Genomic DNA, 115,343 nt, shown 5'->3' on the forward strand with positions numbered 1-115,343 from the left:
GGTATAAAATCGACATGGTTTGATAAAGCCTTGCGTTTTAATGTTACTTATTTCTCTACTTATAGCAAGAATTTAAATTTAGAAGCTATTGACGCAGCTGGAACCTTTTTAGGGTATTATTTAAAGGGAGGAGAAGATACCAGAAGTGGTGTTGAGGTTGAATTAATAGGTCGCATATTGCCAAATTTAGAGATCATAGGAGGCTATTCTTATTTAGATGCCAAGTATAAAGACCATATATCGTATTACTTTAACTCCAGTCCTATTAACACACCAAAGCATACAGCAAATTTATGGCTACACTATGGATTTAAGAACGTTCTAGATGGACTGTCTTTAGGTGCAGGAGCTTATTATTTAGGAGAGCGGCCACATAATGTATGGTCTAGAAACTATACCCATACGGGAGTCGTTCCAGGTGTTAAACCATTCGATTTAAAAGCATATACAACGGTAAACGTGCAAGCGTCCTATAAGTTTAATAATGCTTTGAGTTTAGATGTTTTTGGGAATAATATTTTCAATGAATTAGGATTTAACGCCTATAGAACAGTATACATTAATAGAATACAGCCAGCTAGTTTTGGAAGCACCCTACGCTATAAATTTTAATTTGAGACAATGAATAAATTAAAAACAGTACTGCTAATGGTTTTGCTTGTAAATGTTTTACAGGCCCAAACAAAAAACATTTTTTTAAGTAGAGAATTCTGGAAAACATCCCCAAAAATAGAGATTGTAGAGCAAAAAATTAAAGAAGGCCATAATATTTCAGAACTCAATCAATATGGGTTTGATGCTGTAGTATATGCCATATTAGAAAAAGTACCTAACACCCTAATTAAGTATTTGCTTTCAAAAAAAGGGAACTCGGTTAATAAGCTTACTCATGATAAGAGAACTTATGTTTTTTGGGCAGCCTATGCGAATAATGTTGAGTTAATGGCTTATCTCATAGATAGAAATGCGAGAATGGATTTAAAGGATGCTCATCATTTTTCAGTATTAACATTTGCCGCAGCTACAGGTCAAACAAATAAACAAATTTATGATCTATGTATAAAAAACGGCATCGATATTAAAAATGATAAAGATGAACATGGTGCCAATGCATTATTATTGATTGCTCCCTTTCTTAAGGATATAACACTAATAGAATATTTTACATCCAAGGGCATAGATATTCATAGTACTGACGATATTGGTAATGGTATTTTTAATTATGCAGCAAAAAATGGCAATATAGAAATAATGAAACGCTTAATTAAGTTAGGTGTTTCATACAATACACTAAATAATGAAGGCGGCAATGCTATCATTTTTGCGAGCCAAGGTACCAGACAACACATTAATTCTATAGAAACTTTTAAATATTTAGAGTCTTTGGGAATTAATTCAAATGTTACAACTACTAAAGGTGTAACGCCTTTACATGCTTTGGCATATAGAAGTAAGGATATCTCGACATTTAATTATTTTATAGATAAAGGCGTAGATGTTAATCAAGCTACAAGTGATGGTAATACTCCTTTTTTAAATGCAGCAAATAATAATACAATTACTATTGTTTCTCATTTATTCAAGCAGGTAAAAAACATCAATTTTACAAATAAAGATGGTAAATCTGCGCTCACAAATGCAGTATATAAGAATAGTATTGACGTTGTTGAGTTTCTTTTAAAGCAAGGAGCAGATACTTCTATTAAAGACAAAAACGGGAACAATCTTACATACTATCTTTTTAAAAGTTTCGATTTAAAAAACATAGATACATTCAATAAAAAGTTAGCCTTGCTTATCAAGCACAATTTGGATTTAAAGGAGACTCAAGGAAATGGAGATACGCTATTTCATTTAGCATTAGAAACAGGTAATTTGGATTTATTAAAACGTGTAAATACTATGGGAATAAATATAAATACTAAAAATAATGATGGGATTTCCCCTTTGCAAGAAGCAGTTATGAAAGCCAAAGACGATACTGTATTAAAGTATTTATTGTCCGTTGGCGCAGATAAAACTGTTAAAACCGATTTTGATGAAACAATTTATGATTTAGCAAAAGAAAACGAATTGCTCAAAACTCATAATATCGATATTAATTTTTTAAAATAATAACAGATGAAGCGTATTAAAACAATTAAAATAATATCACTTCTTATGCTTTTTATGCTATTAGGGTTTAAAAATAAAGCAGAAACCACAACATATAAGTGCATGATCCAAATGACGAATTATTCTGGAGAAGGGGCTTATGTTATTATTTCATTATTAAATCCAGAAGGCAAATATGAAAAAACATTATACGTGCAGGGAGATGATGATGAATGGTATTCTGAAATAACAGCCTGGTGGAAATTTCAAGGAAAAAGACGGACAGATATTGATGCCATAACAGGAGCAACAATAAGTGGTGGCGGGCGTATGATAAGTGTTATCGAGATTGAAAATAGCAAAATAGATACGGGTTATAAAATACGTTTTGAAACCGCTGTGGAAAATCAGGAATATTATAAAGATGATGTAGAATTTGAGCTTACATCCGAAACCATAAAAAATAAAATAGAAGGAACAGGCTTCATACGTTACGTTCGTATGATGGCACAATAAAAAGATCCCAAATGACCATTTCTATATGGAGATATAGCCACCTTACTTTGGCTATATCTTCTTCTATATTCATATTATTAGCAGCCTTAACAGGTATAGTTTTAGCGTTTGAACCTATTTCAAATCAGCTAAAACCTTATGCTGTAAAGCATGCTGATGCCCTTTCGCTTTCTAAAACCGTAGAAAACCTACAAGCTGAATATGATGAGGTAATACATGTAGAAAAGGATAAAAACAATTTTGTAATAGCTTCTGTTATTACAAAAGACGGCAAAAATGAAACCTTTTATATAAATCCATTTACTGCTAAAAAAATAGGCGATATTATTGAAAAAGCACCATTTTTTAAATTTGTTACCAATTTACATAGGTCATTGTTTTTAAAGTCTACAGGAAGGGTTCTTGTAGGTTTTATATCCTTTTTACTCTTTTTAATGGCCGTTACTGGTGTGTTTCTAATTATTAAGCGACAAGGCGGTGTAAAACGTTTCTTTTCAAAAATGATTAAAGAAAATTTTAATCAGTATTACCATATCATTATTGGAAGGTATGTTTTAATACCTATTGTAATAGTTACGCTTTCGGGCGTTTATTTATCGTTGGAAAAGTTTTCGTTATTGCCATCAGAAAAAAAACCACATGACATAAATGAAGAACTTTTAGTAGGAACACCTAAAATAAAAGTTCAGGATTTCAGTCTTTTTAAAACCCTTACTTTAAATGATATTCAGCGTGTTGAATTTCCTTTTTCTGATGCTATTGAGGACTATTTTGTTTTAAAGCTTAATGATAAAGAATGGCTTGTAAATCAATATAACGGAGCCATAATAAGTGAAAAAAAACAAAATTTGGTAGCTTTAGTTTCAAGTTGGAGTATGCTATTACATACAGGCCAGGGTTCTATAATGTGGTCTGTTATTTTGCTGTTAACTTGTATTGCTATCTTGTTTTTTATGTTTTCGGGGTTTGCTATGACACTAAACCGCAGAAAAAATAGTATCAAAATTAAAAACAAATTTAGCAAAGACGCTGCTGAGTATATTATTTTAGTTGGTTCGGAAACAGGAAGCACTTATGGTTTTGCAAAAGCTTTGTATAAAGCTTTAATTGCAGAAGGTAAATCGGTATTTGTTTCAGAATTAAATGCGTATTCCAGCTATAAAAAAGCAGAACATTTGGTGGTATTTACATCTACTTATGGGGATGGAGAGCCTCCCACAAATGCAAAGAATTTTGAAAAATTGGTTGGTCATGTTTATCAGAACAAGATCCTTAAGTACTCCGTTGTTGGTTTTGGTTCTTTAGCTTATAAAGGCTTTTGTAAGTATGCTATTGTGGTAGATTCTTTATTGCAACTACACCAGAAGTTTATTCCGAATTTATCCCTTCATAAAATTAATAACCAATCTTTTGACGCTTTTAAGGACTGGGCATCTTCGTGGAGTAAAAACAAAGGCTTAAATCTAAAAATTGAAAAACCTGTAAACACACCTCAGCCTAAAAATTCAAAATTATTTAAAGTGGTTAGCAGATCTATGGTTAATTCCGATAACTCTTTTTTGCTTGAATTAGAGCTTGCCCAGAAGTTAAAATTTAACTCTGGAGATTTGTTTAAAGTATATCCAAAGAACGAACAAAGAGAACGTTTATACTCTATTGGTAAAATAAATGAAAATATAGTATTAAGCATTAAAAAACATGAGTTCGGAGTATGCTCAGGTTATTTTAGTAAACTTAAAAAAAACGATATGGTACTAGCAGATATAAAACAAAATAAAGATTTTAATTTTCCTGTAAATGTGAAAGAAGTCGTTATGATTTCTAATGGGACGGGGATTGCACCATTCTTGGGGATGATTAATAATCAGGATTCTAATTCTGTAAAATCACATTTGTTTTGGGGTGGACGGACGAAAGATTCTTATCAAATCTATTCAGAATTAATAGATAAAGCTTTTTATAGCAAAAAACTATCTGGACTTTACATTAGTTTTTCAAAAGAGGAAAGTCAAAAAAGATATGTGCAAAATTCAATAGTAGAAAAAAGTGATTTAATATCTCGGGTATTAAAAAGTGATGGTGTTATTATGATTTGTGGATCAATAGCTATGCAAAACGATGTTCTGGAAACATTAGAAAGTATCTCTGAATCTAAATTGAATAGGCCTTTAAATCTAAATCAAATTAAAACAGATTGTTATTAATATAAAAATGTATGTGCAATAGTATAAGGACAATAGCAAAAGTAACTAGTGGAGAACTTTCAATATGTGAGCAATGTAATGTCTATCATGTTGAGTTTAATAATATTTATTTTGAATTTACTCCAAATGAGTTTGATCATTTTAAAGACTATCTTTTAAACATCGAGTTGGATTATTGGGAAGAAAGATATTCTTGCGCAAAGGTTAAAAGAAAAATCCCCATTCCGTCAATGCAAAAAAACCTGGTTTTAATGTTCAATAGACAAGAAATAAAAGAATTGAAATTACTTTTTTGTGGAGAAGAATGTGGTTTTGAAAATGTATTATATGCTAACGATATAGATTATAAATTGATTTTAAACTAATTAAAGCATGGACGATATAAACACGATTTACTATAATGATTTTGGAATCGCTTTCCACTGGAAAAGATGTGCTGTTAAAGATTTTAAGAAGATTCAATTAGTCTTTAGAGACACAGGGTTATTACTAACGTCCCATGAATTGCTATTATTCTCTGAAAACATAGATAGATCTTTAAACAGAAACTGTTCATGTATAGATTGTATAGAATATAAAACTTGCAAATTGTTGGTTGAAGCTCCAAATCCGCAAATGACTTTCGCCATGACTTACACAGAAATAAAAGACATACAAGATTTAGTAAAAGGAACTTTATTTCAAATGGGATTAAATAAGATACTTAGCGATAATACAATTAAATAGCTTAAACTTCACCTGCTTCTATGGTATCCTCTTCCTCATTTTCATTAGAATCTAAAATATTTGGAAGAATCATAGGCACCAAGGATTTTACGGGGTTATAGAATACAGAAGCTTTTAAATCGTCTTCATTTGCAAATGGTATTGCTCTATTCATTTTATCAAAAACGATTAAAATCACACTTAAAATCAATGCAATTTTAAGACTTCCAAAAATGCCTCCAAGTAGCTTATTTATAATGCCTAGAGCAGCAAAATCTGCTAATTTAGTTAGTGCTTTTCCAGCAAGCGCAATGGCTAAAACAATGATTACAAAAGTTATTATAAAAGCAGCAATATTAATGGTTTTTTCATTCCAATCTACTTTACTTTCTAAAAATTCACCAGCAAAATTGCTAAAATGTATGGCGCCATAAACCCCAGCAATTAAAGCAACCAAAGAGGCAACTTCAACAAAAAGCCCTTTCATAAAACCACGAATAAGTCCGAATAAAATTAAAGCTCCTAAAACAATGTCTATAATACCCATAAAACAAATGTATGATAAATATATAACTAAAAATATAGTCTAAATGTTGCATTTGGTGTAAAGCCAAGTGATAATTGTTCTATACGATCTAATTCTTCTACGCCTGTATTTGGATTTGTATCCACTCTGTAAAATACAGAAAGAGGGATTTGTCTTGAGTAGATATTTTGTAATGATACTCCAAAAACACCGCGCGTTTTGTTACGCTGTGATAGTTTAAAATGATACAATAATGACGCGTCTAGGCGATGGTAATTTGGTAAACGCTCACTGTTTATCAATCCAAAATCAATATCACCACTAGTCACATTAAAATTATCCACGGGAGTAAAAGGACTTCCCGTTCTATACATCCATCCTAGTGATAATTCCCATGTTCCTAAGTTGTAAGATGTTGAGGCTCTGAAATTATTGGTAACATCATTATTCCCAGGAAACGAGCTATTTTGTAGGCTTTTAAAAGTGTATTGTACATCATTAAAAGTATAGCCTAACCAAAAATTAAAGTCATTTATTTTCTTTTTTAATAAAACGTCTATACCAAAAATATCACTTTCCCCTGTTGAAAAGTCTTCTGAAGCATTCGTGAAACCATTTGTAAAAGAAGTGAGTCCCTCAATATTTTTAACATAAGCATCTATATCAAAAATCCAGCCGTTAAGATCAATTAAAAAGCCACTGGAAAACTGTGTGCTTTCTAAAACAGGAATATCGCCTCCATCAGATAACGTCCATATTTGATTTTCTAATCTAAGTTGTGTGTCTTCAAAATTAACTAACTGACTTATGGTTTGGTATCTTTTTTCGGCTGTAACTTTTAATCTAATGTCTTTATTTATAGGGAATTCTGCATTTAATCTGGGTTCTATAAAATAATCATTAATAGCCGAATAATGCGAAGCACGAACACCAAGACTCAAAACGCCTTTATTATTTGGACGAAAAAGGTATTCTCCATAAATACTGTGCGTTTGGTTTTCTTGATTTTTAATTTCGTTAAAATCTCTAGTGTCACCACTAAGAATAACATCCTCGTCATCATCAGGATCAATCGTGTTATTGTCTAGTTCATCTCTAAACAATTGAAAAAACACACCTGTATTTGTATATTGATAGCCTAATTTTATGGCATGATTGTCAATAAACTCATATTCTATTTTAGCATCAAAGCCATATTCTTCAACTCTGTTTTTTCTTAAATTCTCTTCTTCTACAATGCCTTCTTCTGTAAATAAATTATCGTAAAAACTATTAAAATAAGAGTAATAGCCTTTAAGGGAATGTTTCATTTTTTTAAATTTAGTACCACTCCAAAGTAAGCTGGCTCCTTGGTTTTCTATTTGCAATTGATCTGAAGTGTTATCTTCATCGTCAATAGTCGAAAAATTCAAATCATTTTTTGTTATTAAACCACTAACTGTGATTAAGTCATTTTCTGAAGGTTCAGCAATTAATTTTATGTTAGTATCATAAAAATAAAATTCATTTTCTCCCGAAATTTCAGAAGTATCATCGTCGTCTTCAACAACCACTCCAGCATTATTGGTGACTACTTTTGTATTTTGAAATACCTTATCTGCAATAGCATCATAGGTTGGAGTCTGAAATACATCTGTAAGCGCACGTCTTGCTGAAGCTGTAATACCAACAGACTTTGCTATTGGTGTCTTTATAAATGCATCTGCATGTGTACCATTTATGCCAATACCAATAGTTGTAGAATCTATAACAGTGTTAGCACTTGAAATATCAATAACTCCAGAAACACGATCACCATATTCTGGGCTTGCTCCGCCTTTATATATTTTAGTACTTTCTACAACATAAGGGTTAATGGATGAAATCATTCCAAAAAAATGTCCGGTATTGTACATTTTAATATCATCAAAATAGATTAAGTTTTGATCTTGGGACCCTCCTCTAATTTGAATATCGGAAGCACTTTCATTTAAACTTGTGATACCAGGAATTAATTGTAGACTTTTAAAGACATCGGGTTCTGTAAGACCTGGTAATAATCCCAAGGCGTCGTTTCTTATTAAGGTAGAGCCATCATTGTTTTTATTTAAACCTTTTGTAATATAAGCTGTTATAATAATATCATTTAAAGCCTGTGCATTAGTCCTTAAATAGAGGTTTTTACAGGTGCCCTCTTTTAATTCTAATGCAGGAAGCCTCATGTCTTTATAGCCCAAATATTGAATAACTATGTTGCTATTAGGATCCATATTATGGAGTTCGAAAAAACCAGATTCATTAGTTGTTGTACCATGATCTGTACCTTGAACAACTATGGTAGCAAAAGGAAGATTGTCTTTAGTGTCACTATCAAATAAATACCCGCAAATATCAATCTTTGGTGCTTTTATTATGATTTGTTTTTCTGAAATTTTATCAAAAGTAAGCGCTGTTTGCTTTTTTAATTCTTTTAATAAATCTTCAATGCTTATGCTCGTAGCAATAAAATTTATAAGCTTGTTCGCTACTAAAGTTTCGCTATAAGAAAAAAGTAAACCTGATTTAGTTTCTATATCTTTTAAAACTGTTTTTAAGTAAGTGTTTTGGTAATTAATACTAAGCTTTTCTTGAGATAAAGACAAAAATGGTATTAATAAAATAAAGAGGTAAAGTGTTTTTTTCATAGCTATTATTCTTTTGAGCTATTTAGTAGTAAGATATTTTTGTTGATTGTGTATTCTATTTGCATCGGAACTAAAACTGTTTTCAAAGCAGTTTCCAGATCGTTATGTACAAAATTACCTGTAAAACGTTGAGATAGGTCAACACCATTTGTTTTAATAGTGATCCCGTATTGTGCTCTTAACTCATTTAAAACATCACTAAGCATCGTGTTATCAAACGTACTGATCCCTTTTAACCAAGAAGGACTCGTTTTTGTAGTAGTAGCTTCATTAAAATCATTATTTATTATAGAAATAGATTTTCCAGCAGTTAAAACAGCCGTTTTCTCTGTTTTATTTTGTTTAAACATAACTTTACCTTCGTAACAAATTAAATTATAAGCGTTTTTTCTAGACCTTATATTAAATTCTGTTCCTAAAACACTAACTGTTCCGTAGTTTGTTTTTACATTAAAAGTACTGCCTTTTTCTACTATAAAATAAGCTTCTCCGTTTAGCGAAACGTTGCGATTGGAATTCCAGAAAAATCGATTATGCTCTAATTTAGAATTGGCATTAAGTTGAATTTTTGAATTATCGGGGAGTGTTACAGCTAATTGCTCGCCTATTCCCGTTTTGTAAGTTATATTATTAAAGAAAACACCAATTATTAAAACAATGGAAGCTGCAACAGCTATTACATAACTAATAGATTTTAGAGAAATAACTTTAGTTGATTTTTGATTTTTGCGTTTTGCAGCAATATTGGTATATAGCTTTTCTTTATTAAAAGCAGGTTTTTCAAAACGATTTGAAGCGGTAACAATAGATTGATACTCCGCAAATTCTTTTGAATTTTTGAATTCGGCAAGCTCTTCTTGGGTAAGCGTTCCTGCCAACCATCTTGCTAAAATTGTATCGTCTTTTTCTTCAAACATAATATCTTTGTTCACTTAGGTAACCAGCAAGTATCTTTTTACCCTACCCCCATTAAATATTTTTAATTGTTAATCTTAATTTAATGAGTGCTTTATGCATTCTTTTTTCAATGGCTTTTTGAGATACCCCAAGCATTTCTGCCATTTCTTTATATGTTTTTTTATCAACCCTATTTAACAAAAAAACTTCTCGCTGGCCTTCAGGCAAAGATTGAATGGCATTTTCAAGTTTAACCATAAACTCATCTTCTTCCATTTTATATTCAGGCGTTTCAATATCTGAAATTTTTTGTGGCTGTTTAGCATATTTTAAAATCACTTTTTTATGAGCAACTTCATTATAAAATGCATTTTTAGAAATGGCATATAAATAGCCGCGTGCTTTTTCTAGAAGTACTTTTTTGCAATTATTCCAGAGTTTAATAAAGGAATCCTGAACAATATCTTCGGCTTGTTGTAAATCGCCACATCTGTAATAAAGATAGTTCCGAAGCTCTTCAGAATGATTATCGAATACTTTTCTATAGTTATGTTCTAAACAAACCGAATTGCTGTCTTTCATTAAAAATAAAAATTATTTTTTCTAAAGAGGGGTAGGGTATATTAAAAAATAACTGTTCCCCTAACAAATCTAATAATTTAAATCATGAGATCATTAAACAACTTCAGAATAATTTTAACCCTTTTGTTAGTAGTAGCTTCTTTAGTTTTATTAGTAAAGGCTATTTCTTTATCTGGTAAAATTGGAAACTTTTTCGCAGAAGAACGTTATACGGTAAATTATCAATATTTCTTCAAGACAAATGACGAAACCACTAAAATAAAAACCTTTTTGCCCAAAAATTCAGATCGACAACAAATTACTTCAGAATCATTAAATACGAGTCCCAGTGTTACATTTGAACGTAAAGCTTCAAATAATAATATTAGAGGTATTTGGACAGCCAATAATGCTGAAGCATACGAGAACATTGATTATAAATTTGAATTTGAGGGAAAATCTAAAACATTTAAACTTCCAAAGGTTTTTAAGTACAATAGAGATGTAGATCTTACTTATTTAAGTGCTACAGAAAATATTCAGTCTGATAATACGAAAATACAAGTATTGGCTAAGCAACTATCCAATGATAAAACGAATGATAAGGAAATTGTTAAATCACTTTTTAGTTATGTAGAAGCAATTCCTAATGCACCAATAATTACACTAACCGATGCTGTAACAGCTTTAGAACAAAATATTGCATCCTGTAATGGTAAAAGTAGATTGCTTGTCGCTTTATCGAGAGCTCTAGGGTATCCTGCACGAATAAAAGGGGGGATGATTTTAAATACCGAAAACACCCGTAGTTCTCATGTATGGGCAGAACTTTTAATAAATAATCAATGGATTCCTTTTGATGCTATAAATAATCATTTTGCCTATATACCAGCTAATTATTTAGAATTGTACGAGGGTGATGAGTTTTTACTAACCCGTACTTCAAAGATTAATTTTGATTATAATTATGAGCTTAAACGACAAGTTAATATTCCTTTTATACAAGCTAGTGCATCAGAGATAGGTGCATTGATTCCTTTTTCGCTATTAAATTTATTAGAAAACAAAGTCATAACTTATAAGTTATTGGTATTGTTGTTAATGCTTCCTTTAGGAGGTTTTATTGTAGCGTTATTAAGAAATGTTGTTGGACTTAAAACTTTTGGTGTTTTTCTTCCTGTATTAATAGCTTTTTCTTTACTAAAGACAGGTTTTGTTATTGGAATTAGCATCTTTTTATTTTTAATTCTTGTTATAGGACTATTATCTCAGCCATTTTCTAAACTAGGGTTGCTACATACCCCAAAGCTGGTAATTTCATTAACCCTTATGGTTATTGTCATTATTGTAGGGTCTTATTTAGGGCTTTTAACCAATAATGCCTGGTTAGGATCATTAAGTTTCTTCCCTATAATTATTTTAACAGTTTCGGCAGAGCGCTTTTCAAATTTAATAGTAGAAGATGGATTTAACGAAGCTACTAACATGCTATTTCAAACATTGTTAGCCGTAAGCATTTGTTACTTATTATTATCTAATAAATGGTTGTCTTCCATACTAATTGTATTCCCGGAAATATTACTAATTATAGTGAGTTTATCTATGCTTTTAGGGCGTTATCTAGGCTTAAGATGGTCAGAATTAATAAGATTTAACCCAATTTTTAACCTTAAAAACACAAGCTATGCGTAGAGACTTATTCACAATAAAAAATAGAAGAGGTGTTATGGGGCTTAATCAAAGAAATATAGAATTAATATACCCCAATAATAAACGCAAACATTATCAATTAGCAGATAATAAAGTAAAAGCGAAGGCTATTTTACATAACAATTATATTGCTTGTGCTGAGACTTATGCTGTTATAGAGCGAGTAAGCGATATAAAGAATAAGTGGGAACAATGTAAGACATACAAGAGTATGGCGGTTAAGCCAGCTAACGGTAGTGGAGGCGGAGGCATTTTGATTTTAAAAAAAGACGCGAATTCTAATTGGAGAAATGGCGGAGAACCAATTACCGAGACACAAATTTTTCAACATATTACAAGTATTGTTTCTGGGTTTTATTCTATGAATTCTCAAGACAGTTGTCTTATTGAAGAATGCATAGTTCCACATCCATTCTTTGCCGAAATTTATGATGAAGGTGTGCCAGATTTTAGAGTCATTACTTTAAAAGGACAACCCATTATGGCGATGCTTAGAATGCCAACATCAAAGTCTAATGGAAAAGCAAATTTACATCAAAACGGTGTCGGTATAGGTGTCGATATTAATAAAGGCGTATTAACACAAACCTACGATGGGAGACAGTATCTAGATTGCCACCCAGATAATCCGATACCCATAAAAGGAAAACCAATACCATATTGGGAAGAACTCATAAAACTATCTATTGATACCGCAAAAGTATTTCCTCTGGATTATTTAGGAATAGATTTAGTCATAGATGCTAAAAAGGGACCACAGATAATGGAGGTTAATGTAAGACCAGGTTTAGGGATTCAATTAGTCAATCAAATGGGTTTGGGAGATGCTATAAAATTAAATTATAAAAACAAATAAAATAGACATGAAATATTTAAAAATAATAACAGGAGTTATATTAGTAATGAGTCAAATCCAAGCTCAGTCACAAATTAAATTAGAAGCTGGTACCCAAGCAGGTTATGAGTATAATTATTTTAAAAGCCCAGATCAAGTTCGTTTTAATGGCATGTTGCTTGATGAAAACGATTTAATAGCAAGTAGTATTTACCAGGAAGTAAACATTGATTTTGAAAACCGCATCAAATGGAATCGTAGCAAATTGAGACTTATTGCAAAGCCTAATATTAAAGTGTTTTATGAGAATTTAGAAGATAGTTATTGGGACATTACTGGGCAGGCAAAATATTACCATGATCTGTCAAGATATACCACTTTATTAGGAGAAGCAAGTATAATAAGAATGAATAGAGAAGGTTTAGATGGTGCCCAGGATGTTATTGTTAATCCGTTAGGTTATACAAATGTTGGAGCAAGCATTGGTGTGCAATTCGAACCTATTGAAGCTAATAAAACAACTGTTAAAGCATTTTATAATTTTAGGGATTATGATGCCTATGGAGAAAGAGATTTGCAGTACAATGAAGCAGGGGTAAATCTATCAACAAAACAAGACCTAGAAGTTAATGGAAGTGAGCACAGTATAGGCGTATTAGCTTATTTTAAAGTTAGAAAATATGATACATTTAATGCAACAAACATCATTTCTAATGGCGTTAGAGATTGGAGCTATCTAAAAATTAATCCGTACTATAAAGTGCCATTAGGAAACAATTTAGAAGCAAAACCGAGTTTTGTTTTTTATCAAAGAATGGATAAAATAGATCGGTCTGGATTTTCACAATTTGGTCCAGAACTAAAGTTAAAATACGAGAAATCTAACACTGAAATTACAACAGATTTTTCATACTTAAACAGACATTACAAATCTATTGAGGCAAGAGATAATGATGGTTTAATAGGAGATAAATTAACGTATGAATATATAGAATTTAATCTTTCAATAGCACATAAGTTATCAAATAACCTATTTTTAACTGCTAACATTTATAGTAGATTGAGACATACAAATTATACCGATATTGATGCACGATCTTTTAGAGGGTATCGTAACCAATATGCAGGTTTAGGAATAAAATGGAAATTATAATTTTTAGTGTTTAAAAGACCAGATAAACACGTAACTTTGGGCTTTTAATTTTGAACTTTATAAATGTCTAGAGACGAACAATTAAAAGAACGTTGGCAGTTGCTAGTTAAAAAACTATCTGATCAATTTGCAGATGGCGAGACTTTAGACCTCGATGCTATTATTTATTTAATAGGGGTTCAGGAACTTGGTCAACTGGATAGGAGCTTTAAAAAAGATCAGAAGTTAGATCTCATGCATATTGCGATTTGCAAATTGCTTATTCCTTATGGGTATTACGAACTTGATTTTGTAGACGAAGAAGGGTGGCCACATTATAAAACATTAGAAGCCCTTCCTCATTTAAAAGCAGGTGAACAAAGTATTTTAATGAAAGAAGCCATCGTGAACTATTTTTTAGAAACTGAATATATTAGTTAGTTTTTAAGCGTTACTTTTTAGGTTGCATTCCTGCAAGTTGTTTTTTTGCTAGTCATGCTGAATTTGTTTTAATATCTTACAAAAGAGTTCTAACAATTGCTTGAATACGAACGTATTTTTAACAAAATTGATTAAATTTGCCATTCATTTTTGAAATGACACCATGATAGATAAGATAAAAGAACTCATAGCTGAAGCAGAAGACTTTAAAACGCAATCTAAAGAAGAAGTAGAAGCATTTCGTATAAAATATTTAGGTAAAAAAGGCTTATTAAACGACTTTTTTGCTGAATTTAAAAATGTAGCAAACGATCAGAAAAAAGAGTTTGGTCAAACTATAAACAAACTTAAAAAAACAGCAGAGGATAAGGTGAATGCCTTAAAGGATGAGCTTGAAAGTAAAGAAGAAGTAAAAGGTGTTTATGGTGATTTATCGCGCCCTGGAGAACCTGTTCAAATTGGTGCACGTCATCCTATTTCTATCGTAAAAAATCAAATTATTGATATCTTTTCTCGCATAGGTTTTAACGTAAGTGAAGGCCCTGAAATAGAAGACGATTGGCATAATTTTACAGCTTTAAACTTACCAGAATATCATCCAGCACGTGATATGCAGGATACATTTTTTATTCAAACAGATCCAGATATCTTGTTGCGTACACATACCAGTTCTGTACAGGTGCGTTATATGGAAAACAATAAACCGCCTATTCGTACTATTTCACCAGGTAGAGTATATAGAAACGAAGCTATTTCGGCAAGATCACACTGTTTTTTCCATCAGTTGGAAGGATTGTACATAGATAAAGATGTAAGTTTTGCAGATTTAAAGCAAACACTTCAGTACTTTACAACTGAAATGTTTGGAAAGTCTAAAATACGATTGCGTCCGTCGTACTTTCCATTTACAGAACCAAGCGCAGAAATAGATGTGTATTGGGGATTAGAAACCGAAACTGATTATAAAATTACCAAAGGCACTGGTTGGTTGGAAATTGGAGGTTGTGGTATGGTTGATCCTAATGTTTTAGAAAACTGTAAAATTGATCCAACTGAATATTCAGGATTTGCATTTGGAGTAGGTATAGATCGTATAGCTATGTTACTACACCAAATAGGTGATATTCGTTTGCTGAGTGAAAATGATGTTAGGTTTTTGGAGCAGTTTAAGAGTGCTTTGTAATTTATTGTAAACCATAAGCTTTTTTAGCACTTTCTATTTGGTCTTCTTCAGTGGTTTCTGGATAAAGAATATATTTAGGGGCGATTATTTTTTTAACATTATCAATTGATATTTTGATAATATTAGAAAATGGAAATTTGCCTTTTGTCATTTTCAATAAAATGGTTTCCATGGTAACATATTCTGTATCGTTTTTAGACACAATTTCAGCTTTCCCTTTAATTTGATACCCTTTTTGCACTAAAACATCTATAAAACTTACGCATACATTATGGTTTTCCTTAATATTTTTAACCGATTGAGGAGATGCTATGTTTGCAATTATGATATTATTTTCTCTATAGTGTGCAAATATTTCTTTAGGTGATACATTAGGAATATTCTCTGAGGAAGAAGTCGCTAACCAACACAATATACTTTTATCAATATAGGTCTTTATATCATTCATGATTATTTATAAGAGTATAATTAAAACGATTATGGCTAATATAAATGTTTTATCAAAATTACCATTCTTAAAAAAACGATTATTTTTGTGCTTTTAAATTAAATAGATAAGTGAAAAAAGACATTCAAATCCCAAAAGTCGAAGACGTTTACATAGCTGTTGTAAACGAATACAATGATATATACAAAACGCAAGATTGGAATGCCTACATAATAAATGATAAGGATGTTGATCTAGAAATGATTCTTATCGTTACCAGTGGTTATTCAGAAAATAAAACGACTTCTATTTTCAGAAAAAAGCTAGATAAGCTTCCCAAAAAAAGTTATGCAAAAATAGAATTGATGCAAGAAGGGTTATTTGCCCTGAACAATACCTTTAAAGTTTCTTTTTTTGAAGGTAATACCATGTTTGATAAAACTTATTTATTTAGAAAAAACACGATTAATTTGAAAGCTTTACAATCAGTTCCTTTAATGGATGTTAAAGGTGTTTTAGTGAAGTAAACCCTTCCGTCTTTAATTCCTTTTATGGAATTAAATCCACATTCCCTTAAAATAATGGAAGGATTTAGTGTCGAGTTTGATCTTAGGCTCTAAAGAAATAGATCAAATTCCAATAAAAATTTTATTTTGGCCAGTTAATAAAAGAGGCTGTCTAAAAAAGTGTCATTCAGAATGAAATGAAGAATCTCTTTAAATTAAACATTTTGAATACCAGCATATTGAGATTTTTCGGCTGCGCTCAAAATGACAACTTATAGACTTTCTAGACAGCCTCGACTTCAATTTCGAGGTATCGAAATTGAAGTCGAGGTGGTTATTTTTATTAAATGAATTGCAATTCTTGGAAAATCTAATCCAACTTCTCAGTTAACTTTTTAAACACTTTTTTAGGGTTTTTGTTTTCGTATAAAACCTGATAAACTGCATTAATTATAGGAAGCTGTGTTTTTTTTGTGTTTTTTATATTGAGTAAATGAGCACTTTTTGTCGCATAATAACCTTCAGCAACCATATTCATTTCCATTTGAGCCGATTTTACAGTGTAACCTTTACCAATCATATTACCGAACATGCGATTTCTAGAAAAAACTGAATAACCAGTTACTAACAAATCACCCAGATAAGCAGAGTTATTAATATTACGTTTCATTTTATGCATTTTTTTAATAAAACGTTTCATTTCACGTATCGCATTACTCATTAACACACTTTGAAAGTTATCACCATAACCCAAACCATGTGCAATGCCTGCAGCAATAGCATAAATGTTTTTTAGCATAACAGCGTATTCTATGCCTATAATATCATCACTGATTTTTGTTTTTATGTAATCGCTAGATAAATTATTAGCTATCTTTTTTGCTTTTTCAGTATCCGAACATGAAATAGTTAGATAAGACAAACGTTCTAAAGCTACTTCTTCTGCATGGCAAGGTCCAGCTATAACCGCAATATTATCATAAGGAGCATTATAAGCATCATGAAAATGCTCACCAACTAAGAGTCCCGTTTCTGGCATAATACCTTTTACGGCTGATACTATTGTTTTACTAGAGATATCAATATTTAGTTTTTCTAGTTCACCATGAATAAAAGCCGAAGGAATCACAAAAAATAAAACATCTGCATAAGCAGCTATTTCGTTAATATCGTTGCTGATTTTTAATTGCTTTAAATGAAATTCGACTGAGCTTAAATAATTAGGGTTGTGTTGCTCTTTTAGTAAATGCTCTTTGGTGTAGACACTTCGCATGTACCAACCAACTTCATCTAAATTTTCACAAAGCATTTTCACAATAGCTGTAGCCCAACTTCCGGCTCCAAACACTGCATATTTTAAAGGTTTATCCATAGATAACTAATCATTTTCGCTTCAAAAATACACAAAATAATAATGATTGTTAAACTAAGAAAAGATTAAGAAATTGTTTTTTGGCACGCGTTTTGAAATCACTAAAGTATAAACCCAAAAAAATGTTTGATTATGAGGACTGTAAAATTACTTTTAGGCTTTGCTTTAACAGCAACATTATTTACATCATGCTATACAGAAGTTAATGTTGATGAACTACAAGACCCTGGGATATCTATAAATCAATTATTAAACTCTCACGAATTATGGTATGTTGATATTAATAGGACTAAAGGATTTGGTGAAACCCCCTTTTTACAAAAAGCATTTACAATATCTTTTAGAAATGGGGTGGTATATGCAAACAATAATATAGTTGGATTAGGAGATAATGGAGATGGTTTTGGTATAGATATAGGAGAATATGATGCGTATGATATGGTTTTAGATGTTTCTCATGATATTGATAGATTTGAAACTTTTGATGTTTTTCAAATAGATAGCAATACGATTGAACTTTATAACCCTAATAACGATACATCTTATTTTCTAGAGGGTTATCAACGTAGTAATTTTGATTACGATTTTGTTTTCTACGATAATATTCATTATTTCTTACAAGAATATGAAGCTTGGGAAAAGACTTATACAAGTGAATTTGGAGCTATAAACGAGTTTGATAATGAAAATTATTTACAGTTTTTAGCTGGAGGAAATGATTCTACATTTCAAAGTTCACAAGATGTAAACGGGACAGCAGCAAACAATCTTATATGGGATTATACAGGAATATATGGTGTTGGAAATGTTACTGGAAATATGTATTTAAAAACTTTAACATTAGATTATGATTTCTTCAACAATGAATACTTCGAATTGAGCGTTATAAATGATGTAAAGATAGAGTTGTTTCACCCATCGTCTGAAACAGTTTATGAGTTTGAAGGTAGAGGGTATATACAATACCTTAAAAATGGAGATACAAAAGCAAAAGGAAAAACGACGGTTGATAAGAAGCGTAAGTTTAGAAAAGATAAAGTAGAAAACCCAAGAGAAAGTACTAGGGTTAAATAAAAATTTTGGTTGGTTATTTAGTTTAGAAACCGCTTAAGGAATTATTCTTTAGGCGGTTTCTTTTTGTTTAATTAAAAATAATTTCCAGAGGCTAGACTCAGGATTTAAGGAGAATACTCTTAAGGTTATCAAGAAGTTATATTTAGAGAAATTCTTTATTAAAAAAGATATAAAATATGTGACCTTGTGTTTTTTTTGGTGTCTAAAAAGCATTAACCCTCAAAAAATTACAAAAAATCATGGGATTGTTTTCATTTATTAAAGATGCTGGAGCTAAAATATTCGGAATTGGTAAAGTAGATGCGGAAGATGCTATCGAAGTAGCTGTAGAGGAACTTAAATTGGAAAAAGCAGCAGTAAATAAACTTAGGGAAACGATTGTAGGTTTACAGTTGCAAATAGAACATTTAAATATTTTTATTGATGGAGATATTGCTGTTGTTACTGGATTGGCATCCGATCAGGCTACTAAAGAAAAAGTAATTTTAGTTGTTGGTAACTCTAAAGGAATTTCGATTGTTGATGACCAAATGACTATAGAGCATAAAGAGCCAGAAGCACAATTTTACACTGTGGTAAGTGGTGATACTTTGGGAAAAATAGCCAAGGAGTTTTATGATGATGCTATGAAATACTCTGTTATTTTTGATGCTAACAAGCCCATGCTAACAGACCCAGATAAAATATATCCAGGACAATTAATACGTATCCCTGTTATAGACTAAAGTTTATTTAATAGCTATTTTAGTTTGTAAAGTAAAGCCAGCTTATTTTTAAGTTGGCTTTTTTGTGAGTTCCATTTAACGTTCCGTAAAACAGGTTTAGTATAGATTTTATTAAAACTAACGTTGTTTGTTTTTTATGACCATCAAATTTGCATTTCAATTTTATTTTTAGAGATTTAGGTAGGTGTACATATAAATATGGTGATTCAATTGTTTAATCCTAATTGATTCCACAATTCAGAATTCGATTTTAGATATCGAGATTTTGCTATTTCCTCCTCCCATTTTTTAGATATTAATTCACTGGTTTGAATCCGAGAGTCAACTTTTTGAAAAGTGGGATTATTTATCCACATAGGTTGAATAGACCAATTAACGTTTATATAACTAAAAGCTTTAATAATGTCGGCATTTCGATTTAAAGTATCAAAAAATGGCAAAAACCATTGTTTCCATGCTTTTTTTGCTGTTTCAGAGTCAGTAAGGTGGGTGTTAAAATATAAATTATCTATTTCAAATACTGGTGCTGCTTCAGCAATGAATATAGGTTTGTTATGCTTTCTTGCAAAAGTTAGCATTTCTTTATCGGGATTTCCAAAATATGAATAGCCACACCAATCAACCAGATCATCTCCTGGATACCATTCTTCCAGAGTTTTTTGATTTGAGCCTGTTCCCTTGGATTGCCAAACAAAAGCGACATTAGAGATATTCATTTCATTAAAAATTGTACGAAGACGTTTCCATGCAGATAAATAATGTCTTTTTTTATAGTGATTCCATTCCCATCCATCAAATTCATAACCAATTCGAAGAAATACAGGTCGTTGCCCTAATCCTTTAATCCACTCTCCTAGCTCTTTAATAAGGTGGTCTTGTTTTCCTTTAGCGACTTCTTTTTCATGATTAACCAATGATAAACCAATGGAGATTACACTGTATTTAAAATCAGGGTCGTCTATGAAACATTGAGCGCAAATATCTCCAGCTCCCCAATTGGAAATACTCTTAATACCATCATTACCTTTATTTGTAAAACCGAAGGACTGATCTCCCGGTGATAAACTGGTATATGTAGTAAATCCCGCTGGAATATCAAAATAGTTACAATAGCCATCATTGTATTTATCAAGCCCTCCAATTGCAGCCATGTCCTGTCCAATGAAAAAAAGACATTTTCCGTCAGCAGGTTCAAACTTCGCCAAATTTGTTTTGATTATAATTTCAGAGTTTTGAGCATGAATAGACTGTGGTAGGCCGTATACGAATATTATAAAAAAACCTAAAACTAGTTGTAGACTATTCATTCTTTCAATTAGGCACTATGCTTAGATATGGTTACGTTTTTAATACTGAAGTAGGTTCAGTATATGTTGAACTATATGGGGGTGTTAAACGAAGTTATCATTTTTTCTCACAATATCAAGTAGTTTTAGAACATATCAGAGTTTCATTTATAAAAATTCATTTCATCTAAATACTCCCAAACAAATTCTGGAAGCATGGGTTTTACATTTTTACCTGCTTTGATACCTTGGCGTATTAATGTTGAAGACAGTTCCATAATAGGAGCATCAATATGGTGTATTTTTTTATGGTTCTTAAATTGTGTTTCTATCTTGTTTTCATAAATACGAGGGTAAACATATATATGATGATTTTCAAGAATTAACTCGTAATTTCTCCATTTATGAAAACTCTTTAAGTTGTCTTCGCCCATAATTAAAGAAAATTCATTGTCAGGATATTTTTCTTGTAAATAAGCAAGTGTATTGATGGTATAGTTAGGCTGTGGTAAGTTAAATTCTATATCGCTTGGTTTGAGCTTTGTATAATCTTTAGTAGCACGATATACCATTTCTAAACGTTGGTAGTTATCTAGTAAACTGCTTTTCTTTTTAAACGGACTATGAGGGGTTACTATAAACCAAATTTGATCCAAATCACTATATTCAGCTAAATAATTGGCTATAACTAAATGTCCAATGTGAATAGGATTAAAAGAACCAAAATATAACCCAACTTTCATTCTGAATAATTTAAGAGTTTAGAAAATCACCAACTAGCTTATGTGCATTTTCAAGCGCTTTGTTTAAATCGTCATTTACAACGATAACATCAAATAAAGGAGCTGTTGCTAATTCTGCCGATGCTTTTGCAACACGCATATTGATTTTATCTTCGCTTTCTGTTTTACGCTTTTTTAATCTAATTTTTAACTCGTCAATGCTTGGTGGTTTTACAAAAATAGCTAAAGTTTCCTCTGGGAATTTTCGTTTTATACGTAAACCACCAGATACGTCAATATCAAAAATAACATGTTTACCCATAGCCCAAATACGCTCCACTTCAGTTTTTAGAGTGCCGTAAAAATTATCGCGATAGACTTCTTCCCATTCTAAAAATTCATCATTTTTAATTTTGGTTTTAAAATCTTTAGCCGATAAAAAATAATAATCTTTTGCATCTATTTCTTCACCTCGTTTCTCTCTGGAAGTTGCTGATATAGAAAACTCTAAATTCAAATCTTCGATTCCTAATAAATGCCTTACAATGGTTGTTTTTCCAGAGCCTGAAGGCGCAGAAAATACAATGAGTTTGCCTTTCTTCAATTTCAATGCGTTTTAACGTTTTATAGTACGTTTAATAATTGTTCTTTAACTTTTTCCAGTTCATCTTTCATTTGAACCACTAATTGTTGCATAGGCGCATAATTACTTTTAGAACCAATGGTATTTATTTCTCGTCCCATTTCCTGACTAATAAACCCAAGCTTTTTTCCGTTAGAGTCTTTAGAATTGATACATTCTGTAAAGTAATTTAAGTGATTTTTTAAACGTACTTTTTCTTCGGTAATATCAAACTTTTCTATATAATAAACTAGCTCTTGCTCAAAGCGATTTTCATCATATTTCTCTTTTAAATCTTCGACGCCTTTAAGTAGTCTTTCACGAACTCCTTCTACACGTTCAGGATCCATAGCAATAACTTGTTCAAGTATATTATCAATTGTGATGACACGTTTATTGAAATCCTGTTCAAGTACCTTTCCTTCATCTAATCTATGATTGATTAAGTCATTTACAGCAGTATTTATTTGTGCTTCGATAGTCTTCCATTCATCATCATCAATTTCCTCACGAACTGTATTTAAAGCATCTGGAAAACGAACAGCCATTTTAAGGAGTTCGATCGCGTCCCCATCAACTACATGTTTTAACTGTTCTATATATTGTTTAACAACAGGTGTGTTTATTTGCGTAGATGTGTCTTCTGCAGTAGCTTCAACATAAATAGAGAAATCAACTTTGCCTCTTTGTAATTTAGCAGCAAGAAGCTTTCGAATGGATAATTCCTTTTCTCGATAAATAGAAGGCATTCTCACATTTAAATCTAAATTTTTACTATTAAGAGATTTAAGCTCTATTGTTATTTTTTTAGTGGGTAATTGCAATACAGATTTTCCATAACCTGTCATTGAATATATCATAACGCTTGTATTAGGTTTTGCAAAGGTAATTAAAACCTAAAGGATAAGGAATAGATAATTAAATGTTAAAAAATTACGTGTGATCTTAATTTTGGTGACATATAGTTTCAGGTATTATAATTTTTTGAATACCCCAAGAAAACCTACTAATCTCGGGGTATTCGCAAAAACACTCTATAAAGAGCTTGCATAGTGTTAACTAGCTTAGAGAACACTACTTTTTAAACCAATAAATGGTTTGTAATTATGTTTGAACTGCTATTTAATAATTTAAAAACGTTCATTAATGTAATATTCGTATTTCGTTGAGGTGAATTTTTTAATCTTTTTTAGGATATAGCTAGGTGGTTAAAACTTAAATTCCAACAAGCTCAATAATGGAGATGTGTTTTACTTTTTCAGCACTAGGGATTCTTTTAAAAGACCTTCTTCTTCTTCAATGTGTTGTTCAACTTCTTGAAGCGTTGGTAAATTATAATCTTTATTGAAAACAAAGTCAGCCCAATTAGCATATACTGCAACAAACTTCACCAGAAATTTGGATTTAAAGAAGTAGCACATCTAGAAGAAGTGGGCTTAAAATTTGGAGCATGGCAAGATGTTGGCATTTGGCAATTATGCTTGAACACTTCAAATAAATAAGGATAAGAGTTTGTTTCCCTGTTTTGTGTGTTAGATGAAATTCTTTCAACTCGAGTTCATTTTACGATTGAAAAGAAAATTAATAGCTAGAACCTGTCTGCTGACAGCTACTGTATACTCATAAATATATGAGTAGTATTTTTAAATATAGTTAAATCAAAATAAAATATCACATAGAGTATTGTAGACCTGTCAGGTTTTTAAAACCTGACAGGTCTTTCTAGTCGAATAAGTTTATCACACACTATGTCAATGTCAATTAAGATTTAGCTATACTTACGAAACTGCCTATCTGTTTTTAAAGATTTCGACTATGTTGAACCTGAAATAGGTTTTAATTTGTTGAAATTTAATAGTTTAAAAAAAATGTTATGTTACACTCACGCTATTTTAATAACCATAGAGCTCTTTAAGTTTCGCATCTAAGGCATCTTTACGTAGTTGACGTCCTACAATAATGCCGTTACTGTCTATTAAGAATGTAGTTGGTAAAAAAGGTACTTTATAAGCTTTAGCAACAGCGCCATAATCTTCTTCACCACTAATATCTTCGTCAAATACATTATTCCATACGGTTTTATCTTCAACGATAGCATTTCTCCATTTAGCTTCATTATCTGAAGTACCTACGGCAATGACTTCAAAACCATCATTTTTATACTTTTTATAAAGCTTTTTAAGGTGTGGAAACGCTGCACGACAAGGTCTGCACCAACTGGCCCAAAAATCTAAATAGATATATTTGCCTTTCATTTCAGACAATTTTAATGTATTGCCATCTATTGTTGTGAGTGTAAAGTCTGGTGCTTTTGTACCAACAGCTAAATCTTTAAATATTTCGTTATATCTTCTGGTGTAATATTTATACATAACTGTGTGTTTAGCTTCACCTTCAAATAGATTGTAGAACTCTTTGAGTTCATTATTGGACATGTAGGCTTCTCCATAGATAGTTCCTAGTACGTAAGGCGAAACTGGTAGCGCTGGGTTATCTTTGGTAAATTGGATTTTGAAATCATTTACCTCTTTAAATTTTTGTTTGGCTAACTTCTGGAATGCAATGAGTGCGTTTTCATATGCTACATCATCTCCCATCTCCTTAAATTTTAAGACCTCTTTAAATAGAGTTTCGGTCTTGTCGTATTTATCCTGATTGGCAATACTATCTGCTTTTTTATTGTGCTCTTTGAGAATGTTATTATATTTTGATCCAGATATTTTTGTCTTAACAAAACCAAAATCGTTTTTTTGATTAACATCTAGTTCTAGGGTCATATCACAGTTTTCCAAGAAAATAAAGCTCTGGTTGTCCTCATCAATACTGAGTATTACCATATCAGGATGTTCAATAGTTCCTTTAAATTGAAAATGACCATCAATTATTTGAGAGCTGTCAAATACTTTAGCTCTAGTATCATCAAATATTTTTCGTTCCAATAATTTTACAGAACCACTATCCATACCTTTAATAGTTCCTTTTATAACGTAGCCTTCTGTTTTTTTTATGCTTTTATTACAAGAGACAGCAGTTATAATAATAAGGCATATGATAGCCATTTTTGATGCAATAGTAATTTTTGTTTTTATTTTCATAATAGTTGATTAAAAATTTAAAAAAAGTTAAACTCATTTAACGCACTTCCGGACTCCATTACTTCAATATGTTTTAGCATATTTTTTGCATAAGCTTTAGTAGCTACTTCTTTAGCGTGCGCTGTAATTAATTGTTTATGCTTTTGAATATGCTCAATAGCTTCTTTTCTTTTGTCTATCTTATACAAGTAATAACCATAAATAAATTGAGGCAATGCATCATCTGTACTTTCATCTGAATAGGATTTAACCAAGGGAAAGATTCTCTCAAAATATGTCGTGTCAATATTTTTTATCTGCATGATTTCCATGTGTATAAAAGGCTCAAGATCTATGTCTAGTTGCCCTTTTTCTATAATATCAAGGTAATCTTCTAAATATGCCTTATCCTTCTTTTTTCCTCTATAATTTTTGTTAAGTTCATAAAATTGAATGGCTAACGGTCCGTACTTAGGAAAGTCATTTGTAATAGATGTCTTCACAGTTTCAAGACTCATAAGTTTGAACGATTCACTTTCATGAAATGAAATAGTTGTAGATAACCATCTTACTAAGTTATCCTTCTCTTTAAAAAAAGGAAATTGCTCAATATTTTCGATAATATAGTCATAGACTTTGCTTCCAGGCTTTGAATCACATCTGTTTAGTAAATAGGAAGTATTATCTCTATCTTTGATTTCAGGTAAAGCATTAAGCCATTCTAGGACTAAATGCGGAGGAGGATATGTAAATTTTTCCTCACTATATTTACTTAGATACCTTTTAAGGAATGCTGCATCTCTATTCCCATTATTATAGTCTAACTCATAATCTTTCAGTATTTTTATTTTTCCTCCATTTGCTACAGCCTTAGTAAATTCTAACATGGCTGGTATGGTAGAAATATCATCAGAAAGGCCAGTACGCCTGCTTATTAGACTTCCATCAGTCTCTAAATAAATATAAGTAGGATATGCTTTTATATCAAATGTCTTGGCTAATGAAACTCCTACTCCTTTTTCTGCATTTATTTTATAATTAATAAAGTTTTCATTATATATAGTGCCAATTTCTTCTTTGGAGAAGATTTCTTTGTCCATACGTTTACATGGGCCACACCAAACTGTAAAGAAGTCTAAAAAGATCTTTTTGTTTTCTGCTTTGGCTAGGGCTTTAACTTCTTCAAATGTAATACCGTCAGTTGACTTTTTCCATGAAACTCCCTGTCCATATACACATTGAGATACTAAGATGATCGTTATTATTTGAGTTAAAATATTCTTTTTCATAATTTTAATTACGTTTATAGATTGATTGCTTTTTACTTTGGAAAGTTATGCCCAATAATATCTTAGAATTATATTGTTGGGCTATAACTCCCATAAGTGGATTTTTATAGTAAATTTTAGAAATTTGGATTCTCATTTAAGAAACGTTGATTGTATTTAAGTACAAGACGGTCTTCGGTTAGGTTAAATGTTTCCTTTACAGAGGCATCTGCATTATATATAGTGTGAACATAAGTTTTGTTGCTAAGCATTGGGTCTGAAAATACTCTTCTTGTAGTAAACCACTCCATGCCTTTTACTGCAAACTCCCTTTTGCGTTCGTCCATTATATATTCTAAGAGTTCTTGCTGAGATAAACCACTGGGAATACTAGCATCTGTAACAGGCATTCTGTGTTGTCTAAAAAACTCAATAGTTTCAACTGCACCATCTAAATCATTTAAACGGGTTTTACACTCAGCAAGCAATAAGTATAGGTCTGGTATGTTTATACCCATGGCCGCAAAGGATCCTCCTACATACCGCAAGATGTTTGGAGTAGGTAGTGGAGGTGTAAATGGGCCAGAGTTATTTACGTAAAACACATTTCGCCTTATATCTGTTGGTTCAAAAAGTTGGGTAGTTTCTGGAGATGTCAATAACTCTGCGCTAAAAGACCCATCAATATTTGTATGAGCTCTAAGATAAGGGTTTTCAATATCTGAATTTACTGGTGGTACACCTGGTCCAACAAAACCAGGAGCGTGTATACCTCCTGGAAGTGTAGTTACGTTATAGTCGTATAACCCTATTTCTACATCAGACGTTTCAAACTCAGCAAAAGCATTATTTATCTGTTCCATGCCTTTTTGATAGTCTCCCATAAAAATGTAAACTTTACCCAAGAGCGCCATAGCAGGTCCCTTAGACATGCGAAGCCCGTAAAATGTATTTCGTAGGTTTGGAATGGCTTTGTTGAGGTCGTCTATCATAAATTTGTAAATAGCTTCAACAGTAGCTTGTTCAAATACAGATTCTGTAATATCTGCTTCGGTAATAATAGGGAATGCTAAATCTGTAGTTGCGGTATCTGGATTGTATGGTTTCCCAAAATAATTTATAAACTGAAAATAAAGCCATGCTCTATTAGCTAGAGCTTCTGCTTGTATGTTTAACTTTTCAGTTTCTGTACCGCCTGTTGAGAAGGGCACCTCTTCAATTATTTTATTATATGTATATAAATTTGATACATACTCCTCTATAATGACCATGTTTTCATCAGGAAGATAAATACTTTCTTGCCATTTAAACGCAGGGAGTTTAGTGGGGAAAAAAGGCCCTGAATTAAATGGCTCTAGCATGCATACTTCTGGAGATAAGGCAATGGGCAATGGGCTAAAGAATTGATGTAATAGCCTGTTATTGAATAATAGATTATAATCTTCGGTAGTTTCTGCAATGATATTACCTTTAATGTCAACTTCTAAAAATTCTTCTGAACAAGAACTGGTTGTTAAGGTGAAAATAAGCCCTAATACTATTGTTATATATTGAATTAAATTTTTCATAGTTTTAAACTTTTAAAATGATTAAAAGGTAAGATGTATACCTGCTGTGATAGTCTCTTGATTTATAAGAGGACTTCTTATTCCAAAAAATGATTGATGAAACTCAGGATCTATGTTTCTGTCATTTTTACGCCATAACATGACGTTTGATAATTGCAAACGAAATGCAATGTTATCAGCATTTAGAAAGTCTAGTGCTTTTTGGGGCAAAGCATAAGATAATGTTATATCTCGTAGTTTTATATAATCGGCTGAAAGCACATTTATATTTCCAAACCTATAAAAATCAGTATTTCTACGGGTGTTGTGTGTCGAAATATCAGCCACAAATGAAGGTACATTGGTTAAGTTTTCGTCACCAGGTTGCCTCCAACGGTTAAAAAAGTCGGCATGTACGTTACCAGTATTAAGGCTTTCATCACCTACACGTGATGATGCTGTACCTGCTGTTAATCTCCCTTGTGTAAAGTCTAGTTTACTTGGAACGTCTGCGCGCATTACAGCACCAAAGTTATATACAATATTAGCATTTAAAGTAAAGCCTTTATAAGTAAGTGTATTACCAAAACCTCCTGTGATTTTAGGCAAATAGCTTCCTTCAAATTTTAAATCTTCTGCAACTGGCTCACCAGGAGTTTTGGTTATAGTGCCATCTGCCAAACGTACTTGTGGGTCACCAAGATTGTCTAGTCCTGCATAGTCGTATGAATATATTGCAAAAGCCGATTGCCCCTCTACAAATCTTGCTCTTATTAAGGCCTCTGCAGATGTTAATGGAATCGGGCTATTTAATTTTGTGATAGTGTTTTTATTGTATGCAAGATTAAATGTTGTACTCCAAGAGAAATTAGCAGTATTTATATTTAAAGAGTTTATTAATAATTCTATACCATTGTTCTCCATATTACCTAGGTTACCAAAGACACTAGGAAAGCCAGTTAGAATATTATTATCTAGCGCACCAATTAAATCGGTTGTTTTTCTTTGGTAATAGTCTATAGAACCATTAATGCGGTTGTTTAATATTGTATAATCTAAACCTACGTTTATGGTTTCGGTGGTTTCCCAGGTTAATTTATCATTTCCTGGTGTTAGGATTCCTAATCCTATATTATTAAGAAGTATTGGATCTGTTATGGGTTCAAGTACATCAAAAGATGAGGATTCGCCTGGAATAGGGGAATTACCTGTAATACCATATGTAACCCTCAATGCCAATGTGTTTATCATTTTTGAATTTTGTAAAAAGGGCTCATTACTTATATTCCACTTACCACCAACACTCCAAATAGGTTTGTTTTGTGCAGACTTATCAATACCAAAAAGGTTAGATTCATCTATACGCCAACTTCCATTTAAAGAGTATTTCTGGTTATAAGTATAGCCGAAATTACCATAGAAAGATGATATTCTATTAGTGATTTCGGTTTCGGTAAATGGGGCTGTTGCTTCATTTAAGCTCAATTCGCTAGTGCCGCCAAAAGATGTATTAATTATAATTGGAGCTTCAATACCTTCTTCTGAAAGGGTTAGTAAATCTACAGGAATAGAAGTAAGTAGTCTGTTGTTATAGCCTCGAACAAACGAACGATTAAAACTATTGAAATTTTCTTGGACTTCTTGACCTAATAGTACACTTAATTGATGTTTTTTATCCAGCCATGAGTTTTCATAGTTAAGCTGGTTTCTTAGCAACCAATCTCTTTGTTTTATGTTTTGAATGGCATAGTGACCTCCATCTTCTGGTAAAAAATAAATGGGGCCAGCTTCAACAAATTGTGCTCTTTCAAAACGGACTGTAAAGCTGTCCTCATTATCAAATTTTGATGTTTCAGAATTGCCGTGTACATAACCATAGCGCCCCTGGAATTTTAATTTTTTTGATAGGTCAATATCTAAACCTAAATTTATTCGCGCATTTAAATCATTACCTTTAGTATATCCTTTGTTTACTTCCTCAAGTGGTGTGTAGTTTAAGTTGATACCAGTAGCGTTTTCATAAAATGCTAATTCATCATCACCAGAAAATCCTGAAAAAAAGTTTGTGCTTAAAGGATTACCAGATTCATCTTGAAACCTTATGTAGGGTAGCGTGTTTCCATCTACATCTATAGGGCGTCTACTTTTTGTATTTCTATTGGTTAAATCTGCAATAAGGCTAACTTTAATAAAGTTATTGAATCTGTAATCTTGATTAACATTTAGTTTGTATGTCTCATCTATATTATTGGGGGTATCGTCTTGAGCATTGGTATAAGCTATAGACCCATAAATACTGTATTTTTCACCTCCACCCCTTACAGATAGTGTATGGTTTTGAAGTATTGCATTTCTATAAAATAAATCTTCAATTTGCCCTAAATTATCAAAACTAGCCAAGGCGTTTAAGCGTGATGTTGCCGTTGCTTGATCGATAGTACCATTATCAAGATCGTATAAAATTTGTTCGTGGGGTTGCACGCCTACATGGCCAACATTGGTGAAATTAGAAACTTCTGAGTAAGGATTGTCAGATGGGGAAAATATTTCTTCTGCGGTTTGTATAAATTGCTGGCTGTTTAAGCGTGGTGTATAGTTAAGATCTGTTTTGCCCTGAAATGCTATATAACTATCATAATCTACTTGCAGTTTGTTTTCAATTCCTCCTTTTTTTGTGGTAATTACGATAACACCATTAGTAGCCCGTGAACCATAAATGGAGTTAGCGGTAGCATCTTTTAAAACATAGATGCTTTCTACATCTTGCGGGTTTATACGGCTTACATCGTTTATAGGTACACCATCTACTACAAATAGAGGTGAGCGATTTGCATTTATAGAGCTAAATCCTCTTATGCTTATGGGGAGGCCATCATCTGATTGATCAGTTGGAGCATTATTAATGAATAAACCTGGTACCAGTCCATCAAGCCTGCTTAGTACATTAGTGCTAGTACTTCGGTTTCTTAGTACATTAACATCTGCTTTGGCATAAGACCCTGCGTTACGCTCTTTAGATATGGTTTGGTAACCAGTTGCTACCACAATAACCTCTTCTAGAGTGCTAGCCTTTTCCTCTAGCATAATATTAAAGATAGTTGTATCTGCCGTTATTTCCTGAGTTGATAATTCATAGCCAAGGCCAGTAACTACCAAGTAGTAACCAACTTCACCTATAATTTCAAAGGAGCCATCAAAATTTGTAACGGTGCCGCGTATTAAAAACTCTTGGTCAAAAGTTTTACTTTCTGGTAAGTTATTGGTAACATATATGGTTATTCCAGCTAGAGGAATGCTGTTTTTATCTGTAACTTTACCTGTTATTTTTTGTTGTACTAAATTGTTTAAAGACAATTTATCTTTGATGATAATAACATTATTTGGAGACAATTCGAAATCTAAATTATTACTGGATAAGCTTTCTCGTAATAGTTTGGTAATACGTATTTCCCCTTTTTTAAGTTGTACTTTAGGAGTGTCCTTAAACAAGCGTTTTGGGTATATAAACCGGTAGTCGGTTTGCTTTTTAATAATTTTAAATACCTCGTTAATACTTGCCAATTGATCTTTTTGAATAGTTACTGTCTCTTGAGAAAAAGAGACCTCAGTTGTAAGGCCGAAAACGGATGTGCACAATAAGAAGATAAACGTTCTCATAATCAATAGAAGATTCCACTTTTTAAAGAGAGAAAAGTGGAAAATAGTTAATTTAATTTCCATAAATTTGTGTGGTGTTAGTTAGACATTAGTTTTAATTTTCACGGTTTTGGGACGAAGTATGATATCGCCAAATACTCTTTACTTCGTTCCTTTTTTATTTTTATTTTAATTCAATTGAATTGTTTTACCTTTTATAGTATAGCTGTTAATAGTGCCAAAATCTTTAATAATAGTTAGTATATTTTCGATTTTCTGTTCTTTGCCTATAACTCCAACAAACTCTTCTGTTTCTATATTTTTATTTAGGAAAACAACATTTATATCGTACCATCTGGATAGTACTTTCATAATATCTTTTAAGGACTTGTTTTCAAAACTAAAAACACCATTCTTCCATGAAACTTCATTATAAACATCAACTGGTTTAATTATGATATTCCCCTTGTTTTTATTAAAGTTTGCTTGATGGTTAGGTGTTAATTGCTCATTTTTATTAGTTGTATTAATAGCGACTTTCCCTTCTACTAAAGTGGTATAAATAGCGGTTTCATCTTTATAGGCTTTAATATTAAATTCGGTGCCTAATACTTCAACATTATGATGACTGGTAACTACATTGAATTTTGAACCATTGTTTAGCTTGCTTGAAGTGACATCAAAATAGGCTTCACCGTAAACTAGTTCTACAGTTCGGGTTTCGTGTCCTTTAAAACTAATAGGATACTTTAATTGCGACTCTGAATTTAACCAGACCTTGGTGCCGTCTGGTAAAATAATTTGATATTGCCCACCCCTCGGAATCGTTAAATAGTTGTATGCCACGTTTTGCGACATAGAGTTTTTATACTTCAAAGATTTACCATTGCTAGAAAAGTAAATAGAATCAAGGTTTTTATGATTAGTTAAAGCTATAGTGGAACCATCATGTAGTGTTAACGTTGCCTTATTAGATCCAGGTACTATGATGTTGCTAATAGATGCAGGAGTTTTTATTGGGGTATTAATTTCATTAATAAAAAAAGGAAGGGTTATAAGTAATACGATTGATGCCGCTATTGCATATTTAAATATTGGCTTATTATAAAATTTTATAACTTTTACAGACTCATCCTCATTTATTTGTGCTTTAACCTTATTAAATATTTTTTCTTCTATCTGTGCTTTTTCTTGATGGTTTTCTGGCCACTTAGTGATTTTTTGATTGTTGATAAAAAAATAAAATAAGATGGAAATTTCCTTTTTAGATATAGAACCATCTAAAAGTTTACGTATTAAAAACAATAGGTGTTGTTTGTTTTTTTTGCCCATTTTTCGTCTTAAATAAAAGGTGTATATAATAAGAGTCGAAAAAAAGGAGTGTTACACCTACTCCAAATCAAAAAAAATTAAAAAATTAATTTTTGTTTTGTAAAATAAAGGTTATAAACTCTAAACTTAGGGATACGTTTAATGATGCTCTTAAATATTTCAATGCTTTTGAAATATGATTTTCAACAGTTCTAGGTGAAATATTTAATTTCTTTGCAATTTCTCTGTTGCTTAATTGATCTTCCCTACTTAATTTGAAAACAAGTTTACATTTTTCTGGAAGATTTTCAATAACAGAATCGATATGCTTGATTAATTCTCCGTGCATCAATATGGTTTCTGGATTAGATGATTGAATTTTTTTATCAAAATTTTCAAATAATTCTAATTTGATGATATGTTTGTTTTTTTTGAAATAATCGTAAACTTTATAGATAGTACTTGTGTAGAGATAGCTTTTTAGGGATGTTTTTATGGTTATTTGATCTCTTTTATGCCATAGGTTAACAAAAATATCTTGTACAATATCTTCTGAGATTTCTTTGTTTTTAACCATATTATAAGCGGCCAAATACATGGTTTCCCAGTATTTTTTATATACTAAAGATAACACTTTGTTGTCTCCTTTGTTTAAAAGTGTAATTAAGGTTTCATCATTTTGAGAGTTGGTCATCCTTATTTATTCTTTGAAGAATTACAACAAAAATACATAATTATGCATGATATTTTTATGAAATATTAATAATTAAGTTAATTTCATGAATATCTTATTGAATATACTGTAAAAAACTACATATTAATAAAATGTTTTTATTTATGATAGCGTGTTTAGATGATATGGAGAATTAAATTAAAAAGAACCATGTTTCACATAATGAAACGATGGTTCTTTTCTAACTAAACTCAAAATAACTTAATAAAACTAATACGAGACTTTAACTAATAAGCGCAATAATCGAGCTCTTGCGAACCACCGTTCAAAGTTCCTATAGCGACATCTGCTAAACTTCTCCCGCTAGGAGCAATTATTTTATAACCACGCTTACTCCTATCAAAAGCACCAAAATTTTCTGAAACATCAATTTCTACAGATGTTGTACTAGGTGGAATATTAAAGATAAATTTTTGTATATCACCACCACCACATACTGGTTGGTAAGTTGTGCTAGGGTTTCCATCAACGCTTATTTTTATTGAGCCTAAAGTAAATCCACATCCGCCATTAAAATACCATCCATTATCTACACCTAAAAATGTAATTTCATAATCTCCAGCAGTAGGAGGAGTGCTAGAAGGACAAACTACTTTTACGTTATAAGGAGTTGTATCTAATGTTCTATTATCATAAAACACTCTAAATACAATATTAAACTCGTCAGAGCCATTTACATCGTCTGAAGTAATTCCTAAAGTAGCAATCATGTCTTGAAGCGTAACATTATAGTTGAACTCAGGACGCAATGTTTCACTTCCAATATTGAAAGTATTAGGAGTAATGGTTTCGAGCATTACAAGTTCCTTGCTTAAATCGGTTCCTTCATTAACGATATCATTAAATGATAAAAAAACCTCAATTTGTTCAATAGTATCACCATTTTGAGGTGCTTGAATTACAAAATCGCCATTGAAAGATTCAGTTACTACACCTACGGGTAATTCGTTTGTAGCATTATCACTTGATATTACTACAGCTAAAAAAGCATCATTATTTCCTATAAGATCATCTTCTTTATCGCAAGAATAGATACTAAACGATAAAATGATAGTTATGAATACGATATATATATAATTAATTATTTTCATGATTTTGAATTTTAGTTAGCTATTGGGAATGTAGGTGATGCCGGATTTGTATCCCAAAACACTTGATCGCTAGTAGGTTTATTACCATTAGGGATGTTTGTGTTATTTAGCTCTGTTTCTGGATATGCTAAAGACCTTGGGAAAGTGCCTGGGCTAGTGCTCCAGGTTGGTGACAATGTTGTTGGGTATCCTGTTTTACGGTAATAATTATAAGCTTCTATACCATTGCCATACAGGGAAATAAAATACTGCTCTGCGAAGATGTCTTCTTTTGCATCTCCAGAAGCAGATGCGAAAGAATTTGTGATATCGGTAATGTAGTTTTCTATATCAGTAGTACTAGGTATAGTTGTTTCAGTCATAGGATCAACTGAAGTATCTTGACTAATGAATGTCGTTACTTTTGCAATATGTTTTTCCATGGCACTTCTCAAGAAATTCATTTTTTCAGATGAACTAGAAGCCATTTGACCTCTCCAAAAATCGATATCAGAGGCTTTCAATATTGGTAATACACCATTACCAGTATCTTCAACAATCATTGGAAAATTAACATTAGAAGCTTCTTGGAATCTATCATTATCAAATAGTCCGCCAAAAGGATAAACCCCATACAGAGTAGCTATTGAATTACCAGGTCTATCTGTTATTAAATCAGCAGGTTCCAGAGTACTCCCATGCGATCTGCCAATATAGCCGTTTTCGACTGCACAATATGCAAAACCGCTATAATGCCCAGGAGGGGTTTCATCACTACAGGGTAATAAAACTGTATTAGCTGGAATATCTATTCCGGGGGTTTCTCCTGTTTGTCTGTAAAAATAATAACGTATCCTAGGATCGTTTTTGGTTTGCATAGTATTCATTAACCAGTTTGATTTGCTAACAGGATCATTGTCGGTATTTGGGTAGTCGAAACGATATCTATTTGATTTTGCATTTCTATAGGCTCCATAAGAAAACTCCATATTATCACTACTTTCTGAGATAAAATTACCACTACTGATGATGGCATTAAAAGCACTAGTATTACCTGTGTTTTTGTACATTCTTAATTTAAGCGAATTAGCAAATTTTAACCATTTAGTTGCATCTCCATCATAGAATAAATCGGTGAGCTTAGTATTTATTGGAGCTGGGTCAGCACCTAATATTGCAATAGCTTCATTTAATAAATTAAAGCATGCTTCATATACGTCTTCACCTTTATCTAATTTAGGATTACGAATGTTCAGGAAATTACCGCCTTCAGAGTATGGTATGTCTCCATAAAAGTCTACCAAAAGTGAAGCGCAATGTGCCTCTATAATATTGGCAACAGCTAAATTGAAATTGTAAGTTCCAGATGTATCAGCTCTTGCTTGCTCTTTTAGCAATTCAATGTCACGGAGCATATTAACATAAAAAACCTTCCAAGTTTCTGATAGTATGTTACCTCCTTTTGCTGTAGTACGTTCATAGTTCAAAAGATAGGCGTTATAGCTTCCATCTTCCTGAGAACTCATACCCATAGGACTTATTCTGGTAAGCCTTGATATGATGAATTCAGAATTGCTAATGAAATCGTGATAATCCAGTTGTAATGCATTTAAGAGAAATTCTGGATCGGCATTTTCTACTCGTATAAGATTAGGGTCTTGGGTTAAGTCCAAGTCTAATGTTTCACATGATACAGCAGTATACATTATGATGAAGGTTATACCTATATATTTGATTATTTTTTTCATAATAATTTTATTTTTAGAATGTTGCTCTAAGCGTTATACCATATCTTCTTGCTGATGCGTTGCTAGAATAATCCAAGCCACGATTGTTGCCATTTCCAGGTCCAGATGTGTTAGGATCAAAATTGGTGCCTTTAGGTATGTTATAAGCACTATGCCAAAGGTTATTGCCTTGTGCTTTAATGTTAATACCTGAAAAAGGTGTTTTCTTAAGAAAAGACTTAGGGAAATTATAAGAGATTGAAAGTTCCTGTAGCCTTATTACTGAAGCATCATAAATGTTAAATTCTGTATAATCTCTACCTCGGTTAAGTAAGTAATAAGAAACAGGGCTAATAGGTACAGTATTTGGTTCTCCTGATTGAGTAATACCATCAATAACCAGCGTGTTTCCATGTGCAGATAGATTGTCCTTAATTAGACCTCGACCCAGTAAAGATGCAGGGACAGGAGTATAAATATCACCTCCTTTTACATGTTGTACAAGAAGATTTAGATTCCAGTTTTTATATTTAAAGGTATTTATAAAATTCATGCGATAATCAGGTATGGCATCCCCCAGTACAAACCTGCTGTTGCCATCTTCATCTACAAATCTTATGTAATTACCATTTCCATCTACAATAGGAATGCCATCATCGTTACGCAATACTTTTGTTCCTACTATTGCGCCAAGTGATTCGTTGGGAATTGCAGCATTGGTAGCTACACTTGTTAAATCTCCAAATCTAAAAACAGACCTTCCGAAATCTTCTTGTTCGTCATCTCTTCTAATAAGAATTTCTTCATGGCTTGTAAAGTTTATTCTTGAATTCCAGTTGAAATGTTTAGATTTTAGAATGTCAAATCCTAAATCTAATTCTATACCTTTAGATTCAGCCAGTCCTAAATTCGTAAAAAAGCTTTCGGCACCAGAAGAAGGAGCAATAGCATCATCATTACTTTGAATGCCCTCGATACGTCTTTTCCATAGCGATACATCTAGAGTTCCTCTATTGTTAAAAAAACGTGTTTCTAAACCAATTTCTATTTCCTTAATAATTTCAGGTTCAAAAGACACATCTTTTGGACCAGATATATTTTGAATTGGTATGCCCCCAGTTGAACCTGGTATAACACTTTCATCTGTTGGGTAACCTAAAGGGAACCTTGTAGATTCTCCATAGCCTCCTCTAATTTTTAAATAGTTTAAACCATTATCTGTTTTTAAACCGTCAAATGCTTCTGTAGTTATAAAAGACACACTCACACCAGGGTAGGTTGCATTATTAAACCCTGATATTAAGTTTGAGACCCAGTCTGAACGTATTGACCCATTTATGAATAAATAATCTTTATAGGAAAGTGTCATGTCTCCAAAAACACCAACTTGGTTTTGAACAGTATTTCTAAGCGTTACAAAGCTTGATGCATCAAAGACAGCTGAGCTTCCTTGAATGCGGTCAAAATTAGTAATCAAAAAGTTATTTAATAGTAGTTGTCCTTGGGTTCTAAAGGTCGTACTCTTAAACTCATCTCGTCTGGCATTCCCACCTAGTGTAAAATCCAACCCTATAGTTTCACTTAATTTATAATTTCCATTTAAGGTTACTAAATGATCCCAAATGCTACCTTCAATATTTCCAATTCTTAAGAAACCATCAAATCTAGAAACGGGGCCTTCTCTGTTAACCATTTCTTCTTGTTCGGTGCTATAAAAATCACGACCAGTTCTCCATGCTAGAGATAAGTTATCATTTAAACTATAATCTAATTGAAAGCGCCAATTGTGTCGGTTTGTTTTCTGCTCATTAAATGAGTTGGCTAAGGTCCATCTTGGATTTCTTGCAGAATTTAAGAAAAATGTAGAACTATTATCTGTAGGATCAACAAAAGGTTGTGCAAATAAGTCATAACTTCTAGGTAGTGATAGTGTATTCGAAATGGGATTACTAAACCTAAATCCATTATTGTCAAAAGAAAAGTTTGGAGAACTTTGATCGGTTATTGTAAAGTTAACACTAGCTGTAACTTTAAGCCTTTCTAAAATTTTTGTAGACCCACCAACATTCATATTTAATCTTGTAACACCGTTTGTGGGAAGAAATGATTCTTCATCTAAATATGAAAAACTTGCATTGTAATTGGTATTGGCATCAGATGAGGTACCTCTAAAATTAACGCTAGTTATACTTGTATAGCCTGGTCTAAAAAAGTTTTTAATGTTTTTATTTCCAACAGCTTGATAAGGTAATCGTGCATCTTGGAATTGGGGGAAACGGGGATTACCTGAAAGCGGATGTAAATAGGTTCCATTTTCGTCAATATTAGGATCTAATCCCCAACCAAGAGGGCCATCTTTTTCAAAACTTGGCCCCCATGATAATGAACTGTTGGGATTAAACACGCCGTTGTTACCTTGCCCATATTGATTTTGGTAGTCTGGTATGTTTGCCATAGCATTGATAAAACTCGATTGACTTACGGTAACTGTAGACTTGTTTGCTTTATCTTGAGTACTTGTTTTAGTAGTAATAAGAATAACACCATTAGCGCCTCTGGAACCATAGAGCGTAGAAGCGGCCAACCCTTTTAAAACTTCAATTTTTTCAATGTTATTTGGGTCAATATCAAAAGCCCTGTTTGTAGTTTCGTTACTATTTAAATAACCTCTGCCGAACAAATCTTGGTTTTGATCGTTGTTGTAAGGGACACCATCTACAATATAAAGAGCTTGATTGTCTCCAGTAAACGATGATAATCCTCTAATAACGACGTTTGTTCCCGATCCAGAAAGACCAGAACTACTTGTAACATTTAGTCCAGAAACTTTTCCTGTTAGGATTCTTGTAAAATCACCTTCTGCTCTGTCTTCAACCGACTCTGACTTTAAAGAGCTTACAGAATAACCTGCGGCTTTCTTATTTTTTTTAATACCTAGAGCGGTTACAACCACTTCTTCTAAGCTTTCGTTACTATCTTCTAGCGTTACATTTATAGTAGTTTCTTCCTCAATAATTATTTTTACATCTTTCTTGCCCAGATAAGAAAAAATTAAAGTTTGCCCTGCGTTTACTACTATTCTGTAGCCACCATCAAAATCGGTAAGCGTACCTTTATTTGTGTCTTCAATTGAAACGGTTACGCCACTAAGAGGGAGTGCATTACTGTCTGTTACAATGCCTTTAATACTTTGCTCTTGTATTTTGGCATTTTTCTCTTTCAAAACTATAGTTCTGTTTGGTGCTAACTCATAATAAAGGTTGCTAAACGATAGACTTTTTAGTAGTAAATCATGAGCATTAATTAGTCCTTTTTTTAAATGTACCTTAGGTGCATTTAAAAAAGTACTAGATTTATAAGCAAAACGATAGTTGGTTTGCGACTTAATAAGTTCGAAAATTTCATCTACAGTAAGCGTTTTGTCACTATCGATAGAAATTTTTACATCCTGGGAAAACATACCCCCTGGTGAGAGGCTAAATACTGTTGTACAGAACAGGAGAAGAAATGTTTTCATAATAAAAGCTAAGACCTCTTTTCTCTTAAAGAAAAGAAATAGTTTAAATTTTATTTTCATAAATTTGTTAGGTGTTAGTTGATTCATAATTAATTAATGCGTTAGAGGGAAACATTGGTTTGTAGTGTGAGAATTTCGAACCTTGTTTTCCTTTCTTTATTTGAATATAATTGTTGTATTTTCTATGTCATATTGTATCGTATTAGAGTTAGTTATTATTGAAAGAATGTCTTCTATATCTTGATCTTTACCCAAAACACCATTAAATTCAATCTTTTCTGTTTCTGGGTTTTTAAATATTACAGATGTATTATACCACCTGTTTAGAACAGTCATCATATCTTTAAGAGGCATATTTTTAAAACTAAAAACTCCATTTTTCCATGCAATAACTTCAGATATATTTACTGATTTTACCTCGAAATTCTTAGTATTTATATTTATAATAGATTGGTAGTTAGGACTTAATATTTTAGTGCTATTTTCGTAAGCTACAGCAATACTGCCTTCTGCTAAAGATGTATAGATTGTATCTTCTTCAAGGTAAACTTTAATATTAAACTTAGTGCCTAAAACCTCTACAGCTTGAGATTTAGAATGTACTATAAATTTTGACCCATCATGTTTAGAACTAGGGGACACCTCTAAATAGGCTTCGCCATATACCAGCTCAACGATTCTAGTTTCCCCCTCGATAAAGTTGGCGGGGTATTTTAGTTTTGAATCTGAGTTTAACCAAATTTTAGTGCCATCTGAGAGTATAACACTGTATTGTCCGCCTCTAGGTATAGTTAAATAATTATAAGCTATTTCTGTATTGTCATCAGTATTATTATATATCAAATTTTCACCATCACTTTTGATATAGCCAGAGATGTATGTTTCTTCTTTCTTTAATTCAATCTCTTTACCATTATTTAGAGTAAGTATGGCTTTATTTGATCCAGTTTTAATGATGTCTTCCAAAACAACAATTTCATCTTTAACTACTTTTGAAGTAGGTTTTTTTGTAAAAAAAGGAATAGAAATTAATGCAGCTATAATAATTGCTGCCGCATATTTGCTAAAATGGACAATCCATCGTTTGCGTGCGTTAGTTTTTAGTTTTTTCTTAACTGATTGTTTTGCTTTTTCAATATCAAACTCATCCATACTTGAAGAAATTAAGTATTCCGTTTTCACAAACTCATTAAAAAGAACTTGGTTTTTTTTATTTCTCAACCATAAGTCAAGCGTCATTAATTCATCTTGACTTGCCTCCTTATTTAGAAATTTAACTATTATTAACTTAATCTTTTTTTGTCCCATTTTGGCATACTAACTTATATAGTAGAGAGAAAAAAAAGTAATACCCCTCTCTTTTTTTGAACTTTTTACTCATATTTAACAATATATTGATAAATTTGATAAAATATCTCTCTTAAATTTTGAATTTTAAAAACCATAAATTTCTATCCGAAAAGCTAAAATCTGGTGATGAAAAAGCTTATGATTTTTTAATGGATAGCTTTTATACTAAGCTATGTTCTTATGCACGTTCGTTAACGAACGATAGAGAAAAAGCTGAAGATATTGTTCAAAATGTTATGGTTACTATCTGGACAAATAGAAAAAAGATAAATTATAATACGTCTATTCGAAATTACCTATATAAATCTGTTTATAACGAATTTATAGCACAGTTTAAAAAGAATGCTAAAGTTATTTATCTAGAAAAGAAATACATTGAAGCGATTGATCTGGTTATTGACAATGAACATTTAGATATTGATACATTGATGCAAATCGTAAATAAGGAAATCAATAATCTACCATCTAAGTGTAAAGAAGTTTTTCTTTTGAATAAGAAAGAAGGGCTAACACATATTGAGATTTCTGAGTATTTAAATATTTCAGTTAAAACTATTGAAGGTCATATAACTAGAGCATTCAAAATATTAAATAAAAAATTGGGAGATAAAGTAAAACCTATATTATACTTGTTATTTGGTTTTAAGAATGGATTAAAAGCTGTTAATATAACACACTTTTAATTATTTTATAAAGGCAAGTATTCGTCATCGTTTAGTGAATAGACTTTTATCTATCCCAATTGGCTCAATCAAACAACTATTCAATATTTTTGCTCAATAAATTTGAAGTTAACCTATCAACATTCAATTAATAATGTCCATATATTGTAGTTCGAGAACGTCTGTTGATTGTTTGAACGTTAAATTAAAATTTAGAGTTCTACCTCTTAACATAAGGCGTTTAAAATTCATGTTTTGCTTAGTGTTGCTAAAAACAGCTTCCAAACCTTAAATCCGTATGTCTAAGTTCATTTTCTATATACGCTTAGAAATTTTAGATTTAGGGTTTAAAATTCATATTTTAATTGACGTTATTGTTTTTACAGGATATAATAAAGCATAGCTTTCCCATTAAAGCATTTCAATCTTCCCTTTGTGGTTTTACAATATTTAAAAGGGAGTTGTTATTAAAATCATTGATGCCTTTATTCGTGATACTAAAACTAAAAAAGCTTACGCATAAAAAAACCACAATTTTTACATTGTGGCTTTTTGTTTATATTCTTGCTTATTGGTTCGAAGTTACAAACCAAGGCTGTAAGGAACTTTGGGTTTAAGTTTTGAAAGCTATCATTTTATTGGGATCACCACCACAATGCACTACAATGTTTTTAAGAATTTGATTTTGTAATTCGTTACAAAACTTAATTTTGGGAATCTTGTAGCCTTTCAATTTATTAAGCTTTATGTATGCCAAAAGCATTATTGATGCTATCAAGATGATGTAGGTCATGACCTGAATACCATTCCATTTTCTTGAAAAATAATGCTTAAAATTTAATTCTTGTTTTATAAATCTAAAAAAGCTTTCGATTTCCCATCGATTTTTATAAATCCCTGCAATTTGCTCTGGTGTAAAGACATCATCGGGCAAATTGCTTAAAAACAATATTTTTTCTTTATTTGATTTAAGGATTCCTTCTACCAAACGAAATTCTATTTCCACTTTTTTAGAATGACTTTTGTACAAATGGACTCTACGGTGTGCAACCAACTTAATCATGTCATTCTCTAAATTTAGAGTAGTTTCTAAGCTCCCTTCAGCTATACTATATTTGGATGCCTTATAGATTTCTAGTTACAAAGTATTTACCTGTATCTGATAGGGTTTTCATCGTTCTGCGATCTTGCATTCCTCTATCAAAAACAGCAATGTCTTCCTTATTGGGTACATGGTCTTGAAGAATATCACTAAGAGCTAAATTCTCACTAATCATTTTTTGTTCTTTGTGAAACTTTACCTCAAATGGTAATCCATTAAAACCAATAGTGAATTTAATACTATGTTTCCCTTGTTGTCCTTTCCTGTTCTTTTGTCCATTAGACATCCCAAAATTCAACAATAACGATGACAAGCTGGTTATAGTAGAATCATATAGACACAATGTTGTCTTATCTTTTTCACTCAGTTTATTTTTAAAAGTTTTGACGGTATATCGATACAATTTTTCAAAAAAAGAGACTTGTATATTACCTACACGCTCACAAATACTACTATGGCTAACTCGTTTACCTTCTGGTATACCAGCATGTTTGCAAAAAAAATAATTATCGTAAAAACTTTCAAAAACTCTGGAACTTGCTCTGTTTTGACTTAAGACTCCGTAAATACATAAATTAAATAATTCCTTACCTGTTAGTTTTTTGGAATTCCAATCAACTTTAGTCTCTTCTGCAAAGAAATCAAGTTTCTCTTCTGGTATAAAGTTTAAAATGCCTTGTACAGGAACTTGGGCTTTCATAGCTATATATGGTTAGTATATAGGAATGTAAAACTAACATTTTATACCTGTTTTTAAAAGTTCCTTACAGCCTTGGTTACAAACTTCGAAGAGCGGCGAAATTCTTTGGCCAATCCAAATTAGCACCTAACATTCTCTCTATTCTTCTACCTCTTTCAAATCTACCTAAATTCCATATTGTCTTGGCTTTTTTATATTGCATTAACAAACCTGCACCTACCACATCAGCGGACATTTCTTGCATACCAATACCGACCCCTTCAGCAACCATTAGACCTGATTGAGGGTATAAATATTTGGCTCTACTAATATGAGATGTTGGATATTGTATTGTAGCACCTGATGAAGGTGTATCAGCTTGAGCAGCTACAATTTTTTTAACAAAATTTCGAGTAGCGTTTTTTGTTTATATTCTTGCTTATTGGTTCGAAGTTACAAACTTCGAAGAGCGGATATGGATTTCTAAATGTTTTGTGGTGTATTCGTAGTTGTTCGGATTGGAAGTATTAAACATTTTTAAAAATATTTTTTAGTACCTATTGGTAACAAAACTAATAAATAGGTTCTAATAAAACAACATTTATATGATTTGTTTAATACTTATAAGTAACTTACATTTGCTATAAACCTCTTAAAAGGGTTACTTACAATACTTTTATATGACTTTTGGAGAACGAATACTATCTATTAGGAAGCGATTAAAATGGTCGCAAGATGACCTTGCTAAAAAGATTGGCACGTCTGCTCCAATCATTGGACGTTACGAACGTAACGAAATTAAGCCTGCTATCGATACAGCTAAAAACATTGCTGACGAACTTGGTGTCACTATTGATTTTCTACTTGGTGGCGATAAAAAACACTTATTCGCTTTACTTGATGCGTTCCTACGTGATGCTAAAGCTAAAAAGGCTTACTCTTAAAAGATTATGAAAAAGATTTTAGCTAACTATAAAAAAGCAATTATAATATTTATAAGCTTTTTTATCATAAGTCGTTTAGTAACAATTATTCTTTTTTTTACAATAGATTATAATAGTTTTTTATCTGACTCCTCATATTCTTTTGCTTTGTCAGATGTTATATATTCTATCATAATGCTTATAATCATTGCATATTTTGACAAAAAAAATAAAACTGTTAATAAAACGGATTTATCTTATGACAAAAATTACTCTTTTTTGTTATTGTTAATTTTAGGCTCAATACTTTTTAGGGTATGTATTGACCCTATTATTAGATTAGATGAAATTTTAAATATTTCAAATCTTCCTGCCGAAGACCAACGAATAAATAAAACAGTTTATGAAAACATTTTTATCTTCTTAGATGTTGTATTATTAGCCCCAATTATTGAGGAAATTGTGTTTAGAGGTTATATTTTAAATGCACTTAACAAAATTAAATTTAATTCAAAAATATTACTTTCGAGTTTGTTGTTTACTCTTATACATGTTCCTTTAGAGTTAACATCATTGATTCCTGTATTTATTCTTGGCGTGATTTTAGGATATATAGCAATGAGGTTCAAATTAATTTACGCCATTATATTTCATGCACTATATAACCTTATTTGGTTCATTATAGACTTTAACTCAAATGACTACTGGGATTTAATAAGCTCATTGAATTTCAGATATACTTATTGGGGATTGGTATTAATCTGTTTAAGTGCATTTTTATTAGTTTTTAAAAAAATTCATCATAAAAAATCCCCGATTTAAAACATCGGGGATTTTCTTTAGATTAAGTTTTATTTATTTCCTAACATGTTCCATCATTCCATCAATGAATTCTCTCTTTCTTTCATTGTCTTTCCTTCGAGATTCTATAGATTTTTTTCTTTCCTCAATTCGTTTGGTCTGTTTATGTTGACCAAAATAATAAAACATTTTCTTTATGGATTTCAATCCTCGGCCATTCCTTGAAGGGTCTCCAGGAACAGCATTTTTAGAAGATTCTACTAATGCTTTATCTTCTTTTACCTGTTCAATTGAATCTATTTCATGCTCTAGTTTTGCTATTTCTTCATAATTTGATTCCATTGTCTTTTCTGCTTTTTCAATAAAACCAATAGCTTGTTTTTCAGATTCCTCTTTAATAGCCACTTCTTTAGGGTTAGCTATTGAGGTTACTTCAGGGTGTACATTCGACTTTTCTTCTCCATCTTCTCCAATAAAGTTAGCTCCTTGTTGGTTCACAACAATCTCATTTACTTCCTCTTTTGTATATCCCCATTTTTTTAAGTGTTGAGTATATAATGTCCATGCACTATCTCCTTTTTCAGCAGTATAAGTACCATCTCCATTATCTATCCAATCGGGTCCCATACCTAATTTATCAATAAAAAATATAGGATTGTTAACTGCATAAGCATAAGGTGATTGAAATGAATAATCTTCTGCCAATGGGTCAACAGTTACAAACCTCCCCAAAGCAGCATCATAGTGTCTCGCTTCATATTCATACATATCATAGTCAAGAGCTTCTTCGAGCTCTTTTCCATTGTACTTATACTTAAGCGCAGGGTTAGTAGAGTTTACAACGTTATTATACCCTTTATGTTTAAGTCCAAAGGGGTAGTAGTTGTTCTCTTCAAGAATTTCAGAATTATTAGTAGGGTCTACACGAGCAATTTTTACATCATCAAACCAAACTTTTCCGGCATGGTCATTATCTATCCTAATATTTAATTGGGTGATGTTAGAAGGTACACTTACTGTTTTCTCAAGATACACCCATTTCTCTTTGGTATAAGTTGTTTGTGAATCTAATAATGTATAATACCCCGTTTCTCCTGGTTCATTCATAAATAAGTAAAAATCAGCATTATTTCCTGATACATTTTCAAGATAGGCCCAGCAAGAATAAATATAATCTGTAGTTGCCGTATTATTTATTTGCACCCATTCATTACTGTGAGCGACGTTTTCATGATGAACTGTTGGATGTGGATCCAATCTTGCAGCATAATTACCTTGAAACTTAAAATTACTATCAAACTCATCTACATCCCAGCCCCAAGTGTGCCCCGTTCCATCCCAACCAGAGGCAGATTCAAAGCCATCACTAAACACAGTTACATAGTTATTTTCACCTATGATGGTTCCACTATTATCACTATCCTTATAACTCAACCTAATATTTCCAAGGTGGTCTCTGTACTGGTATACATATTCATAGCCATTTTCAGCATCCACATACCCTTCCTGGTGGTTAAAGAATTTCAAAGAACCGTTACCGCTGTCACCGATCCTATCATAAACGTAATTGCTAGCATAAAACGTATACTTGTTTGGGTTTCCGTTTTCAACTACCTTCTTCTCCAGTTTCACTCCAGTGGCATCGTAAATATAAGAAATAGTTCCCACATTTCCACCACTGTTTATCGAAACACTGGTTGGTAAGTTTAAATGGTTGTAGGCAACGCCATTTGTGACCGTATTTCCAATGCCCTTGTTCAGGTCCATTACCATGTTCCCATTGGCATCGTACCTGTAATCATCTCCCACGGTATTACCATCCTTAAAACCTTCATTTGTATCAGTGTTAATGTAGCCTTCATTAACTGTAAGCAATTGATTGCCGTCATAAGTATAGGCCAAATTATCCATTACAGTTCCGCTATTTGAAATTGAAGGATGTGGCATGTTTCTTAGCAAATTTAATATATTGCCATTGCGGTCATACTTAGAGATAAACGAACCGTACTTACTTGAAAAAGAATTATTCTCGCCATAGTATGCCGATACAAATCTATTTAATGCATCGTACCTGTAAGTGTAATGCTTTAAATCATTACTTTCATTGTTGGTCCTCCAGTACGTGTGGCTTATATTTCCATTGAAAAGAGAGAGGTTAAGAACTGAATTTGTTGATGGGTATTCTGGCTTGTTGTAGTTCAGTCCAAAACTGAACAAATCATTACCTTGGGTAGCGTTAATAGGGTCGTTTATACTTTTTAACCAGCCCCTGACGTTATAGGCGTAGTCTACCTCTTGTAATGGCTGGGTTTCCGTATTGCCTACATCCTTTTTAATAAGTTGCCCCAACTCATCATAATGGTTTTTGGCAATAAGCTCCTCACCTTGGTTATTGATATTTTGTTTTTGGGCAATTAAACGGTTCATATGGTCATAATCAAAATCATCTTCTATGGTCAATGTGGAATGGCCTGTTTTGCTATGGGTTGCAGTAGACTTTTTGACCTTTCCCACAAAGTTCAGTTCATTTTCAACAATATCGGTAGTTCCCAAATAATTGTTCTTACTAGCTGAGTAGACTACCTGCCCCTTGTTATCATAACCAGTAATGGTTGTTATCCAGTCATTGGTATCTAGAACCTTTACTTTGCTTCCTGTAGCCAACCCCTTGGTCCTTAAGGGTTCTGTATTGTTATGATTTACAACGGGCTTTCCGTCCGTGCCTGTTGAAGGTATGGTCAATCCATCTTTATCAAAGCCATAGTCATCATAATAGTTAATGGTATATATTTCTGCAACCCCATGCGGTATGGCTGTATTGGTATAATAAATAGTAGTTCCCGCTATGGTTTGGGACGTAGTTCTTTCTACAAACTGGGTGTAGGTGTTTGTATCGTTAGCAGAGTTCTGCATGGTAGCCCTGCTTACTGTACCTGGGTGTATGTGCAGGCCAGTGAAGGCTACCCTACCAAAGGCGTCATATTTAGTAAATAACCATTCATTATTTACCCTTAAATTGGCATCTTGGGTCATAATGGATTGATCCAGTTTATTGTACACAATATATTCCCAATCCTTACCCGGTATTTTCTTTTCTACGAGCCTATTCCTGTTATCGTACCTGTACTGATAGGCTAAATCATCTAATAAGGCACTCAAATCTAAGGAAGGTGGCACATAAACGGATTGATAATTTGAAAGTGGAACCTGCACAGTAGTGTCCAGCTCCCCATAACCAGAATACCCATCATATATACCAATATTAGTTGATGTAAAATACAGGTCTCCACCTTGGATATATGCCGTAGCCCCTACTACAGAGTTACCGTTTACATCTTCTACCATAATGTTCCCTATGGTCATATCAGGTAGTTCGGGAGGTAAGTTCGAATCAGCAATCTTTCCAGATTTAAAGGGAGTCCCAAGGGGGTAATCTTCTGCATAGATATATAAATTTAATTCCCCATTTGCAGTTACAGATAAAGCAACCTCGTTCCAGACATCCCCATTATCAAAAAATGAAACATTGCCACTATAGTCATTGAATAGATTTGTTCCTAAGTACGGTTGGGATATTTGTTGGTAAGTGAATAGTTTGGGTGGTAGTACATAGGTAAGGTTCCCAAAATCATCGTATACATAATAGGTATCGTACCATCTATTGATATTGAAGGTACGTTCTAAAATAATACGCCCTAGTTTGTCCTTGTATCCCTCGGTGGTATGGTCATTAGGGTATTGTTGGTTTGGTTGCCAGTTCTCGTCCTTGGTTACAGTTTTATACAGCTGATTTTCAGGGTACACTCCATTGTCGACCAATTGGGGGGCTTCTGTATCCCCTGTCGGGAAGGATACGCTATAACATTTTACATAATCACTATCTGCATTTGTGAGGTATCCGAACTTGATGGTATGGTCGCTGTCACTGTTTTTATTGACCGCCCAGTCCTCGCCTGGGGCCCCTTGTTCCAATACCCTGTTCAGCGGTGAAGCCTCCAGATGCTTTTCCGAATAGGGGTTTAAGGTGTTCTCGTATTTGGTGGTATTGTAAAAAGAAGTCGTGGCTACCAGAGCCCCCGTTCTATATAGCCCGCCATTGCTACTTATAGCATAGGGCAGATACTCTTTGTCCTGCCTGCCGAAAGGGTCATAGTCTATATGGGTAATGATGTCCTCACTTAAGCCACCACCTCTGACAGCTACACTTTGCATAGGGCGCCCTAAACCATCAAAGTATTGCACTGTTTCTATTCTATCGTCATCTGCCAGTGCTGTTTGTGTATCCGCACTTGTTAACCCATCAAGTGTTTTTACTTGATAGGCCGTAGCTTTAACATAATTTTCAGTAATTGTTTGTGCCATTGCCAAAGACGACACTAATACAGTCACTATGGTATATAACAATCTTTTCATAATCATCTTTTTATCGGTTATAGTTGTATTGGTTTTGTGATAATATATTGCAACTGGCACCCTTTATATAGTGCAATCGGTCAAAGTCATCATATTCATAACAATTGATGTTATTACAGCAATATGCCATGTTGGCGGTGCCAATCAGGGAAGTGCAGGTATAGGTGGCAAGTATAGTCCCGAATAAAGCCGCTGTGTTTTTAAGCGTATCTAAGGCCGGACGCAGGGCTTTAGGGATTGTGAAAACAATTGATATAAGTGCCATTATATGGTGTGATTTCATAGTCTTATGATCTTTAAGTTGAAAATTAACGGAGGCATTTAAATTAGATATGATTTAAGGACAATCCCCAATATTTATAACTACAGTACTGTAGGCTGTTTTTTCCGTGGTTAAATCTGTTACGATACAGGTCATGTAAATATTGGGGCAATCTAGCGCCCCTAGGGGCTCGGTTACCAAGCTCGCATTATTATATTCAGGTTTTCCATTTAAAGATACGTCTAGTAGCCACTCAGGGTTATCAACATATTTATCCCATTCATATTTGAAATTCCCGGATCCTCCAGAGGTATTTACTTGATAAGTTGCCCACGTACCAAACTGAATAGTATTAGTATTTTCTATAGAGTATGTAATGCTATCTATTACTAAAACATCTACGCATTCAAGGATAATACTGGAAGAACTTACATCTCCATTTACATTGTCTGTAACTATAACAGTAACTGTGAATCCCGGTAAATGATTACCTGTAGTGGTAAGATTAAAAACATCCGTAAAAGAGGTGTACTCGTCATTTATATTTTCATTAGATACCAGCCATTTATATGTAAAGTTACCGGAACCTCCTGTAGAGCTCAAAGTAACTTGAACATTATCACCAACAGCAACTCCTGGCGTAGGGGTGCTTAATTTGGTTTCAATACCAGGTCCCCTGGCAACATAATTATATGAGTTTTCAGATAAGATATTGCCATTGGTATCTTTTACCTGTTTTAAACGGTTAAATTCATCGTACTCATAATAGGCAACATAACCTTTAGGATCGGTTATACTTGTTATCCCTACTAGTGGGTCGTATGTGTAGGTGGTTACAAGAGCATCTGTTAGTACCGGCAAGTCCCTTAAGGCCCTTAAGGCCGACCTAAGTGCCCCCTCATTGCCCTGATGGTTCATACTCCCGTTTGTATTTATAATATCAACTGTTCTGTCATTATCGGCATTTGATAAGTTTTGTAAATTACTTACTTGGCCGGAAACTTCTGAATAGGATGCATTTTCTATTTTAGCTATCGGGTACTGGCCATTGTAGCCCCAAATGTAAACTATACGTGCTCCATCTGTTTTTGAAACCTCCACAGGTTTACCATTAGTCCCATCATAACCTGAAAAAGAAATTCTTTCTTCTGGCGGCGAGGTCCCTTTAAGGGATTCTATATCCTTTAATTCTATGATATTAGAAAACCATTCAAAATAATTATTCTTTAATTTAGAAACGGTCTCATTACTTTCTTCTATAATATTATTAGAATTCGTGTCTATAAAGGATGTGGTCTCTATTGGCAGCCCTACCCTGTTCTGATCTATCAATTTTTGCTCTGCACTAGTTGGAGATGCGATATCTTGTGGGTATTTAGTGGTTGTTTGAATTAATTGCCCCTTACTGTTCCTGGTTTCAGTTTTAGTGGCCTTCTGATGGGCAAAATTATCATAAAAATAATCCGTGCTGGTAGTGGCAATATCGCCGTTATAATAGTTTTCAATAGTTTCATTGGATAAGGTTTTGAAAAAAGGTATAATTCTATAAGCACCGTACTCATCTGTGTTATATTGAAACCAATAACCGTAACTGTTTGGGTAACTATGAAATTCTGGGTTATGACCAATCCAAAGTTCATGCAATTCATTTTTATTCCATTCAGTACACATAATATCAGTATTATTACCAAACTCCGTGCGATAGTTATAAGTCAGTTTTCTCTTTTGAACTGGGACAAAAGAACTTACTTCTTTTTTATAGATAGTTTCTTCCAGTAAATTACCTCTTTTCATGGTAGTAAAATTGATTGGAAGTGGTACAGAAACATTGAACCACGATTTAGGAAGATTTGCCCCAGTGATGTCAAATTTATATTCTGTATAACCAGATTGGTCGGCATCATTGGTTTCAACAATTACATTTCCATATCCAATAATGTTTTCAAAAAAATCAATAGCCTGTAGGGTGCTTTCAGAGGTTATTTTAGCAAAGGAAGTGACTACTGCATTCCACCCTGATTGTGGTACGCTCGCATGCATGTAGTATGTAAAAATACTATGATATGAAAATAAGCGATGGTTAAAAATATCGCCAGAGGAAATATTGGAATTGTAATCTGTGGTGTATTTATACTTATATGTTACGGGTGCAGCTATGCCCTTTTTGTGGTTTCTAATCTCTTTAATGCGTAAGCCTCCTACATGATAATTGCCATGGTTGTCTGCTACAAAATCTGAAGGTAATTCTTCAATAGCGGTGCTAATCATATTGCTTTCAAAATCATATTCTGTATAACCGCCGGTAGGGTATATTATTCTCTTTAATATTCCAAATTTGCACTTATTTGTATTTACTTGTCTGTCCGCACCTTCAAATACTTCATCTTTATTCTTTAAGAAGTTGAATACCGTCACTGTAGGAACTAAATTTTCATTAGTTTCTGCACCATTATAATACCCCCAATAATCTTGGGCACAACTTGTTCTCCTTGAAGGGATATAGGTTTCATCATATGAGAAGTAATGGGTTAACTTTTTTGTTGAAACAGGTGATAACTCTTCAAGGGATGCCAGTAACATCCACTTAGTATAACTAGGATCGCTATAAGGTGTATTGGCAATAACATTATCGCCACCACCTGTTAGATATTTATAATTAAACTTATATTTTTTTATACATGTACTGTGTTTGTTATAAACATTAATATATTGTAAGTTATAAGATGCATTATTATAGGATGTAGCTATGTCTTCCCTGGCAATGGGGTTTTCTTTAAATTCTACAGACCCATTTGCAAAAGTAATTTTAGATAACCTTTTTGTGCTGAAATTATAAAACCCTGCTTGAAGACCAAAATCCCCAAAACCATTACTTGGATAAGCAGGTGCTACTGTATTTGAGAGTGATAAGAATGAGGCGCCCAATGCTTCGTACCTAACACCTTTTCCAAATACAAAATTTGTGTATTGTTCATCTTCATATTCAAAAACGATACTGTCTTTTTTGGTTGCAGATAGTATCTTAGAGGCTTTCCATGTAGATGTAGTAATGCTGCCGACAATATTGGTATTTTCTCTAACATCAAAAATATACTCTTCTCCCGTTTCGGTAGTTAGCTTAAAGGTCAGTTTTAATGTTACCGCATCTCTTTCATAGGTAATCTTAGTATTTGTATGGGGAATGGTCACAAACTCCCGTATCGATTCATTAAACATAAAACGACCGCTTTCGGTTGGTAAATTGTAATAAAAAACGTCTGGTGATGCATCTCTGCTATAAGGCGTCTGATATAAGTTCTGTCTAAATGTAGAACCATTTGTGGAATTAAAATTAACTGCAACCAGTTGTTCAAGAGGATCAAAGTTATTATTTGGAATTATACCATATTCATCAGCAATACCTTTAACAGTTCTGGAAATTGATGGAATTGAATTTAAGGACCAGCCCAAGCCGACCCAAGAAGCTATAGATGTTACTTTATTACCACCTGCATGGTAACTTAAAGATAAAGGGAGTTTTAGTTCTGAGGACTCGATTGTGTAGAGTGGTATCCCAATATTTGGAACCCCTGTGAAAGTCCCTGATGGCATTTCCCCATATTTTGCAATAGACGCCGCATTGGGCGATAACGGGCTTAGGTCTGGCAACTCTTGTGTTTGCATTTTGAATGTAGCCAAAAACATAAGAAAATTGAACAGCAAAAAAGTTTTCATTTTAAGATGAATTTTAAAGATTTTCATCTAGCAAGTTATTTTAAACCGGGCCAATAGCAGTAAGGTGAAACCTTATTTCTTGTAAGGTTTAACAAATTTTTTTAACTATTTGATATTTAGTGTTTTGCGCGTGTAACAAGTCACGTTCTTTTTGTCAATAACGCTGTAAGGCATTGTGTTTACTGTAGGTTTTAAATTGTGAACAAATAAGAATCATAAACATTACTAAAAGTAAGGTCTTACATTACTTCAAGTAGTATTTATACTTAAATTTAAAGTGTGGGACATATTTTGCATTGCGAATTTGATGGGCACGGTGATTAAATAATTAATATCAACTATTATGTTGGTATTATATTGAGCAAAAGTTGGTCCATAAGTACCTGAAGGAACTTTTGAATTACTACTAAAAATTTGTCCACTTACTCCTGCCGCTTCTGTAACATGCGATTGTATTTTGATTTATGGCAGACTCCTTAGTGGGCAACCGCTGTAGTTTTTGGCCTATTACCTGTGTAGTTCTTGCCCAAAACCGTTTTTGGCTTTCTTTTTATAGCTGCCAATGTTGGTCATGGTGCCCCATACATGGGATGGTAAATTTTATCTGTTTCTAAAACAGATTATAATTTAAGATTTAATAAATACAAAGCAGTATCACTAAAAAATTATCGCCGGCAGTTTCAATAACAATTACGAGTTAAATTATTATTCAAGTTCAAATTTAAGTACAGTAGCCAAATCGTTCATTTCAACATCTGGCATGGTTAAATGGAAGGTTTCTGGAGTTAATTCCCATTTAAGTTCAGTATCAATATCGGTACCTAGTAAAGTAATACGCTTTATTGGTGAACGTGTAGGGTATCTGTGTAGACCTAAAGGTCTCATTTCTATACGTTTTCCAGATTCTGGTTTGCCTAAGAAAAAGGCATACATCGTTTTATTGTCTTTAGAGACTGTAAATCGTACATCGTCTGCAGTATATTTTGTTTTTGCAGATTGCCCTCCAAAATGACCCGCTGAAGTTTTTGCATTACCATATCCATAATGACTAAACGTTCGTGTTCCGTATACTGCTTCACCGTGTACCTTTAACCAATTACCAATATCTTTTAAAACTTGGCGTTGCTCATCTGGAATAACACCGTCTGCACGAGGAGAAACATTAAGCAATACAACACCATTTTTGCTCCAAACATCAATCATATTTCGGATTACCAAGGCGGAATTCTTGTATTCATGTCCTTCTACATACATCCAACGGCTTTGTCCTAATGTAATGTCTGTCATCCAGGGCATAGGATTGATTTCGCGACGCCCACCTTGTTCAAAATCTAAAACACTTAAAGACATAGGCATATCTTCTTGCTTATGACAAATTACTAGTTCTTTATCATGTTTTAATCCATTATTTAAAAAGTGCATCGCCATTTCTTGTCGATACTGCTCTGGTATCACATTTAACCAAGAATCAAACCAAATAATATCTGGATTATAGTTATCTACTACTTCATTGACTTGGTTTAACCAGTATTGATTGAATTCATCTATGGCTTCGAAATTCCCATAAAGTTTTCTGAGCTCAGGATCTGTTGTTGATGTTGGTAAATCTGGATGATATGGGTAATGGCTATTATAACCAGCTTCACCCCAATAATTTGGATTTTTAGCGTTTCTTTGACCATGACGCGCATGGTGAAAGGTCGCTATGGTTTTCATATCTCTTTTCTCCAGAGATTTAAAAAGCTCTCCCAAAATATCTCTTTTTGGTCCCATATCATAAGCATTCCAAGGGTTTATTTTACTTTGCCACATTGCAAAACCATCATGGTGCTGCGCTACTGGTCCAGCAAATTTTGCTCCAGATTCCTTAAAGAGTTCTGCCCATTCTTCTGGGTTAAAATGTTCTGCTGTGAACATGGGAATAAAGTCGTGATATCCAAATTCGGCAACATTACCGTACGTTTTTTTATGATATTTATATTCTTTACTGTCTTCAATATACATATTACGTGGGTACCAAGCACTACCAAATGCAGGAACACTATAAACACCCCAATGAAAATAGATACCTAGTTTTGCATCTACAAACCATTCTGGAGCCGCTTTGTGCTCAGATAAAGATTCCCAATTAGGCTTATACTGCTTTGGAGTCGTTTTGTTTTCATCTTGCCTTACTTCATTTTTACAATTAAATAAACTTGAAAAAATGACTATTACAATAAATAACTTCGAAATGTTCATTGTAGTTAATTTTAATGTTTAAATATAAGATATACTATATTAACTTATTATCAATTGGGAAATTAAGCTTATAAATTCTAAAGGTTATTTTTCAATTTCCAAATAAGTTCCTTTAAAATTTTGATTTAAAACCATAACATTGATTTTTTTTGATGTATTATCTGGAATAACTTCAACTGATGCTTTTCCGTTCGCCATATCTATTATATTACTGCCAGTTGGCGTACCTTGGTATTTGAGTAATGTGCCACCTTTCATACATTGAAAATAGATTCTGTCTTCAAAATCCAAACATCGTAGACCATTTCCATCATAAGCTATGGCAGTTACTAAATAATTGCCATTATTCAATTTTTTTGAAGTCAACTTTATCGATTTTGCTCTATCATTTTTAGTAAATCTGTAATTCACATGAATTGTATCGCTTACTACTTGGTTTTCGGACGAAAGACCTTCAGCAATCAGTTCGTTTTGACCTGCTTTAAACAATATGTTCCAAGTAAGTCCGGAAGCTGGAAATTTGTTTATGTCCTTGATTTTCTGCTCTAACTTCTCTCCATTATGGTACAATGTTACTGCACTACAATTGCTAAAAACACTAATAGTCCTTTCTTTTTCCTTGGGGCCTTGGCGCTCTGTCCAAGTATGTGATTCTATATATACAAAAGGCTCTTGTGCCCAATAGCTTTTAAAAACGTAATAAGCATCTTTAGGGTTTCCATCTCTATCAACCAATCCTTTTTGATTGATATATGGAATATCGTTTTCGGGTCGCAATGGGGTGCCAAAATCTTTAAACGCCCATTGTGCATTACCTACAAAGGAAGAGTCTGTTTCTGTTAATCTTAAATGCCAATCGAAAAGATCTACAATGTAGTTTTCGCTCCAATCTCCAATTTGGGCAATATTAGCCACTTTAACCTGTACAATAGGTTCTTCCCAACCATCCGATTTTATGAGATTATCGCCAGTAATAGGTGTTTCTGAATGCCTGCCTAAATGACTTGCTCCACCATATTCTGCATGAAGAAAATGTGGATATTGCTTTTTGTACTTATCAAGAGCTTTATGGTAACTTTTATAACTTCCAGAGTACCATCCAGACCAAATAGAAGGCGAAAACACATCCACAATATGAGCGCCATCGTAATATTTACGAATTGCCGTTTTACGTGTAGGATCTAAGTTATGAGCTAAATCATTTAACTCTTGAAGATAATCATTGATTTTATTGGTATTGTCGCCGTCTTTAAAATCTGGCAACCAATAAATTTCATTGCCCAAGGACCATAATATTATACTTGGATGGTTATAATTTTGGGTAATGATTTCTTTTAATATTTTTTTAGTATTGTTTTTCCATTGCGCATTTCCAACACCTCCTCTACACCATGGTAACTCATCCCAAACTAATAAACCTAACTCATCACAAGCTTTATATACTTCTGGATCTTGTGGATAGTGTGCTAAACGCACAAAGTTGGCTCCCATACTCTTGATTTGCTCCATGTCTTTTCTATGCTGTATATTACTCATAGCAGCTCCAACACCAGCATGTTCTTCGTGTCTATGAGTTCCTCGTAATAATAAACGTTTACCGTTTAAATAAAAAGCGCCGTAATCCTTAAATTCAAACCATCTAAATCCAACACGTTCTGATATTATATCTTTCTCTAATTGCCCTTCTATTAAAGCTATTTTAAGAGTATACAAATTTGGATGATCAATATCCCAAAGTTTAGGATTTTCAATGTTTTTGAAACTTATTTCAGAAGATGCTTGGGTAACTTTAAAACTATCAGTGGCAATGGTTCGATTTTCATCATCAATCAATGTAGCTTTCAATTTTAAACTAGGCGAAGTTGTGTAATTGGTAATATTGAAAGTGGCTAAAATTGAAGCGTTTTTATTAGAAACTTCTGGAGTGATTATCTTAAGATTTGTTATGTGCATATTTGGTTTGGTTTTTAGCCAAACATCCCTTGTTATACCACCAAAAATGAAAAAATCGCTTTTTTGTGATGGAATAACTTCTGGGTTATAACTGTTATCGGCTCTTACTAAAATGGTGTTTTTGCCTTGTATAAGAGCATTTGTTATATCTATGCTAAATCCAATGTAGCCACCAATATGCTTGCCAACTTTTTTATTGTTTACATAAATTTGACTAGTTATATTGACGCCTTCAAAATAAAGTTCGTAAATGGTATTGCTATTAATTTTAGGAATCTCTAATTCTTTTTTATACCAACTAGCATTACGTCTGTAACCAGGTTCTGAATCTGTAGCATCTAAATTATTCCATGTATGTGGTAAATTTATTTGAATCCATTTTTTTTGGCTTATTGCGAGATCTAGATTTTCTGTATTGTTTTCTAAGTATAACCAATTGTTATTGATATTTGTTGTTGTTCTCTGAAAATCTGTAACATTATCTCTAGTTGGATTACATGAAATAAGCATGAGTAGAGATAATGATATTGCTAGGTGTATTTTTTTTATCAAAAGAAATAAGATTTAGATTGTGTTTACATTTTTTAGCCTTAGAAGTGTTTCTAAGAAATAGTAGTCTGCATAAATTATAGGAACATCAACTTCATCATTTTTAGGCCAATTTCCAGTACTATGTTTTAAAATGAAAGGTGCATTAACGGAGGTTTCAAGTATGTATTCTTCGGATTTTAAAGCTTCTACTACCTTTTTACTATAATTTAGATACGTTTTATTTTTTGTAAAACCGTAGAGTTCTACGAGTGCAGCTGCTACTATAGTTGCAGCTGATACATCTCTTGGAGCGTTAGGTATCTCTGGATCGTGGAAATCCCAATATGGGATACCATCATCTCGTAATTTTTTATGATTTAAATAAAAAGTTGCAGTAGCTTCTGCTTGCTTTAAATAGCGTGAATCTTTAGTATACCTATAAGCCATAGTATAACCATATATACCCCAAGCTTGCCCTCTAGCCCAAACGGATAGATCATTTAATCCCTGATGGGTTACTTTCATTCGAGGTTGATAGGAAATCGTATCATAGTCTATAACATGAAAAATACTGTGGTCATCTCTAAAATGGTTTTTTAAGGTAGTATTGGCATGTTGTATTGCCATATTATGATAGGTGCTATCTTGAGATAATTTAGTAGCTTCAAAAAGCAATTCTAGATTCATCATATTATCAATAATTACTGGGAATTGCCATATATCTTTATTAAAATCCCACGACCTGATACAGCCAATGCTATCATTAAAACGTGTGCTTAAGGTTTTAGCACTTTTGATGATAATACTTTTATAGTCTTCACTATTGGTGTGCTTTAAACCTTGACCGAAGCTGCAAAAGACTTTAAATCCCATATCGTGGGTTTTGTCATTATGTTTTTCCTTTTCGATAAAAGCGGTCCATTGTTTTGCATGATGTTTATAGCTTTCATTTCCTGATAGCTTATAGAGTAGCCAAAGATTTCCAGGATAAAACCCACTAGTCCAATCTTTAGAAGGAACTTTTCTGATTTTTTCAGTTTCAAAAGAATAACTTCTAGGCATTGCCAAGGAATCTGGAGTGTAGCTTAATAGTATATCATATCTTTCTTTTAGCAAATTTTCAATAAGATCAGTCTTATTTGAAGATGGTTTGCATGAAAAAATTAGACCTGCGATAAAAAATTGTGCGATGTAAACAAAATATCTATTCATTACTTTTTATTAAAAAATACCAAAAACTTCAAAATCATTAAAATAAGTGTTAGGTTTTTAAATCCTTAACATCTTTCTATGTTTTAAAGCTAAATTAAAAACAGAAACAACTAGCTCTTAGAAAAGAAACTAATGATAACTACAAGCACAACTTCTATGTTGGTTGTTTTTAATTTAACTTCATGATCATGGCAAAAATAATAAAGCCTTTAGCATTAAAAATTCAGGAATAGAGTAAAATAGTCCTAAGATATAAATATACAGATGTAAGAAAACAGAAACAACTTATAATGTATAGTTTTGAAGTCAGAATAATTATAAATTACCAAACCAGCTTTTATGCTTGGTAATACAAAATAGGGAGAAAAAAATACGTAAAAGTAATATTAGAAGGTACTAACTTTGCAAGAATAGTTATATACATAATATATTTAGCAATAGAGTTCGTTTTTCAATAAAAAAACTTAAATAACGTCAGTTTCTATGTTAAAAACCAAATAAAAAGGCATTATTTAAACCTGTTTCAAGAGTAAAATGAACTATTCTTCTTTAACTTTTATTCTTAAAACGTCCATTTTTATACGTGTATTATAATCTTTATACTCGGAGTATCTATCGTTATACATCCATAAAACTTGGATTTTGGAATCTTCATTAGTGTCTTTTAAAACAAAAGGACGTACGTTATCTTTCATGGAATCTGAGGTTAATGCTGTTTCCTCCCAATTTGCACCTAGATCTTTTGTTTCAGCCGTAAAAATTTCAAAAATATCATGCACAGGTTTTGAATAATACACAATATTAGTATTGTTATGGTCTAAGTATATCCCTCCCGAATAATGAGGTTCTGGATCTCGCATTTCTTTTGTTCTATTATATCTAGGGAAAGAAGAACCTGCAGCAGCAATTTTTGAGTTTTTCCATGAAGTTTTATCCCATATAGCATAGTAATATTCATGTTTGGTTTCTTCAGGCAGCCGAGTATAAACAACAACTGGATTTCCTTTTTTGTCACAGCTTACATCCCAAATCCAAGCAGGAACACCATTTCTGTGTTCTAAAAAATAGTCATTAGCATTATAAACAACATCACATGATTCATGTTCAATAGGTAAAGCATCTAAAGTACCTACTACAGAACCATCTGCTTTATAAAATTTTCCAGCTTTATATTTTAAATAATAAATGCTATTTAAAGGTTCGTTACGAGGATGTCCATCTGTAAAAGCAAAATAAATTTCATCTTTATTATTACTAGAAACTTTTACATAAGGTCTTTTTAATCCATTTAAAGAAGATTTTATAAGACTTGTAGATTTTGACCAAGTCTTTCCAAAATCATCTGAATAACTAAATGTAGGCTTCCAATCTGCGCCTCTCCAAAACAAATAGATTCTGTTATTCTCTTCAGATAGTAGTACTGGGTTTGTATAGCAAAACCCTTTCGGGCCTTCCACATTTTCTGTTTTTCTTTGCAAAGGTTCCCATTCTGATATATCCTCAGGCTTTTTAGTAACAGCATAAAGTATTGAGGGTGCTTTTTCATCTTTTCCCATGCCGTTATGGGAGGAGAAGAATATCATTATTTTTTTATTTGGAAGTATTAAAAAGGACGGATTTGCATGATCATCTTTATTAAATTCTGGAAATAAATTTACTTCTTTAATTTCTGAAGTGTCTTGATTGTAACTTCCTACCATTATACTACCGTTTGAAGTTACCCAACCTGAATATATTTTATTGTTCAAGCTTACGGCGCGAGGATCTGCAAACCAACACCAAGCACCGTTACTGGTAAATGTTTTATATAAATCCGAAGAAAAGCTTCTTTCGGGTTTTTGAGCGAAACAATTTAAACTAAAAAAAAGTAGGGTAATCAAAGTGAGTTTCTGTAAATTCATACTAATATAATTTTTTTACAACTTAATAATTTTAAAAATACTATTTAATTCCCTTCATATTATTAAGATAATTACAGTTTGTGCATAGAATGTATTATAGTATACCTTATTTGAATTATAACATCAATAGTTTTTGATAATATTGAATACAAATAACATCATGAAAAAAATATTACAGTACACGAAAACAATTTGCTTGATAGGACTACTATTTTTTAGTTTGAATATTTATTCACAATCAAACAAAGAAGCAAATTCTCCTTTTATTCAAAATATAGATTCTAGAGAAAGAACCTCGTTAAATGGTTTATGGCAAATTATTATAGATCCATTAGAAAATGGGTATTATAATCATAGGTTACTACCAAGAGAAAAGAGCGGCTTTTTTGCCAATAGAAAAATGGAGTCACCATCCGATCTTATTGAGTACGACTTTGATACTGATTATCAATTAAACGTTCCTGGTGATTGGAATACACAAATGGAAAAGCTTTACTATTACGAGGGAACAGTTTGGTATAAAAAAACATTTGATTACATACAAAAATTGGAGAAAGAACAGGTGTATTTGTATTTTGAAGCAGTAAATTATGATGCCAAAATATATTTAAATGGAAAAATGATAGGGAGCCATATAGGAGGGTATACACCCTTTCAAATTGATGTTTCAGGTAAACTTTTAAAAGAAGACAATCATCTTGTAGTTAAAGTTGATAACAAAAGAAAACGAGAAGCTATACCTACTGTAAATACAGATTGGTGGAATTACGGAGGCATTACAAGATCTGTACATTTAATCCATGTGCCTAAGCAACATATCTTAGATTATACAATTGGATTAAAAAAGGGTAGTAAAAATGAAATCAACGGTCATATAGAAACAAAAAATGGAGTTAATGGCGAAAAGGCTACTATTACAATTCCAGAATTAGGGATTAATAAAGAGGTGGTCATTAAAAATAACAGCACCAATTTTACCATTAAAGCCAACCCAGAATTGTGGCACCCAAAACATCCTAAATTATACGATGTTAAAATCTGTTTCAAGAGTGATACTATTACAGATAAAATAGGTTTTAGAACTATAGCAACCCAAGGCTCTAAAATTATTTTAAATGGTGAAGCAATATTTCTAAAAGGGATAAGTATACATGAAGAAGCACCTTTTAAAACAGGAAGAGTAGCTACCAAAGAAGAATGTATTACGCTATTAAAATGGGCAAAAGATTTGGGTTGTAATTTTATTAGATTAGCACATTATCCGCATAGCGAAAGTATGGTAAAAGAAGCGGAAAAAATGGGATTTTTAATTTGGTCTGAAATTCCTGTATACTGGACTGTGCTTTTTGACAATCCAGTTACATACGATAATGCTGAACAACAGTTGTTTGAAATGATATCCCGTGATAAAAATAGAGCAGCTATTATATTATGGTCTATTGCAAATGAAACTCCTGAAGGAAATGATAGATTGGACTTTTTATCTAAACTATCAAAAAAAACTCGACAATTAGATGATTCAAGATTAATAACAGCAGCCTTAGATACGCAAACAGGAAGTAAAAATGAAAAAATTATAGAAGACAAATTAGGCAATTATGTAGATGTAATAGGTATAAATAGTTACTGTGGCTGGTATAGCGGAGCGCCAGAATCATGCAATACGCTACGTTGGAAAAATCATTTTAATAAACCTATGATTATGAGTGAACTTGGTGGCGGTGCTTTACAAGGGCTTCATGGAGAACCTAATCAACGTTGGACCGAGGAGTACCAAGAAGCTGTTTACATAAATAATATAGAAATGCTTCGGAATATCGATTTTTTAAGTGGTGTATCTCCATGGATATTAATGGATTTTAGATCTCCTCGAAGACACTTGAGAAGAGTACAAAAAGACTTTAACAGAAAGGGATTAATCTCTGAACAGGGCATTCCTAAAAAGGCATTCTACACCTTGCAAGAATATTACAAAAACGAAAACAATTAAATACTAATTTATCACTATCAGAAAACATGAACACACTATTTACTAAAAATGTTAATGCTAAAAATAGAATTGTATTCATTTTAGTTTTGAGTTTATTTAGTATAATGGAAGCTCAAGAATTTCCAAAAATACTATCAGATAAACAAACCTCTACAACACATTACTTACCAGATTTTAGTTATGCAGGTTATGAATATGGAGAGCAACCTATTTCAAGGTCTAAGGGCAAAATAATTTTAGCTACAGATTTTGGTGTTATTCCTAATGATGGTTTAGATGATACCAAAGCATTAAAAAAAGCTATGGAAGTTGCCAATAAAACTGATGGCACTGCTATTTTACAATTACCAGCTGGAAGAATTATTTTAAGTGAAATTTTATATGTAGAGCGTAGCCATTTTGTGCTTCGTGGCACGGGAACTGGCGTTTCTGGTTCAGAAATTTATTTCCCAAGACCTCTAATGTATGTTAAAGATCCAGAAGATTTAAAGGAGCTAAGAGAATATCTTATAAAGTTTGATAAGCGTCAAAGAGAAAAAGAAAACAATATAGACCTTCCGTTTTCTCAATATGCCTGGTCTGGAGGCTTTATTTGGACACGAGTTCCTGGAGTTCGTGTAAAATCTTACTTGAAAAAATACGAAAGACCATACAATGTTTTGGCTAAAGTTCATGAAGGTAAAAGGGGAGATTATACGTTTACCGTTTCTGATGTAAAAGGCTTAAAAAAAGGAGATGTTGTAGTACTTCAATTGTTTAATAAACAAGGTGAAAAAGGTATAGTAATAAAGGATTTGTATAAAGGTTGTGATGTGAAAGTAGGCTCGCATCATTGGATGTTTCCAGATTTACCAATTGTAAGACAGCAAGTAGAGATTGTTAATGTTTCAAAAAATAAAATCACTATTAAAACACCATTAACAATTGATGTAAAGCCAGAGTATGAAGCCCAACTATCAGAATGGAAACATTTAGAGCAAGTAGGTATTGAGCATATAAAATTAACCTTTACACCTAATGTAAGAATTGCACATCATGTTGAACGAGGCAATAATGGTATATTTTTAACAAGGGTGTTTAACAGTTGGGTTAACGATATTGTTATTGAAAATGCCGATAGCGGTATCTTAACTGAAGAAATAGCGAATGTCACCATACAAAACATAACATTGAAAGGTACAAATATTGCCCATTATACAGTGGCCATGGCTGGAGTACATAATATTTTAGCACAAAACATTAGAGTATATAATAAAGCTGAACACCCTTTAAGTTTTAATACCTTTTCTACTAAAAATGTATATCATAATTGCGAAGTGTTTAGAGACCCTATTTTAGACCAGCACTCTGGCGCTAACCATCAAAATTTATTTGACAAAATAACTGTACATGTATTGCCATCAGAAAAAAGATCTTATCCTTTATTTGCAGGTGGCGGTGCACCTTATTGGAAACCTTCTCATGGGGCTTACAATACCTTTTGGAATATTAAAGTGCATTTTTTGAGTGGGTTAGATAGTGAGGCTCCTTTTTTATTGTATGGAATGAAAGACGGTGTACATGCAAGACTTATTGGTATTCATGGTAATAACCCCCTAAACATTAAATATGAACCTGAATCATATAAAGAGTTTATAAATAAACCGTTACATAGTGTGCCATCATTATATGAGTATCAATTAAATAAAAGGCTTAATAAAAAATAATGATTTTTACGGTAATTAACTTATAAGTTATTGCTTATACATAGAGTAGTTATTTTACATTTTTTACTTGGCTTGTATCTAAATTGTCTATACAAGTTGATTCTCTTTTAAATCCATTTTTCAAATAGTACAGGTAATTTATTAACTTTATCAACAAAAGTTGTGTTTTTATCTTAAATTGCTAACTGCCATGGGGAATGAAATTTTAGTCTTTTAAAGTAATTTGCTAATGAGGGTTTTATTGAAGACATTTTATTTAATTATAGTATTAAACATTTACTGTAATCATACTTTTTCTCAGACAGATTACAAGTTTAAACATTTAAACACTACAGATGGCTTAAGTCAAAGTACTGTTATTGCAATAAAACAAGACACACTTGGTCAGATTTGGTTAGGAACAAGAGATGGTTTAAATAAATATGATGGTACACACTTTGAGGTTTTTAAACACAATCCTCAAGATTCTACAAGCATAAGTAATAATGATATTTTATGTATTCAAGAAGATAAAAACCATTATTTATGGGTAGGTACTAGTAACGGGCTTAATCGCTACAATCCATTTCTTAAAACCTTCAAAAGATTTTTATATTCTAACTCTAATTCTGGGCAAAGAGTCTTAAGCATGAAGAGTATGCTCAATGGAGATTTGTGGTTTGGCACTAGTAATGGTATAAGTATTTATGATATTGCCTCTGACACTTTAAAAACTAACATTGATTATCTCAATGAAGATTTTTCTGGAACAGTAGTTCAAGTTATTGAGCAATCTGCCAATGGAGTTATTTGGTTAGGAACACAAAATGGGCTATACAAACTAGAGGGTACAGAAAATGGTAAATACAACTTTAAAATATTTGCAGATGGTGAAAGAAGACTAAATATTACTGATATATACGTAAATAATAATAGTTCCTTATTTGTAGGCACAAAGAATAATGGATTATTTTCTCTTGATGTGGCTACTGAACTATTAAGTCCAATAAGCCTTCCTGATAATGGTTTAAGAATCGCACAGGACATCCGTTCTATTATTAAAGATAAACAGGACAATTTATGGGTGGGTACTAACTCTGGGATTTATATTTTTTCTAAAGGGAAAAAACTTATAAATATAATTACAGATTCAAATAATCTTGAGGGAATTTCAAACAATTACATAAAAAAATTATTTGTAGATAGAAAAGGATCGGTTTGGGTTGGTTCTTATTTTGGGGGTATAAATATATGGGATCGCACTAATACAAACTTTGTAAATTATTCAAAAAAGATTACAGGCCTTGGATTAAGCCACAATGTAATTGGAGTATTAGCTAAAAAGGATGATACTACAATATTAATTGGAACAGAAGGAGGAGGTGTAAATGTTCTCGACCATAAAAAAAACTCAATAGAACATCTTGTTCCTGAAAATTACCAACGTCTTTTAAATGAAAATGTAAAATCATTACTCTATCATAATGATCAATTATGGATTGGAACTTTTAGTAACGGTATATTAATATATGATTTTAAGACTAATAGAATTTTAAAAAATAAACTTCCTGAAGCGCTAAGTCAAATTTTAAAAAATTCAGGTATTTACTCCCTAGAAACTTGTGGTAACGATGTGCTTTTAATAGGCACATTTGGTGATGGATTAATTCAATATCATTTAAAATCTAAGTTCTACAGGTTTTTTAGACACAATTCTGAAAACAAAAATAGTATTATAAACAACCATATAAGACGTATTCTAGTTGAAAGTGAATCAAAAATATGGCTATGTAATACCAGAGGTATTTCTTTAATAGAATTTAATGATGATCTAAAAAACTCTTTTAAAGTATCTCGTTATTTATATAATGAAACTACCCAAGTTGGAGAAAACATAAGAACACTTTTTAAAGATAGTAACGGAATTATTTGGGCAGGTTCTAAAGATGGCAATATTTATAAATTTTCAGAAAACAAGTTTGAAAAAATACCGTTAAATATTCCTCTAGCCGCCATTCAAGGCATTTTAGAAGACAACCCTGATAATTTGTGGTTGAGCACTTCCAAAGGGTTGATTAATTTTAACAAAAAATCACAAAAAGCGATTCGCTACGATGAAAGCGATGGTATGATTGGTAGTGAATACAATGATAATGCGGCACTTAAAACAGTAAATGGTACATTTTATTTTGGCAGTACATTAGGTTTAACATCTTTTGTTCCTAGTAAATTAACTAAAAATACTTATGCGCCTAAAGTTCTACTTACCAATTTGATGATTCAAAATAAGTATATAAAACCGTTAGATTCAAGTGAGGTTTTATCCCAAAATATAACTTATAATAAAACATTGGTTTTAAAACATACAAATACTAATTTTTCAATTCACTTTTCCATACCTAATTTTATAAATCCAAAAAAGAACCGTTATAAGTATAGGCTATTAGGACTAGAAACAGCATGGAAAGAAACCAACCAAACTAGTGCATATTATACCATACAAAATCCTGGAACATATAACTTTGAAGTTATGGGAGCAAACAATGATGGTTTTTGGAATCCTAACCCAACAAAATTAAGTGTTATAGTGAAACCAGCACCATGGCGAAGTAATTGGGCCATATTTATTTATTTGCTAACTCTTTCTGGAATTGTTTATAGTGTCTTTTCTTTTTTTAGGTCTAGGTCTAAATTAAAAACACAATTACAGATAGAGCACCTAGAAAGAGAGCGGGATAAAGAGATTAACCAAGAAAAGCTGGAGTTTTTTACAAATGTATCTCATGAGTTTAGAACGCCTCTAACACTTATAACTGGACCTTTGCAACAACTTTTAAAGGACTATAAAGGAAGTAACGAAGTATACAAAAAACTATTACTAATAGAAGGTAATGCTAAACAATTGTTACAGCTTATAAACAGGTTAATGGATTTCAGAAAACTTGAAAACAAGCAATCTAGTTTGAAAGCCGCAAAAGGTAATATTGTAAAGTTTGTAAATGAGATATACTTATCATTTACCGAGTTAGCACGAATTGGGAACTATACATATAACTTTGAAGCATCTCCAAAAGAAATTTTGGTCTACTATGACAGGGAAAAATTAGAACAGGTTTTCTTCAACCTATTATCTAATGCATTTAAATATACACCTAAACAAGGCAATATTACGGTACAGATTGAGAAAACCAAATCAACAATAACCATGCGGGTAATAGATTCTGGATGTGGTATTAACGAAGTGCATGCAAAAAAGTTATTTGATCGTTTTTATCAAACTCCTAAACAATCTGAGTACCACAAACAGATTAAAGGGACTGGAATAGGCTTATCTATCGTAAAAAACATTGTAGAATTACACAGAGGTACAGTTGATGTTGTGTCTAACGCATTTGGCGGCAGTACTTTTACAGTCACTTTACCTCTTGGGAAATCACATTTGCATCCTAAAGAAATTATAAAAAACTTTAAGTTTAGTGATGATATTTCTTTATATGAAAATCCGTTTCAGAATAAATCTCTTAAAAAAATAGTTGATTTTAAAAATGCTGTTCCTATTGAAGAACAAGCGACTATTTTAGTAGTTGAAGATAACCATTCGCTTCGAGCATTTATTAAGGATGTGCTTAAAAATAGCTATAATATAATTGATGCAAGCAATGGAAAGGAAGCGCTATCCAAAGTTTTGAAAAAAGCTCCAGATCTTATAATTTCTGATGTTATTATGCCAGAAATGTCGGGGACAGAACTTTGTGAAAAAATTAAAAATAATGTAAAGACTAGTCATATTCCAATCATTCTTTTAACCTCAAGATCAGCACTAATTTATAAAGTAGATGGATTAGAACGTGGTGCAGACGATTATATAAGCAAACCCTTTGATGTAGAAGAGTTTTACTTAAGAGTAAGAAACATGATTATCTCTAATAATCGTATGAAAGCGAGATACAAAAATGATGATATACTTATTCCTGAAGAAGTAACAGTATCGTCAATTGATGATACACTATTTAAAAAGGCTATTGTCTTAGTTACAGATAATATAAGTAATGAACAATTTGATATCCCTACATTTAGTTCAGAGCTAGGAATAAGTCGCACACTTCTATTTACAAAAATTAAGGCGTGGACTAACTTTACACCTAATGGCTTTATTAACGAAATACGTTTGCAACGAGCTAAAGAAATACTAGAAAATAATGCAGAAATAAATATTTCTCAAGTAAGCTATATGGTCGGTTTTAAATATTCAAAATATTTTAGCAAATGTTTCCAAAAACGTTTTGGTGAAACGCCAAAAAAATATGTGAAAAAATTTAATTCTGATTTTATAGATTGATATTCTTTTTATGTTATTTAAGTTGGATTGTTATTACTATGAACTCATTTAGACTTTTTCAATTTGCTAAAAAATTGCTGTTTTCAGCTTTGTTTTTGTCTTTTTTTCCTTCCGTAGCTCTACTACAATGTCATTAAGTTAAGACTGTGGTGTCAGTCTGAGCGCAGTCGAAGACATTTAAACTACTTGCTTTCAATAGCGTTTCGACTGCGCTCAACGTGACAAAATAAAATAAATTCCTTTAAATTAATGACATTGAGCTCTGCTATGCAACTCAAAAAAGTCTAAATGAGTTCTATTATAAAAAAGCACAAAGCACATTGTATCATGTGCTTTGTGCTTTTAATATTTAAGTAGTGTAATTAGAAACAGATGGGAGCTCCTGTTTTAACACTAACATCGTCAACCATAATTGTTCTAAAGTCTCTACTATCAGCAACCGAAATCTTGATGTTAAGATTACCATCATCATCTGCAATTCCCATACGAACTCTTTCTGTAAATATTCCTGAACTTCCGCCAAAAGTATTTGTACCACTCCAGTCTTCAAAAATATCTTCTGTATTGCCTGTTACTTCAACATTCAAAGACCTAGGGCCACTACTTCCTCCTGGGCGCACCCAATAAGAGACGGAGTAAGTTCTGCCTGCTTCTAATCCTAAAAAAGATATTTCAAAAGAAGCATCTAACCCAGTATCTGTTGCCAATACTATACTACTTCCACACCCACTATCTGCAGTATTATCTGGACACCTAGCTCTACCTGTTTCTAGCTCAATTCTTAAATCATCATCATTTCTACCGGGTGCTGGATCTGAAGCAACACGATGTTGTACCGTTATACCGTCTAAAACAGTTGCTGCTCTATCAAAAATATCTGTGGTAACACGTTTATCTGTTGCAGGGTCAGCAATTGTAAAGTCCATACCATGAGCGTAAATTTCAACACCTTCGTCTAAAGTCTCTGGTTCTGTAATATTAGCTGTTACAGAAATACTTTTAGAGAATCCGTTTTCACCATTAAATACAATAGCACCTACATCTGTAGCCCCAAGAGGGGTGCCGTTCTCTGGAGTAAAAGACACAAAAAGCGAATTTCTGGCATTTGCAGCATAAAATATATCTTTATTAACAGAAAGGTTCGCGCTAGTTGTAGTTACGTTTAATGGTAAACGCATGCCTTTACCTATTACTATCATGGATAAACTACCTGTTGTGCATAAAGGAACGTCTCCTAGATCTACAGTATTTTCTAAACCTGTGATTTCATCTTCTGCAAGAAATTCAATGTCTGCAGAAGAGCCACTATCATCATCTTCACATGATGATGTAATGGCAAATAACAATACGATTACAGGAAGAAGAAATCGTATTTGTATATAAATTAATTTTTTCATCTTAAATATTTTTATATTAAACTTGTTTAATAGCCAGGGTTTTGTTCGATTGGAGCCCCAACATTAGAGTCTATAAAATTTTGTGGTATAGGATATAACCTATCTCTATTTGGGTTTATGTTTCCAACAACTTTGTTATACAAATTGGTACGCTCAACCCATTTATTATTTCTCAATAAAGTATAACGCCTGTGTTCTTCACTAAATAGTTCTCTAGCGCGTTCGTCTAATATATAATCTAGGGTTACATCTCCTGGCGAAATTAATGGGGCATTTGCACGCCCTCTTAATTCATTGATGTAAAAAGCCGCATTTGTGTTGTCTCCATTTTTAAAATAGGCTTCAGCAAGTAAAAGATAAGTATCTGCCAACCTAAGATAAATTTGATCCTGAACTGTTTTCTCAAATCTAGGGTTTTCTTCTGGCGCATCATCCCATTTCCTTACAAAAGCTCTATTTCTCTGCGCAGTTGCTTCTTCTGAAATAATCATTTCTACAGTATCTCCATAGCTTTGTCCTGGTAATAATGGATCGTCACTAAGGTCTGGATCGATTAGAGAGTGTTGTTTCAATGTAAAAGATAATCGCCATGCATGCTCATCACCTCTATCATCTATAATGTTACCTAAATTGTCTCTATACAAATCAAATTGGAATTTCGTAGCGCTAATTCTATTAAGTCCTCGTCCCCCTCTTTCTACTGTATAGGTCAATCCTTGAGCACCATCAGAAGTGCTACCATATTCACTATGAAGCCAACGTCTCATAATGCTTGTTCCGGCAGGACTTCCTAGTTCTATAAAATTTGCATATTGAAATACCCACAAAACTTCTGTATTTCCTTCATTAGGGTTTGAATTACCTTTTAAAAACATATCGCTAAAAGGTGTACCAGGCATTGCTGCATTAACACCATACCTTGACCTTACTAGGGATCTTGATCCATTAATGGCATCTAAAGCTACATCTATTGCTTCTTGATATGTAGCTCTACCTGCATCTGCTTCCATAATTAACAGTTCTGCTAAATAGTGCTGTGCTACGGCTTTTATTATTTTACCGTTAGAGATGTGATTTTCAGGTAAATTTGCGACGGCAAATTCAAGATCTGCCCGCATTGCTGCTCTAATATCTTCAACCGAATTTCGTTGCCAGTCGTCTCTAAAATTATCACCTGTAATTTCTTCTAAGTTTAAAGGGACATCCCCAAACAAAAAAGTTAGATGCCTATATGCCCAAGCTCTTATCGTTCTAGCTTCACCAAGTATACGATTTAAATCTTCTGGCGACACTCCAGATATTCCTTCTGCCCTATTTATTAATATGTTGGCAGAAGCGATAATATTGTAAAGCCAATCGAACACTCCTGTAAAATATCTTATGGTGCTTCCATTAAGAGAGCGGTCGCCCCATTCATTCAAAAACCTTTCTATACCTAAAGGACGATTTCCATAAATGTTATCGGTACCACCTATCATTGTAGAAGATAGAAGCATATTATTTCCATTTCCACTAAAATCACTTTCAACCCCCGCACGTTCTATACGTACAAGTGCGTATAAACCATTTAAACCAGTTTCTAAGCCACCTGCGGTTGTGTATAATGCATCAGGACCAACAAGGTTTTTAGGTACTGTATTTAATACTTCATCTTCGTTGCAAGACGTACTAAATAATACCGTAACAAGAATAACTATTCTTGATATTACTTTTGCTGTTATATATTTTTTCATTTTATAGAATTTTAAAAATTAAGGTTTAATCCAAACACAATTTGTTTTTGATTAGGTATCCTCGTTGCAGCATCTGAACTACTGATACTTCCATTTATGACACCAAGTTCAGGATCTATTCCTCCGAAATTAGTGAATGTAAATAGGTTTCTGCCTGTTAAATACACTTTTGCAGAGTTGCTTTCGCCCAAAACCTTATCAATGTTATAAGCTAAAGTGATGTCTCTAACCCTAAAGAAACTTGAATTTTCATAAAATCGAATACCATTGTCTGCGCCTTGAGCATTTCTGTGGAATGTATTGATGGGATTATCTGGAGTCCAATAATCTTGTACAAATATATTTCTTCTTACAGGGTCGAAGGGATTAACATCTTTTACATTATTTTGCCTTGTAAGTCCTCCTAAACCGTTACCAGAAATACTCAAGCTTATATTTTTGTAGCTTAAGTTTGTAGAAATTCCGTAGGTCGTTGTAGGGTCTCTTTGTCCTTGAACCACACGATCTTCTGGAGTAATACTAAAGTCTGAAGCATCTATAATACCATCACCATTGATATCCCTATCTACGACGTTAAGCAAACGTACATCCCCAGGTAGTGCATCTTTTTGTGCTGAGTTTGCAAAATCGTCTCCTATTTGCCATATGCCATCAAACTTTTCATCAAAATTAACTAAAATGGGTTGTCCAACAATAAGTACACTCGACCCTCCTTGAATTTGTTGCAAACCACCAAATAGTTCAACTACTTCATTTTTGTTATAAGCAAAACTACCAGATACATTCCAAGAGAAATCTTCTGTATTAATGATATTTGCATTCAAACCAATCTCAAAACCTTGATTGCTGGTTTTTCCAACATTTTGAAATACATTAGTATCTCCATTAATTCCAGGAATGAGTGTATTGAACAATAAATCTCTTGTGGTTCCTTTATACCAATCTAAGTTTAATTGTATTTTATTTTTTAATAAACCAATATCCAGGCCAATATTTGTGGTTGCAGTTGTTTCCCAACTTACTGAGGGTGCAGAGATCTCGTCTAATACAAAACCTGCTAAAAGTGCATCACTATCATCTACTATATTTAATACATCTAATCTCGCCAAAGAGGTAAAGGCTCCAACAGCCTCATTACCAACTTCGCCATAAGTAAGTCTTAATTTTAAATTATTAAGGATGCCGTCTGTATTGAAAAAGGATTCATCGCTTATTTTCCAAGCCAGAGCTGCAGAAGGAAATACCCCAAATTTATTATTTATTCCAAAGCCAGAATACCCATCTCTACGTACCGTTAATGTTGCTAAATATTTTCCTTTGTAAGAGTAGTTTAGTCTACCCATTTGAGATATTCTGTTCTCTTCAATTGAAAAATTGTCATTATCATCAGCTAAAATTCCACTTTGGGAAGATTCAAATTGACGAAATGTAAGATCATCACTAGGAAACCCTGTAGCTGAAAATTGGCTTTGATTTATATTTTCTCTCTGGACGCTATACAAGCCTGTAAAACCAATATCATGATCTCCAAATGTTCTATTGAAATTTAAAATATGTTCTATGAGTAAATTATCATCAATTCTCGTAATGACTTCTGCTTCTCCATTTGCATCAAGCCCTCTTCTTGTTGTTCGCGGATAATATCTATTCCTGTTTCTGGTACGATACTCGCCACCAACATTTAATCGATATGAAAGCCCCTCAATAAAGGGAATTTTATATTCAACAAAGTTGGACGTAAATATTTTGTAGCTAATATCTTCATCTGTAACCAAGGTATTTGATAAAGGGTTAACAAAAAACTGATCCTCTGGCCAAGGATTGATGGTTAAACTACCATCATCATTGAAGGCATTTCCTAGAGGGTTTGCAAAAAGAATTCCTCCAGAAGTCGATGATAGATTTACTCCAAGACCACTTCTATTTAGGCGAGTTAACAATACAGAAGCCCCAAATTTTAAATTCTCACTAATATTTAATTCAATATTGGCTCTTAATGAAGCCCTTTCAAAATCATCATTGAGCATAATACCTTCGGCTTTATGATATCCTCCAGAAACAAAATAGTTTGTATTATCTGTTGCACCAGATATAGAAAGATTGTATTCTTGTGTATAACCTGTACGAGTACCCAATTCTACCCAGTCTGTCTCTCGTCCTGCTAAAAGACTATTTATTTCTGTATCTGTTAGTTGTCCTGCTTCACGATTTTCTTTAAGCGCAGCAAAACCGGGGCCATCATGAAGTGCTGGTAAATTATCGAGCGTATTAACCGCAGTAAATGCATTAAAAGAAATTTTAGGCTTTCCCTTTTTTCCTTTTTTACTTTGTATGAGTATAACACCATTAGAACCTCTAGAGCCATAAATAGCTGTAGCAGAAGCATCTTTAAGAACGCTCATGTTCTTTATGTCGTTAACATTTATGTCAGATATATTACCAGAGTATATAATCCCATCTAAAACTACAAGAGGTCTGTTTCCCGCATTAATTGAATTACGACCTCTAACAAGTAGATTAATATCACCTTGTTCTGCACCAGCACTATTTAGTGTTACAATTGCTCCAGGAATAGCTCCTTGAAGCGCTTGCCCAAAATTACTATTTGGTTGTTCTTGGAGTTTTTCTAAAGAAATAGTCGCTACAGAGCCAGTAACGTCTCTTTTCTTTTGTGTACCATAACCTATAACAACAACCTCATCAAGCGCATCTAAAGATTGCTCAAGTTCTATATTAATTACTGTAGTTGTCCCAACGGGTTTTTCCATTTTGGTGTAACCAATGTAACTTATAACTAATATGTCTCCGGTTGAAACCTTTAAGCTATAGTTTCCATCAAAATCTGATGTTGTTCCCCGAGATGTCCCCTTGACTATAATATTAGCTCCAGCAATTGGAATTTTGTCTGTCTTATCGACTACAATCCCAGTAATTGTTATTTGTTGTTGCGCTAGTAAATGTAAACTAGAGAAACAAATAAAAAAGACTAAAAGTGTCTTACTTAGTTTTGTTTTCATATTAAATGGTTTAGTTGTTATAAAGCTTTTATTTTAGCGAATAAACCTAAATTTAGGAATTCTACATGTATTCAAGAAGACCTGTATAGGCATTATGTACAGTATTAGACCTTTAATGTATAAAAAAGGGGTTGAGACACTGGTTTTATTAATAAACGCATTAGAAGAGTAATACCATTAATTGGGTTAGCTAAAAGCAAACAAAAACCTGTAAATTACAACAATAGTTCAGATGTTTCCCTGAATAGTACAAAGCTGTGCTTAAATGAAATCGTGATATGGTTTCATTTACTAACTTTATATCTGTATATCCTAATTTTAGGCAAAAAACAGATAACAAGTTTATTATGAAAAAGAAAGGTTTATTTTTAATATTTGGATTTGTAACCTGTTTTTTGTTTGCTCAAAATGAGAGTAAGATTGTTTTTCAAACAAACAATGGTTGTTTACAATATGTAACTGATGATGAAGGAAACTATATTCCTGATTATAGTTATGCAGGTTATAAATATGGTGAAGAGCCACCTGATGTCTCAGTTTCAATGACTATTTCTCCTGTGTCTGGAGATAATACAACACATATACAAAATGCATTAGATGCAATGGCAGCATTACCATTAAACAGTAATGGATTTCGCGGTACGTTGTTGTTGCAGGCTGGTACATATCCTGTGTCTGGAATCGTAACTGTTAGGGAAAGCGGTATTGTTTTAAGGGGTGTGGGTCAGGATTCAGATCCATCTACAAATACCATAATAGAGTCAACCTCTACTAATTCCAGTACCATACCTATTAGAGGAGGTTACACGTCTAGTGTTAATGATAGTTGGACTACAAGAATTACAGGAACAACAACTAAAGTAACAAGTTCTTTTATTCCTGCTGGGTCAAGAACTATTGCCTTAGAAGATGTTAGTTTATATCAAGTGGGAGATAATATTGTTATTACTCATCCAAGTACTAATGCATGGTTGTCCTCTATAGATAATGGAGCAACAGCTTCTGATGCACCGTGGGTCACTGGTGAATTAGATATGTTTTTTAATCGGATAATTACGGGTATTAATGTCGCTGAGAGCAAAATTATTCTGGACGTTCCAGTATATGATCATCTTGATTTGAGCTTGTCTCAATCTGAAGTCTACAAATATGATCGCTCTAAAATAAAATCTAATATAGGTATAGAAAATCTTCGAGTAGATATAAGGACTACTGGAGAATTTGATGAAGCCCACGCCATAACAGCGATAAGATTTCAAGGTGTGGAAGATTCCTGGATAAGAGATGTTACAGCATTGCATTTTGCCTATGCAGGTATGGATATTAGAACCGCCAATAGAGTATCAATAATAGGATGTTCTGCTATTGAACCACATTCAGTTGTAGAGGGAGGTAAACGTTATAACTTTGCAGCAGCTCAACTTACAAATAATATCCTTTTTAAGGATTGTTTTGGTAATAATGGCAGACATACTTTTGTGTCTAATGGTCGAAATGAAGCCTCTGGCATAGTGTTCTATAATTGTTCCTCTGATAATGATCTAGCAACAACTGAAGGACATCGTAGATGGACGCAAGGGATGCTTTTTGACAATATTACATTTACAAATCCACAAGTAAATAGGGTGTTAGGGCTATATAATAGAGGAGATTTTGGTACTGGTCATGGATGGAGTACAACGCATAGTACTGCATGGAATATTACCATGCCCGTCGATAAAGGCTATATAATACAGAAACCGCCTGGACGTCAAAATTATGCCATAGGCTGTAAAGGAAACCCTAATATATCAGCACCATTTACTCAGCCAAAGGGGTATGTTGAATTGGAAAATCAAACACCTCTTATTAGCTCATTATATGAAGCACAATTAAATTTCAGGTTAAATAAGGTGCTTCCTCCTGACGCACCATCAAAGTTGCAGGTTGCATTTTTAAATGGGAATGCTAATATAGAATGGTTGGACATTGCTGCTGATGAGACTGGCTATATTATAGAATTTAAAACTAAAGCTTCTGATGATTTTAGCCAATTGATAGCATTAAATGCAAATGAAACCGTATTTACTCATGATCTAACAAATACTTCTGCTGACAGAGTATGGTACAGGGTTATGGCAACTGGTGTAGAATGTCTATCACCATTTTCAAATGTTGTTGAAGTTAGCTTAGATAATGACAATGACGGTATACCAAATAGTTTTGATCAATGCCCAAATACACCTAATGGTGCAACTGTAGATGTTAATGGTTGTGAAATATTTAGCTTACCTGCCGACAATTTTAGCATAAAAGCTATTGGCGAGTCTTGTGTAAATAGTAATAATGGAACTATAACTATATCCTCTGCCACAAATTTAAACTATACCGCTACTATTTCCCTTTCAGGTAATTTACTTGACACTCAAAATTTTAACAATAATACTGTTTTTGACGGGTTGATAGCTGGAACATATACTGTATGTATTACACTAGAGTCTGAACCCACATTTAAAAGATGTTCTACTTTACTCATTGGAGAACCTGAACCGCTATCTGTATTTTCAAAAATAAATGCAAAAGAAAAATCTGTTACGTTACAATTAGAAGGAGCAGAGACCTATATAATCGAGCTTAATAGTAGTATTTATACTACTTCTAAGCCAGAAATCAAATTACCTTTAAATAATGAAAAAACACTTTTACAGGTAAAGACAAATTTAGATTGTCAGGGTATTTATGAAGAAAATATCATTTTAGGAAGTGATTTTACAGTATATCCTAACCCTGTTAAAAATAATACATTAAATGTATTGATTAGAAATTTAGATGATTTAAAACCTGTAGAATTACGTCTCTTTGATATAAATGGCACACTAATTTATAAGAACTCTAAGGCACTCAATGACGGTAAGTTATCAATTGATTTTTCTGGTCTATCAAAAGGTGTTTATTTATTTAGAATAAATACCAAGACAGGTATATTTAACCAAATGATTATCAAGTAATGAAGAAAAAAATAATACATACCATCAAAATATTAAGTATAAATATTATTGTACCCCTTTTATTTTTTTCTTGTGGAGGGGGAAGTGATGAAGGAGAAAGTCTTGAAATACCAAACCCTGAAGCTGCAGTACTTATATTTCCAGAAAATAATACCGAATGTAATGAAGGTCAAATCATTAATGATAATCAAAGTAGCGTAGTTTTTAAATGGTCTGTAGCTGCAAATACAGACATCTATGAAGTTAATTTGAGAAATTTAAACACAAGTGCTGTTAGTAAAGTAAATGCAACTGCTAATGAAACACCAATAACTATAGATAGAGGTACTCCGTATGCTTGGTTTGTGGTTTCCAAGGCTTCAGGGACTCAAGTTACTGAAAAAAGTGTCGAGTTTCGATTCTATAATGAAGGGCCTGGGGTATCTAATTATGCGCCTTTTCCAGCAGAAGCTATCAGTCCAATACAAGGAGCTATTGTTGATGTAGCTGATAGCATAACTTTAGAGTGGACTACTAGTGATATTGATAATGACATTAACGAATATGAAATTTTATTTGGTACGGATGCTGAAAATCTAGTATCACAGGGTACTACTAACGCTACAAATAAAAGTAATATTAGCATTGTACCAGATACCATTTATTATTGGCAAATATTAACTACAGATATTTATGGAAATACAAGCAATTCTGATATCTTTCAATTTCGGGTTAAGGCTATATAATTGTAGTTTCAAACACTTGAAATATAAAGAAGTTTAGAATCATTGCCATTAATTTAATCTTTAAGTTACGTTTAGGTTTTAACTAAGTTTATTTAAACTTTAAAATTCTATTAGTTATTTTAGTAGCTTACTTACAAGATGAGGTATTTTTATATGTGTTTATAAAACATCAATAAATCTATTTGAGTTATCATTTTAAAATGGAAATACTCTAGAATCAAGTTTAAATAACCAAATCTGGGCACATGATATTTGCAATAATTTATTAATACTTTTTGTGAATAATCAATTAAAAGTAAACTTAAAACTAATATAGTATTGGTTTTTAATAATTGTTTATATACTTAAATATGCAAAAAAAAGAGTATACTATTTTCTTTCTATTTATATTTTCATTCGTTTTAAGTTTTGCTCAAAACGAAGCATACCAATTTAAGCATATTTCTACCTTAGATGGTTTATCACAAAGTTCGGTAATGGCAATACATCAAGACAGGTTGGGTCAAATATGGATTGGTACCAGAGAAGGACTTAATAAATATGATGGTAATTCTTTTAAAGTTTATAAAACTGATCAAGACAATAAAAATTCAATATGTAATAACGATATTTTATGTATTTATGAAGACAGCGAAGGTTTTATTTGGATAGGTACGCATAACGGTCTAAGCAAATACAACCCTCAAAACGACACCTTTAAAACTTACCTCTATAACAACAAAACTAACTCATTAAGTAATAATACCATAAGGTCTATTCAAGAAGTTTCCAATGGAGATATTTGGATTGGTACAGCAGATGGTATATCAATTTACAATAAAACTAAAGATACGTTCACAAGAGTTTTTAATGATCCTAATAAAGAAAACAGCCTTTGTAATAATGATATTTTTAAAATATACAAAACACCAAATAATGATATTTGGATTGGTACAACTAAAGGTTTAAGCAAGTTTGTTAACAGAACTAATAATAGCTTTAACTTCGAAAACTATACTTATATTGAGCATGAAAACATCCCATTTTCCGTTAATGATTTAATTGAAAATGAAAACAAAGAATTACTTATAGCCACGAGTGCTAACGGGATGTTGTACATAAATCCATTAGAGAAAAAAGTATCTAGGTATTTATCTCAAAAAAGTATTCTTAATAATGATGTTAGGCAATTAGCTTTTGATACTAATGGGGCACTTTGGATTTGTACTTATAAAGGTGTAAATATCCTTAATAAGGATAATAGTTTCATAACCTTAACCAGTGATATAGGCAATCCAAAAAGTTTAAGTAAAAATTCGGTAAAGTCTATTTTTAAGGATAACAAAGGCTCTATGTGGTTAGGTACTTATCATGGAGGGTTAAATATATGGGATAAAACCAATGCTAATTTCACCAACTTTACACCAAAGTCTAATAAAAACATGTTAAGTTATGATGTTGTAAGCTCCATTGAGCGTTATAACGACTTATTGCTATTTGGTACTGAAGGAGGTGGTATTACGGCATTCAATTCTAAAACACAAGAGAATAGTTACATTACAATTCAAAACAATAAAAATTTACCCGAAAACAATATTAAATCGCTTTTAGTTTCAGGCAATACTTTGTGGATAGGCACTCTAAAAAAAGGATTAACTGTTCTAGATATAACACCTAATGGTTTTAAGCTTAACAACACAGTTTCTAGTTTAAAAAAGCACCTTTTATCTAAAGGTATTTATGCTATTAAAGAAGACCATAACAATAATATATGGATAGGAACTTTTGGTAATGGGTTGATAAAATATAATAAAGCCTCTAAAGTTTATCAAATCTATAAACACAATCCAAAAGATAAAAACACACTTAGCAGTAATTTTATTAGAACAATAACTTTAGACTCTAAAAATAATATTTGGGTAGGAACCTTGAAAGGAGTGAGTTTGATTAAAGATTCTCAAGAAATAGAGCGTTTCTTCTATGATGAAGAAGTAAAATCCGGAGATGATATTTCTTGTGTTTTTGAAGGAAAAAACAAACAAATTTGGGTAGGAACAAAATCTAAAGGTTTATTTAAATTTCAGGATAATACCTTTAAAAGCATCCCCTTATCACCAAAAGGCAATAAAATATATGCCGTACATAGTATATTAGAAGATGATAAAGAAAATCTTTGGATAAGCACTAATCAAGGTATAGTTAAATATGGCATAACCACTAAAACCCAAAAACTTTATAACCAAACAGATGGTTTAATAAGCAACGAGTTTAATGATGGCGCAAGTTTAAAGGTAGGCAATTCTAAATTCTACTTTGGAGGGTTTAGTGGTGTTGTTTCTTTTGATAGTAATACTTTGTCAACAAACACCTATGCACCTCAAGTCCTAATAACAGATTTAAAAGTTAAAAATAAATCTGTGCCTGTTGGTGAAAATAACATTTTAAAAAAGTCTATTACATACACTAAAAACATTATTTTATCTCATAAAGAAGGTATATTTTCTATAGACTTTGCCATTCCTAATTTTATAAATCAAAAAAACAATTCTTACCAATACAGGCTTATTGGTTTAGAAGACGCTTGGACCTATACATCACAAAATACCGCATCATTTACCATCCAAAACCCTGGAGATTACATTTTTGAAGTAAAAGGCGCAAATAATGATGGTGTTTGGAATAAAGAGCCATCTCGTTTAAAAGTAAGAGTAAAACCTGCTCCATGGTTTAGTTGGTGGGCACTACTGTTATATGTAGCTTTAATTTCAATAGCATTAATACTTTTGGATAAAATTTTAAAATCAAAAGCAAGATTAGAACATCAGTTAGATTTAGAGCATCTAGAAAACGAAAGAAAAGAAGAAGTCAACAAAGCTAAACTTGAATTTTTCACAAATGTTTCGCATGAATTTAGAACCCCTTTAACACTGATCCTTGGACCTCTTCACCAAATATTAGAAGACTACAAAGGAAGTAGTGTGATGTATAAAAAACTACTAGTAATAGAAAATAGTGCCAAACATTTACTCCATTTAATCAATAGATTAATGGATTTTAGAAAGTTTGAAAAAAATGTATACAAACTTGAAACTGCTGAAGGAAATGTTGTAAAATTCATGAAAGAGATTTACTTGTCATTTTCTGAATATGCTAAAGATGGGGACTACGATTATAGTTTTCATACTACAGAAGAAGAAATTTTAGTGTATTATGACAGATATAAATTAGAACGGGTTTTTTATAACTTAATATCAAACGCCTTTAGATATACCCCAAAAAATGGAAAAATAGCAGTTAGAATAAAAAAAGAAAAAAATAGTGTAGTCTTTTCGGTTGAAGATACAGGTATTGGTATTTCTGCTGATTATAAGGATAAGATATTTGAACGTTTCTTTGAAGTTAAACTTAATAACAACCCAGATAAAAATTACAATGCAGGAACAGGAATAGGGTTATCTATTGCAAAAAATATTGTAGCATTCCATCATGGCAAAATTTGGTTAAAAAATAATAAAAACGACAAAGGGTCTATTTTTTATGTGGAATTACCCTTAGGAAGAAACCATTTGTCTGATGACGAAATTATTAAAGACTTTAAATTTAGTGATGATGTTTCTCAATATGTCACTCAACTAAAAACTCAAAATGTTATTTATGAAAGTGAATTAAAAGATGATGTGGTTTTTGAAGACAAACCTACTATTTTACTGGTAGAGGACAACAAACCCCTGCGCGCTTTTATGAAAAATGTGTTGATAAAAGATTATAACATCCTTGAAGCAGAAAATGGTAAGATTGGTTTAAGTATAGTATCAAAGCATTTGCCTAATTTAATCGTTAGTGATGTAGTTATGCCAGTTATGGCAGGTACAGAATTGTGTTCAGAAGTAAAAGGAGATATAAAAACAAGCCACATTCCTATTATATTATTAACCTCTAGGTCGTCATTGGTATATAAGCTAGAGGGCTTGCAAAAAGGTGCAGATGATTATATAAGCAAGCCATTTAATATCAGTGAATTTAAATTAAGAATTAAAAACCTTCTTGAAAACTCCGCAAGACTAAAGCAAAAATTCTCTGGTACAGAAACGCTACTTCCTGACGAAATGGTAATCTCCTCTTTAGATGAAAAACTATATAAAAAAGCCTTAAAAATCATAGAAAATAATATTTCTAATAACGATTTCAATATTCATTTTTTCTGCTCAGAATTAGGCGTTAGTAGAACTTTACTTTTTATTAAGATTAAAGCTTGGACTAACTTTACGCCAAACGAATTTATTCAACATTTTAGAATGAAACGAGCAGCGCAACTACTAGAGCAAGGAAAAATGAATATATCAGAAGTAAGCTATGAAGTCGGTTTCAAAAACCCTAAGTATTTTAGCAAGTGTTTCCACAAAAAATTTGGAACAACACCTACTCAGTTCCAAAATAAGTTTTCAGATATACTTAATTAATAGTTTAAGAATTTCTACATGTTGAATTATATATAAGCTATACAGGTGTTATTGGTTTGATTAGAGTTAATATATCTGTATATATTAATCGTTCAACATTGGTGTATTAAAGTCCAAAATTAAAAATCTAATCTAAACAATCAAGGTATTAGTATTAATATAGCCTTAAGAATAAAAGTGTGTTTAGAAATTGATGGCTAGTACATAATTTCTAAGAAACTTTTAAAAACTAAACTATATTAAAAACTAATTTTATGAAAAAAGATTACAAGTATTACCATTATGGTAATCAAACAAAAATGACTTGTTTTTTAATTTTGTGTTTTAGTATCTTTATTAATGCCAACGCAAGTGTTGTTATTAATAATGATGCTTTAAATAATAAAAATACCACACAAGTACAGGAAATAATAATTGGGGTTGTTACAGATGCAAATGGACAACCTTTACCAGGTGCTAGCATCATAGAAAAGGGGACTAAAAATGGGACACAAACCGATTTTGATGGTAAATTTTCAATACAAACCTTTGGTGAAAATGCTGTTTTAGTTATTTCCTTTATTGGATTTACCAAAAAGGAGGTGCCCGTAACCAAGCAAACAACGAATCTAACTATATCTTTAGAAGAGGATACTGCTCAATTAGATGAAGTCGTGGTGATAGGTTACGGTTCTGCCAGGAAAGGTGATTTAACGGGGGCTGTGGCTTCTATTTCGGCTAGAGAAATAGAGGATTTACCAGATCCGAACCTCCTTAATCAAATACAAGGTCGTGTAGCAGGGCTTACCATTACCAATAGTAATTTTACCCCAGGAGATAGCCCCTCTATTTTAATTAGAGGAAAAAATTCAATTACAGCTGGAAATGAACCTCTTATCATTTTAGATGGTATCCCATATTCGGGAAGTATATCAACCATAAACCCTAACGATATTGAAACCTTTAATGTATTGAAGGATGCTTCTTCAACGGCTATTTATGGTTCAAGAGGATCTAATGGGGTTATTATTATAACGACTAAAGCAGGCAAAACGGGTAGACCAAAAGTAACATATAACGCTAGTGTTGGTTTTAATTCTATTATTCAGAAGCTTGATTTGTTAAATGCCGAGCAATATGTAGCATTTAGAGATTTTAATGGTACTTTACAACCTTCAGAGCAAGCAAATCTAGCAAGCGGTAATATTACAGATTGGCAAGACTTAGTAACTCGAACTGCTATTCAACAAGAGCATTCCCTTGGAGTTTCTGGAGGTACTGAAGATTTTAGTTATTATTTAGGTCTTGGGAATCTTGATCAAGAAGGTATTGTATTAGGTCAAGAGTTTAGACGTACTTCTTTTAGATTTAATGGGACTTATACCATCACCGACTGGTTAAAAATTGGGACTACTAACCAAATTACTGAAGAAGATTTTGGAGATCAAGGCGATGTAAATTTAAGAAACACGATACGTATTAGTCCATTAGGCACACCTTTTAATAGTGATGGTTCACAGACCTTTTATCCTATTACAGAAGACGAATTTTTTGCAAATCCTCTAGATCCGCTGCTTACTCAAGATACCCGTGTAAGAAGACAATTTGTAAACAATGCCTTTGTAGAAATAAAAGCACCTTTTGTTGAAGGATTGTCTTATAAGTTAAATTATGGAAGAAGTGAATTAAGAGATGATAGAGATAGATTTGAACCTACAACTTCAGAAGCCGGTGCAAATATAGGTGGAGGAAGAGCAAGAAGGCGAAACCGCAATATTATTAATTCTACAACGGAGAATATATTGAATTATGATCGTCAATTCGGAGATCATCATCTCGGATTAACTGCTCTTTATAGTTTTCAAAGGATAACACTTGAAGAAAGTAATATGGAAGGGAGAGGGTTCGTTAATGATCAATTAGGTGTTAACGGTATTGGATCAGGAGAAATAGTAACAGTAAGTACACCTTATGAGAGAGAAACATTGATATCTCAAATGGGGCGTTTAAACTATGACTATAAAGGAAAATACTATTTAACCGCTACAGTAAGAAGAGATGGTTCTTCTAATTTTGGTGATAATAATAAATTTGGTGTATTTCCTTCGGTGGCTTTGGGTTGGACTATTACTAAGGAGGATTTTGCTCAAGACATAGATTGGTTAAACTTTTTAAAACTTAGAGTGTCATACGGTGAAAACGGAAACCAGGATATTAGCCCTTATAGTGATTTAACACAAATATCCAATAGATATCTTGATGCTTATGATAACAATAGAGAACTATTTTTAAATTACCTCTCTAATAATGAACAGGCAACAGGTTTTGCACCAGCAGTACTAGGTAATCCTGAACTGGCGTGGGAAGCTACCAAAACATTCAACTTTGGTTTAGATTATTCACTATTAGATGGAAAAGTTTCAGGTAATATTGAATACTACAGCAGTACTTCAGATGGGTTATTGCTTAATCGACAATTAAATGCTACTCAGGGATTTAGTTCCATACTACAAAATATTGGAGAAGTAGAAAATAAAGGTCTTGAAATCAATGTAAATGTTAAGCCTATACAAACTGAAAATTTTAATTGGGATATAGGGTTTAATTTCTTTACAAATAAAAACAAAATTGTAAAGCTTGCTGATGAGTTTACAGATGATATAGCTAATGGTTGGTTTATTGGTGAAGATATAGACAGTAACTTTAATTTTGTTGGAGATGGTGTTCTAGGAACACAGGCTGAAATTGATGCATCTGCCACTCCTGATGCGGCATTAGGTGATCGAGCATTTAAAGACATAGATAATAATGGCTTTATAGATGATAAAGATAGAGCTATACAAGGATCTAGAACTCCAGATTTCACACTCGGAATCAATAATAACCTAGCTTATAAAAACGTTACATTATCCTTTTTAATTTATACTGTGCAAGGTGTTACTGAAGCTAATGGTGTTTTAGACCCAAGATCCTATTTAAACGATCGTGCCAATTATGCAAACCTAGATTATTGGTCTCCAGATAATACAGATGCCACGTCTCCTAGACCAGATTTTGAAGCAAGAAATAGTGAATATTTTCAAGACAAAAGCTTTATCAGGCTTAAAAATATCACATTAGGTTATAAGTTTAATCAAGACTTAATTGATAAAATAGGACTATCTGGTTTAAACCTTTATGTTACGGGAAACAACTTATGGACCCAAACAGATTGGTCTGGTTTTGACCCAGAGAGCACTGGTACAAGTAGAACCGCTGCAAATGGTGATGCCAATCCTTCTTTTAAGACCGTAGTATTTGGTTTAAACTTAAGCTTTTAAGCCATGGGATATATTTGTAAACTGAAAATTTCAAAACGTATGAATAATATTTATAAAATAGTTATGGGTAGCGTATTAGTAATGATATGCCTTACCTCATGTAGTGAAGATGAGCTTGTAGAAACTCCAAGAGATTCATTTTCACCCGAAAACCTTTTTGCTACCTCAAGTGGTTTTAATTCTTCTATGGCCGCTATTTATGATCGGGTAAGAGCAGAACGTAGCTTTGTGAATAAGTTAGCCTCTATGCAAACAGGAACAGATCTTTGTTATGGAGGGTTAACACATCCAAATATTCAACCACTGGAAACTTATGGAGCCGCAGTAACACCGTCATTTATACCTGGTTCAGATTGGTGGGATCATAGTTACCAAGTTATTGCTTGGGCTAACCTTATTATTGAGAAAGCTCAAGATGAAAATGTATCATGGAGTACTCCGGAAGATCCTGCAACCTTTAGTGGTGAAGCACGTTTTTTTAGAGCGTATTATCATAATTTAGTTGTAAAACTGTTTGGAGATGCCCCTATAGCTGATGAGTTTTATACATTTCCTAAGTTGGATTTTGTGCGTAGTCCTAAAAATCAAGTATTAGAATTTGTAAGAGATGATCTTATTTTTGCAGCAGACAATCTTCCTTCAGATCCATCAAGTGTAGATCCAGGACGAATAACAAGATGGGTGGCTTTACATTTATTAAGTGAAGTATACCTTCAGTTAGGTGAAAATGGACTCGCTGAAAGTACAGCTCAAGAAGTTATAGATGGTCCTTTCCAATTAATGACTGATAGGTTTGGTCCTAATGCCACGAACCCTAAAGGAAATGTATTTCATGATTTATTTTTAGAAGATAATGTAGATTATCAAGACGGAAACCTAGAGACTATTTGGGCCATACAAAACAAATTTAATGTTATAGGAGGGCAGTCTGATAATAATGGCGATTGGACAAGAAGACAAATGGTAGCTAGATATGAAAGAGTTCCAGGGATGACTATTGCAGATTCTCTGGGGGGGCGAAGTATTGGAAGAATAACGCCTACCGAAGCTTTCTTAAATTTATATGAAGCAGGTGATATGCGAAATGATAATATTAATATAAGAAGAGATTGGTATTATAATAATGCTAGTACAATACCCGCAGGGAAAAGTGTTGGCGATTTAGTTGAAATATCTGATTTTGCAACAACTCCTGAGGAATTGCAAGCTGCTAGAGATGTACTTTTATTTCCTTCTGTAACCAAATGGGATTTTGGTGTACAAAGATTTGAGGGGTCACCTAGATACATTGGTTCAGATAAAGATCAAGTTAAATATAGATTAGCTGAGACGTATTTGTTATTGGCAGAAGCACAACATCTTCAAGGTAAAAATATTGAAGCAGCAATTAGTATTAATACTGTAAGAAATAGGGTTAATGCGACACCTATTGCTGCGGGTGATGTGGATATGGATTTTATACTAGATGAAAGAGCTAGGGAGCTTTACGGTGAAAAGTATAGAAGACTTACGTTGTCAAGAACCGGAATGCTAGTTGAACGAGTTAGGGCAATGAATCTTGAAGCTGCCGCTGGAATAGGAGATCAACATTTGTACTTTCCTATACCACAATCAGTTATAGACGGAAATCCTGATGCGGAATTTCCGCAGAATTCTGGATATCAATAAAAATAAGATATAGCTTATAACATTAAGTATTCAAATTATTTAGTAGTTAGTTTATTCTGAGTTTATTTTGAGTTAGTTTTGAAAGGCTTTGAAACCTAAAAATGGTTTCAAAGCCTAATTTTATATTTTATATTTGTAGAAAAATTAATTCTACCATACATAAATCGTATAAATACAAAAACAATAAACACACAACTTATTGGTTAGTAATTATTTACGTATTTTATTTGCACTTAATGAGAGACTTAAACACTTATTGCTAATGGACATTGGATTGAAAACCAAAAACCAAAGTGCATTTAGAATATATCATTTTGGACAATAGTATCGTAAAAGCAAACTGTAATACTAAAGATGCCAATACATCAAATATTACCAGAATATGGATGCAATTTGATTTTGGTGCGGATGCTGAAAATCTGATATCACAGGGTACTGCTAGCGCTACAAATAAAAGTAATATTACTATTGTACCAGATACCATTTATTATTGGCAAATAATTAATTACAGAATTTATATATTGAAGATAAAATTGATTATTATCAACCCAATCTTGTTAATGATTTCCAATATTAACAAGGTATTCAACGGAAATAAAAAGGGACAAATCAAAAAAATCTAATTTGCCCCATGATGTACACTACATTGACCTATTCTCGAACCAAGTACTAAAATTATTCAAACAGTTAATTGATTTAGATTGATCCTGATTACGCCTAATTATACACAGCAAAAAACCAGAGAATCTAGATTCTCTGGTTTGATTTAATTTATTCTAAAATCTGTCAACCTATTTTATTTTTTAGGCAATCTTTAATCGCTGTCTAATATCAATTAAAGATTCATCTATTATGAGTTCTCCATCTCTAAAAACCTCTTTTAATTCACCTTGCTTTTCTTCCTCCCATGTTACCTGATCTATAAGCTTGTACGTCCCATTTGATTTGATGATTTTTAAAAGTCCTTTCGCTGACTTTTTTGTGCCATCATCGGTAACAGGGTCTTTGAATATTTCACGCCCTTCACCATCCACTTCTCCATAAGTAGCTTTCATAGCGAAACCAAAAGTATCACGAGTATTATATTGATATGTAAAAGAGCCTATACCCAAAACCACATTGGTAGAAGCAAATCCTTTCTGTTTTAGTCGTTCACAAATTTGAGTAGCTCTCTCTAAAGTTATACTATCGCCATAAATAGCTCCAATATGAGAGTCTAACTCTTTATATCCTTTATTGTTTATAGTGCCTCCAAAAACATCCCAAAGTAATTCTATGACACCTTTCTTTTCTTTTATTGTTTTACCATTTGGATTACCACAAATAATATCCACGGGGTCTCCACTATCAGGACGAATAACAACTTTTCCATTTCGCCCTAAAACCTCTTCTTTTAAATTAGGAAGATATTCAGTTAAGACTTTCCATAAATCCCAAGTATCTGAAACAATAGATACAATGCCATTTGGATATACTTCTGTTATTAACCTTTTGAAAGTGTCTTGTTCCCTTGTATCTGTACCCATACACATTACAGAGTGCTCTGTTGCAGCTACAGATCCACCTATTAATTCAGTATCAGAATCTGCATTATAATACATCTCTAAAAAATCTATTGCAGGAATAGTGTCTGTCCCCGTAAAACTTAATAAATGACCTGCTGCACTTAGTTTTGCTGCTTCAAGTCCTGCCATTCCACGCATAGAGAAATCATGACCTTGCCAATCAACAAATTCAGGTATCGATGATGTTTCCTTAGCATATTTGTCTAAAATGATTCGATATTGCTTAGCTATTGTAGCCGAATTGCATGTTAGCCAAACTGTTGTTGATATTAATGTTTCAAAATAATTTGTTAACCAAAAAAACTCTGATTTTGTATTGTACATTGTAAACATAGGAACCCTAATTGGAACAGAAACACCTTCAGGCAATGCTTTTATTACCATAGGTATGTAGCCTAAATCATGTAAATCTGATATATGTTGAATACCTACCTTGTTTTCTCCTAAATAGTTGTTGATTCGTCTTGCATACTTTTCGCATACAGTCTTCTTTGGTTGGTTGAAAAAATTATCCTGAAAATCTTCAATCATATATTTTTCTATGAAATATTGCAACCCGAAAAAGACAACTTCATTAACACCTTCAATTCTGCTTTTTCTCGGTGTCCAATTAGAATAGACTAAAGTTGTACTGTCTGGGTATTGTCTCCTGTGATCTACTTTATAACCGTCTGTGTATAGTAATGGATTCATGTCTTTAGTGTTTAAATTAATTTGCGTAATTATTACACAAATATATAAACAAAAAAGATCTAAACAAATTAATTTGTGTTTTTTTTACGCAAATTGATTCGATTATAATTAAAGAATAGAATTTACCGCAATACTTAGACTATTAAATACACTAACTTTGTATTTATTACAAAGGGTTTTTATATATCTACTTTGGTAAAATTCATTAGGGCAAACTACAACTAACTTGGATGTTTTAATATACATGCCTAATTCTATTAACGAAATTGGTGATTTTGAACTTGGTAAAAAATTTAAAAATACTTTATCTGCTAAATGTAGCGCATCCAATTCCCAATGTATATGATTTTTCATTTGAGAATCATTTAACTCATTATGATTTATTATTGTTGGGTCTAGAAAATGAGCTTTGGCTCCAATTATATCAATTACTTCTTTCCTCCAATTACTAGGTAAGTTCAAATCAATACTTCCTGCTAAAAAAATATAATTTTTATGTTTTTCTTTAATCGGTAAGGTAATTGAAGAAGTGTATATCATAATAATTTATTTGATAAATCTAAAATTCAAAAAGGGAAATTAAAACACTTATGTATGGTTGATTACCCTATAAAGACTTTAGTTTCTGCCTTTTTCATTAGGGTATAACTCGTTTACATTATCACTTTGCCAATATTGCTTAGTATTCACATCAAGCACGGTTAATTTACCTGTAAAAGCCGCGCCAGTATCTATATTCCATACATTAATGGCATTCATAGGAGTTTCAATATTATAGTATAACGTTGGAGTATGACCTATGTAAATCTCATTATAGATTTTTAAGCGTTTTGGATATAAAACAGAATGCTTTTTAACTCGTTTATCCATTGTTAGAACCATTTCCCACAATGTTCTATCCCAATTATAATTTGATTTGTAAAACTCTTGTTCTGGACCTTTCATAGAAGTATATCCTGCGTGAATAAAAAGATTATTGTTATCATCCACATAATACAACTTCATACGTTCAAAAAAGTTTAGATGCTTCTTCTTTTCTTCATCAGATAGTTGTTGGTAACCTTCAAATGTTAAAGCTCCCCCATGAAATAACCATGTTCGATTAGCTTTTCCTATTCTTAAATAATCTTCGCACCATACATCATGATTACCTTTTATAAATATACACTCCTGCTTTTCAGACAGCTCAATTAAATATTGAATAGTCTGAGCCGATTCACTCCAGCCATCTATATAATCTCCTAGAAAAATTAAAGTGTCGTCTGTCGTTACTTTAGCTCGTTCTAAAACTTGAATTAAGGCTTTTAAACCTCCATGTATATCTCCTATTACTAATGTTCGCTTCATTTTAATGATGCCAAATTAAACTGTTTTCATTTAACTCATACTGAAATCGTTGAGCATCTCCAAATTCTTTAAATATCCGTTTTTTGTTAAGAATAATTTCTTCATAAGCTAAAAACATTTGTTTTGCTGCAATATGATATGGCATTCTTCCACAACCAGTACACAATCCTGGAATACTAACAGACTCAATTTTTGGATGCTTTTTGCAAGCTATCAATATTCCTTTCATCGCCAAATAAGGGTTTATGGAGGTAGCAATATTAAAATTCATAGGCACTCTCATTGTTGGTGCCGAAATTAAAAAAGGGACTTCCGTGTCTCCAGTCTCTAAAGTGATTGTTTGACCAATTAACAACTCTCCTTCAGCAGAATTGTAAATTTGCTTTTGAAGATTTTCTTGAATATGCCAACCAAATCGTTCAGATAACACATAGTCTAGACTACCATCCATGAATCCGAATGAATTAGCAGGACTAACAATGGCATCGCTTTTAACTTTAGTAATATCTTCTTTAAGAATTTCTACATTTTCATATTTAGAAAAGTATTCTTTCCATTCCTTTCCTAAATTATCATCTAAATAAACTAATTTTATTTTTAACATAACTCTTTAAAATTTATAAATTCAAATGGCACAGCATCAGCCAGCCAAACTCCGTTTTCCGAGATGAAAAATTGATGCCCTTCTTTTTGCATTTCTAAAGCCCTAATACTAAGTATTACAGGTTTTCCTCTTCTGGAACCTACTTTTATAGCCGTATCTCTATCTTTACTTAAATGAACATGCTGTCGACTCATTTTCTTTAACCCATGTAATTTAATCTCAGGAATAAATTTTAACACGGTACCATGATATAAAAACGCTGGAGGTGTTTGAGGTTTCAATTCCAAATCTATTGTTTTTAATGAATGTCCTTGATTTGCTCTAATTTTAGTTTTATCATGATTAAACGAAAATCGTTGTTTATCATTCGTGGCAACAATCTCATCTAATTCCTCAAACGAAAACCGCAACTTAGACTTCTCTAAAATATCACTTATAGTAGCCCAACCATTTTCATCTAGTGTAAGTCCAATTTTTTCAGGTTGATGTCTTAATATCAAACTCAAAAACTTACTAATTTGTTTTTTATGTTGTTCTGTCATTTCTCTTTTATTCTATATTTCATAGATAATTCATCACATAATTTTGTAATATCTTCTTTTCTAGATAACACATTTATCCAACTATATGGGATAGCATCATATCCATATAATAAGCCCGCTAGCCCTCCTGCAATTGCTCCAGTTGTATCTGTATCTTTTCCCAAATTAACAGCTTTCAAAACAGTTTCCTCATAATCCTCAGAATTTAAAACACACCATAAGCTAGCTTCTAAACTGTCTAAAACATATCCACTAGAATTAATTTCATTTTCTTCAAGCTTATGCAAGACTTGTACTTGATAATTTTCAACTTGATTTTCTAATATTTTGTGAAATTTGTCCATTTCATTCTGAGAACAAACAGCATTATTATTCAAAAAATAATTTACTTCAATCTGCATCTCTTTATAGGCTTCCCTTTTAGTTTTATCTTCTAAAAGTTTAATAGCATATTCTAAGTAAATAAAACATGCTAAAACCGATCTAATATGAGCATGAGTAATTGATGAAACATCTTTTATTATATCAAATCTCTTTTCTATTTTAAGATCTTTTATATAAAACAATAAAGGTAAAATTCGCATTAAAGAACCATTACCGTTATCCATTTCTGAATAACCACCTGCAAGTATTGGTTTTGTCCCCGTCTGTATGGAATGAATGGCTTGATTTGTAGAAATACCAATATCAAAAACCTGACCGTGAGGTGTCCAAATTTCCTCATTTCTCCATTGAACAAACTTTTTACCTATATCATTAATGTCATATTTCTTGCATAAACTTTCCGCTAGGCAAAACGTAAGTGAACTGTCATCACTCCAAGTTCCTAAAGGTTGTCCATGAGCTCCGTACTCTAACATCCCTTTAACAGGAAACCGTTTTAAATAATCCCTGTCTTTAAATTCAACAGGTACTCCTAAAGCATCGCCTACGGCTAATCCAAATAATGCTGCATGTACTTTATCTTGGTTCATCTTTTATATTTTTATTTAAAATCATAAACAATTGTTTTGATTTCGTTTTTAATTAAACAATCTTGAAGAATCGGTTCTATTCTTTCCCATTTTCCTCCTGCTAAACCACATCCAATTCTTGGCATGTGCACTGAAGCATTTAGTTCTTTTGCTTTTATCAAAACTCCTTGCATTCCTTTTTCAATGGCTTCATATCGAATTGGTGGATTTCCTTGTTCATCTTTTCTAATTTTATGTTGACCAATTACATTGGCAATCCATAAATCATTTTCAACTTTTACGAACTGTACCTTTCCTAATTCGAAATTATTTTGTGATTTATGCCATGCTCTATAAGATGACTCTGGCATTGACCATCTTTTTGAAATAGCCATCACAAATCCCTTTCCCCATCCACCGATATCATTACAAACATGTACAATAATTTTTTATAAACCCCATAATTTTCATCATCATAACAAACAAAAATCACCTCATCAATTATAGGGTTTTCTTTTATTGTATTTACAGCTATAAGTGCTGCTTTCTCTTTTGGAAACTTATAAATTCCTGTGCTTATATTTGGAAAAGCAATACTCTTAGCATTATGTTCTTTTGCTAATTTTAAGCTATTGCTATAGCAATTTTTCAACAACTCTTCCTCATTATTGCTTCCTCCATTCCATACAGAGCCAACCGTGTGAATCACATATTTGGCAGGTAATAAACCACCTGTGGTAATTACTGCTTCTCCAGTTTTACAACCGCCCTGTTTGTTCCTAATCTTTATACATTCTTCTAAGATAGTTTTACCACCTGCCTTATGAATAGCCCCATCAACACCACCACCGCCTAACAATGACGTGTTTGCTGCATTAACTATAATATCAGCAGTTACTTTAGTAATATCTCCCTGTACGCATCTAATTTTCATTATTTCTCAATTTATCAATAACACTTTTCGGGATAGGATGCATAGCTTTTTTAAATTTCTCTCCAATAAAAACTTTAATTATATCTATTTCTCCAACAATAGCCTTATTGAACGTTTCTAACTCTTCAGAAGGCACCCATAATTCATTATGATGAGAACCTCCTACATTTTCTATTTTATATTTTAAAAATTCTTCTTCGGTAACTTCAAATGCTGTTACAAACCCTAAATAATTACCAAACTCATCTTTCGTATTCCACTGTGAGGCAATCTCACAAGCATATAGTTCATTTAAAACGGGATAAAAAATAGGTTGCCACTCTAATCTAGGAGGGAATTTTTTAAAATCACTTTCCGCAATTAGAATTAACTCTTTTTCACCGATTGGTCTATATAATGTTTTTGTTTTCATAACTCAATTTTCAAACGTATTCTTGTATTATCATTTTTAGGTAAATAAGGCTTTTCTTCTGGGATAATTAATTTATCTAAATCTTTATTTAATACATGCTGATATTGTTCTCTAACAAAATCGGAAATATCATGTATTTCTAAAATATCCTCTTTTGAATACCTTTTAATGTCTTCATTTCTAATCCCCACTTGGATTGCTCTTCTTTCTATTTTTGCTCCATATGGATCATGATCTGGATCCCATTGTAAACGAATATTAGAGTTTTTTACAGCTTCTTGCCATACGTCTCTATTATCATAAATGCTACTTTGAAAACTAGAATAAACAGCAGCATCCAAATATCGTTTAAAAACTTCTCGTTTTAAGTGTATTGCTAAAACAACCTCTTGTCCCTCTTTAGTTCCCCAACCATTACGATACATCATCCACAAAAAATTAGGTTTAATCCATGTCATTCTATCAAGGCTAAAAGCACCTCCGAAATATTGATTCTTTACGGCAAAATGTCCTATTTCTGACCTATAAGATTGATATACTATTATTTTATCATCATCATATTGAGCCATAATATGATGCCCGTTTCGAGGCCATTCTTTAATTTGTTCTTTATATAATTTTAATTTCATTTTTCTTTACTTATTAAAAGCATTTAAAAATGCTTCTATGAATTTATCATTCCTTGAATAGATAGCAAATACAACTCGTTTGAACTGTCCTTTAAACTTTTCAGTTAGTTGATTATAAAATATACTAGCGATAGTATCTGGATCATTTTGAAATACGCCACACCCCCAAGCGCCTAAAATTAAAACCTGTTGATTCTGCTTAACGCAAAGAGTTAATAGTTTCTCTATTCTTTGCTCCATCAAATTAGAAATAGAATCGGTTAAATGAGGTTCTTTTCTCCTTACTACACCGGCATTAATGGCTGCACTTGTTATAAAATTTACCTCAACAGCTTTATCCTGTAATTCTCCTTTTTTATTTCTAAACACAGGAACTTTTGGGCTATATATCATAGAGTCGGTATAAATACACGATTTCATATTTCTATGAGTTTCGTAAAACTCAAACGTATTTAATTGGCATCCGTATAAAGCAGATGAGACTGCTAAACTTTCTTCTTGAGCTAAGGCTCCATTTAAAAACCCACCACCAGGATTTTTTGCTGAAGCAAAATTTAAACACATTATATTAGTTTCTCCTTCTTGCGATAATCTTAGAATACAACTAATAGAATCTTCACCTGTAATTTCAATTTGAGTATTTTGCTCTAACTTCAATTCTACTGTTTTTGATAATTCCTCTAAATCATTTGAGCTATAATATTTTGTATTCTCCAAAGTATATTTAACTCTATCCTTTATATTAATATTCTTGTTAGAATTTGTATATATTCCTTCCTCAATAATCTGAAGAGTTTCTTCTGCTTTTATTTTTCTTGTTGATTTTTTCATTTTCAGTTTAATTCATCTCTCACTTCCATTAAAGCAAAACCTAAAAGGTTTTTACCTCGCCATAAAAGTGGATTTTTAGCTTTCTCATTAGATGCTCCCATGCCAATACCCCAAATGCGATCTCTTGGACTGGCTTCTACTAATACTCGCTTTTTTGTATTGAGTAAAAACTCTTCTAATTCTGGATGCTGTGAAAATTTATGGATGTTCCCTAGCTTTACGATTTCATATTTGTGTTCGTTCCATTTCTCAGGAGTAAATCCTATTACTTTTCTCCCCCACTGTTTAGCTTCCACTGGTGAATTAGACTTTATAATCTCTTCTAAGTTTTTGTCATCATTAAATAGTCGAGCCTTTTCTGCCATCATCCAATGCTCAGCAGTTTTATAAATTATATTGTCAACGGTAAAAGGAGCTATCCACCATTGACTAAAACAACTTTTACTAATACTACCATCTTTATTTGGCGTATGCCCCCAAAAGAAAAGGTATTTAATTCTATTTTTTCGTTTAAACTCTGTTATAAGTTGTTGTCTACTATATTTCATCGTTGATTATCTCTTTTAATTCAATTTCCTTGAATTGGTTTGTATTTTCAATGCTCTTAAAAGAGTCAGTACTATATATTTTATCAAAATATTTGCTAAGCTCAGTTAATCCCTTGCTGAAAATTCCATGACTAACAGCTAAGTATAGTTTACCTGCATTCTTATTTTTTAACTCTTTAGCTAACCCCATAAAAGTCCCACCTCCATCACATATATCATCTACAATTAAACATGTTTTCCCTTTTAAACCTTCCGTATATACTTTAAAATCTGATATTTGCCCTGTCTTTACATTTCTTGATTTAGAACATTCTATAATTTCAATACCTCCTAAAGTACTAGTCAATTTGTATATTTTTTTTAAAGCGCCTCCGTCTGGTGAAATTAGAATCACATCTTCATTTATTTCTTGCATCACTTTTTCTATGAAGCTATGATTTGAAATCACCTTACAATTATTTAATAATGCAGGAACCACTTCTGAATGTGGATCATAAACTGTCACACAATTCAAATTCAAAGCATTTAATATCTCTGTATATACTTTAACAGATAATGATTCACCATATACCATAACCCGATCTTGTCTCGCAGCAGGAAAATAAGGTATAAATACATCAATTGATTTAATACCTGCTCTCTGCAATGCGTCAATAGCTAATAGCAACAATCCAAAATCATTAAATGATTGTATTCTATGCGTTACGGTTACATTTTGATCCTCGTTTATTGATGTTAAAATCTTGATATGTGGCTCACCACCTGAAAACGTAAAGCTTTCAAAATCAATATTTTTTTTATCGCTAAATGGTCTAAAATTATGGTCTAGATTCAAAATCATATTGCGTTTATTTTACGCAAATATATAAAGAGAAAACGAAATAACAAAACTTTGTGTAATATTTACACAAACTTTATGTCGAAATGGAAGTCATTAACAGTTAATTGTTTGAATTTCTTTTTATTGAATTTAAAAAGTTTAGCAGGGCGACCACTTCCAATTTTTTCTATTTTATTGGTTTCTTCAATAATGCCAAAGCTTAGCATTTTTTTTCTGAAATTTCTTCGATCTATTTCTTTTTCCAAAATAGTCATATATAAATTTTCTAAATCGGAAAATGGAAATTCATCACTTAGTAAATCAAAACCAATAGGTTCATAGCTCAATTTTGCTTTTAGGCGTTGATGTGCCATATCTAAAATCTGTTGATGATCGAATGCTAATTTTGGTATTTCGTTTAGATGAAACCATTGTACATCAGCCGCATCAGTGTCTGCCTTAATATTGAAATGATTAGGTTTTACCAATCCAAAATAACTTACGGAAAGCACTCTATTTCTTGGATCTCTTTTTGGAGTACCAAAGGTGTAGAGTTGCTCTAAGTAATCTATAGTTATTCCTGTTTCTTCACTAAGTTCTCTTTCTACTGCTTCTTCAAGCGATTCATCATTCATTACCAAACCACCGGGTAAGGCCCACTTGCCTTTAAAAGGTTCAATTCCCCGTTTAATTAATAACACCGATAAATTGTTTTTAGACTCATATCCAAACACAACTGCATCTACAGAGACTTTTATATCTTGATTCACTTTCATTTATGCGTATTTAGAACACAAAGATACAATACTGAAAATGAAATTAAATATTATTCAATTTACCATTTCTATCATCCCGATATTCAATGAGCCACAAGATTTTGTAATCTTTCATATTTTTTTAAACCCTACAATGAATCTTCAAATCAGCAGTATCCATCGATAAACTAGAATGAAAACAGCTTAAGTTATAAATACAAGTCATTTTTTAAAATTAATCAGCAAAAGAATTTATACCACCTGAATGCAAAGGCACATATTTTTGGATTATATACGGTGTTATTTCATCAAGTGTCTTACCTGTAATAGGGTGAAGTCCAGGGCTTGTAAAATACTCTATTTCACCATCTTTATTTTTAGTATACCATATTAAAGGTTTATTGGTTTCTTCTACAAAGAAATCTGTCTTCATAGTTACTTCTACCTTCTTAAAGTTTGCAATTTTCTTAGAATCATAGGGTTCAATTGTTGTTCCGTATTTTTTATGTAAAGCTAAATTACATGGGACTTTTTCGTATTGATTTTTTGCCCAGGCCATGCAACGATTTTCAAAAAGATTAACAGGTTCTTTGTTTATAAAGTCTTTAGTAAAAAACATTACTAATATAATAGATCCCAAAACAATAAATCTAATAATTTTCTTTCTTCTTTTTGTTCCTTTTTTTTCAACATCTTCTTTTTCTATTTTCACCCCTGAAGTTCCAGTAGAAATTAAATCTTCATTTTTTTGATTTATATCTTTAAAAGCATCACTAGACAAATAACCTAATTCATCTGCGCTGCCCTTTTGTAAATACTCGAAAAAGGGTCTTGGACTATAATCAACTAACCAACTTATTAATTCCAAAGTTGAAGAATTTGGGTCTTTTGTATCTTCTTTTAAAAAACTAACTACAGGCTTAAACTTAGTAGTTTCTATTCGGTGTATTGCTGATAATATATTTTCATTCTCCTTTGGTTTGAAAAAGTTTCTTAATATTCTAATATCATTATCTGCTTTCCTTTTTTCAAAAACAACCTCACAGGCTTCTTTAATTAATCCTGGTGTTGGGTTGAAAAGATAAGAACTTAATTCTCTTGTTTTTTCAAGTTTATACTTCTCTAAAATCCCCTTTTTATAGGTCTCCTTAGTCTTTTTTTCCATAGTAAATTGTGGAATTATTCAATTTTAAACAGAATTCTATAGAATCTTTGGAATTCTTGGAATTCTATATAAATATAAGCTTTTCATGATTATACCTTTGTGTCAGAGATGATTAACCGCAGTGTTTAGCTAACATAGTAATTCTAGAAAATTCATTCTAACAGAAATCTGTAATGTAGTTAGTAATTAACGCATTGAGAAGTAGTTACACACTACTGCATTACAATTTTACTTCTCAAAAAACAACGGAGTACTCCAAACACTCACGAGTGGTTGATTAACAAAAACAAATCTGGGAAAACCCCAGACAGCCACTCCTTTGTTTAATCCTAAAATTTTTAAATTATGAAAACAATAAGCATAGCCTTAATGGCACTAGTTTTAAGTATATCTTTATTTTCTTGTACGGAAGAATCAATTTCTGAAACGGACAACCTTTATGATACGCATGCTACGGAGGGGGATGACGGGCAAATAAAACCACCGCCTACAGATGGTAATTAATTCAAATTAATCAAATTAAGGCTATACTTTAATTATGTGTAGCCTTTTTTTGAATATATTTAATAAAATAAAATTCTTTTGAATAAAATCATATTAATCATTTTCTGCTCTTTATTTCTTTCATGTAATTTGAATAATAGTATCGACGCTAAATTTAATGAATGTATTCAGCATTACTATAAAGCTTCTAAAGATAAGTCCACTTCTCTAAGTCAAAAAAAGAAAGCTATAAATACCGCTTTGCAATGTACTCAGAAAAGAAATAAAGACACTTTTTTTTCTAAGATTTTATATCAAAAAAACGTTATTCACCTTCAGAATCAAGAATATGATAGCCTTTTAGTCTATCAAAAACTTTTATTAAATCATGCTGCCACTATTAATGATAAATTATATCTAGCGAAACAATATCTCATTAAAGCATTTTACTTTGATGAAGTTCTTCAATTACCTGATAGTGCTTTTCATTATTATAATATCTCAAAAGATCACTTTATAACTATAAAAGACAGTAGTGGTGTTGGAAAAAACTTATTATATATGGGTTTAATACAACAAAATCAAAACGATTACTTTGGAAGCAAAGAAACCTTAACAGAAGCTTTACAATATTTGAATCCTACAAAAAATATTAGATATATTTCATCAGCTTATAACGCCCTAGCTACTAATCACAGAAAACTTTTGAATTATGAGGATGCTATTAACTATTATTCAAAGGCAATCAAGGTTGCAAATTCAGAAAAAGATAAATTGATTTGTAAAAATAATATAGCCGTCACCCATGTAGACCATAAACAATATGAAAAAGCCATTGCATTACTTAGTGGTATTATTAAAGATTCTTTATTCCAAAATATCCCGAAAGAATATAATAGAGCCATAGACAATTTAGCTTATGCAAAATGGCTTTCTGGTCAAAATAAAACCGAAAAACCTCTCCTTGAGGTACTAAACATAAGAATCAAAAATAATGACAAACGTGGCCAAATAGCCAGTTACACACATTTAGGAGAGTTTTATTCTAAGGACAATAGCATGAAAGCTTCAGCATATTTCGATTCTGTTATTCGTTTGTCAAAAGATTTAAAAATGCCAAGAGCCGAAAAGGATGCTGTTAAATTCTTAATGAAAGTCTACCCTAAAAATGTGGAACTACGAAATCGTTATGTCTTTTTACAAGACAGTCTTTATGCTCAAGAACTAAAAGTAAAAACACAGTTCGCCAAATATAAATATGATGATAAGCAAAAACAAGAATCTATTCTACGCTTGCAAAAAGAAAAAGCAGAGAAAGATTTAGCATATACCAAAGAGCGGCATTCTAAAATAATTTATTTGTCTGCTTTTATACTTGCCTGTTTAATTATAGCGTTTGCTATTTACTTTTTTAAAAGGCGAGCAGAGGTTTTAAAGCAGCAAAATGAGTTAGAAAAACTAGAAGCTGTTTATAATACAGAAGCCGAATTATCTAGAAAGCTACATGATGATTTTGGCGCAAAAATAAACCACTCCATGCTCCTGGTTCAAAACGATTCAGACAAATACAAATTGCTTGATGCTCTAGATGAACTTTACAATCAAAGTCGTGATTTTTCAAGGGAAATAAACGAGGTTGAAACTGGAGCTAACTATAAAAACGAGCTTTTTGATATGTTTAGTATATATACTTCAACACAAGTTAAATTATACACTACAGGAAGTAAATCTATAGACTGGTCTACCATAAATGATTTAAGTAAAATCGTTTTGTATAAAGTTTTGAGAGAATTAATGATAAACATGTTAAAACACAGTAATGCTACAGCAGTCAAAATTGCGTTTAAGACATTATCCGATGGCTTACAAATTAATTATTCAGACAACGGTGTAGGCGCTTCAAAAATGGCTATGCAAACTAAAAACGGACTTCGCAATACAGAAAAGCGTATTCAAGCTATTGGTGGAACAATTATATTTGAAACTGATAAAGGAAAAGGGTTTAAAGCCGAAATTAAAACCCCAAATTAAAAAGCTTCTATTATGTTTAAAAAAGTTTTGATTGCAGAAGATTTTCAAGATACAAATGCTGGTATTGTTAGTGCATTATCAAATAAACTGAATATCCATGAATTACAAGAAGAACTCTATTGTGACAAAGCCTTTAACAGGATTAAAGTAGCACATTCTAATGGAGTTCCTTTTGAATTATTGATTACAGACCTTTTATTTAAAGAGAATCATGTAGACCGTAAACTCACCTCGGGCGTAGACCTTATAAAGGCTGTAAAAACCATACAGCCATCCATAAAAATTATTGTAAATTCTATGGAAGATAACCCATCAAAAGTAAAATCTCTTTTTAAAGAACAAAACATTGATGGCTATGTTTGTAAAGGACGACATAGTCTAAATGAATTAACAGCGGCTATACTTGAGGTTTACCAGGATAATACTTACCTATCTCCACAAATAAATATGACTTCAAACCAAAATGTTATTGAATTGGAAGAATTCGACATCTCTATTTTAACAGAATTAGCAAATGGTTTAAGTAAAAAAGAAATTGCAGAAAAATTTAAACAAAATAATATGACACCAAATAGTGAAAGTACTATCGATAAAAGAGTAAGTAAATTATTTGATGATTTTGGTGCCAAAAACACTACCCAACTTATCGCTATACTTACTAAAGATGGACTGATATAAATATAGAAACACATCTCTAATTTAAACAATTCCAACCCCTTACAGATATCTGTAAGGGGTTGTTGTTTTATGAACGTAATTTTGGGGTATTATTAATTTAAAACACATATTATGGCAGTTAAGAATACAGAAACAGGTGAAGTTCATAGAGGATATAAAGGAGGAAAAACAGAGTGTGGTTTTGACACATCTGAAAGTCATTGGGAAGCCTCAAACGCATCAATTACTTGTGAAAAGGATGGGTGTAAAAATTAAATCTATTTTATAACGAAGAGATAAAGTATTAAACTTTCTAAAACAAAATAGCTCTATGAAAAAAATATTTTTATTAATCACATTTATCACATCTCAAATTATAGCAGGACAGAACTTTAAAAACCAAGAAGAAGTTTTTCAAGAATTCAAAAATTTATATACAACATTATTAAATTTCAAAGACAGCACTGATTTTAAAAAATATGGTTTTGCAATTGATGGCTCTTATAATATTTGGCTCAAAAAAGTTCAAAGACTAAAAAAAAATCCAAATTCAAAAACATTAATTAAAAAAGGGTTTGTAATTGGAGAACTAGAAACTCTAGGGTTAGAGTATGCTAAATCCAAAGGAAAAGAAACAGAAATAACAAAATTCTTCAATGATATATTTTCAAAAGCAATTTTTGATAAAAAATAAACCATGGAAATCCAAAACCAACTTAAATCCTTAGCTGAAAAAATAACCAAGCTTAAAGATAAAATAGACACTGAAGAGTCTACAAAACACGCTTTTGTATTACCCTTTATAAATATATTGGGATATGATACCTTTAATCCTACCGAAGTTATCCCAGAATATACAGCAGATATTGGTCTTAAAAAAGGAGAAAAAGTAGATTATGCCATTTTTCAGAATGAACAGCCTATCATTATAATAGAATGTAAAAATTGGAAAGAGAACTTAGACGCCCATAACTCTCAATTATTTCGATACTTCCATGCTTCAAAAACTCGTTTTGCATTATTGACAAATGGAATAGAATATCGCTTTTATACCGATTTAGATGCCAGCAATAAGATGGATGAAAAACCTTTTTTAGAGTTTAACATTACGACTCTAAAAGATACTGTAATACATGAAATTACGAAATTTCATAAGTCTAATTTTGATATTGATAAAATAGTCAATAATGCGAGCTCTTTAAAATATACTAAAGAATTAAAGAAATTGATATCTGAACAATTACAAGCTCCGTCTCATGGTTTTATTAAGCTTTTTGCAAAAGAAGTGCATACAGGTATTGTAACCAAACGTGTTATAGATGAATTTACTGATTTGGTAACAAAAGCCTTTAACCAGACTATTAGCGAAAAAGTTAATGACCGTTTAAATGCCGCGTTAAATAAAGAGACCGAAAAGCAACAAGAGGATATTGTTGAAGTAGAAGAAATAAGTAAAATTATCACCACAGAAGAGGAGTTAGACAGTTTTAGAATTGTAGTCGCCATTTTACGAAGAAAGCTACCTGTAAAACGAATCGCCTATAGAGATACGCAATCTTATTTTGGTATTTTGTTAGATGATAACAATCGAAAACCTTTATGCAGAATTCATCTAAACAGCAGTAACAAATACATTGGTCTCTTTGAAAAAGACAAAGGTGAAACTAGACACTTAATTCAGTCAATTGACGAGATCTATGAATTTGAAAAACAGTTATTACAAACCGTTGATTATTATGAATCAGAATAGAACAAAAATAAAATGAAACTCCTTTATATTTCCTCCTCAATAATAATTCTTTTGTTTTTCACCTCTTTTAACAATTCCAATGTTTACATCTGTAAAGGCAAAGGCAGTAAACGCTATCATTATACAAAACATTGTCGCGGATTATCTAATTGTTCTACTAAGGTTTATGAAGTAAAACTATCTAAAGCGAAAGCATTGAAAAGAACCTTATGTGGTTGGGAAGATTAGGCCATTAGTCAATAAATAAGATAAAAAAGAATGGTGCATATCATTCTTTTTTTGCTTTACAGATATCTGTAAGGATTTGTCTTCTGGTGGGTTTAGATTTGAAGTATTAATAATTTAAACACATAATAATGGGACAACCAAAATTCGAAATTAAAAACAGTACTAATGAAAAATTCTATTTTAATCTTAAAGCTGGAAATGGAGAACCTATTTTAACGAGTCAAATGTATGCCTCAAAGCAAGGTTGTGAAAACGGTATTACTTCGGTAAAAGTGTATGCACCAGAAGATAGTAGTTATGAGAAAAAAGTAGCTTCAAATGACAAATACTTTTTTATTCTAAAAGCCAAAAATGGAGAAACCATAGCTAAAAGCGAAATGTATAATTCTACACAAGCCAGAGATCATGGTATTGTATCAGTAAAGACAAATGCGCCTATTGCAGAAACTTATGATTTAACTGCTGTTTAAAGATTTCAAATGAGCACTAAAACCTTCCATAATACAGTACGAATTACATCTATTATTTGTGCAATACTACTTTTTATGGCAGTACTAAAGGCGCCAAGAGAATATTACTGGCTACTACGCACAGTCGTTTCTATCGGAGCTGTTTTAGTCATTTTTAAAAATATAGCAACTACCTATTGGGTATTGCTATTTCTGATTGTTGCCATTTTATTCAATCCTATTTTTCCCATTTACCTCTATAAAAAGGTTTTATGGATGCCTTTGGACATAATAACTGGCCTACTATTTCTTATAGAAATTATTACCAATAAACCCAGAACAGAAAAGGTCATAATTCAAAAAAAAGAAGAGAAAAAATACCGACGTGATCGAATCCTTTAAATTAACTTATTATGGAAAAAACAAAAATATCAGCAGTTCTAAAAAGTCATTTTTTAAGATTATATCAAATTGCACTTTCTGATGGTGAATTTAGTGCTTTAGAAATTAAAATGTTATACGAATTTGCAGAAGAACGTGGGGTTTCTAAAGAGTATTTGGATGAGATCTTATTACATCCGCTAGACACCAATAATCTTATTCCTGAGAATATTCATGAGAAACTCATATTCCTATGTGATTTTGCTATTATGATATGGGCAGATGGCGTTGTAACTGAAGACGAACAAATGGCTTTAGAAAAATATATAAAACTCTTTGGGTTTATGGATGAAAACATAAAACCATTAGCAAACCATCTCATTGAAGCTGTTAAGGCCAATAGAAGTAAACAAGATATTTTAATTGAACTAAAAAACTAATTATGGGATTCAAAAACTTAATACAATTAAAGCCTAAAGAATCCTTATCAAAAATAAACGATGAGGAGGTTCCACAAGAAGTAAGAAAGCGAACATATCACGAAACAGGCTTTCGTCATAGTTCGAGAAATATGGGTAATTCCCAAACACTTGGCATTTGTTTGGATGCTGTATATGCTAAGTTCGAGAATGAGGAAAAAGAATTAAACCATAAGCAAGAAGAGTTAAAACGACCGTATTTTCAAGAACAGCGTGCTAAAGAATCAGAAATTAAAGGGTTTCAAGTAGCCATTGATAATGCAAATGAAAATATTAAACAAAAGGAAGATAAGAATCAAGACATAAAGGATAGCATAAAAGAGTTAAAGTTTGAGATTACAGACCTGCCCTTAAACCCTGAAGTATACGGCGTTCCTGCAAAAAAAGGAGCATCTGCAAAATTTTGGATTGGACTCACTGTCTTAATCCCCATAACAGTATATCTATTTATGTTTTATGCTTCTGTTGTCTATTCGGCTATGGAAAAACAATTTACTTATGACGATCTGCGGTGGTATGTACCAAATGCCATTTTATTAGCCGCAGAAGATGGTTTTCAAGCATTAGCAACTGTCATATTTGCTCCATTTATTTTTATAGGGTTAGGATACCTCATCCATATGTTTTATCAAAAGAAAAAACTAATATCCTATTTTAAACTTGCTGGAGTCGTTTTAGCAACATTAGCTTTTGATGTTTTACTTGCCTTTTTTGTGGAGAAAAAACTATGGGAACTAAACGTGGTTGATGAAAATGCCTCATTTGGATTCTCCGAAGCTATGCAGAGTCAAGAATTCTGGTTAATTATCTTTTTAGGGTTTATAGCTTACCTCATTTGGGGCTTTATTTTCGATTTTGTAATGGAAGAAAATAAAGAAAAAGATAAAGTGAAAAATGCGATTCGCAAACGCAATGAGCAAATTGAAATTCATCAAGAACAAATACACGACAATACAGTCAAAATAGATGAACTTAAGTCTCTGATCAGAACTATAAAAGAAAAAATTTCGGTCGCCAATGGTAGAATTCATGAGCTACAAAGTATTATAGATGGTACTATTATTCCAACTGCAGAATACAAGTTATATGCTTCTGAATATTTGCAGGGCTGGTTAACATTCGTAAATGAACAATTACCAATTGCAAAGTCAGAAAAGGACAACTTAATTACAGCTTGTATTGATGTAAATAAACTTCACCTTGATGCTGTAGGCGTTCGACAAGATTATCAAAATACTGTATTCACAAAAACCTTGTAAAATGAAAAAAGTAATCTTTACTAGTTGCTTATTGCTTTTCTTTATGTCATGTAGCAATGATAAAAAAGAAAATTCTAAAGATCTTACAGTTGATAAAAATCAAAAAACACAAGCTAAAAATGATTGCTCTGATTTTTTGATGAAGCGAAAACAAGAAAACCTAAATATTAGTATTCTCTTAGATCTTTCTGATAGAATTGACTTACCAAACCAACAAGTTAAAGATTCAGCTTATATTCTATCATTAGCTAAAGCATTTAACACCCACATTAAGGGAAAAAAACTAGGGTTACTTTATGATAAAATGGAGGTGTTCTTTGAACCAGTTCCTTCAGACCCTAAAATAAATCAAATATCAAATCAGTTAAAAATTTCATATATAAAAGGGGTTTCAAAAAAAGAATGGATGCCCAAAACTCTTAATCTATATGAAAACAACCCTTCTTTAATTTATAATCTAGCAAGATCATCATCTATAAAGGGAGGTTATCCTGGTTCGGACACTTGGCGTTTTTTTAAAGATCATGTAAAGGATTATTGCATAGAAAGTTGTCGTAGAAACATATTGGTTATTCTTACCGATGGCTATATGTATCACGAAAAATCTATACGGAATAGCAAAAACCAAACCTCTTATTTAACGCCTCAATACCTATCTAAATTAGCATTAAATACTCCCAATTGGAAAGAAATCATGGAAAAACGTAATCTGGGTTTTATACCAGCTAACAACAATCTAAATGATTTAGAAGTACTCGTTATTGGTATTGAAAATCAAAATTCAAAACATCCCTATGCTCAAGATATTATTGAAACCTATTGGTATAATTGGCTCAAGTCTATGGGAGTGAAAAATCCGAAAATTAAAAACTCAGACTTACCTTCAAATATAGAAAAGATAATTTTCAATTTTATTCTAAACAAATAACTATGTCATTTAAATTCAACAAAAGAGTAAAACTAGGCAAAAACCTTGGTGTAAATATTAGTAAATCTGGTACTACTCCAAGTTACAGAACAAAACGTGGAAGTATAAGCACAAAAGGCTATTCCATTCGTACAGGAATCCCTGGCTTATCTTATCGTAAAAATTTCTCTAAAGCTAAAAACACAGGATGTATGTTAGCTTTGATTCCTTGGATACTTCTTGTCCTAATATTTTCTTGTTCTTCCAGCGAAAATGTTAACAATCCTAGCCCTTGCAGAGATACCAATTGCGCAAATTATACCTCTCAAGCTTCTGCTCAAGCAGCTTATGAAGCAGATCCAGATTGCCGAAACGATTTAGACAGGGATAACGATGGTATTGCCTGTGAAGAACCTGGAAATAGTGTGAAAAACTGCGCTACGACATCCAATTGTGGTTGCTCAGGAAAAAACAAATCTCCATGTGAAGCAGATCCTTGTTGTAAATGGATTGTTGGATCAGGGTGTAAGTGCGAATAAGAAACTCCTATGGAAAAGTAAAAAAGTTATCAAATAGAAAATTTTAAAAAAACAGGTAAATGATCTGATAATTTTCTTGCTTTTTCTAAGTTTTCGCAAAATTTCACAAAATCGATAACCTTACTTTCTATTTTATCAACTTCTTTGGATGAAAAAATATTATCAATAGAATGATTTAAATATTTATTTTGTTTACAAACTTTTTTCAAGGTTGTTTTTTGATTATTAACAGCAGGGGTAAATCCTATACTCTTAAAATCATCAAATACGGGTTTCGTTTCATTTACATTGAAATCTCCAGCTATAATTAATGGTCTTTCAATAAAATCACTTATAAAAGTAGCTAAAGCTTTAATTTCACTTTCTGGATTCTTATTAAAAGGTCTAGAATGAAAATTAACAATAGAGAATTTCTTTTTATTTATATAAAAATCTAAAAGAAACGGTTCCCTGTCTATTACAGCATCCAATTCGGTAATCAATCGGCCTCTATTTTTTATTTTAATATGTTTATTTTTCCAAATAAAGGCGTAGCGCTCTGTAACATATTTCGAGCTGTTTGTTGGGTTACTTATTGCATAATCCCATGTGTTCCCTTTTCGGTTTAAAATATCGGTAAGTTTAGCAACAGCTTGAGCTCCACCATATCCAGCAACAACTTCTTGTATCGCTATGATATCAACATACCTAACAATTTCTGCAATCTCATCTAATTCCTCACTACTTTTAGTTTTTCCAAAATCTTGTATGTTCCATGATATCAAAGTAACACTTTCTAACTGGGAAAATATATTTAAAGAAAAAAGTAAAAAAGGTATTACGAGTAATTTTTTTAGCATCGGTTTGATTTTAAGCTCTAAAATAGACAAAAATAGAGTTCCATTTATTACAGAAATTCGTAAAAAGAGTATTGTATTTACGCTGGGTTTTACAATTTCTAAAAGTTGTCCCTCTAAAAAAAATACATAGAGCACTAATTATCCACTGAACGAAAACATAGATATAAAACTCAAATTTTTGACCGACATGTAATCTATGCGATATCATTTGTGTTACAAATATGAGTTTTTTTAATCAACTTTTCTTTATAATATTCTTCTCTTATATTAATTAATAAATCATTTATTCTATTTAAGTCTAGTCTTTCAGGTAAATTAGAAGTAGCATATAATTCCTCTAATTCTAATTTTCGTTCTTCTGCCCAACTTACTAATTCATCGTACTCGAATTTCCCTTTCTTAATATCTAATAGAAAGGCTTTATCCCTACGTTTTACATTAATGGTGCTTTCGGAAGCTATTTCCTTTGCCATATATAATAATCTAAACGTATACATCATATTTTTAGAATCGTAATTCTTACCATGTGATACTTTTGTTTTATAACGTTCTTGATTGCGCTTGCCTACCCAATCCCAATATTCTTTATACTTTTTACAGTATGTAGAATAACCATCTTTATTAAAAAACAGCATACCTATAGCAGCTTCTCCCTTAGGGATAGAGCTTAATGCAATATCGTTTGCCCTATCACTTCTAGTAATGCCTTTATAAGGAATCTCTAAATTGTGATATAGATTGTTGCAATCTTTTAAGTGTGCAATATTTGCTACTCCACAATTTTCCTGTTTTATATTTTTCATGTCTAAGAATACCTTTAGAGGTGTAGACTTTCCATGTTCATATACAAAACAAAAATCCAATACTGATTTACGCTCTTTTTCAACTGGATTAACAATTTTCTTTTCTAAACCTCTAGCTTTTTTTATTTGAGCATAGGCATAATTAGCGAATAACTTCTCACATTGTTTAGATAGAAAATAGTCAAGCTTTATTCCATCAAAAAGGGGATGCCTGTAAAGCACACATTCTTCTGGTACGTTTAGCAATTCTAGGATATTAGGATTGTTTTTTGAACAGAGTTCTATAAACTTTCGTAATTCATAATATACAATATCATTAGATTCATTATTCACCTGACCTACATAATCCAAAGAATAAAAACTCACTTTTGGAAGTATGAATACACCTCTTATATCAGTATCTGATGTAGGTGTGTCCAATCCATAAGCTCTACTGCCACTTATACATTCAAAAATGATATGTCCTGATGCTTTTAATTTTTCTAATGTCATTATTTTAGTGTTTTTAAAAACAAGTCGTTAAAGTCATCTGGATTCGGTTTTTTATTAACTAATCTATCTTTAACACTATTGTTTTCGTTTACTATATCTTTTACTAAACTTATTAAATCTGTTTCGATGGAATCATTACTTTTCTCAATGCGCTCACTTTTTAATGCAATAAGTGCCTCTAATTTTGAATGATAACCTACATTTATTAATGAATACATTTCTCTGAATAGTACTGGTGGAATAGTTTCATTTTTACAAATCCAATTTGCACAAAGTGCAGTACGTATGGCATAAAAGAAACTCTTTAATGTCATTTTTTCTGAACCTAATGTTTCTTCAAAATTTTTATTCATACTATGAAAATGATAAAACCCAGAAACAGGGTTAAAGTTAGCATTTGCTACTTTTTTTACCTCATTTAAGAAATCATTATTTGCACGATATACTATTGGTGAAAATAACCATCCTGTAAATGACGCATTTGACTTTGCTAGTAATCGCAATGCTTTGCGAATATCCCAACCAGAACCATCTAAATCATCTTCAGTCATAAACTGCATAGTATCTGTTTGTTCTCAAAGATTTAAATACCAATCCTTAGAATGTTTGTACACAAAACGTATATCATAATCGGAATCTGGAGAAGCAAAACCCCAAGCTCTACTTCCTGATTCTACAGCGAATAAGATTTCTATATTTTTATCTTGTTCTATTTGTTTTAATTTGTCTAATATTTTCGCTTTCATATTTCCTGATTTCTTAATTACCCTACAAATATTAGAATATATTGCGTAATGTTTTTGCGCAGTTTATTTTTTAATAATATCAAAGTGAAATTTATTATCACAAGGACATTCTTCAATCAAACCTTCTTCATGATAATTTATGTAATGCCTTATTGAGTATATTACTTCAGAATATTTAAAATCAATTACTTTCCTATAGAACTCTTTATATTTAGTATTAGTTATTTCATTTTTTGGTGTTAAATGAATCAAGTCATTTCTAAAGTTCTTAATAGCTAAAATTTCCTGATATTTTGCTTCATGTTCAACTGTATAGTCTCTTTCTGTACAATTAGGAATTATCTTTTTTGTTTTAAAATCAATACTTTGCCTATGAATCCATTCAATATCTTTTTCTATACCATCTTTTGTCGTATATGTGTAATCAATTGGAATTGATTTATTTACAAAAGCCTCTAATGATGCGCTTAACATAATTATATAGCTGGAGGCGAATTGAAAAAAGGTTTCGAATTGTTTCATAGTATCATCTAAAGATTGATTAGGTTTGTCTTTAGCAATATCCTTTAGTGAGAATGAATTTCTTAAAAGGTCTTTTTTATAATTATAAATCATTCCAGAAAATAATTGAGCACTTGAAAAATAAATTACGCTCGGATCTAATTCAGGAATAAATTTCTTTTCACTTTTATACAAAAAATCAAAACCAAATGTTGCTTTATTATTAGAAGTATGAACCATCAAATCAAATTCATCGTTATAAGACTCTGACTTTAAAAATTTACTAGCTATCTCATTACCTTTTTTCGTATTATCTTCAGATGAAATTGAGTTAGAGTCAAATGATGTTTTAAATGTTTTTATAGTTTTTGGTAATATGTGTCTCATAGTTTTAATTTTCAATTTAATTAAAGAAAGACCTAAATTTATTAAGTTTAGGTCTTTTTACTACTTATTTACTGAGAAAATATCCTTTAACTGTTCAATAACGTTACCATTACCAGCAACAGTAATCTCACCAATTTTATCGGCAATTTTCTCTACGTATTCCATCTCTTTTAATTTAAACAACATGCTGTTGTCTTCCATTAATTTTGCGGTATTTAACAAGCTTCGTGTAGACGCTGTTTCTTCACGTCTAGTTACCACATTGGCTTGTGCCTTTTTGTGAGCAATCAATACTTGGTTCATGATATCTTTCATATCACCTGGTAAGATTACATCTCTAATACCTGTATGCAATACGTTTACACCCAATTTGCTAGCTTGCGTTTTTACATCGCTTAAAACTGCTTTAGCAATGGTTTCCTTTTGCTCTAACAATTCGTCTAATGCATACCCACCAACAAATGCTCTCAATGCCAACTGTAAGATAATATACAATTGCTTTTCGTAATCTTTATTATGCATTAATGCAGTCTCAATGTTTGTGACTTTATATTGCGCATAAAAGTTAATACGAACTGTTGCCTTGTCTTTAGTTAACAATTCTTGACCAGCAATTTCTAATTGTAATTGACGTAAATCGGCTTTTGCAATTTTAATGGTTTGATCATTTTTCCAGAAATGGTATGTACCATGTTCTAAAGTTTTTTCAAACTTATCGTTTACAATCATAACGGCTTTTTCGTAAGCAGCTACCTCAAATACTCTAATGTATCTGCTCAATTCTGGCTTATTGTAGATTGCTTTTTTGATAGCTTCTGTAATCTCTATTTTACTTAAATCTGCAGTTACATATTTATAGTCAATCAAGCTATTCCAGTAGGTGTAACGACCAGCTGTTAATATCTGCTTAAAGTTACCATTTTCGTATACCAAAACAATCTCATTATCCTTAACCTCAATTACGGTTAACATATCTGCCAAAGCCTGATCTTTAAGTAAGATCTCTAATGCTCTTGGCGCGTTAAATGGTTGAGATAAGCTATATTTTGCAACTTTTGCTCTAAAACCTATCCAATGTTTACCTTCAGTAATCACATGTGTGTAATTCCCATTTTTAAACACTAAACCTACCATACCTGCATGAATTCTTACTCTTTTCATGATTTCTAATTTTTTGTTCTGATATTTTCGTTTTTGCATCAGAACGGTTAAACATTTATAATAGAACTCTCAAATTAAGAGTGACTATTTTTTTGTAAAACAAAGCGAAAGAAAACCATCTTTCTAACTACGGAAATACAACCGATTTAAAGTGCCTTTAAGCATTGTTTTTTAGATGGTTAATTAAATTAAGACACTTATGGAATTCATAATATCTTTTTTTGAAAAATGAATCTTTAAAAGAATACCCAAAACATCTTAAAATACAGGTGCATTTCAAGGTGTTATCTAGACTGCTCAAACAACAAGTTGCTATCGCCAGCTTTAATTCACTTTGTTTTTGTCG

The 115,343-nt window shown here is 32.1% G+C and carries 91 protein-coding genes and 1 pseudogene (1 of these 92 running past the window's edge); 39 read left to right on the forward strand and 53 right to left on the reverse strand.

The annotated features are described in order from the left end of the window. The 6 genes in view from Q4Q39_RS06370 to Q4Q39_RS06395 are tightly spaced (at most 11 nt apart) and all read left to right on the forward strand, a layout consistent with a single transcriptional unit that may run on beyond the window. Positions 1-612 carry the 3' portion of a TonB-dependent receptor gene (locus Q4Q39_RS06370; protein ID WP_303281576.1) on the forward strand. Its footprint begins 1,815 nt before the window's first position, so the window shows 612 of its 2,427 coding nt (coding positions 1,816-2,427); its start codon lies off the left edge, out of view; the stop codon is at positions 610-612. 9 nt (positions 613-621) lie between these two features. Beyond that, positions 622-2,115, forward strand: coding sequence for an ankyrin repeat domain-containing protein (locus Q4Q39_RS06375; RefSeq protein ID WP_303281577.1), 1,494 nt, complete (start codon positions 622-624; stop codon positions 2,113-2,115). A 6-nt stretch (positions 2,116-2,121) separates the two neighbouring features. Then, a complete protein-coding gene (locus tag Q4Q39_RS06380; protein WP_303281578.1) occupies positions 2,122-2,610 on the forward strand; it encodes a DUF2271 domain-containing protein in 489 nt (162 codons plus the stop codon). 11 nt (positions 2,611-2,621) lie between these two features. Further along, positions 2,622-4,814: a PepSY domain-containing protein gene (locus Q4Q39_RS06385; RefSeq protein ID WP_303281579.1), complete on the forward strand. Its 2,193-nt coding sequence runs from the start codon at positions 2,622-2,624 to the stop codon at positions 4,812-4,814. A gap of 11 nt (positions 4,815-4,825) precedes the next feature. Next, a complete protein-coding gene (locus tag Q4Q39_RS06390; protein WP_303281580.1) occupies positions 4,826-5,179 on the forward strand; it encodes a DUF6686 family protein in 354 nt (117 codons plus the stop codon). A 7-nt stretch (positions 5,180-5,186) separates the two neighbouring features. Continuing rightward, positions 5,187-5,540, forward strand: coding sequence for a hypothetical protein (locus Q4Q39_RS06395; protein WP_303281581.1), 354 nt, complete (start codon positions 5,187-5,189; stop codon positions 5,538-5,540). A 1-nt stretch (position 5,541) separates the two neighbouring features. Here the strand turns inward: Q4Q39_RS06395 and Q4Q39_RS06400 are convergent, their stop codons facing one another. The 4 genes from Q4Q39_RS06400 to Q4Q39_RS06415 are packed head-to-tail and all read right to left on the reverse strand — an operon-like array spanning position 5,542 to position 10,187. After that, complete coding sequence (locus tag Q4Q39_RS06400) at positions 5,542-6,066, reverse strand: CvpA family protein (RefSeq protein WP_303281582.1); 525 nt, start codon at positions 6,064-6,066, stop codon at positions 5,542-5,544. 26 nt (positions 6,067-6,092) lie between these two features. Further along, the gene (locus tag Q4Q39_RS06405) at positions 6,093-8,708 is read right to left on the reverse strand and encodes a TonB-dependent receptor (RefSeq protein ID WP_303281583.1); all 2,616 of its coding nucleotides are present in this window, start codon (positions 8,706-8,708) and stop codon (positions 6,093-6,095) included. Between the two features lie 5 nt (positions 8,709-8,713). After that, complete coding sequence (locus tag Q4Q39_RS06410; RefSeq protein WP_303281584.1) at positions 8,714-9,625, reverse strand: FecR family protein; 912 nt, start codon at positions 9,623-9,625, stop codon at positions 8,714-8,716. Positions 9,626-9,677: 52 nt separating this feature from the next. Next, the gene (locus tag Q4Q39_RS06415) at positions 9,678-10,187 is read right to left on the reverse strand and encodes an RNA polymerase sigma factor (RefSeq protein WP_303281585.1); all 510 of its coding nucleotides are present in this window, start codon (positions 10,185-10,187) and stop codon (positions 9,678-9,680) included. Positions 10,188-10,271: 84 nt separating this feature from the next. Here Q4Q39_RS06415 and Q4Q39_RS06420 point away from each other — a divergent pair, with 84 nt between their 5' ends. From Q4Q39_RS06420 to pheS, 5 genes are all read left to right on the forward strand, one after another. Beyond that, positions 10,272-11,858, forward strand: a complete 1,587-nt coding sequence (locus Q4Q39_RS06420) for a 7TM domain-containing protein (RefSeq protein WP_303281586.1) — start codon at positions 10,272-10,274, stop codon at positions 11,856-11,858. Then, positions 11,851-12,732: a sugar-transfer associated ATP-grasp domain-containing protein gene (locus tag Q4Q39_RS06425; RefSeq protein WP_303281587.1), complete on the forward strand. Its 882-nt coding sequence runs from the start codon at positions 11,851-11,853 to the stop codon at positions 12,730-12,732. The genes Q4Q39_RS06420 and Q4Q39_RS06425 overlap by 8 nt, the downstream gene beginning before the upstream one ends. Before the next feature lie 7 nt (positions 12,733-12,739). Continuing rightward, positions 12,740-13,864, forward strand: coding sequence for a hypothetical protein (locus Q4Q39_RS06430; RefSeq protein ID WP_303281588.1), 1,125 nt, complete (start codon positions 12,740-12,742; stop codon positions 13,862-13,864). A 63-nt stretch (positions 13,865-13,927) separates the two neighbouring features. After that, positions 13,928-14,284 (forward strand): hypothetical protein, encoded by a 357-nt coding sequence (locus tag Q4Q39_RS06435; RefSeq protein WP_303281589.1) that lies wholly within the window; start codon positions 13,928-13,930, stop codon positions 14,282-14,284. A 163-nt stretch (positions 14,285-14,447) separates the two neighbouring features. Continuing rightward, on the forward strand, positions 14,448-15,467 hold the full coding sequence (pheS, locus tag Q4Q39_RS06440; protein ID WP_303281590.1) for a phenylalanine--tRNA ligase subunit alpha: 1,020 nt from the start codon (positions 14,448-14,450) through the stop codon (positions 15,465-15,467). Position 15,468: 1 nt separating this feature from the next. Here pheS and Q4Q39_RS06445 read toward each other — a convergent pair whose 3' ends face one another. Continuing rightward, complete coding sequence (locus Q4Q39_RS06445) at positions 15,469-15,915, reverse strand: pyridoxamine 5'-phosphate oxidase family protein (RefSeq protein WP_303281591.1); 447 nt, start codon at positions 15,913-15,915, stop codon at positions 15,469-15,471. Between the two features lie 110 nt (positions 15,916-16,025). Between Q4Q39_RS06445 and Q4Q39_RS06450 the strand changes: the two genes are divergently transcribed. After that, on the forward strand, positions 16,026-16,421 hold the full coding sequence (locus Q4Q39_RS06450) for a hypothetical protein (RefSeq protein WP_303281592.1): 396 nt from the start codon (positions 16,026-16,028) through the stop codon (positions 16,419-16,421). A gap of 349 nt (positions 16,422-16,770) precedes the next feature. Here Q4Q39_RS06450 and Q4Q39_RS06455 read toward each other — a convergent pair whose 3' ends face one another. After that, entirely contained in the window at positions 16,771-17,772 is a 1,002-nt protein-coding gene (locus Q4Q39_RS06455) for an NAD(P)H-dependent glycerol-3-phosphate dehydrogenase (RefSeq protein ID WP_303281593.1), read from the reverse strand. Between the two features lie 132 nt (positions 17,773-17,904). On the opposite strand from Q4Q39_RS06455, the gene Q4Q39_RS06460 reads away from it, so the two are divergent. Next, the gene (locus Q4Q39_RS06460) at positions 17,905-18,846 is read left to right on the forward strand and encodes a nicotinic acid mononucleotide adenyltransferase (RefSeq protein WP_303281594.1); all 942 of its coding nucleotides are present in this window, start codon (positions 17,905-17,907) and stop codon (positions 18,844-18,846) included. A gap of 239 nt (positions 18,847-19,085) precedes the next feature. After that, positions 19,086-19,571, forward strand: a complete 486-nt coding sequence (lysM, locus tag Q4Q39_RS06465) for a peptidoglycan-binding protein LysM (RefSeq protein ID WP_303281595.1) — start codon at positions 19,086-19,088, stop codon at positions 19,569-19,571. Between the two features lie 206 nt (positions 19,572-19,777). Here lysM and Q4Q39_RS06470 read toward each other — a convergent pair whose 3' ends face one another. The 15 genes from Q4Q39_RS06470 to Q4Q39_RS06540 all read right to left on the reverse strand — a co-directional run bounded on the left by Q4Q39_RS06470 (position 19,778) and on the right by Q4Q39_RS06540 (position 41,392). Then, positions 19,778-20,878 (reverse strand): glycosyl hydrolase, encoded by a 1,101-nt coding sequence (locus Q4Q39_RS06470; RefSeq protein ID WP_303281596.1) that lies wholly within the window; start codon positions 20,876-20,878, stop codon positions 19,778-19,780. A 143-nt stretch (positions 20,879-21,021) separates the two neighbouring features. After that, entirely contained in the window at positions 21,022-21,600 is a 579-nt protein-coding gene (nadD, locus tag Q4Q39_RS06475) for a nicotinate (nicotinamide) nucleotide adenylyltransferase (protein WP_303281597.1), read from the reverse strand. A 10-nt stretch (positions 21,601-21,610) separates the two neighbouring features. Beyond that, positions 21,611-22,183 (reverse strand): guanylate kinase, encoded by a 573-nt coding sequence (gmk, locus tag Q4Q39_RS06480; RefSeq protein ID WP_303281598.1) that lies wholly within the window; start codon positions 22,181-22,183, stop codon positions 21,611-21,613. 20 nt (positions 22,184-22,203) lie between these two features. After that, complete coding sequence (locus Q4Q39_RS06485; protein WP_303281599.1) at positions 22,204-23,061, reverse strand: YicC/YloC family endoribonuclease; 858 nt, start codon at positions 23,059-23,061, stop codon at positions 22,204-22,206. Between the two features lie 390 nt (positions 23,062-23,451). After that, a complete protein-coding gene (locus tag Q4Q39_RS06490; protein WP_303281600.1) occupies positions 23,452-23,592 on the reverse strand; it encodes a hypothetical protein in 141 nt (46 codons plus the stop codon). A gap of 501 nt (positions 23,593-24,093) precedes the next feature. Beyond that, on the reverse strand, positions 24,094-25,296 hold the full coding sequence (locus tag Q4Q39_RS06495) for a TlpA disulfide reductase family protein (RefSeq protein ID WP_303281601.1): 1,203 nt from the start codon (positions 25,294-25,296) through the stop codon (positions 24,094-24,096). A gap of 17 nt (positions 25,297-25,313) precedes the next feature. Continuing rightward, on the reverse strand, positions 25,314-26,564 hold the full coding sequence (locus Q4Q39_RS06500; protein WP_303281602.1) for a thioredoxin family protein: 1,251 nt from the start codon (positions 26,562-26,564) through the stop codon (positions 25,314-25,316). Positions 26,565-26,680: 116 nt separating this feature from the next. Then, complete coding sequence (locus tag Q4Q39_RS06505; RefSeq protein ID WP_303281603.1) at positions 26,681-28,111, reverse strand: RagB/SusD family nutrient uptake outer membrane protein; 1,431 nt, start codon at positions 28,109-28,111, stop codon at positions 26,681-26,683. A 21-nt stretch (positions 28,112-28,132) separates the two neighbouring features. Then, a complete protein-coding gene (locus Q4Q39_RS06510; protein WP_303281604.1) occupies positions 28,133-31,747 on the reverse strand; it encodes a SusC/RagA family TonB-linked outer membrane protein in 3,615 nt (1,204 codons plus the stop codon). Between the two features lie 168 nt (positions 31,748-31,915). After that, the gene (locus tag Q4Q39_RS06515) at positions 31,916-33,058 is read right to left on the reverse strand and encodes a FecR family protein (RefSeq protein ID WP_303281605.1); all 1,143 of its coding nucleotides are present in this window, start codon (positions 33,056-33,058) and stop codon (positions 31,916-31,918) included. Positions 33,059-33,143: 85 nt separating this feature from the next. Next, the gene (locus Q4Q39_RS06520) at positions 33,144-33,731 is read right to left on the reverse strand and encodes an RNA polymerase sigma factor (protein WP_303281606.1); all 588 of its coding nucleotides are present in this window, start codon (positions 33,729-33,731) and stop codon (positions 33,144-33,146) included. 266 nt (positions 33,732-33,997) lie between these two features. Further along, entirely contained in the window at positions 33,998-34,861 is an 864-nt protein-coding gene (locus tag Q4Q39_RS06525) for a hypothetical protein (protein ID WP_303281607.1), read from the reverse strand. Between the two features lie 11 nt (positions 34,862-34,872). Next, positions 34,873-36,588: a SusD/RagB family nutrient-binding outer membrane lipoprotein gene (locus Q4Q39_RS06530; RefSeq protein WP_303281608.1), complete on the reverse strand. Its 1,716-nt coding sequence runs from the start codon at positions 36,586-36,588 to the stop codon at positions 34,873-34,875. Positions 36,589-36,601: 13 nt separating this feature from the next. Next, positions 36,602-40,084 carry a SusC/RagA family TonB-linked outer membrane protein gene (locus Q4Q39_RS06535; protein ID WP_303281609.1) on the reverse strand — a complete coding sequence of 1,161 codons (3,483 nt, stop codon included), beginning with the start codon at positions 40,082-40,084 and terminating at the stop codon, positions 36,602-36,604. A gap of 156 nt (positions 40,085-40,240) precedes the next feature. Next, a complete protein-coding gene (locus Q4Q39_RS06540) occupies positions 40,241-41,392 on the reverse strand; it encodes a FecR family protein (RefSeq protein ID WP_303281610.1) in 1,152 nt (383 codons plus the stop codon). A gap of 119 nt (positions 41,393-41,511) precedes the next feature. On the opposite strand from Q4Q39_RS06540, the gene Q4Q39_RS06545 reads away from it, so the two are divergent. Next, the gene (locus Q4Q39_RS06545) at positions 41,512-42,117 is read left to right on the forward strand and encodes an RNA polymerase sigma factor (protein ID WP_303281611.1); all 606 of its coding nucleotides are present in this window, start codon (positions 41,512-41,514) and stop codon (positions 42,115-42,117) included. 592 nt (positions 42,118-42,709) lie between these two features. Here Q4Q39_RS06545 and Q4Q39_RS06550 read toward each other — a convergent pair. The 3 genes from Q4Q39_RS06550 to Q4Q39_RS06560 all read right to left on the reverse strand — a co-directional run bounded on the left by Q4Q39_RS06550 (position 42,710) and on the right by Q4Q39_RS06560 (position 44,169). Continuing rightward, a complete protein-coding gene (locus Q4Q39_RS06550; protein WP_303281612.1) occupies positions 42,710-43,159 on the reverse strand; it encodes a transposase in 450 nt (149 codons plus the stop codon). A gap of 61 nt (positions 43,160-43,220) precedes the next feature. Continuing rightward, positions 43,221-43,898, reverse strand: a complete 678-nt coding sequence (locus Q4Q39_RS06555) for a hypothetical protein (RefSeq protein ID WP_303281614.1) — start codon at positions 43,896-43,898, stop codon at positions 43,221-43,223. 76 nt (positions 43,899-43,974) lie between these two features. Beyond that, positions 43,975-44,169 (reverse strand): hypothetical protein, encoded by a 195-nt coding sequence (locus tag Q4Q39_RS06560; protein ID WP_303281615.1) that lies wholly within the window; start codon positions 44,167-44,169, stop codon positions 43,975-43,977. 388 nt (positions 44,170-44,557) lie between these two features. Here Q4Q39_RS06560 and Q4Q39_RS06565 point away from each other — a divergent pair, with 388 nt between their 5' ends. After that, positions 44,558-44,821: a helix-turn-helix domain-containing protein gene (locus Q4Q39_RS06565; RefSeq protein ID WP_303281616.1), complete on the forward strand. Its 264-nt coding sequence runs from the start codon at positions 44,558-44,560 to the stop codon at positions 44,819-44,821. Positions 44,822-44,827: 6 nt separating this feature from the next. Then, the gene (locus tag Q4Q39_RS06570) at positions 44,828-45,622 is read left to right on the forward strand and encodes a CPBP family intramembrane glutamic endopeptidase (protein ID WP_303281617.1); all 795 of its coding nucleotides are present in this window, start codon (positions 44,828-44,830) and stop codon (positions 45,620-45,622) included. Between the two features lie 33 nt (positions 45,623-45,655). Here the strand turns inward: Q4Q39_RS06570 and Q4Q39_RS06575 are convergent, their stop codons facing one another. From Q4Q39_RS06575 to Q4Q39_RS06600, 6 genes are all read right to left on the reverse strand, one after another. Further along, the gene (locus Q4Q39_RS06575; protein ID WP_303281618.1) at positions 45,656-50,014 is read right to left on the reverse strand and encodes a DUF6443 domain-containing protein; all 4,359 of its coding nucleotides are present in this window, start codon (positions 50,012-50,014) and stop codon (positions 45,656-45,658) included. Positions 50,015-50,351: 337 nt separating this feature from the next. Continuing rightward, a complete protein-coding gene (locus Q4Q39_RS06580) occupies positions 50,352-53,990 on the reverse strand; it encodes a hypothetical protein (RefSeq protein WP_303281619.1) in 3,639 nt (1,212 codons plus the stop codon). Positions 53,991-54,695: 705 nt separating this feature from the next. Next, the gene (locus Q4Q39_RS06585; protein ID WP_303281620.1) at positions 54,696-56,231 is read right to left on the reverse strand and encodes an alpha-L-fucosidase; all 1,536 of its coding nucleotides are present in this window, start codon (positions 56,229-56,231) and stop codon (positions 54,696-54,698) included. 84 nt (positions 56,232-56,315) lie between these two features. Further along, a complete protein-coding gene (locus Q4Q39_RS06590; RefSeq protein ID WP_303281621.1) occupies positions 56,316-58,736 on the reverse strand; it encodes a glycoside hydrolase family 2 protein in 2,421 nt (806 codons plus the stop codon). Between the two features lie 12 nt (positions 58,737-58,748). Then, positions 58,749-59,927, reverse strand: a complete 1,179-nt coding sequence (locus Q4Q39_RS06595) for a glycoside hydrolase family 88 protein (RefSeq protein WP_303281622.1) — start codon at positions 59,925-59,927, stop codon at positions 58,749-58,751. Between the two features lie 539 nt (positions 59,928-60,466). Beyond that, positions 60,467-61,828 carry a BNR-4 repeat-containing protein gene (locus Q4Q39_RS06600; protein ID WP_303281623.1) on the reverse strand — a complete coding sequence of 454 codons (1,362 nt, stop codon included), beginning with the start codon at positions 61,826-61,828 and terminating at the stop codon, positions 60,467-60,469. A gap of 160 nt (positions 61,829-61,988) precedes the next feature. On the opposite strand from Q4Q39_RS06600, the gene Q4Q39_RS06605 reads away from it, so the two are divergent. From Q4Q39_RS06605 to Q4Q39_RS06615, 3 genes are all read left to right on the forward strand, one after another. After that, the gene (locus Q4Q39_RS06605) at positions 61,989-63,818 is read left to right on the forward strand and encodes a glycoside hydrolase family 2 protein (protein ID WP_303281624.1); all 1,830 of its coding nucleotides are present in this window, start codon (positions 61,989-61,991) and stop codon (positions 63,816-63,818) included. Between the two features lie 26 nt (positions 63,819-63,844). Continuing rightward, a complete protein-coding gene (locus tag Q4Q39_RS06610; protein ID WP_303281625.1) occupies positions 63,845-65,524 on the forward strand; it encodes a DUF4955 domain-containing protein in 1,680 nt (559 codons plus the stop codon). A 229-nt stretch (positions 65,525-65,753) separates the two neighbouring features. Continuing rightward, on the forward strand, positions 65,754-69,842 hold the full coding sequence (locus tag Q4Q39_RS06615) for a hybrid sensor histidine kinase/response regulator transcription factor (RefSeq protein ID WP_303281626.1): 4,089 nt from the start codon (positions 65,754-65,756) through the stop codon (positions 69,840-69,842). Between the two features lie 362 nt (positions 69,843-70,204). On the opposite strand, the gene Q4Q39_RS06620 is transcribed toward Q4Q39_RS06615, so the two are convergent. Genes Q4Q39_RS06620 through Q4Q39_RS06630 form a run of 3 tightly spaced genes read right to left on the reverse strand, consistent with a single transcriptional unit; the run spans position 70,205 to position 75,989 of the window. Next, positions 70,205-71,239, reverse strand: a complete 1,035-nt coding sequence (locus tag Q4Q39_RS06620) for a hypothetical protein (RefSeq protein WP_303281627.1) — start codon at positions 71,237-71,239, stop codon at positions 70,205-70,207. Positions 71,240-71,265: 26 nt separating this feature from the next. After that, positions 71,266-72,972 (reverse strand): RagB/SusD family nutrient uptake outer membrane protein, encoded by a 1,707-nt coding sequence (locus Q4Q39_RS06625; protein WP_303281628.1) that lies wholly within the window; start codon positions 72,970-72,972, stop codon positions 71,266-71,268. 11 nt (positions 72,973-72,983) lie between these two features. After that, positions 72,984-75,989, reverse strand: a complete 3,006-nt coding sequence (locus Q4Q39_RS06630; RefSeq protein WP_303281629.1) for a SusC/RagA family TonB-linked outer membrane protein — start codon at positions 75,987-75,989, stop codon at positions 72,984-72,986. Between the two features lie 347 nt (positions 75,990-76,336). On the opposite strand from Q4Q39_RS06630, the gene Q4Q39_RS06635 reads away from it, so the two are divergent. The 6 genes from Q4Q39_RS06635 to Q4Q39_RS06660 all read left to right on the forward strand — a co-directional run bounded on the left by Q4Q39_RS06635 (position 76,337) and on the right by Q4Q39_RS06660 (position 89,730). Continuing rightward, positions 76,337-78,976, forward strand: a complete 2,640-nt coding sequence (locus tag Q4Q39_RS06635) for a T9SS type A sorting domain-containing protein (protein ID WP_303281630.1) — start codon at positions 76,337-76,339, stop codon at positions 78,974-78,976. Then, positions 78,976-79,701: a hypothetical protein gene (locus Q4Q39_RS06640; protein WP_303281631.1), complete on the forward strand. Its 726-nt coding sequence runs from the start codon at positions 78,976-78,978 to the stop codon at positions 79,699-79,701. Before Q4Q39_RS06635 ends, Q4Q39_RS06640 begins: the two co-directional genes overlap by 1 nt. A gap of 350 nt (positions 79,702-80,051) precedes the next feature. Then, positions 80,052-84,140: a hybrid sensor histidine kinase/response regulator transcription factor gene (locus Q4Q39_RS06645; protein ID WP_303281632.1), complete on the forward strand. Its 4,089-nt coding sequence runs from the start codon at positions 80,052-80,054 to the stop codon at positions 84,138-84,140. A gap of 254 nt (positions 84,141-84,394) precedes the next feature. Next, the gene (locus Q4Q39_RS06650; protein WP_303281633.1) at positions 84,395-87,439 is read left to right on the forward strand and encodes a SusC/RagA family TonB-linked outer membrane protein; all 3,045 of its coding nucleotides are present in this window, start codon (positions 84,395-84,397) and stop codon (positions 87,437-87,439) included. 39 nt (positions 87,440-87,478) lie between these two features. Continuing rightward, entirely contained in the window at positions 87,479-89,107 is a 1,629-nt protein-coding gene (locus tag Q4Q39_RS06655) for a RagB/SusD family nutrient uptake outer membrane protein (protein WP_303281634.1), read from the forward strand. A 314-nt stretch (positions 89,108-89,421) separates the two neighbouring features. Further along, the gene (locus Q4Q39_RS06660) at positions 89,422-89,730 is read left to right on the forward strand and encodes a hypothetical protein (protein WP_303281635.1); all 309 of its coding nucleotides are present in this window, start codon (positions 89,422-89,424) and stop codon (positions 89,728-89,730) included. A gap of 180 nt (positions 89,731-89,910) precedes the next feature. Here Q4Q39_RS06660 and Q4Q39_RS06665 read toward each other — a convergent pair whose 3' ends face one another. The 15 genes from Q4Q39_RS06665 to Q4Q39_RS06735 all read right to left on the reverse strand — a co-directional run bounded on the left by Q4Q39_RS06665 (position 89,911) and on the right by Q4Q39_RS06735 (position 100,905). Further along, positions 89,911-91,365, reverse strand: a complete 1,455-nt coding sequence (locus Q4Q39_RS06665; protein WP_303281636.1) for a nicotinate phosphoribosyltransferase — start codon at positions 91,363-91,365, stop codon at positions 89,911-89,913. Between the two features lie 108 nt (positions 91,366-91,473). After that, positions 91,474-91,905 carry a nucleoside 2-deoxyribosyltransferase domain-containing protein gene (locus Q4Q39_RS06670; protein WP_303281637.1) on the reverse strand — a complete coding sequence of 144 codons (432 nt, stop codon included), beginning with the start codon at positions 91,903-91,905 and terminating at the stop codon, positions 91,474-91,476. Positions 91,906-91,983: 78 nt separating this feature from the next. After that, positions 91,984-92,712 (reverse strand): metallophosphoesterase family protein, encoded by a 729-nt coding sequence (locus tag Q4Q39_RS06675; RefSeq protein WP_303281638.1) that lies wholly within the window; start codon positions 92,710-92,712, stop codon positions 91,984-91,986. Position 92,713: 1 nt separating this feature from the next. Then, positions 92,714-93,316, reverse strand: a complete 603-nt coding sequence (locus tag Q4Q39_RS06680) for a macro domain-containing protein (protein WP_303281639.1) — start codon at positions 93,314-93,316, stop codon at positions 92,714-92,716. Next, positions 93,310-93,858 (reverse strand): RNA 2'-phosphotransferase, encoded by a 549-nt coding sequence (locus Q4Q39_RS06685; RefSeq protein WP_303281640.1) that lies wholly within the window; start codon positions 93,856-93,858, stop codon positions 93,310-93,312. Before Q4Q39_RS06685 ends, Q4Q39_RS06680 begins: the two co-directional genes overlap by 7 nt. Beyond that, the gene (locus Q4Q39_RS06690) at positions 93,855-94,832 is read right to left on the reverse strand and encodes an ADP-ribosylglycohydrolase family protein (protein WP_303281641.1); all 978 of its coding nucleotides are present in this window, start codon (positions 94,830-94,832) and stop codon (positions 93,855-93,857) included. Before Q4Q39_RS06690 ends, Q4Q39_RS06685 begins: the two co-directional genes overlap by 4 nt. Positions 94,833-94,843: 11 nt before the next feature. Continuing rightward, positions 94,844-95,257, reverse strand: coding sequence for a macro domain-containing protein (locus Q4Q39_RS06695; protein WP_303282032.1), 414 nt, complete (start codon positions 95,255-95,257; stop codon positions 94,844-94,846). Then, positions 95,206-95,745, reverse strand: a complete 540-nt coding sequence (locus Q4Q39_RS06700) for an O-acetyl-ADP-ribose deacetylase (RefSeq protein WP_303281642.1) — start codon at positions 95,743-95,745, stop codon at positions 95,206-95,208. The genes Q4Q39_RS06695 and Q4Q39_RS06700 overlap by 52 nt, the downstream gene beginning before the upstream one ends. Continuing rightward, positions 95,735-96,157, reverse strand: coding sequence for an ADP-ribosylation/crystallin J1 (locus Q4Q39_RS06705; RefSeq protein WP_303281643.1), 423 nt, complete (start codon positions 96,155-96,157; stop codon positions 95,735-95,737). Before Q4Q39_RS06705 ends, Q4Q39_RS06700 begins: the two co-directional genes overlap by 11 nt. Further along, positions 96,154-96,786, reverse strand: coding sequence for a DUF4291 domain-containing protein (locus Q4Q39_RS06710; RefSeq protein ID WP_303281644.1), 633 nt, complete (start codon positions 96,784-96,786; stop codon positions 96,154-96,156). Before Q4Q39_RS06710 ends, Q4Q39_RS06705 begins: the two co-directional genes overlap by 4 nt. A gap of 6 nt (positions 96,787-96,792) precedes the next feature. Continuing rightward, entirely contained in the window at positions 96,793-97,617 is an 825-nt protein-coding gene (locus Q4Q39_RS06715) for a TIGR02452 family protein (protein WP_303281645.1), read from the reverse strand. A 2-nt stretch (positions 97,618-97,619) separates the two neighbouring features. Next, positions 97,620-98,165: a riboflavin biosynthesis intermediates N-glycosidase gene (gene ybiA, locus Q4Q39_RS06720; RefSeq protein WP_303281646.1), complete on the reverse strand. Its 546-nt coding sequence runs from the start codon at positions 98,163-98,165 to the stop codon at positions 97,620-97,622. After that, a complete protein-coding gene (gene prs / locus Q4Q39_RS06725; protein ID WP_303281647.1) occupies positions 98,155-99,006 on the reverse strand; it encodes a ribose-phosphate diphosphokinase in 852 nt (283 codons plus the stop codon). The genes ybiA and prs overlap by 11 nt, the downstream gene beginning before the upstream one ends. 62 nt (positions 99,007-99,068) lie before the next feature. After that, entirely contained in the window at positions 99,069-99,761 is a 693-nt protein-coding gene (locus tag Q4Q39_RS06730; protein WP_303281648.1) for an NUDIX hydrolase, read from the reverse strand. Between the two features lie 214 nt (positions 99,762-99,975). Further along, on the reverse strand, positions 99,976-100,905 hold the full coding sequence (locus Q4Q39_RS06735) for a hypothetical protein (protein ID WP_303281649.1): 930 nt from the start codon (positions 100,903-100,905) through the stop codon (positions 99,976-99,978). 345 nt (positions 100,906-101,250) lie between these two features. Here Q4Q39_RS06735 and Q4Q39_RS06740 point away from each other — a divergent pair, with 345 nt between their 5' ends. From Q4Q39_RS06740 to Q4Q39_RS06800, 13 genes are all read left to right on the forward strand, one after another. Continuing rightward, positions 101,251-101,409, forward strand: a complete 159-nt coding sequence (locus tag Q4Q39_RS06740; RefSeq protein ID WP_303281650.1) for a hypothetical protein — start codon at positions 101,251-101,253, stop codon at positions 101,407-101,409. Positions 101,410-101,487: 78 nt separating this feature from the next. Next, entirely contained in the window at positions 101,488-103,419 is a 1,932-nt protein-coding gene (locus Q4Q39_RS06745; RefSeq protein ID WP_303281651.1) for a tetratricopeptide repeat-containing sensor histidine kinase, read from the forward strand. A 12-nt stretch (positions 103,420-103,431) separates the two neighbouring features. Then, positions 103,432-104,097 carry a response regulator transcription factor gene (locus tag Q4Q39_RS06750; RefSeq protein WP_303281652.1) on the forward strand — a complete coding sequence of 222 codons (666 nt, stop codon included), beginning with the start codon at positions 103,432-103,434 and terminating at the stop codon, positions 104,095-104,097. A 111-nt stretch (positions 104,098-104,208) separates the two neighbouring features. Further along, positions 104,209-104,352 (forward strand): hypothetical protein, encoded by a 144-nt coding sequence (locus tag Q4Q39_RS06755; protein ID WP_303281653.1) that lies wholly within the window; start codon positions 104,209-104,211, stop codon positions 104,350-104,352. A gap of 55 nt (positions 104,353-104,407) precedes the next feature. Continuing rightward, positions 104,408-104,770 (forward strand): hypothetical protein, encoded by a 363-nt coding sequence (locus tag Q4Q39_RS06760; protein WP_303281654.1) that lies wholly within the window; start codon positions 104,408-104,410, stop codon positions 104,768-104,770. A gap of 3 nt (positions 104,771-104,773) precedes the next feature. Then, positions 104,774-105,826, forward strand: coding sequence for a type I restriction endonuclease (locus tag Q4Q39_RS06765; RefSeq protein WP_303281655.1), 1,053 nt, complete (start codon positions 104,774-104,776; stop codon positions 105,824-105,826). Between the two features lie 12 nt (positions 105,827-105,838). After that, the gene (locus Q4Q39_RS06770) at positions 105,839-106,054 is read left to right on the forward strand and encodes a hypothetical protein (protein ID WP_303281656.1); all 216 of its coding nucleotides are present in this window, start codon (positions 105,839-105,841) and stop codon (positions 106,052-106,054) included. 128 nt (positions 106,055-106,182) lie between these two features. Further along, entirely contained in the window at positions 106,183-106,524 is a 342-nt protein-coding gene (locus Q4Q39_RS06775) for a YegP family protein (RefSeq protein WP_303281657.1), read from the forward strand. Between the two features lie 9 nt (positions 106,525-106,533). Next, on the forward strand, positions 106,534-106,905 hold the full coding sequence (locus Q4Q39_RS06780; protein WP_303281658.1) for a DUF6804 family protein: 372 nt from the start codon (positions 106,534-106,536) through the stop codon (positions 106,903-106,905). Positions 106,906-106,916: 11 nt separating this feature from the next. After that, complete coding sequence (locus Q4Q39_RS06785) at positions 106,917-107,324, forward strand: hypothetical protein (protein ID WP_303281659.1); 408 nt, start codon at positions 106,917-106,919, stop codon at positions 107,322-107,324. A 2-nt stretch (positions 107,325-107,326) separates the two neighbouring features. Next, the gene (locus tag Q4Q39_RS06790) at positions 107,327-108,622 is read left to right on the forward strand and encodes a beta-carotene 15,15'-monooxygenase (RefSeq protein WP_303281661.1); all 1,296 of its coding nucleotides are present in this window, start codon (positions 107,327-107,329) and stop codon (positions 108,620-108,622) included. 1 nt (position 108,623) lies between these two features. Continuing rightward, entirely contained in the window at positions 108,624-109,550 is a 927-nt protein-coding gene (locus Q4Q39_RS06795; protein ID WP_303281662.1) for a hypothetical protein, read from the forward strand. Between the two features lie 2 nt (positions 109,551-109,552). After that, positions 109,553-110,068 (forward strand): DUF4236 domain-containing protein, encoded by a 516-nt coding sequence (locus tag Q4Q39_RS06800; RefSeq protein ID WP_303281663.1) that lies wholly within the window; start codon positions 109,553-109,555, stop codon positions 110,066-110,068. Positions 110,069-110,097: 29 nt separating this feature from the next. On the opposite strand, the gene Q4Q39_RS06805 is transcribed toward Q4Q39_RS06800, so the two are convergent. The 5 genes and pseudogenes from Q4Q39_RS06805 to Q4Q39_RS06825 all read right to left on the reverse strand — a co-directional run bounded on the left by Q4Q39_RS06805 (position 110,098) and on the right by Q4Q39_RS06825 (position 114,997). Further along, positions 110,098-110,907 carry an endonuclease/exonuclease/phosphatase family protein gene (locus Q4Q39_RS06805; protein ID WP_303281664.1) on the reverse strand — a complete coding sequence of 270 codons (810 nt, stop codon included), beginning with the start codon at positions 110,905-110,907 and terminating at the stop codon, positions 110,098-110,100. A 194-nt stretch (positions 110,908-111,101) separates the two neighbouring features. Further along, positions 111,102-112,202 carry a nucleotidyltransferase domain-containing protein gene (locus Q4Q39_RS06810; protein WP_303281665.1) on the reverse strand — a complete coding sequence of 367 codons (1,101 nt, stop codon included), beginning with the start codon at positions 112,200-112,202 and terminating at the stop codon, positions 111,102-111,104. Then, positions 112,202-112,948, reverse strand: a pseudogene (locus tag Q4Q39_RS06815) (nucleotidyltransferase domain-containing protein). Before Q4Q39_RS06815 ends, Q4Q39_RS06810 begins: the two are co-directional and overlap by 1 nt. 63 nt (positions 112,949-113,011) lie before the next feature. After that, complete coding sequence (locus tag Q4Q39_RS06820) at positions 113,012-113,836, reverse strand: hypothetical protein (RefSeq protein WP_303281666.1); 825 nt, start codon at positions 113,834-113,836, stop codon at positions 113,012-113,014. Between the two features lie 60 nt (positions 113,837-113,896). Further along, complete coding sequence (locus Q4Q39_RS06825; protein WP_303281667.1) at positions 113,897-114,997, reverse strand: slipin family protein; 1,101 nt, start codon at positions 114,995-114,997, stop codon at positions 113,897-113,899. Positions 114,998-115,343 lie beyond the last annotated feature (346 nt).

This window comes from Flavivirga amylovorans (assembly GCF_030540875.1).
Taxonomy (GTDB): domain Bacteria; phylum Bacteroidota; class Bacteroidia; order Flavobacteriales; family Flavobacteriaceae; genus Flavivirga; species Flavivirga amylovorans.

What these genes read in the sequence shown, in the direction of transcription:
- Q4Q39_RS06460 (WP_303281594.1), top strand. Translation starts at nt 17,905, where the DNA reads ATGAGGACTGTAAAATTACTTTTAGGCTTTGCTTTAACAGCAACATTA.
- ybiA (WP_303281646.1), bottom strand. Translation starts at nt 98,165, where the DNA reads ATGAAATATAGTAGACAACAACTTATAACAGAGTTTAAACGAAAAAAT.
- nadD (WP_303281597.1), bottom strand. Translation starts at nt 21,600, where the DNA reads ATGAAAGTTGGGTTATATTTTGGTTCTTTTAATCCTATTCACATTGGA.
- Q4Q39_RS06825 (WP_303281667.1), bottom strand. Translation starts at nt 114,997, where the DNA reads ATGAAAAGAGTAAGAATTCATGCAGGTATGGTAGGTTTAGTGTTTAAA.
- Q4Q39_RS06415 (WP_303281585.1), bottom strand. Translation starts at nt 10,187, where the DNA reads ATGAAAGACAGCAATTCGGTTTGTTTAGAACATAACTATAGAAAAGTA.
- Q4Q39_RS06535 (WP_303281609.1), bottom strand. Translation starts at nt 40,084, where the DNA reads ATGAAAACATTTCTTCTCCTGTTCTGTACAACAGTATTTAGCCTCTCA.
- Q4Q39_RS06670 (WP_303281637.1), bottom strand. Translation starts at nt 91,905, where the DNA reads ATGATATACACTTCTTCAATTACCTTACCGATTAAAGAAAAACATAAA.
- Q4Q39_RS06630 (WP_303281629.1), bottom strand. Translation starts at nt 75,989, where the DNA reads ATGAAAACAAAACTAAGTAAGACACTTTTAGTCTTTTTTATTTGTTTC.
- Q4Q39_RS06610 (WP_303281625.1), top strand. Translation starts at nt 63,845, where the DNA reads ATGAACACACTATTTACTAAAAATGTTAATGCTAAAAATAGAATTGTA.
- Q4Q39_RS06795 (WP_303281662.1), top strand. Translation starts at nt 108,624, where the DNA reads ATGAAAAAAGTAATCTTTACTAGTTGCTTATTGCTTTTCTTTATGTCA.
- lysM (WP_303281595.1), top strand. Translation starts at nt 19,086, where the DNA reads ATGGGATTGTTTTCATTTATTAAAGATGCTGGAGCTAAAATATTCGGA.
- Q4Q39_RS06810 (WP_303281665.1), bottom strand. Translation starts at nt 112,202, where the DNA reads ATGACATTAGAAAAATTAAAAGCATCAGGACATATCATTTTTGAATGT.
- Q4Q39_RS06780 (WP_303281658.1), top strand. Translation starts at nt 106,534, where the DNA reads ATGAGCACTAAAACCTTCCATAATACAGTACGAATTACATCTATTATT.
- Q4Q39_RS06690 (WP_303281641.1), bottom strand. Translation starts at nt 94,832, where the DNA reads ATGAACCAAGATAAAGTACATGCAGCATTATTTGGATTAGCCGTAGGC.
- Q4Q39_RS06575 (WP_303281618.1), bottom strand. Translation starts at nt 50,014, where the DNA reads ATGAAAAGATTGTTATATACCATAGTGACTGTATTAGTGTCGTCTTTG.
- Q4Q39_RS06435 (WP_303281589.1), top strand. Translation starts at nt 13,928, where the DNA reads ATGTCTAGAGACGAACAATTAAAAGAACGTTGGCAGTTGCTAGTTAAA.
- prs (WP_303281647.1), bottom strand. Translation starts at nt 99,006, where the DNA reads ATGATTTTGAATCTAGACCATAATTTTAGACCATTTAGCGATAAAAAA.
- Q4Q39_RS06620 (WP_303281627.1), bottom strand. Translation starts at nt 71,239, where the DNA reads ATGAAAAAATTAATTTATATACAAATACGATTTCTTCTTCCTGTAATC.
- Q4Q39_RS06640 (WP_303281631.1), top strand. Translation starts at nt 78,976, where the DNA reads ATGAAGAAAAAAATAATACATACCATCAAAATATTAAGTATAAATATT.
- Q4Q39_RS06505 (WP_303281603.1), bottom strand. Translation starts at nt 28,111, where the DNA reads ATGAAAAATTTAATTCAATATATAACAATAGTATTAGGGCTTATTTTC.
- Q4Q39_RS06540 (WP_303281610.1), bottom strand. Translation starts at nt 41,392, where the DNA reads ATGGGACAAAAAAAGATTAAGTTAATAATAGTTAAATTTCTAAATAAG.
- Q4Q39_RS06580 (WP_303281619.1), bottom strand. Translation starts at nt 53,990, where the DNA reads ATGAAAACTTTTTTGCTGTTCAATTTTCTTATGTTTTTGGCTACATTC.
- Q4Q39_RS06430 (WP_303281588.1), top strand. Translation starts at nt 12,740, where the DNA reads ATGAAATATTTAAAAATAATAACAGGAGTTATATTAGTAATGAGTCAA.
- Q4Q39_RS06790 (WP_303281661.1), top strand. Translation starts at nt 107,327, where the DNA reads ATGGGATTCAAAAACTTAATACAATTAAAGCCTAAAGAATCCTTATCA.
- Q4Q39_RS06510 (WP_303281604.1), bottom strand. Translation starts at nt 31,747, where the DNA reads ATGAGAACGTTTATCTTCTTATTGTGCACATCCGTTTTCGGCCTTACA.
- Q4Q39_RS06470 (WP_303281596.1), bottom strand. Translation starts at nt 20,878, where the DNA reads ATGAATAGTCTACAACTAGTTTTAGGTTTTTTTATAATATTCGTATAC.
- Q4Q39_RS06715 (WP_303281645.1), bottom strand. Translation starts at nt 97,617, where the DNA reads ATGAAAAAATCAACAAGAAAAATAAAAGCAGAAGAAACTCTTCAGATT.
- Q4Q39_RS06605 (WP_303281624.1), top strand. Translation starts at nt 61,989, where the DNA reads ATGAAAAAAATATTACAGTACACGAAAACAATTTGCTTGATAGGACTA.
- Q4Q39_RS06765 (WP_303281655.1), top strand. Translation starts at nt 104,774, where the DNA reads ATGGAAATCCAAAACCAACTTAAATCCTTAGCTGAAAAAATAACCAAG.
- Q4Q39_RS06570 (WP_303281617.1), top strand. Translation starts at nt 44,828, where the DNA reads ATGAAAAAGATTTTAGCTAACTATAAAAAAGCAATTATAATATTTATA.
- Q4Q39_RS06405 (WP_303281583.1), bottom strand. Translation starts at nt 8,708, where the DNA reads ATGAAAAAAACACTTTACCTCTTTATTTTATTAATACCATTTTTGTCT.
- Q4Q39_RS06785 (WP_303281659.1), top strand. Translation starts at nt 106,917, where the DNA reads ATGGAAAAAACAAAAATATCAGCAGTTCTAAAAAGTCATTTTTTAAGA.
- Q4Q39_RS06820 (WP_303281666.1), bottom strand. Translation starts at nt 113,836, where the DNA reads ATGAGACACATATTACCAAAAACTATAAAAACATTTAAAACATCATTT.
- Q4Q39_RS06600 (WP_303281623.1), bottom strand. Translation starts at nt 61,828, where the DNA reads ATGAATTTACAGAAACTCACTTTGATTACCCTACTTTTTTTTAGTTTA.
- Q4Q39_RS06650 (WP_303281633.1), top strand. Translation starts at nt 84,395, where the DNA reads ATGAAAAAAGATTACAAGTATTACCATTATGGTAATCAAACAAAAATG.
- Q4Q39_RS06395 (WP_303281581.1), top strand. Translation starts at nt 5,187, where the DNA reads ATGGACGATATAAACACGATTTACTATAATGATTTTGGAATCGCTTTC.
- Q4Q39_RS06455 (WP_303281593.1), bottom strand. Translation starts at nt 17,772, where the DNA reads ATGGATAAACCTTTAAAATATGCAGTGTTTGGAGCCGGAAGTTGGGCT.
- Q4Q39_RS06550 (WP_303281612.1), bottom strand. Translation starts at nt 43,159, where the DNA reads ATGATTAAGTTGGTTGCACACCGTAGAGTCCATTTGTACAAAAGTCAT.
- Q4Q39_RS06705 (WP_303281643.1), bottom strand. Translation starts at nt 96,157, where the DNA reads ATGAAAACAAAAACATTATATAGACCAATCGGTGAAAAAGAGTTAATT.
- Q4Q39_RS06525 (WP_303281607.1), bottom strand. Translation starts at nt 34,861, where the DNA reads ATGAAAATAATTAATTATATATATATCGTATTCATAACTATCATTTTA.
- Q4Q39_RS06385 (WP_303281579.1), top strand. Translation starts at nt 2,622, where the DNA reads ATGACCATTTCTATATGGAGATATAGCCACCTTACTTTGGCTATATCT.
- Q4Q39_RS06390 (WP_303281580.1), top strand. Translation starts at nt 4,826, where the DNA reads ATGTGCAATAGTATAAGGACAATAGCAAAAGTAACTAGTGGAGAACTT.
- Q4Q39_RS06485 (WP_303281599.1), bottom strand. Translation starts at nt 23,061, where the DNA reads ATGATATATTCAATGACAGGTTATGGAAAATCTGTATTGCAATTACCC.
- Q4Q39_RS06495 (WP_303281601.1), bottom strand. Translation starts at nt 25,296, where the DNA reads ATGAAAATAAAAACAAAAATTACTATTGCATCAAAAATGGCTATCATA.
- Q4Q39_RS06375 (WP_303281577.1), top strand. Translation starts at nt 622, where the DNA reads ATGAATAAATTAAAAACAGTACTGCTAATGGTTTTGCTTGTAAATGTT.
- Q4Q39_RS06805 (WP_303281664.1), bottom strand. Translation starts at nt 110,907, where the DNA reads ATGCTAAAAAAATTACTCGTAATACCTTTTTTACTTTTTTCTTTAAAT.
- Q4Q39_RS06425 (WP_303281587.1), top strand. Translation starts at nt 11,851, where the DNA reads ATGCGTAGAGACTTATTCACAATAAAAAATAGAAGAGGTGTTATGGGG.
- Q4Q39_RS06445 (WP_303281591.1), bottom strand. Translation starts at nt 15,915, where the DNA reads ATGAATGATATAAAGACCTATATTGATAAAAGTATATTGTGTTGGTTA.
- Q4Q39_RS06565 (WP_303281616.1), top strand. Translation starts at nt 44,558, where the DNA reads ATGACTTTTGGAGAACGAATACTATCTATTAGGAAGCGATTAAAATGG.
- Q4Q39_RS06420 (WP_303281586.1), top strand. Translation starts at nt 10,272, where the DNA reads ATGAGATCATTAAACAACTTCAGAATAATTTTAACCCTTTTGTTAGTA.
- Q4Q39_RS06585 (WP_303281620.1), bottom strand. Translation starts at nt 56,231, where the DNA reads ATGAACATTTCGAAGTTATTTATTGTAATAGTCATTTTTTCAAGTTTA.
- Q4Q39_RS06500 (WP_303281602.1), bottom strand. Translation starts at nt 26,564, where the DNA reads ATGAAAAAGAATATTTTAACTCAAATAATAACGATCATCTTAGTATCT.
- Q4Q39_RS06530 (WP_303281608.1), bottom strand. Translation starts at nt 36,588, where the DNA reads ATGAAAAAAATAATCAAATATATAGGTATAACCTTCATCATAATGTAT.
- Q4Q39_RS06775 (WP_303281657.1), top strand. Translation starts at nt 106,183, where the DNA reads ATGGGACAACCAAAATTCGAAATTAAAAACAGTACTAATGAAAAATTC.
- Q4Q39_RS06760 (WP_303281654.1), top strand. Translation starts at nt 104,408, where the DNA reads ATGAAAAAAATATTTTTATTAATCACATTTATCACATCTCAAATTATA.
- Q4Q39_RS06685 (WP_303281640.1), bottom strand. Translation starts at nt 93,858, where the DNA reads ATGACAGAACAACATAAAAAACAAATTAGTAAGTTTTTGAGTTTGATA.
- Q4Q39_RS06625 (WP_303281628.1), bottom strand. Translation starts at nt 72,972, where the DNA reads ATGAAAAAATATATAACAGCAAAAGTAATATCAAGAATAGTTATTCTT.
- Q4Q39_RS06770 (WP_303281656.1), top strand. Translation starts at nt 105,839, where the DNA reads ATGAAACTCCTTTATATTTCCTCCTCAATAATAATTCTTTTGTTTTTC.
- Q4Q39_RS06750 (WP_303281652.1), top strand. Translation starts at nt 103,432, where the DNA reads ATGTTTAAAAAAGTTTTGATTGCAGAAGATTTTCAAGATACAAATGCT.
- Q4Q39_RS06735 (WP_303281649.1), bottom strand. Translation starts at nt 100,905, where the DNA reads ATGGAAAAAAAGACTAAGGAGACCTATAAAAAGGGGATTTTAGAGAAG.
- Q4Q39_RS06675 (WP_303281638.1), bottom strand. Translation starts at nt 92,712, where the DNA reads ATGAAGCGAACATTAGTAATAGGAGATATACATGGAGGTTTAAAAGCC.
- Q4Q39_RS06400 (WP_303281582.1), bottom strand. Translation starts at nt 6,066, where the DNA reads ATGGGTATTATAGACATTGTTTTAGGAGCTTTAATTTTATTCGGACTT.
- Q4Q39_RS06380 (WP_303281578.1), top strand. Translation starts at nt 2,122, where the DNA reads ATGAAGCGTATTAAAACAATTAAAATAATATCACTTCTTATGCTTTTT.
- Q4Q39_RS06645 (WP_303281632.1), top strand. Translation starts at nt 80,052, where the DNA reads ATGCAAAAAAAAGAGTATACTATTTTCTTTCTATTTATATTTTCATTC.
- Q4Q39_RS06410 (WP_303281584.1), bottom strand. Translation starts at nt 9,625, where the DNA reads ATGTTTGAAGAAAAAGACGATACAATTTTAGCAAGATGGTTGGCAGGA.
- Q4Q39_RS06710 (WP_303281644.1), bottom strand. Translation starts at nt 96,786, where the DNA reads ATGAAATTAAAATTATATAAAGAACAAATTAAAGAATGGCCTCGAAAC.
- Q4Q39_RS06755 (WP_303281653.1), top strand. Translation starts at nt 104,209, where the DNA reads ATGGCAGTTAAGAATACAGAAACAGGTGAAGTTCATAGAGGATATAAA.
- Q4Q39_RS06595 (WP_303281622.1), bottom strand. Translation starts at nt 59,927, where the DNA reads ATGAATAGATATTTTGTTTACATCGCACAATTTTTTATCGCAGGTCTA.
- Q4Q39_RS06800 (WP_303281663.1), top strand. Translation starts at nt 109,553, where the DNA reads ATGTCATTTAAATTCAACAAAAGAGTAAAACTAGGCAAAAACCTTGGT.
- Q4Q39_RS06560 (WP_303281615.1), bottom strand. Translation starts at nt 44,169, where the DNA reads ATGGTTGCTGAAGGGGTCGGTATTGGTATGCAAGAAATGTCCGCTGAT.
- Q4Q39_RS06515 (WP_303281605.1), bottom strand. Translation starts at nt 33,058, where the DNA reads ATGGGCAAAAAAAACAAACAACACCTATTGTTTTTAATACGTAAACTT.
- Q4Q39_RS06555 (WP_303281614.1), bottom strand. Translation starts at nt 43,898, where the DNA reads ATGAAAGCCCAAGTTCCTGTACAAGGCATTTTAAACTTTATACCAGAA.
- Q4Q39_RS06740 (WP_303281650.1), top strand. Translation starts at nt 101,251, where the DNA reads ATGAAAACAATAAGCATAGCCTTAATGGCACTAGTTTTAAGTATATCT.
- Q4Q39_RS06655 (WP_303281634.1), top strand. Translation starts at nt 87,479, where the DNA reads ATGAATAATATTTATAAAATAGTTATGGGTAGCGTATTAGTAATGATA.
- Q4Q39_RS06615 (WP_303281626.1), top strand. Translation starts at nt 65,754, where the DNA reads ATGAGGGTTTTATTGAAGACATTTTATTTAATTATAGTATTAAACATT.
- Q4Q39_RS06635 (WP_303281630.1), top strand. Translation starts at nt 76,337, where the DNA reads ATGAAAAAGAAAGGTTTATTTTTAATATTTGGATTTGTAACCTGTTTT.
- Q4Q39_RS06730 (WP_303281648.1), bottom strand. Translation starts at nt 99,761, where the DNA reads ATGAAAGTGAATCAAGATATAAAAGTCTCTGTAGATGCAGTTGTGTTT.
- Q4Q39_RS06665 (WP_303281636.1), bottom strand. Translation starts at nt 91,365, where the DNA reads ATGAATCCATTACTATACACAGACGGTTATAAAGTAGATCACAGGAGA.
- pheS (WP_303281590.1), top strand. Translation starts at nt 14,448, where the DNA reads ATGATAGATAAGATAAAAGAACTCATAGCTGAAGCAGAAGACTTTAAA.
- Q4Q39_RS06700 (WP_303281642.1), bottom strand. Translation starts at nt 95,745, where the DNA reads ATGAAAATTAGATGCGTACAGGGAGATATTACTAAAGTAACTGCTGAT.
- Q4Q39_RS06680 (WP_303281639.1), bottom strand. Translation starts at nt 93,316, where the DNA reads ATGTTAAAAATAAAATTAGTTTATTTAGATGATAATTTAGGAAAGGAA.
- Q4Q39_RS06520 (WP_303281606.1), bottom strand. Translation starts at nt 33,731, where the DNA reads ATGACCAACTCTCAAAATGATGAAACCTTAATTACACTTTTAAACAAA.